This window comes from Priestia aryabhattai, assembly GCF_023715685.1.
Classification (GTDB): Bacteria; Bacillota; Bacilli; order Bacillales; family Bacillaceae_H; genus Priestia; species Priestia aryabhattai_B.
The window spans coordinates 920,964-1,036,306 of record NZ_JAMBOQ010000001.1 but is presented as its reverse complement, the minus strand read 5'-3'; the positions used below and the strand labels follow the sequence as shown (position 1 = coordinate 1,036,306).

Sequence of the window (115,343 nt, the reverse complement as noted above, 5' to 3'; positions counted from 1 at the left end):
GGATTGTACAGCGGAAATCTAGTCAACGATATACCATTCATGGCCCTGAAGACGGAGCTAATTATGTGATGGAAGAAATGCGCGTGCTTTCTCAAGAGCATTTCGTCTGTTTATACCTCAACACGAAAAATCAAGTTCTCCATAAGCAAACCATTTTTATCGGAAGCCTCAATTCATCTATTGTCCATCCAAGAGAAGTGTTTAAAGAAGCCTTTCGTCGTTCAGCTGCATCCCTTATTTGTATTCATAATCATCCATCGGGCGACCCTACTCCCAGCAGAGAAGATATAGAGGTAACGAAGCGCTTAAAAGAGTGCGGATTTATCATAGGAATTGAATTGTTAGATCATTTAATTATCGGAGATCGAAAATATATTAGTTTAAAAGAAAAAGGATACATGTAAGGCTATGCTTTTTAAAATCCTTGGGTTATAATAGTAGTCATGATTTTAAATGACAAGTTCTTTACAATCATTCGTTATTAATAGACAAAGTATGACTTTTTATCATACAATATTTGGCGTTGACATCTATGAAAAAAGTATAGAAAATAAAAAATGTTACTTATGAAATGAAGAAATTGAATTATGGAATTTTTACCTTTGCATTTTGGTAAGAGAAAGGAAGAGACACATGTTTGGAATCGGTACTAGAGACCTTGGAATAGATTTGGGTACTGCAAATACGCTCGTTTATGTAAAAGGAAAAGGAATTGTTGTGCGTGAGCCGTCTGTTGTGGCTTTGCAAACTGATACAAAACAAATCGTTGCAGTAGGTAACGATGCAAAAAATATGATTGGTCGTACACCTGGGAACGTAGTAGCCCTTCGTCCAATGAAAGATGGAGTTATTGCAGATTACGAAACAACTGCAACGATGATGAAATATTACATCAATCAAGCTCAAAAAACAAAAAGTTTGTTTGCGGGTAAGCCGTATGTAATGGTTTGTGTACCTTCTGGCATTACAGCTGTTGAGAAACGTGCCGTTATTGATGCGACTCGTCAGGCTGGCGCGCGTGATGCGTATACAATTGAAGAACCGTTTGCTGCAGCAATCGGCGCCAATCTACCGGTTTGGGAGCCGACGGGAAGTATGGTAGTAGATATTGGCGGAGGAACAACAGAAGTTGCGATTATTTCTTTAGGCGGAATCGTAACATGTCAGTCAATCCGCATCGCTGGTGACGAGATGGATGAAGCGATTATTCAATATATTCGCAAGAATTACAATTTAATGATTGGTGAGCGTACGTCAGAAGCATTAAAAGTAGAAGTCGGTTCTGCCGGAATTCCAGAAGGTATTGAAAACATGGAAATTCGCGGACGTGACTTACTAACAGGTCTACCGAAAACAATCGAAATTTCAGCAGAAGAAATTGCAGAAGCGCTAAAAGATACAGTGGCTTCTATTGTAGATTCAGTAAAAAGCACATTAGAAAAAACACCACCTGAACTTGCGGCGGATATTATGGATCGCGGTATTGTGTTAACAGGCGGTGGCGCATTGCTACGTAATTTAGATAAAGTTATTAGTGAAGAAACAAATATGCCGGTTGTCATCGCAGAAGATCCGCTTGACTGTGTTGCAATTGGAACGGGTAAAGCGTTAGAACACATTGATTTATTTAAAAATCGTACAAGCGAATCATATCGCTAAATATTAAGAGGTGTAGATCGTGCCACAATTTTTCTTAAATAAACGTTTAGTTATTTTATTGGTTAGTATTATTGTATTAGTGGCATTGATTGGTTTTTCGTTAAATGGTCGTAAAAATGTAACGTGGCCTGAACAGTTTGTCAAAGATACGGTTGGTCTTGTTCAGGCTACCTTTAATGAACCCGCACAATTTGTAGCGGGTTTCTTTCAGAATGTAGGTGACTTAAAGCGTACATACGAAGAAAACGAGGTATTAAAAGCTCGTTTAGACGAACGCATGCAATTAGAAACGAAAGCCAACGCTTTGCAGCAAGAAAATAAAAAATTAAGAGCACAGCTCGACAAAAAAACGGATTTAAGTCAATACAACCCAATTGAAGCAACAGTGATTGCTCGTAATCCGGACCGTTGGCATGAGGTAATTGCCATTGATAAAGGGACGGTTCATAATGTGCAGGAAAATATGGCTGTTATGACTCCTGAGGGGCTGATTGGTAAAGTGAAGCATGCATCTAAGTTCACATCTACTGTGCAGTTAATTAGTTCATCAGATCGTACAAACCGTGTATCTGCTAAAATTCAGGCTAAAAAAGAAGTGTTTGGTTTAATTGAAGGCTATGATGATAAAGAACAGGCGCTTGTTATGCGTCGTATTCCATTTGATGCTGATATTAAAGAAAAGCAAAAAGTAGTAACGTCGGGTCTAGGTCAAGAAGACGGCATTTTCCCTAGCAATCTTCCAATTGGCGTTATCACAAAAATTGAGCCTGATGAATATGGATTAACGAAAAAAGCTTATATCAAACCTGCTGCTGACTTGTATGACTTAGATAACGTAGTTGTAGCTAAAAGAAGTGCGCCCGCTGCTGAAGACGATTTAGGGGCGGAGGAGGCTAACTGATGAAGCGGTTTGTCCTTCCTATTCTCGTGCTTGTCGTTTTTATGTTTGAAAGTATTTTTGTTAATTTTGTCGCCATGGCATCACCATGGCGAGACTGGATCTTATCACCTCACTTTGTTGTAGTGGTACTGGCTTTTATGTCAGTGTATTATCACCCAAAGCAAGCGATGCTATATGGGGTAATCTTTGGATTCATGTATGATATTGCCTTTACGGATGTCTTAGGAGTATACGCGCTTGGACTGCCGGCCGTATGCTATATCGTATCAAAATTAATGAAGATTTTTCAGCAAAATACGCTTATCGTAATCTGCATGTCGCTATTAGCTGTAGCCATTATTGAGTTTTACGTATATGGAATTAATAGCATTATTAATATATCCGATATGACCATTGGTCGCTTCTTGCAAGAGCGATTTTACGCAACCATCATTTTAAATGCCATATTTGCACTTATTTTTGCATTTCCGCTTCAAAGATGTTTTCAATATTTCGCTAAATTTATCGATGAACGCTGATCCGAAAATATGTTACGCTTCTCGTTCATGATAGGATAAAAATGCTGATTGAAGAAACGAAAAAAAGGAATTGAGTAAGTCTCTGTCGAAATTATATATTCGTTGAGGTGAGCGTCTTGAATAAACAAAAGCAACAAAATGTGACAATTAAAGGAACAAAAGATGGATTAACGTTGCATCTCAATGATACATGTTCATTTGCAGAGCTTTTGACGGAACTTAAGACGAAGCTTTTGACAAATAAGCATGGCGATGCCGATCAGATCGTCACAGTGTATGTCAAAATCGGAAATCGTTATTTAACTACAGAGCAGGAAACCGAATTGAAGGCGCTCATAGAAGAAAATCAGTATTTAGTAGTTAAACAAATTGATAGTAACGTTATTTTAAAGCAAGATGCGGTCCGAGTAAGAGAAGAAAGTGAATTAGTATCTGTTACAAAGGTGGTTCGTTCAGGACAGGTTCTCCATGTAGAAGGCGATTTGCTTCTAGTCGGAGACGTAAATCCCGGAGGAACAGTTGTAGCTGGAGGAAATCTATTTGTATTAGGTGCTTTAAAAGGGATTGCTCATGCAGGATATCGCGGCAATAAAAACGCCGTTATTGCTGCATCGTTAATGAAACCTTCACAGCTGCGCATTGCTGATATTATTACCCGATCAGAAGAAGAGCGCAACGAGAAGGAAGAGAATATAATGGAATGTGCATACTTAGATGATAATGATCAAATGGTGATAGATCGCGTGCAAACTTTATCGCATCTAAGACCGAATTTGACCAGGGTAGAAAGGAGAATTTGACAGTGGGAGAGGCTATTGTTGTTACGTCTGGTAAAGGTGGAGTTGGAAAAACAACGACATCAGCCAATTTAGGTACTGCTCTAGCATTAGCTGGAAAGCGCGTGTGTCTAGTAGACACTGATATCGGCTTACGCAACTTGGATGTTGTAATGGGGCTTGAAAATCGTATTATTTATGATCTTGTAGACGTGGTAGAAGGTCGATGCCAACCGCAAAAAGCCTTGATTAAGGACAAGCGTTTTGAATGTTTGTACTTACTTCCTGCTGCTCAAACGAGTGACAAAACAGCTGTTCAACCAGAACAAATGCGAGAGTTAGTTCTTCAGTTAAAGCAAGACTATGACTATGTAGTTATTGATTGCCCAGCTGGTATTGAACAAGGCTATAAGAATGCCGTAGCTGGCGCTGATAAGGCACTCGTTGTGACAACACCGGAAGTTTCAGCTGTTCGTGATGCTGACCGTATTATTGGATTATTGGAGCAAGAGGATATCGAGTCTCCAAAACTGGTTATTAACCGAATCCGTAGTCATATGATGAAAAATGGAGACATGCTAGACGTGGAAGAAATTTCTCAGCTTCTGGCTGTTGATTTAATTGGGATCGTTGCTGACGATGAAAATGTTATCCGTGCTTCTAACAACGGTGAACCAATTGTCATGGACCCATCAAGCAAAGCATCAATTGCATATCGTAATATTGCAAGACGTATTCTAGGTGAAACGGTTCCTCTTCAATCGTTAGATGAAGAAGATAAGGGAATGTTTGCACGTATTAAACGATTCTTTGGTGTTCGTTCTTAAAAAAGCTTCCGATAAAGGAAGCTTTTTTTATTTGTGTGATTTTGTAGAGTCAAGCTGTCATAAGCTCCACGGACAAGTCATATAGTTGATTATACGATAAGAACAAGGAGAATGATGAATCATGAATCGACGTGCTGATGAAATCCGTAAACGAATTGCTGAGCGTAAGCGAAAACAATTAAATACAACGAAGCGTCTTCCTCAAGAACCTCTTCATACGTCCTTAATGAGTGAAGAAGAAAAATATGGATCGATGGATTATTCTACGGTTGAATACACACCATCAGCAAAAGAATATCATCCTTTATTTCGAAAAGAACGCTTTTTATTTAAAATTTTAGCTTCAGCCTGCTTAGTGTTAATTGTAGGAATTATGTTCAAGAACGCTTCTCCTACTTTTGAACAGGCCAGAGTGGTGGTTCAACAAACAATGGATAAAGAGTTTCAGTTTGCAGCTGTGTCCTCCTGGTATGAAGATAAGTTTGGGAAGCCGTTAACGCTGTTACCGAATAAAGATTCTAGCAAAACGGAGCAGAGTGTAAGCGGAGAATATGCTACTCCAGCTTCAGGCAAAGTAACGGAAACATTTGCTCAAAGTAAGCAAGGCGTGACGGTTCAAACAGGAGTGGATTCGGTTGTAGAAGCAATGAGTGAAGGTATTGTAAGGTACGTAGGAAAACGTGATGATACGGGGAATACCGTTATTATTCAACATGCCGATGGAACTGAAACTTGGTATGGACAGCTGAAAAAAATCAACGTTAGTATGTATGATTTTGTGAATAAAGGCAAAGAAGTAGGAATTGTGGAAAACAGTAAAAAAGGCGATGCTGGAACGTTCTATTTTGCTATTAAAAAAGGCGATAAGTTTGTGGATCCTAGTCAGGTGATTCAATTTGAATAGTGCTTTTTCGTTATTGATGAAAATTCACATTCATCCATTGTTTTGGGGAATTTTCGTAATTGGTATCTTAACGGCTACGGTAAAGCAGCTTTTTTTGTTATTTATTATTGTAATTATTCATGAACTGGGCCACGCCGTAGCGGCTCAGTGTTTTTCTTGGCGGATTCGCAGAATTATGCTCTTACCTTTTGGGGGGGTAGCAGAAGTAGATGAACATGGGAATCGTCCATTTCGAGAAGAGTTCATCGTGACAATAAGTGGACCTCTTCAGCATCTTTGGATGTTTGGAGCTGCTTTCTTATTAATGAAAACAAATGTGTTGTCTTTTGAAACGTATGAGCAATTTATGTTTCAATGCATGGTGATTTTACTGTTTAATCTCTTGCCCATTTGGCCATTGGACGGAGGGAAGCTGCTTTTTTTAATTTGCAGTCGTTCTTTACCATTTTTAGAAGCGCATAAGCTTGCGCTGCGGTTATCAACGTTTTTTTTAGCTATTGGTATTATCTATGCCGTCATTATGCATCCTTTTCAGCTGCACTTATGGATTGTTATTTCATTTTTAATTATATCAGGATATTTGGAATGGAAGAGCAGGCAATTTGTTTACATGCGCTTTTTACTAGAGAGGTATCATGGAAAAGAGCATCCAATTGGAGCTTTAAAAACGCTAAGTGTATCAACCAGTGAGACACTTCATCAAGTCCTGCAAAAATTCCAAAGAGGTTGTAAGCATATGATTATTGCTACATCTCAAACGGGCGAACATGTACAAATTGATGAAAATGAACTTTTATACGCTTACTTTGTAGAAAAAAGAACAAATAGCCCACTAGATGAACTTGTAACAGTTTACTGATTTCTAGTAACATAGAATAGAGTGAAAAAAGTTCGGTTGCATTGACCGAACTTTTTCCTATGAATTTAGATTAAAGTGAGGCAATGTATGTGAAGGTATGTATCATTAACGCGGCTACTTCTTCAAAACGTATAGCCGTGATAAGCGATAAAGCACTAGAAAAAATATATTTAGAAGAACAAAGCCAGAATCAAATTATTGGTGATATATATTGGGGTAAAGTAGTAAAAGTACTGCCACATATGCAAGCAGCCTTTATCGATATCGGTTTATCAATGAATGGATTTATTCATCGAAATGAACTTGTATCCTATCAGCAGGCAGTGAATCCTAGCAAAGATCAGCAGCCGATGTCTGCTTTTATTCGTGAAGGAGAAAAAGTATTGGTTCAAGTTGTAAAAGAAGGTATCGGGACAAAAGGGCCGAAGCTGACGGGTATTATTGAATTTTCTTCTGATGAGCTTGTATATTTACCGCACGGAAACTATGTCGCTGTATCAAAAAAAATAGCTGAACCAAAACGCCAACAGTGGAAACAGCTTGGTGAGCGGTTAAAACAGGGGATGGAAGGCTTTTTATTTCGAACAGCGATTTCAGAAAAACCAGAAGCTGCGGTCCAACATAAAATAAAAGAGCTACAGAAGAAATATGAGCGTCTTGAACGACAGATACAGGGAATGAAAGCTCCTGCCCTAGTCAGCAAAGGACAAGATTTTCTGGAAACAAGAGTGCAAGCTGCACTTCAACAAGGAATTGATGGGATAGTAGTAGATGACTTCGATCTATATCAGCATCTTCGAACTACCTATCCTAAATCGTCAATAGAGTACTATAAAGGAAATGAAAATATTTTCTCTTTTTATGATGTGGAACGGCAAATAGAGAAGCTTTTAAAGCGAATCGTGTGGCTCAAAAGCGGAGGTTATATCGTTATTGACGAAACGGAAGCGATGACGGTCGTGGACGTGAACACGGGGAAGTTTTCAGGAAAAGATAATATTCGAAAGACAATGCTTCAAACAAATATGGAAGCTGCGTATGAATTGTCCAAACAGATGCAATTACGTCACTTAGGCGGCATGATCTTAATTGATTTTATAAATATGCCTCATAAAGAAGATCGCACAGAAGTAGAAAGGTACATGAAAAAGCTATGTGAACAAGATGAAGTGCGGACGAATGTAGTTGGCTTTACAGAGCTCGGCATATTGCAATTAACGCGGAAGAAAGTGCGCAATAGTATTGGATCAACATTAACTATGCCTTGTGAAGTATGTGAAGGAACCGGTAAAATGATTGATTCCAAAACGGTTGCTTTTCAAATTGAACGTGTAATTTGGGAACATCGCGGCGTGGAAGAAGAGGCTATTTGGATTGAGACACGAAGTGATGTTATAAATGAAATGAAAGCTCAAGGATTTCTCAAAGCTTTAGAGAAAATGGTTAAAAAAACCGTATATCTTACGCCAAGCGATGATTATACAAACGCATTTGTTTTGCGTCAATTGGGGTCGAATGAGCAGATTCAAAAAAGGGTCTCTACTTCTGTATAAAATTTTAGAAGAAAACATGAATTCCAATTGACACTAACCTTTGATTTGTAGTAAGATTTAATATGTTGGTTTGTAGCACCCGTGCTACAACCGCTCAGAACAGGTTTTAAGTTCACTTGAACACCTGTGATGGCGAGTCTTAGTTTTTAGAGGAGGTGCAGAGAATGTACGCAATTATTGAAACTGGTGGTAAGCAAATTAAAGTAGAGGCTGGTCAAGCAATCTACGTTGAAAAACTTGCTGGTGAACAAGGCGAAACAGTTACTTTTGACAAAGTATTATTTGTAGGTGGCGACAGCGTGAAAGTTGGTGTTCCTTTCGTAGAAGGTGCAACAGTTACGGCTAAAGTTGAAAAACAAGGTCGCGCTAAAAAGATCACTGTATTTAAATACAAAGCAAAGAAAAACTATCGTCGTAAGCAAGGTCACCGTCAACCTTACACAAAAGTTGTAATCGACGCTATCAACGCGTAATTATAACAAATGATTAAGGTGACGATTTACCGTGATGCAAATAAGAAAGTTGACGGGTTCACGATGAGTGGACATGCTGACTTTTCCGAACACGGAAAAGATCTTGTTTGTGCGGGAGCATCTGCAGTTTCATTTGGGACAATTAATGCTATCTTTTCAATAAGTGGGGTTGAACCGCACTTAGAGCAAGGTGGAGATGGTGGGTATCTCCGTTGTGAGATTCCAAAAGATGTGGATTCGTTCACATTGGAACAGATTCAATTGCTATTAGAAGGCATGGTTGTTTCACTGAAAACGATCGAATTAGATTACAGTAACTATATAAAAATTAACGACAACTAAACAGGAGGTGGATGTCATGTTAGTAAGATTAGACCTTCAATTCTTCGCTTCTAAAAAAGGAGTAGGTAGTACTAAAAACGGTCGTGATTCAATCTCGAAACGTCTTGGTGCTAAACGTGCTGATGGCCAATTCGTAACTGGTGGTTCAATTTTATACCGTCAACGCGGTACTAAAATTTACCCAGGTGCAAACGTAGGTCGTGGTGGAGATGATACTTTATTCGCTCAAATCGACGGTATCGTTAAATTTGAACGTTTCGGTCGTGACCGTAAAAAAGTATCTGTATACCCTGTTGCTCAAGAAGCATAAGATACAAAAAGAAAACTCTAACCCAAGTAGGTTAGAGTTTTCTTTTTGTAGAATATTTCACCTATTACCCATTGGAATTTGTTATAATCGAACATATCTAAGAAGATTGATACGAGATGTTTGTCAGCGTTGTGAAATACTTATGCTCGAGTCAAAGTTAGGAGTGCTAAGATGGAAAAAGAATGGGATGTCGTAGAAGTATTAAGATACGCGCGGCATGATTGGTTAAATAAGCTGCAATTAATCAAAGGCAATCTAGCGTTGAATCGGCTTGATCGAGCGAATGAAATCATTGAAGAAATTGTAAATGAATCCAAACATGAATCCAAGTTAACAAACATCAATATGCGACTGTTTGCGAGCTTTGTTATGACCTATCATTGGAATAACCATGCTGTTCGCTTAGATGTGGAAGTGCTCGGAGAATTGAAGGATTTATCACAATACGATGAGTTCGTATACAACTGGTGTTGCTATTTGACAGAAGCACTCGAACAGTATGTTGATTATCATGCAGAAAACTATTTGAGTATTTCAGTATGCATTGAAGAACAGGGAATTCGTTTCTTTTTTGACTTTAGTGGAATACTAACAGATATACAGAAGCTACAAAACAAGCTACAATGTTATGAGTGCGCTCAAGGAGTTGCATTGGTTGAACAGCATATGTCTAAAGATGAATTTAGCCTTATGCTCACAATAAGTTAACAGCGCTTTTGCTATTGCAAGAGCTAAGATATAGAACGGAGTGGAAAAGAAATGTTTGTAGATCAGGTCAAGGTATATGTAAAAGGTGGCGACGGAGGAAATGGAATGGTTGCCTTCCGTCGCGAAAAGTACGTACCAAAAGGAGGCCCTGCAGGTGGTGACGGTGGTCACGGTGCAGATGTCATTTTTGAAGTAGAAGAAGGATTACGTACACTGATGGATTTCCGCTATAAGCGTCACTTTAAAGCAAGCCGCGGTGAACATGGAATGTCAAAAGGACAGCACGGACGTAACGCTGAGCCGATGATTGTAAAAGTTCCACCAGGTACCGTTGTGTTAGATGAAGATACGAACGAAACGATTGCTGATTTAGTTGAACACGGCCAGCGCGCAGTGATTGCTAAAGGTGGACGCGGAGGGCGTGGGAATACGCGTTTTGCTACACCTGCAAATCCAGCACCAGAGCTTTCAGAAAATGGAGAGCCAGGTAAAGAGAGAAATGTAATTCTTGAATTAAAAGTATTAGCCGATGTAGGATTAGTTGGTTTCCCGAGTGTTGGAAAGTCAACGTTATTATCCGTAACGTCTGCTGCAAAGCCAAAAATTGCTGAATATCATTTTACAACAATTAATCCGAATTTAGGAGTAGTTGAAACAGAAGATAATCGCAGTTTTGTTATGGCGGATTTACCAGGGCTAATCGAAGGTGCACATGAAGGTGTAGGATTAGGTCATCAGTTTTTACGTCACATTGAACGTACCCGCGTTATTGTCCATGTAATCGATATGTCTGGTTTAGAAGGCCGTGATCCATATGAAGATTACTTAACCATTAATGAAGAGCTGCGTCAATATAATATGCGTTTAACAGAACGTCCGCAAGTAGTAGTAGCAAATAAAATGGATATCCCGCAAGCGGAAGAGAATCTAGCTGCATTCAAAGAAAAAGTAGGGGACGAAGTAAAAGTCTTTCCAATTTCTGCAGCAACACGTGATGGAATCCGCGAACTGTTATTTACAGTAGCTGATCTTGTAGAAACTACGCCAGAATTCCCAATGCAAGAAGAGGAAGATCTATCTATGCACCGCGTGCTGTACAAGCATGAAAAGAAAGAAGTGGAATTTGTTATTACGCGTGATAGCGATGGCTCATACGTATTAAGCGGTGAAAAAATTGAAAAATTATTCAAGATGACTGACTTCTCACGTGAAGAATCAGTTCGTCGATTTGCGCGCCAGCTTCGAGGCATGGGCGTCGATGAAGCCCTTCGTGAACGAGGAGCAAAAGATGGCGATATTGTAAAGCTGTTTGAATATGAATTTGAATTTATTGACTAATTGTTGTTCATAGGATAAGGGGAGGGGCTTTACTTGCATAAGAGCGATAAGCAGTTTTATTTAGTTCGCGAAGATGTATTACCAGAAGCGATGAAAAAAACATTGGATGCGAAGCTGTTAATTGAACGGGGAAAAGCTGAGTCGGTAGCAGATGCTGTACAAGCCGTAGACTTAAGTCGCAGTGCTTTTTATAAGTACCGCGACACAGTTTTTCCGTTTCAGACGGTTGTCAAACAGCGTATTATTTCACTATTTTTTCATATTGAAGATCGATCAGGAACTTTATCACATTTATTGAGCACCGTTGCATCATCGGGATGCAATGTGTTAACGATTCACCAAACCATCCCTTTACAAGGGCGTGCCAACGTAACTCTTTCATTAGATACAGCAAGCATGAATGTTGAATTAAATGAAATGCTGCGAAGACTGAAAAGCTTAGAGTTTGTAGATAAAGTGGACGTGCTTGGTTCAGGGGCATAATGGTAAACAGATATAGATAAGGAGAGGCATGATTGTGGGGAAAGTAGGATATTTAGGACCAAAGGCAACATTTACACATGTAGCCGTCCAAGGCGTATTTAAACAGCACGACCATATTCCATACAAAACAATTCCAGCATGCATTGATGCAGTGGATAACGGAGAAATTGAGTATGGAATTGTACCGTTAGAAAATGCACTTGAAGGATCTGTAAATTTAACACTTGATTATCTTATTCATGAACGTCGTCTGCCGATTGTTGGGGAAATTGTCCTTCCAATTCGTCAGCATTTAATGGTTCATCCATCTCGTGCAGAACAGTGGAAAAACATTGAAACGATTTATTCTCATCCTCATGCAATTGCGCAGTGTCATAAATTTTTACACGGAGAATGTACGTCAACTGCAGTAGAAGAGATGACATCAACGGCATTTGCTGCTAAGTATGTAAGTGAACACCCTGAGCTTAATATTGGAGCTATTGCTAATGGATTAGCAGCGCATGAATATGAATTACATATTGCCCGCCCGAACATTCATGATTATGATCATAATACAACAAGATTTGTTATTTTGCATAAAGATGGGGTGCAAGAGGTGCCATTTTTAGCTGGAAACGGGTGTAAGACAACGTTAATGATTACACTTCCATCTGATCAGGCAGGAGCGCTTCATCAAGTGCTTTCAGCTTTCTCCTGGCGTAAGTTAAATCTGTCTAAAATTGAATCCCGTCCTATGAAAACAGGGCTTGGAAACTATTTCTTTATCGTTGATATTGAACAAAAAATGGATGAAGTATTAATCCCTGGGGCTATGGCTGAACTTGAGGCACTAGGCTGTAGCGTAGAGCTTTTAGGAAGCTATCCCCATACACTACTTGAAACAGAAATCCCGCTTTAAAGCGGGATTTTTTTTTGTTATAACAACTTTTTATTCATTCGAAACTAAGTAGCCTTCCGCTTCAAGAGCTAAGCAGGCAACATTCAGTTTTTCAATTGTATCTGCTTCAATCGTATGAAGGTGAATCCCGTCTGTTAGCTGAGATAAATAAGTTGCGTTTGTTTCTTGGATTTTTTCAATGAACGTTTCTACTTCTTTTCGGGTTTGAATCATAACGGAAGCCGTTAATTCACCATACACAGGGTGTTCAACGGTTACATCTTTTACGAGAACGCCGTGGTCAACAAGCAGGAGAAGCTCCTTTTCAGCATCTTCTGGCGTATGCTGACAGGCAATAATTCGCTGGTGCAAGGTAGTTTGAGATGGATTCTGAATATAAATATATCCTTGGCTTGTTGCGATAATGGGCTCGTTTTTAGCTTTAAGCAGCGAAATATCTTGTACAATGACTTGGCGACTAACGTTCGTTCGTTTAGAAAGCTCACTGCCTGTCATTGGTTTATTCTCTGTTTTTAACCATTGTAGAATAAGTTCTCTTCTTTCTTCTCCAAGAATTTTCTTTTGAGTTCCTGGCATCTTTCATCCCTCCTTTTACACTGTCATAAATTCTTTCTGTAATAAATGAAAAACGGATATGAGTCGATCAATATGCTTAAACGTTGAATGTTGACTGAATGAAATACGTACAAAGTTCTTAGCATTTGCAGTCGATTTGCCAATCGCAAGTAAAGAAGCTAATGGTTCCTGCTGATTTACATGGCAGGCACTTCCCGTAGATATAGCAATTCCGTGACGATTACATTGTAACATAACATATTGACCCTGTATGTTTGAAAATGTCAGTCCAATAATTCCAGGAAAATGAGAGTTCGCAAGGCCTTCTACTTCTATAAAAGGAGCAAGAGGCTCTAGCTTTTCTAGTAAGTACGATTTTAAGTGCTCATAATGGCTTCGAGCTGTCTTCATTTCTGCATATGCGCACTCAGCTGCTGCAGTAAAGGCAGCAATGCCCGTTGTATTTACAGTCCCAGGGCGAAAGCCTTTTTCATGAGCTGCTTTATGGTAAATAGGCTTCCAAGAAGAACTTGAATTCATGTATACCATTCCTACACCTTTTGGTCCGTAAATTTTATGACTAGAGACTGAGATGCTATCAGCTTTCAGCTTTTTAACATCAATAGGAAGCTTACCGAAAGATTGAACACAATCACAGTGAAAGAGAATTTCTTTTTCTGATAAAAAATGGCCAATATCCTCAATTGGTTGGATCGTACCGAGCTCATGGTTGACATGCTGAATGGCTACTAGCGCAGTGTCAGGTCGAATAGTCTGTTTTAGGTCATCTACAGACACAACTCCGTTTTGATCTACAGGTACGTAAGATAGGGAAAAGCCTTCTTTTTCAAGCTGCTGCAACGTATGAAGAACCGAAGAATGTTCAAGCTTCGTTGTAACTAAATGTTTTCTTTCGTCAGTTTTTCCTTTTAAGAGAGAATGAATAGCTAAGTAATTAGCTTCTGTACCTCCGCTTGTAAAAAAAAGATCATCCTCTCGACAATTTACTAACAAGCTTAATTTTTTTCTGCATAACGTGAGTAGATTCTCCGCTTGTGTTCCAAGTGTGTGAAGACTGCTGGAATTTCCATAATAGGTTGTTGCCGCTTCAGTATATACCTCAATTGCTTCTTGTCTCATTGGCGTTGTTGCTGCATAGTCCAGATAAATCATTTTCTCCCTCCGATAAAAAAACTTCTTGTCTTTCATTTAATAATATGTAAATATAGGTGTCAAGACACATGTAAATAAAGAGGTGTAAAATGTTAGAGACGGATGTTTTAATTATTGGAAGCGGAGTAGCAGCGTTTTCTGCAGCTTATGAACTGTGTCGTCATAAAAGAGTTGTAATGGTAACGAAAGGGAAAATCGACCGCAATAACTCAGTTCTTGCTCAAGGCGGAGTAGCAGCTGCTATTGGAAGCAGCGATCACTGGAGTGAACATCTCTATGATACGTTGGTTGCGGGCAATAAGCATTGCAATGAACAAGCGGTACGCACTTTAGTGGAAGAAGGTGCGGCTGTGGTAAATGAATTAATTCATAAAGGAATGAAGTTTGATAAAAATCCAGATGGTACGCTGCATTTTGGAAAAGAAGGAGCCCATCGTATGAATCGTATTCTGCATGCAGGTGGGGATGCAACAGGACAAGCACTGTTCGCTTTTTTGAAAAAAGAAGTACTGCCATATATTACAGTGATTGAAAACGAAATGATTCAGCATTTAGTGACTGTAGATGGAACGTGCAGAGGTGCTATCGGACAAGATAAAGACAACAAAATTACTATATATCATGCTCACCAAACGGTTATTGCTACCGGAGGAATCGGCGCTTTGTACAAGCATACATCTAACCAGCCGCTTGCGACAGGAGATGGGTTAGCACTTGCGTACAGGGCTGGAGCAAAATTAGCGGACTTAGAATTTGTTCAGTTTCATCCGACGCTTTTGTATCAAAAGGAAGCGAAAGGTCTAGTATCCGAAGCGGTACGAGGTGAAGGTGGAGTACTGGTAAATGAATGGAATGAACGCATAATGGAAGGCGTTCATCTCTTTAAGGATTTAGCACCACGAGATGTTGTAGCAAGAACGATTTTTAATGAAATGAAAAAAGGAAGATCCGTATTTTTAAACATTGAAAAAGTGGCTCATTTTGAACAAAAGTTTCCTACGATTACGGCACTGTGTCAAAAGTATAAAATTCAACTGGACAAAAAACGAATACCTGTTACTCCCGGCGCACATTTTTTAATGGGTGGAATTGAAGTAGATGCTTACGGACAAACAAGTGTTGAAGGCTTGTATGCCGCGGGGGAAGTTTCTTCTACAGGCGTTCATGGAGCAAATCGTCTAGCAAGCAATTCATTGTTAGAGTGTCTTGTATTTGGAAAACGGACAGGGCGTCATATTTTACATAAAGCGAGAACGGTATCTCGTTATACCCCCGTTCGTTACGTCTATAAAGACATGCCTAAAATACTACCTACCACAAGACAAATTCAGCATAAAATGATGGATTGTGTAGGGATCATTCGTCATGAAAACGAATTGGCTACTATTGTGCATGAATTCACAAATTATCTGGATGGAATACCTCTTGATCAAGAAGTTATATATTCTCAAGAAGCTGCAACCATCTGTAATATGCTAACTGCAGGTCTGCTTATTGCCGAGTCCTCTCTTGCAAGAAAAGAAAGTAGAGGAGGTCATTACCGAAGTGACTTTCCGCATGAAAAGCAAGAATGGGAGCATAAGCGAATTATTCAGCAGTCTGCTAGTTCAACAAAACAATCATTGATTTTATAAGCAAGGGAACCTAAAAAGAAAGGGGAAGGTAGCACAATGAACACCTTAAAATTACAAAAACTATTGCAGTCTTTTTTTATAGAAGACATTGGAGATGGAGATATAACCTGTGAAGCTATTTTTTCTTCGTCTGACCAGGGGAAGGCTGTGTTCACAGCAAAGCAATCAGGTATTATCGCAGGAGTTGAATTGATTAAAGAAGGATTCCATTTAATAGACCCTAATGTGAAAGTGAATTTTGAGAAAAAAGATGGAGATGTTCTTAAGTCTGGAGATAAAATAGCTACCGTTTCAGGATCTGTTCGATCTATTTTGACCGGTGAACGGGTAATTTTAAACTTACTTCAAAGAATGAGTGGTATTGCTACGATGACGCACAAAGCCGTAACGCTGCTTAGCAGCTCACATACGCGCATATGTGACACGCGAAAAACAACGCCTGGTATGCGAATGTTAGAGAAGTATGCCGTTCGTGCTGGAGGAGGTTATAATCATCGTTTTGGATTGTACGATGGCGTCATGTTAAAAGATAACCATATTGCACATGCAGGATCTATCCTAGACGCTGTTGTGAGAGTAAGACAGCAGGTTGGACATATGGTTAAGGTGGAAGTAGAAATTGAAACCAAAAGTCAATTGCTAGAAGCAATAGAGGCAGGAGCAGATGTCATTATGTTTGATAACTGTTCTCCAGAAGTCATTAAAGATTGGATACCACTGGTTCCCGCTCATATTGTCACAGAAGCATCCGGTGGGATTACGCTTGACATGCTCCATTCTTTTAGAGACAGCGGATTGGACTATATTTCACTTGGAGCTTTAACACATTCAGCAGGGTCTATCGATATCAGCTTGGACTTATTAACAGAAAGGGGAACAGAAAATTATGAGTTTATTACAAACGCTTCAGCAGCAAACGCTACCCGCTAAATATACGGAGCTCACAGAAAATGAAATGAAAAGAAGAGTAATAGAGATTAAGAAAAAGCTCGGAAGCAAATTGTTCCTGCTCGGCCACCATTATCAAAAAGACGAAGTGTACGAATTTGCAGATGCGGTAGGAGACTCCTTACAGTTAGCTCAAATAGCAGCTGAAAATAGAGAAGCTGAGCATATTGTGTTTTGCGGCGTTCATTTCATGGCAGAAACAGCTGATATTTTAACAGATGAAAATCAAAAAGTCATTTTACCTGATATGCGAGCTGGCTGTTCAATGGCTGATATGGCTACTATTCAGCAAACAGAAAAGGCATGGCCTGTCCTGCAGAATCTTTTCGGAGATACGATTATTCCGCTTACGTATGTGAATTCTACAGCTGCAATTAAATCTTTTGTAGGCGAACACGATGGTGCAACAGTAACATCTTCAAATGCAAAAAATATGGTGGAGTGGGCATTTTCTAAAAAAGAGCGCATTCTCTTTTTGCCAGATCAGCATTTGGGCAGAAACACAGCTTATGATTTAGGTGTTGGACTAGATGAAATGGCCATTTGGAATCCTATTGAAGAAATGCTTGAATACGAAGGGGATATGAACAACGTCAAGGTGATTCTTTGGAAAGGTCACTGTTCTGTGCACGAAAATTTCACGGTTAAAAATATTGATTATTTACGCGAGAAGCAACCTGAGATGAATATTATTGTTCATCCGGAGTGTTCCTATGAAGTGGTGCAAAAATCAGATTATGCAGGTTCTACAAAATATATTATTGATACAATTGAAAAAGCTCCTTCAGGCTCTAAATGGGCCATTGGTACGGAAATGAACTTAGTGAAACGGATTATTAACAGTCATCCGGATAAAGAAATTGTTTCGCTTAATCCCTATATGTGTCCTTGTTTGACGATGAACCGAATTGATTTGCCTCACTTGCTGTGGGCTTTAGAAAGCATTGAAGAAGGAATAGAAGTGAATCAAATCAAGGTGGATAGGCATACAGCAGAAGGTGCTATCAAAGCGCTAACGAATATGTTAGAACGAGCATAAAGGTTTTTAAGACAATTAAAAAGAGAAGGTCTAAAAGAAGACTTATTGACATATTGTTTGTGTTGATAAGTCTTTTTTCTTTATTGTAAAAACTTGAACCAAACTGTTGGCAAAATGAATAAAAAAATGGTTCAAGGCATATCTTGTGATGAACAAACAGAACTTACTTTGATTTTGCACATATAGATGGCAGAGACTCTACTCGGGAGGGGAATGACGTTGAAAATCCATATCGTTCAAAAAGGGGATACCCTTTGGAAAATCGCTGAAAAGTATGGGGTTAATTTTGAAGAGTTAAAAAAAGCGAATTCTCAATTAAGCAATCCAGACATGATCATGCCTGGAATGAAAATTAAAGTGCCGACAAGCGGAGTGCCTGTTCAAAAAGAAGGAGCTCCTTCACCTGGTATAAAAGAAATGCCTAAAGTTCAACACCCTTATAGTGACCAATCCACAAAAGCTTATCCAGTAACGGAAATTGATGAAAGTCCAGATGAGCAAAAGTCAGCTAATCAGCCTGCTCAAACACCGTTTATGCAACCGATAAAAGAAGCACCAATTGCGCAGCCAAAGAAAGAAGCACCGATTGCTCAACCGAAAGAGGAAGCGCCGATTGCGCAGCCAAAGAAAGAAGCGCCGGTCGCACAGCCTAAAAAAGAAGCACCAATTGCGCAGCCTAAAAAAGAAATGCCAGTTGCACCAAAGCTTCCTAAATTAAAGCCGATTGCACCTGAGATTGATATTAACAATTATTACACAGTTAATATGGCGATGCAGGCTCCAAAAAAAGAAGCACCAAAAGAACTTCCCAAGCATGAATCGCCAGAAAGTCCTGAGATGGAGAGTATAGAAATGCCTCCGCAAATGCCATGTTACCCAATCATGCCAATATCGCCTGTGATGCCGGGCTGTGGATTTAATTACATGCCGTGTCATCCGCCAATGTATGCACCGCACTCATATCCAATGCCAATGTATCAACAGGCTCCAATGTATCATCACGGTCATGAAAACGAATCGTTTGAAGAACATGCAATGGGCGCTCATATGGCCCCGATGCCAATGTATCCAATGATGCCACACAGCTGCTATGGACCGGTACAATGCTCTCCTTGTCCGCCTCCATGGGGATATCAGCAGCCAGTTTATCCGGCCTATCATCAAGCACCAATGTATCCACAAGTGCAAGGAGCCATGACAGGTGGACATTATGAAAGTTCTTCCGATGGTTTCGAAAACGCGCATAACAACTATGGGCAGCACTATGCACCACAGCAGCAAGGAGACTGCGGCTGCGGTGAACCAAGACCTTATGACTATGCACCACAGCAGCCTTATCCACAGTACCAACAGCAGGTACCTTATGGCTTTCAGGACCCAAGGGCACCCTACCCAGCCCCATATGGCATGATTGGTGTACCTTCGTATCCTGCATTTGACCCAAATGCATTTAGTATTCCAGAATATGATGAGTATGACGAAGATGAAGATTGATTATTATACACGAGACGATTTTAATTTAAATCGTCTCTTTCTCTATTTGAAAAGAAAAGGTATTCACGTTGAGACGTATCGTATGAAAAAGCCTCATGTCATCATAGCGGATACGAATAAAGGAAAAAAAGTAATAAAAGCATACAGAGACAAAAGCAAAATTGAGCATGTTTATCATTTTTTATCCCAGATTAAGCAAGGGTATGCAGTTAACTTCGAAACTTATTCAGAAGGTGAACTCTATATAAAGGACCGTCATTTGTATTGGGCGATGATGCCTTTTGTCAAGCAAGTAAAAGAGATAACGTATGAAAGTTCTCAGGATCGAGAAGGAGTATTACAAACATTGATTCGCTATCATGGAGAAGTTTATAAAAAGAAAATAGCCGTGTCTACAAAGCTTCCTGAATATGATCTTATTTTAAAATGGAAAAAGCGACTTTCATCTTTTCGAGAAGCATCTCACATATTTAGAGAATTTAATCAAGTTCATGTGTATAAAGACATTGTGACTTGGGGAGAAAAAGCTTTAGTCTTAATGGAGCGTTTCAGAGATAGTCAGTTGGACTATTCCATTATTCATGGTGACGTTGCTTCGCATAATTTCTTGAAAACGAACCACTTGGGTATTGTCATGATTGATTTTGACTTATCGGCTAAAGCTCCTGCTCTTTATGACTATATTCAGCTTGTCCAGCGCTTTTTGCCTTACGTACAGTGGTCGATGAAAGAATTACTTCAACACTCGAAAATAAGAGAATTAAGCAAGCAGCCTTTTTTTCTTGCTTCTTTGCTATTTCCATCGATGTTGATGAGAAACTGGAATATAAACGCCTCTGCTTTATCATGGGCAAACCGCCAAAGGTTAATGCAACAATCAGTTGAAGAATGGTCACAGCGTACACGTTTTTATCGAGTGATTTACCAGCACTTACAAAACCTACATGACATGTAAAGAGTTTATAAACACTTCATCGAATAATAAACGGCTCGTCTTTTAATCCTAAGAGTAAGCTCAGAATAAATAGAGCTTAAATTAGGGGGCGATTATGTTGAATAGGTATGTAGCAACTTCTTTAGCTTTTGCATGTATGATGGGACTTGGCGCTTGTAATAACAAAGACCAAGGTATGGAACAGCGCTATACAGATACGACACAGCCTGTTGGGTATCATACAAATGAAAAAGCAAATGAACATCGCGTAGATAATCCGAAAGGTCCAATGACTGAAGTTTTAGATGGGAATGGAACACCTAATTATCCGTTAAACGTAAGTGATGGACGTTTTGACAATCCGACAAACCCTTATGGAAACATCAATAATATAAATGATCGTACAAATGGCATTGCTAATATGTATTATGGTGAAGATTATCCAAGAGATTTTACGGAAAAAGTGGCTGATCGGGCTGCCAGCGTTAAAGGGGTAGAAAATAGCCGCGCTGTTGTCCGTGGAGATCAGCTATTAGTTGCTGTCGATCCTGCCAAAGACATAAATAACGGCCGTTTAAAACAAAACGTACTCGATAAAGTAAAGCCTATTGCAAAGGACTACAATGTTCAAGTAAAAGTAGATCATGATGTATTTATGAATGCTCGTTCTCTTGATGCCGATATTCGAAATGGAAAAGACCGAAATACGATTCAAACTAATTTCAATGGTCTATTTGAATCAGTCGATGAGAATGTCAATCATAAACATCGTTAAATGAAGAAGCAGCTGTCTGTGAAGGACGGCTGTTTTTTTTGATGAGAATACATATAAAAAAGCTGCCATTGAAGCCAGGCAGCTATTCCTCGAACATGTAACTATTAATTTTTCTTCTTAGAAGCAGATGTGCTTGTTGTTTTAGATTCCGCTTCTTCCTTTTGAGCGTTAGTTTCATTTTGTTTGAGGCGACCTTCTCTTTTTTTCGTATCTGCTGATGCCGTAGCGACACTCTTTGTATTTTTTAAATTTTTTGCAGAAGAGCTTGTCTTGTTAGCTTGTGTGTTTGGCTTCTCGTTGTTAGTTGCCTGACCATTTTCGTATTCGGCTTCCACGTCGCTTGCTAGAGCTGCGGAAACTTGAGCGTAAGTATGGTCTGTATAGTTCATCATATTCTCGTATACTTCAGGGCTCGCGAGTCCATCCGGTTCTACGCTTGCTTCTTCTTTCTTAATCGTTTCAGTCCATTCTTTTGTTTCTTGAATAAGCTTCTTCCCTATAATTACTTCTTCAACGATAACTGGTCTTTTGGTTACTTCTACTCGTTCTTCCATGATTGGAACACGAATGATTTCATCTTCTGTAAGTGACCCAGCGTTATAGTCTCCGTCAATTACAGGGCGGCGTTCAATATAAAACTCTTCTCTCGTAACAGGAACGTGTACAGTTCTTTCTTCCTCTATTACTTTTTTGTGGAGTTTTACTTCACCGACTTGGACGCGTTCTTTTAAAACATCTAATTTTTCTTCACGTAGTTGGACGGCTCTATGCTCGTTGTGTTCCGTATAGGTTCCGTAGGCTGGCGTTTGTTCAGAGCTTACGGCATCTATCAAAATTAGAATTTTACCAGCAGCTACATCCGTTTCGCACTGCACGGCTGAGATGTCTGGTATGCCCATGCGGATTAATTTTGATTTCAAGCCGTTTCCTTGTTTGAGCCCCATGCCGCCTGTCATCATGGTAAAAAAGTTATCCATCATGACGCCAGCTAATGAACTTACAGCAGGTGAACCAGCTTCAATAATTACATTTGTATCATGACCTATTTGAAATGTATTGCTTTTACTGTTGGAAATAACCATAATGTCTGTTTCTCGATAACCTTGACGTTTTAAATTATGGATAACATCTAAAGCTTCTTTCTCTGAAAAAAAAGTTCCGACTACACGTTTATTCATTCTCATTACTTCAGCTCCCTTTTTTATGAAAATAGATAATAGAAGTCCTTACAATTACTTCCACTATGTACATACCCTGCGAAAATTTAATTAAAACGTTCAAGAGAAAATTTTACAAATAGTGTGCAAATGTAACAAATACTCCATGTTTTCTTAACATAATGTTGTGAAAGGGATGTGCTTAATAAAATAAGAGGATAAAAGAAAATAAGTAGGTCAAACTATTAGTGTAGATTTTCACAAAACCTTTTTAGATAATACTAAAAAGAGTATGATTAACGTGTGAGGTGAAGGTGAGTGAAGAAAGTCATTCATCAAGCAGCTTTTTTAATGCTAGTAAGTATTGTGCTTTGTATAATGCCATACCGTGCAGATGCGAATGAAAAGGAGCCGATGACATTATTTCTTGAGCGCGTGTATGTGGATGGAGTCGTAAGTCAAGAGATGATTAAAAGCCCTTCTATGACAAAAAAACAATTAATGAAAAAATATAAAAATTGGCGACTGCTTAAAGAAACGGATCAAGAGCTAGTTTTTAGAACAAGTATAGACGATATTTCACCTATTTTAAAAGAGAACGGCTACGTAGGGCTTTCTGTTAACGGTATCCTCTCAGCATTTGAGGGCAAACCAGCTTCGTCGCAGCACATTATACAATCGTTTTTTCAAATTGACATCAAAAGGCTTGAAAGCTATCAGCATGAACAATTAAAGAAAGGTATTCGCGTTCAATCAAAAGATGAATATCTTTCCCTCATTAATTTCTATAAAATCTATCAGCTCCAGCAGCGGCCGCTTTCCATAAAGCAGCCGTTTTTTAGTATGGTAAAATAATTATTGAATTCAACATTCTAAATTGCTTCTATTTGCTTTTGGCGATATGTTAAAATGGTATTCAGCAGTCTAGTATTGTATATACCTTAAAAGGTCATTCATCAATAAAAGTGGGCGGTTCTATTTTTTGTATATATTGTAAAAATGGATAGATAAAGATGAAAAGAGGCAAACATTCTCTTGAACGTCTTTTTAAACAGCAACTTTAAAGGAAAATAGAGAACGATGCGGGCAGGATTCTTCGTAGGCAAAGTTGAAGGTCACTGCCCGCGCGTACGTGATTAAGGAGAGAGCTTATTGTTTGATTATATCAAAGGCACTGTTACATATATAAATCCTGAGTATGTAGTAATTGAAAACAACGGAATAGGCTATCAAGTCTTTACGCCGAATCCATATGTATTTTCAATTGATGAACAACCAAAGACGGTTTACACCTATCAATATGTAAGAGAAGACGTAATTGCACTTTACGGGTTTGCTTCGCGAGAACAAAAGGATTTATTTATGAAGTTAATTAGCGTGTCAGGAATCGGTCCAAAAGGCGGTTTAGCTATTTTAGCGTCAGGTAATCCAGCGCAGGTTGTCCAAGCTGTGGAAGAGGAAGACGAGAAGTTTTTAGTTAAGTTTCCAGGAGTAGGTAAAAAAACAGCTCGACAGATGATTCTAGACTTAAAAGGAAAGCTGCATGATATTGTACCAGATGCCGTTCCTTCTTTATTTGCAGATTTGGACGCACAAGAAGTCAAATCTCAAAGTTCAGAAGCACTTGATGAAGCGATTGAAGCACTTAAAGTATTAGGTTATGCAGAAAGAGAAATCAAAAAAATTGTTCCGGCTTTAATGAAGGAAACGATGACAACGGATCAGTATATTAAAGAAGCGCTAAAACGATTATTGAAACAATAAGTAAGGGAGGAGTAAAATGGACGATCGTATTGTAACGGGAGATGTTCTTGGTGAAGAAGAAATCATCGAGCAAAGTTTGCGGCCGCAAACTTTACAGCAGTATATTGGTCAGCATAAAGTAAAATCCCACCTTGACATTTTTATTAAAGCTGCCAAAATGCGAAGCGAAACGTTAGATCACGTGCTCTTATATGGTCCTCCAGGATTGGGGAAAACAACCCTTGCTACTATTATCGCTAATGAAATGGGCGTGCAAATCCGAACGACCTCAGGGCCAGCCATTGAGCGTCCAGGCGACTTAGCTGCAGTTTTAACCAGCTTAGAGCCTGGAGATGTGCTTTTTATTGATGAAATTCATCGATTAAATCGTTCGGTTGAAGAAGTACTATACCCAGCAATGGAAGATTTCTGTTTGGATATTGTTATTGGAAAAGGACCTAGTGCACGTTCCGTCCGTCTGGATTTGCCTCCGTTTACGCTAGTAGGTGCAACGACAAGAGCAGGGCTTTTATCTTCTCCTTTGCGTGATCGCTTCGGCGTTTTAAGCCGTTTAGAATACTACCAAGAAGAAGATCTTGCTTCGATAGTAGAAAGGACAGCCGCTATTTTAGATGTAGAGATTGATCAGAAAGCTACGTTTGAGATGGCTAGGCGTGCCAGGGGAACTCCGCGTATTGCGAATCGCTTGCTTCGAAGAGTAAGAGATTTTGCCCAGGTCAAAGGAGATGGAGCCATAACCGAAAGGCTTGCCACCGAAGCATTAGAAATGTTGCAGGTGGACCGTTTAGGTCTTGATCATATTGACCATAAATTATTAAGAGGGATTATCGAAAAATTTAGAGGCGGACCTGTAGGGTTAGACACAATATCGGCTACTATTGGTGAAGAGTCTCACACAATTGAAGACGTATACGAGCCGTATCTATTGCAAATTGGCTTTTTGCAGCGAACGCCGCGAGGAAGAATTGTGACTCCTTTGGTTTATGATCATTTTCAGCTGGAGGTGCCTGATCAGTGAATGATATGCCTAAGATGCTTATCACATTAGGGGGCATTTTAGTAGTCATTGGGCTGTTATGGCAGTTCGTTGGCAAGCTTCCTGGCGATATTTTTATCAAAAAAGGAAATACAACCTTTTATTTCCCGATTGTGACATGTATTCTAGTAAGCGTTGTGTTATCACTTATTTTTTATGTAATTGGCAGATTTAAATAATTAAGTAGAAACAGGTGAACATTTTGAAAGTAGATTTATTTGATTTTCATTTACCAGAAGAATTGATTGCCCAAACACCGCTTGAGCAGCGAGATGCGTCAAGACTCATGGTATTAAACAAAGAAACAGGAAGTGTGAAGCATCATATGTTTCATGACCTTCTTGATTATGTGCAAGAAGGAGATTGTTTAGTGTTAAACGACACGCGTGTTCTTCCTGCACGGTTATTTGGGACAAAAGAAGATACAGGTGCTAATATTGAAGTATTGCTTTTAAAACAAACACAAGGCGATACGTGGGAGACGCTTGTAAAACCGGCTAAGCGAGTAAAAGAAGGCACGGTTATTTCGTTTGGTGACGGACGTCTGACAGCTGTATGTAAAGAAACGAGCGATCAAGGCGGACGTTTGTTAGAATTCAACTATCAAGGCATCTTTTATGAGGTGCTGGAACAACTGGGAGAAATGCCGCTGCCGCCTTATATTAAAGAACGCTTGGATGATCAAGAGCGCTATCAAACGGTTTTTGCTCGCGAACAAGGTTCTGCAGCAGCGCCAACAGCAGGTCTTCACTTTACAGAAGAGATGCTTGAACAGTTAAAAACAAAAGGTGTGCATATTGCATTTTTAACGCTTCATGTCGGATTGGGTACATTCCGTCCAGTCAGCGTTGACGACTTAGAAGAGCACGATATGCACTCAGAGTTTTATCAAGTGAGTGAAGGAACCGCTGCTTTACTAAACAGCGTACGCGAAAAAGGCGGTCGTATTATTTCAGTAGGCACAACTTCTACCCGTACCCTTGAAACGATTGCAACTGAGCATAACGGCAAATTTGTTGCTTCTTCAGGCTGGACCAATATTTTTATCTTCCCAGGGTATGAATTTAAAGCAATTGATGGAATGATTACCAATTTCCATCTTCCAAAATCTACGCTCATTATGCTTGTAAGTGCCTTAGCAGGAAGAGAAAACGTAATTTCTGCCTATGAACAAGCTGTAGCAGAGAAGTATCGCTTTTTCAGCTTCGGCGACGCGATGCTAATCGTGTAATTTAACATGAAAGGAATACATCAATGACAGCAATTCGTTACGAACATATAAAAACTTGTAAACAAACAGGAGCGCGTTTAGGGATTGTCCACACGCCTCATGGCTCATTTGAAACGCCTATTTTTATGCCAGTAGGCACATTAGCTACAGTAAAAACAATGTCTCCGGAAGATTTAAAAGCAATGGGGGCAGGCATTATTTTAAGTAATACGTATCATTTATGGCTTCGTCCAGGTCATGAAATTGTTAAAAAAGCGGGAGGTCTGCATAAATTTATGAACTGGGATCGTCCCATCTTAACGGATTCAGGCGGCTTCCAAGTTTTTAGTTTAAGCGATTTGCGTCGTATTGAAGAAGAAGGGGTTCATTTCCGCAACCATTTGAATGGAGACAAGCTTTTCTTATCTCCAGAAAAGGCGATGGACATTCAAAATGCGCTTGGGTCTGATATTATGATGGCATTTGATGAATGCCCTCCTTATCCAGCAGAATACGACTACTTAAAACGTTCAGTTGAACGCACAAGCCGCTGGGCAGAGCGATGCCTTAAGGCTCATAGCCGTCCTCAAGACCAAGGTCTTTTTGGGATTGTTCAAGGCGGAGAGTTTGAAGATTTACGCCGTCAAAGTGCAGCTGATTTAGTTTCAATGGACTTCCCAGGTTATGCTGTAGGAGGCCTGTCAGTTGGAGAACCAAAAGATGTGATGAATCGTGTGCTTGAGTTTACGACGCCATACTTACCAACCGACAAACCTCGTTATTTAATGGGAGTAGGGTCACCTGACTCGTTAATTGATGGAGCGATTCGCGGAATTGATATGTTTGATTGCGTATTACCCACGCGTATTGCACGTAACGGAACGCTTATGACAAGCGAAGGTCGTCTTGTTGTTAAAAATGCAAAATATGCAGAAGACTTCGGTCCAATTGATCCAAACTGTGACTGCTACACATGTCAAAATTATTCAAGAGCGTATATTCGCCACTTAATTCGTTGTAATGAAACGTTTGGAATTCGTTTAACATCTTACCATAACTTATATTTTCTGCTAAACTTAATGGAGCAAGTCCGTGAAGCCATTCGCGAAGACCGACTTGGCGATTTCCGTGATGAGTTCTTTGAAAAATATGGGTTTAACGGTCCAGACGCAAAGAATTTCTAGGTCACTACAGGAATTTTCATCAAATTTATGAATGAGTGCCTGTTGATAATATAAATAAAAGGAGGAGTTTTCATGGGTGTTTTACAAAATATTTGGCCATTACTTTTAATGTTTGTCATTTTCTATTTCTTGCTAATCCGTCCACAGCAAAAACGTCAAAAAAACGTACAGCAAATGCAATCAACACTTAAAAAAGGTGATAAGATTGTAACGATTGGCGGTATGCACGGTTTGGTAGACGCAATTGATGAGTCACAAGTTGTGGTTCGCAGCACTGACGGTTCAAAATTAACATTTGACCGTAATGCTATTCGTGAAGTAAGAAGCGTAGATTAATAAAAAAACGTCACGTACATGTACGTGACGTTTTTTTATGCTTCTCGTGAACCGGCAATGTTTACGCCAACAATTCCCCCGAGAATAGCGACTCCAATAAATCCAGCGTGAAATAAAAGCTGTTGTGCAGAAAACAGATGACTATAGCCGAGGAATTGTAGCAAAAACATTAAAAAGGAATAAGAAATACCAGTGGCCCCTCCAACAAGAAGTCCCTTTGAACCGTTTCGTCCTCCCGCGATAAATCCTCCGATAAACAGTGTAATAAATGAGAGAATGAGTAAAAATAAACGTACCGACTGTTCTTCAAGCGATGTGAATTTTAAAATAAGCGAAAAGATAATGCTAATCGCTAAAGCCATCACTAAGATTGTTGCTACTCCTGCAAATACAGCGTTGCTCATTCGTTTTGCACCCAACTTGTTTCCCCCTCATGAAATAAAAAGATAGGCGTACCCTTAGTACGAGCATATTCGGCAGGACTTCAAAATAGACGCATAAAAGTAAGGCTATTTTAAAATAAATGGTACAAACTACAAGGGAATACATAAAGGAGGTCTTTGCAGTGGAGCTATTGATCATGGTTGCGCGAACCGTGCTTTTATACGTAGTCGTTTTAATTATTTTTCGCGTTATGGGTAAAAGGGAAATAGGAGAGCTGAGCATTTTGGATTTAGTTGTCTTCATTATGATTGCCGAAATGGCAGTAATGGCTATTGAAAACCCAAAAGATCCTTTGCTGTATTCAATTCTTCCGATGTTAACGCTTCTTATTATTCAAATCGGCTTAGCTATATGGTCTCTTAAAAGCAATCGAATGCGAAATTTTATTGATGGCAAACCTAGTATTATCATTGAAAATGGAAAAATAAACGAACATGAAATGAAAAGGCAGCGATATAACTTCAATGACTTGCTCGTGCAGCTGCGTGATAAAAATGTAAAAAATGTAGCAGATGTCGAATTTGCTATTTTAGAATCTTCAGGAAAGCTATCCGTGTTTGAAAAAGATCAGCAAACAGGTAAAAAAGGTAATTTAAATTTGCCTTTTATCATTGACGGCATTATTCAAGAAGAGCATCTGTTGCATGAACACAAAACAACGGAATGGCTAAGAACAGAGCTAGCGAAGCTTGGATATTCAAACTTAGATAAGATTTCATATTGCAGCTATGACAACGGAAAGTTTTTTATAGATTTGGTAGATGTAAAACAATAAAACGCGGATTGCTCCGCGTTTTATTTTCGTTTAAAATAACGTAACACAGAAAAACGGTTTAATTCTTCTTTTGTTATCAGTCTAAAAAGCAGTAAAAACAGGACATATACAAAGCTTGTAAGTGCAATCGATAAAACGGTTCGTAAGCTTAAAGGAATGGAAGTGAAAAGGTTCATATAAGCAAAATGTCCGGTGAAACCTGATATTCCCATTACAGCAAAGCTGCGAAGATATTCAAACACATGAAGCTTATACGTAATTTTTTTCATGACTGTAGACAGGTGTAAAAGAGTGACAAGCATCATTCCAACAACGATTGCAAGGCCAGCTCCCATAATGCCTAGATTGGGCTGAGTTGCGAGTAAGAAGATAAGAGATGTTTTGACCGCTGCTCCTATAAAACTGTTAATCATGGCAGCTTTTGCAAGGTCTAGCGCCTGCAGAACAGCTTGAAGAGGTCCTTGGAAATAATAAAAGATAAAAAAAGGCGCCATTACTTTGACAAAAATAGCTGCTTTGTCAGAACCATACATCAATTCCATTACCGGATTAGCAAATACATAAAGAACAACAACGGCCAGTCCGCCTGTTACAAACGACAAGCGGAGAGCTTGATGAAGCCGATATTCGATTTGTTTCATTTGATTCTGTGCAAGAGATTCACTAATTGCCGGAACTAAGGAAGTGGATAGAGACACCGTTACAAAAGAAGGCAGCATCAGGAGAGGGAGTGCAAAGCCTGTTAATTCTCCGTACTGCTTCGTTGCTACAGCCGTCGCTACTCCTGCAATTGCTAAACTTTGAGCTACTACAATCGGTTCTAAAAACCAAGAAATTGATCCAATCATGCGGCTTCCTGTCGTGGGAAGAGCGATTCGCATCAAGTCAAAGAACGTATCTTTGCCTGCATGTAAAGAGGCAAAAAATTTTCGTCTTACCGTGATTTTCTTTTTTCGCTTGAACATAAACACCATATAAAACAGTGAAGCCAGCTCTCCAAATACTGAAGATAGCATAGCGCCAGCCGCGGCGTACTGAATTCCATAAGGCAAAAACGCTTTTGTACATACGGCAATTAACGTAATGCGCACCACTTGTTCGATAATTTGAGAATAAGCAGCAGGCTTCATTTGCTGCTTTCCTTGAAAATATCCGCGGATGACAGACGAGACGGCGATGATTGGAATAACTGGGATAATCGCAAGCAGCGGATAGATCGTACGTGAATCTGTAAAGAAGGTTTTTGCTACAACGGGAGCGAATAATATTAGTCCGAGCGTAAATAAAACGCTCAGCGTACACGTAATACTTAAAGAGACGACAAGTATTTTTTTTATTTTATGCCTGTCACCTAAAGCTTCTGCTTCTGCCACTAACTTTGAAATGGCAACCGGTAGCCCAAGCTGTGTTAAGGTGATTACTAATACCAGCGTGGGGACCGCCATCATATAAAGTCCCACACCTTCGTCTCCAATCATTCGAGCCACCACAATTCGATTGACAAACCCGAGTACACGTGTAATTAAGCCAGCAATTATTAAAATAATAGTTCCCTGTAAAAATTTAGACATATACTCACTGCTTTCTTGAGGTTTATACAGTGAATATATGCGCTGTCAGTGTCCAAGCATGACAAGTATTGCTTAGACTAGAAAGAAATTTTACGCAAAATGTCAAACGGAAAGGAGGATCGATATGGCACATCCATTTATTTCAGCTTCGAAAGAACTTATACAGCCCGTCGTATCTAGCAAAATGGAAGAGTTTCATATGCTTGGATATGAAGAAGTAACGGAGAACGATTTATTGAGTTATTTGGAAATGAAAAAATGGAAAAAAGAAAAGGAGCTATCTCTCCATCAAGTTGTAAATGATATTTTATCTGTTAAGATCACACAGGTGATGAGCTATGTAACCATTGAATCTTATAAATCTGATATGTTCTCCAGTGTTAATAATGGAGAAGACTGGAAAGAATTATTAAAGTAGAGTTTGTAAAATACATGTATTAAAATTTGATAAGGTCTTTATTTGACAGACATTAGGTTATGAATGATAATTAGATTGGTCATTTATCTATTGTTATCATTTCATGTTTTTTACATAAGAAGGAGGATTTTTTGTCGATGGTTAAAAGAGGACGTATCGTTGCCTTTTTCCTCTTAGTACTGCTTGTGTTTAGTACAATCGGAACAACGATGACTGGAATTACAAAAGATATTAAACTTGGCCTCGACCTTCAAGGTGGATTTGAAATTTTATATAAAGTCAGTCCAGCTAAAAAAGGCGATGTCATTGACAAGAAGGCACTTAACAGCACGGTTGAAGCGCTGCGTCAACGTGTCGATGTACTGGGAGTTAGTGAGCCCAGCATTCAAATTGAAGGAGACGACCGCATCCGCGTTCAGCTAGCAGGTGTCACGAATCAAAAGCAAGCCAGAGAGCTGTTATCAACTCAAGCTAACTTAACGTTCCGTGATGTGAACGACAAAGTGCTGATGGATGGTACAGACTTAGCGCAAGGCGGAGCAAAGCAATCGTTTGACCAAAGCAATCAGCCTAGCGTCTCATTAAAGTTAAAAAATGCGAAAAAATTTGAAAAGATCACGCGAGAGCTTTCTCAAAAACCAGCACCTAACAATTTAATTGTCATTTGGCTGGATTATGAAGAAGGAAAAGACTCGTACCAAAAAGAAGCCGCAAAACAAAATCCGAAGTATCTGTCTGCAGCATCTGTTAACAGCGTGTTAACACAGCCAGATGTTGAGATTTCAGGTGGAAACTTCACAGTAAAAAGTGCAACGCAGCTGGCGGAATTGCTAAATGCTGGGTCGCTGCCAGTTAAATTAGATGAGCTATACTCTACATCCGTTGGAGCACAGTTTGGAGAAGAAGCTCTTCACACGACTATATTAGCGGGTATTATCGGCGTTGGAATTATTTTCCTTTACATGCTGTTTTTCTATCGTTTACCGGGGCTTGTTGCCGTCATTACACTCAGCTTCTATGTGTACTTAAACTTAGTTGTATTTGACTGGATGCACGTGGTTATGACGCTTCCAGGTATCGCGGCTCTCATTCTCGGCGTAGGTATGGCAGTAGATGCAAATATTATTACCTACGAGCGGATTAAAGATGAACTGAAAACAGGAAGGTCTGTTATATCGGCTTACCGGGCAGGAAATCGTCGCTCACTTGCGACCATTTTTGATGCCAATATTACAACGATGTTAGCGGCTCTTGTATTGTTCTTTTACGGTCAAAGTTCAGTAAAAGGATTTGCAACAACATTAATGATCGGAATTGTGCTAAGCTTTGTGACTGCTGTTTATGGTACGCGTTTATTAATGAGCCTTTTAGTAAACAGCCGCTGGTTTAATAAACGACCAGGCTACTTTGGTGTGAAGAAAGAGCAAATTCACGATTTAAGTAAGGACGACGGCACAACCGTTTTACCTACGCGTTGGGATAAAATTGACTTTGTTAAATACCGTAAAGCGTTCTTCACGTTTTCAAGCGTGCTCGTGATTATCGGTATTATATCGGTTGCTGTGTTCAGGCTGAACCTCGGTATTGACTTTACGAGCGGAACTCGCATAGAGATTCCGGCAAATCATACCGTTACGCAGGCTGAGATACAGCGTGAAATGAAGTCTCTCGATATCAAAACGGATGACGTAGTCATTACAGGAAAAAGTAACGATACGGGTGTTGTACGTGTAGTTGGGGTCTTGAATAAAAAAGAAATTGCAAATTTAAAAGATCACTTTAAAGATAAATACGGTTCTGAACCAAATGTAAGCACCGTTTCGCCGACAGTTGGAAAAGAACTGGCGAAAAATGCGATGCTTGCAATCCTGATTGCTTCAATCGGAATTATTATTTATGTAACCATCCGATTTGAGTTTTACATGGCGCTTGCAGCCGTACTTGCTCTGTTACATGATGCGTTCTTTATCGTTACCGTCTTCAGCTTAACAAGATTAGAAGTTGATTTAACCTTCATTGCCGCTATCTTGACAATTGTTGGTTACTCAATTAACGATACGATCGTTACGTTTGACCGCATTCGTGAAAATATGCAGAAATTTAAATCCAAAACGTTTGACGATTTGGCGTTTATCGTAAATCTAAGTTTGCGTGAAACGTTTACTCGTTCGATGAACACCGTGTTAACAGTTGTGATTGCAGTTGTAGCACTTCTTCTATTCGGAAGTGAATCGATTCAAAACTTCTCAATTGCCCTGTTAGTAGGTTTAATCCTTGGTGCATATTCATCTGTGTTTATTGCTGCTCAGCTATGGCTTGTGTGGAAAGGAAAACAGTTGAAGCGCGAAGAACAAAAAGAAGTAGAAAGCAAGTAATTCCAAAACGTGCGAAGTGTTCGCACGTTTTTTTGTGTATAAGAAATCAAGGCGCACTGTCAGAAAAATGTGCTTATTTTCTTTCGTTGCTCCATTTCATCCACTCTAGTATAATAATGTGGGTTAAGGGGTGAAGAGACATGTTACAGTCAAAAAAACGTTGGAATGTTCAAGAATGTGATGAACAACTTGTTAATGAATTTGTAGAAAACCTCAATATTACACCTCTAGTAGCTTCGTTATTACTTAATAGAGGCATGACAACAGTAGAAGCGGCACGTGAGTTTTTACACGTTGATGCACAAACATTCCACGATCCGTTTTTATTGCACGATATGGACAAAGCAGTAGCTCGTATTCAGCAAGCAATTGATCATAATGAAAAAATTATGATATATGGAGATTACGATGCGGACGGCGTCAGCAGTACTTCTGTTATGTTATCTGCTTTACAGCAGCTCGGCGCTGATGCTGATTTTTATATTCCTAATCGCTTTACAGAAGGTTATGGGCCGAATAAGGCAGCATTTGATAAAATAAACGCAGGCGGCTATCAGCTCGTGATTACGGTAGACACAGGTATTTCGGCAGTCGAAGAAACGGCGTATGCACGTGAATTAGATTTTGATTTAATTATTACTGATCACCACGAGCCGGGTCCGGTTTTACCGGATGCTTATGCAATTATTCATCCAAAGCTACCGGGAACTACATATCCATTTAAAGAACTAGCAGGTGTAGGAGTCGCCTTTAAACTCGCTCATGCGCTGTTAGGAGAGCTTCCTGAACATTTGTTAGAACTAGCAGTGATTGGGACGATTGCTGACTTAGTTCCTTTAGTCGACGAAAACCGCTTAATTGCTCGCAAAGGTCTTGACTATCTGAAGTTCACGAAGCGCACTGGAATTGAAGCGCTGCTGAGTGTATGTGGAGTAAAACGCGAAGAAATTACTGAAGATACAATTGGATTTGCCATGGCTCCGCGTATCAATGCAGTAGGACGTCTTCAAGATGCTGATCCAGCTGTCCACTTGCTTATGACAACAAATGCTGAAGAAGCAAAAGTTCTGGCTAAGGAAATTGATGCGTTAAACAAGGAAAGGCAGCAAATCGTAAACGATATTACGGAAGAAGCCGTTGAATTTGTTGAAGATATGTATCCTCCGGATGAAAACAGCGTTCTTATTGTAGAGGGAGAAGGCTGGAATGCAGGAGTTGTTGGAATTGTCGCTTCTAGGCTCGTAGAAAAGTTCTACAGACCAACAATTGTGCTAAGTATTGACTCAGAAAACCGGATTGCCAAAGGTTCAGCAAGAAGTATTGAAGGCTTTGATTTATTCGCGAACTTATCTAAATGTCGTGACATTCTGCCGCATTTTGGAGGGCATCCAATGGCAGCCGGCATGACATTAAACAGCGATGATGTAGAAGAGCTGCGCAGACGTCTAAATGAGCAAGCAAGTAACGTGTTAACCGCACAAGATTTTATTCCGATCACATCAGTTGATACAGTATGCACAACAGAGGAAATTACGCTTGAAAACATTGAACAAATGAGTGCTCTTGCTCCATTTGGTATGCATAATCCGAAGCCAAAAGTTCTCATTAAAGATGTTCATACAACATCTATGCGGAAAATTGGCGCTAATAAGAATCATTTGAAACTCGTATTTGAAGACAGCGGTGTATCGGTTGATGCAGTAGGATTTGGGTTAGGCTATATATTAGATGAAGTATCTCCTATAGCTAAGGTGTCATTAGTAGGTGAACTATCTATTAATGAGTGGAACAATATGCGCAAGCCGCAGCTGATGGTAGAAGATATTTCTGTAGATGAATGGCAGATGTTTGATTATCGCAGTGCGTTTGATGTGAAACGTTTCTTTGAGCAGGTATTTACGGATCAAATGAAAGTTGTTGCTTTTCACGCTTCAACAATTGATAAATACAAGTCGTTACTGCCGATGGAGCATGTTGTTCTTATTAAAAATGAAGAACAGGCAAAAGCATGTATGTTTGCAGGGGAACAGATCGTTTTATTAGATTTGCCTCCTTCACAGAAGTGGCTTGAATGTTTGTTTGTCCAAGGTATCCCTTCTAGAATATACGCTATTTTCTTAACGGAAGAAGACCATTATTTTGATACAATCCCAACTCGCGATCACTTTAAATGGTTTTACGGCTTTTTAGCGAAGAAGGGTCCTTTTGATTTAAAACGCTACAAAGAAGATCTAGCGATTCATAAGGGCTGGTCAAAAGAAACGATTGATTTTATGGCAAAGGTGTTTTTTGAGTTAGAATTTGTTACAATAAACAATGGCTTAATTTCGTTAGTGAAAAATTCTGCGAAACGTGATTTAATAGAATCTGCGACTTATCGCCAAAAGCAGCAGCAGATTGAAATAGAAAAAAACTTTATTTATACGTCATATGTACAGCTTAAAAATCAATTTCAAGATATTTTTAAGCGTTCGATTGAATGAGGAGGCAACATTAGAATGAATTTTAAAGATTATATTACAATTGTACCTGACTGGCCAAAACCAGGTATTACATTTAAAGATATCTCAACATTAATGGATAACGGTGATGCATACCGTGCCGCAACGGATGAGATTGTAAAATATGCGAAGGATAAACAAGTTGATATTATTGTAGGACCGGAAGCTCGCGGATTTATCGTTGGTTGTCCAGTAGCGTATGCGCTAGGTATCGGTTTTGCACCTGTTCGTAAAGAAGGAAAATTACCGCGTGAAGTAATCAAAGTAGATTACGGTTTAGAATACGGTAAAGATGTATTAACGATTCACAAAGATGCAATTAAGCCAGGTCAGCGCGTGTTGATTACAGATGATTTATTAGCAACAGGCGGTACAATTGAAGCGACAATTAAGCTTGTCGAAGAATTAGGCGGAATTGTTGTTGGAGCTGCGTTCTTAATTGAACTTTCTTACCTTGACGGCCGTGACAAACTAGACGGTTATGATGTATTCACATTAATGACGTATTAAGAAGAACGATCACATAAAAAAGAGTACCTGATACAGGTGCTCTTTTTTCGTTAAAAAACGTTAATACGTAAAATGGAAATGATGTAAATTTCATAAATTAGACGCAAAGGCTTTACATCCTTGGATTTTTTCAAGATAATAGTTACAATATGAATTAAAAATGCTAGTTGATAAAAGGTGATTTCATGGCAAATGAGCAAGTCCTAACAGCGGAACAGGTCATTGACAATACGAAGCGATATTTAAGTGAAGAAGATGTGGCTTTTGTACAAAAAGCATATGATTTTGCAAAAGAAGCTCACAAAGAACAATATCGCAAGTCGGGTGAACCATATATTATCCATCCGATTCAAGTCGCAGGAATTTTAGTTGATCTAGATATGGATCCAGCAACAATTGCAGCTGGGTTTCTACATGATGTGGTTGAAGATACAGAGATAACACTAAAGGATTTAGAAAAAGCTTTTAACGAAGAAGTAGCAATGTTAGTAGACGGCGTAACGAAACTTGGAAAAATTAAATATAAGTCTAAAGAAGAGCAGCAGGCTGAGAATCACCGTAAGATGTTTGTGGCAATGGCTCAAGATATTCGAGTCATATTGATCAAACTTGCGGATCGTCTTCATAACATGCGTACGCTCAAGCATTTACCACAGGAAAAGCAGCGACGCATTTCAAATGAAACGCTTGAAATTTTTGCTCCTCTTGCTCATCGTCTTGGGATTTCAAAAATTAAGTGGGAGCTTGAAGATACAGCTTTACGTTACTTAAATCCTCAGCAATATTATCGCATTGTAAATTTGATGAAGAAAAAGCGTGCGGAACGCGAGCAATATTTGGCTGAAGTTATTGATGAAGTTCGTGAGCAAGTAGATGAAGTGTCGATTAAAGTTGAAATTTCAGGACGTCCAAAACATATTTATTCCATCTATCGTAAAATGGCACTGCAAAACAAGCAGTTTAATGAAATTTACGATTTACTAGCTGTGCGCATTATTGTAAATAGCATTAAAGACTGCTATGCAGTGTTAGGAATTATTCACACGTGCTGGAAGCCAATGCCAGGACGTTTCAAAGATTATATTGCGATGCCAAAACAAAATATGTACCAGTCTCTTCATACGACGGTTATCGGACCAAAAGGCGATCCGTTAGAAGTTCAAATTCGAACGTTTGACATGCACCAAATTGCTGAGTATGGAATTGCTGCTCACTGGGCTTACAAAGAGGGAAAAACAGCTGAGCATGCTTCATTTGAAGAGAAGTTGACATGGTTTAGAGAAATTTTAGAATTTCAAAATGATGCAAATGATGCAGAAGAGTTTATGGAATCTCTAAAAGTTGATTTGTTTTCTGACATGGTTTACATCTTTACGCCAAAAGGCGACGTAATTGAGCTTCCTTCGGGTTCTGTTCCAATTGATTTTTCCTATCGTATTCATTCTGAAATCGGAAATAAAACCATTGGAGCGAAAGTCAACGGCAAGATGGTTACGCTTGATTACCGTTTGAAAACAGGGGACATTATTGAAATCTTGACGTCTAAGCATTCGTATGGTCCAAGCAAGGACTGGTTAAAGCTTGCTCAAACGTCTCAAGCTAAAAATAAAATTCGCCAATTCTTTAAAAAGCAAAGCCGCGATGAAAATATTGAAAAAGGCAAAGAACTGGTTGAAAAAGAAATTCGTCAAATGGAGTTTGACTTAAAAGAAGTGTTAACAGCTGATAATATCAAGCGAGTAGCGGAGAAATTTAATTTCTCAAATGAGGATGATATGTATGCAGCTATTGGATATAACGGATTAACTGCGGCTCAAGTAGCTAATCGTTTAACAGAGAAGTGGAGAAAGCAGCGCGATCAAGAACAGGAAATTCAAATTGATGATATTGCACGCGACACTGCAGCTAAGCGTGTTCGCCAGCATAAACGAAAAGATTCTGGTGTTATCGTACCAGGCGTAGATAATATGCTGATTCGCTTGTCTAAGTGCTGTAATCCAGTTCCTGGAGATGAGATTGTTGGATTTATTACAAAGGGACGAGGAGTATCTGTTCATAGAGCAGATTGTTTAAACGTTCACACAGATGATGCTGAAAGCCGCCTTATTCCTGTAGAGTGGGAAACACATATTAAAGAAGGCAAAGAGTTTAACGTGGAAATTGAAATTTCGGGCTACGACCGCCGAGGCTTACTAAATGAAGTTCTGCAGGTTGTAAACGAGACTAAAACGAATATTTCAGCCGTTTCAGGAAAATCGGACCGAAACAAAATGGCTACGATTCATATGTCAATTTCTATTCATAACATTAGTCATCTTCATAAAGTGGTCGAGCGCATTAAGCAGCTTCGAGACATTTATTCTGTGCGCCGAATTATGCATTAAGAAAGGTCGTTATACATGAGAGTAGTCGTACAAAGAGCAAAAGATGCAAAAGTAACTGTTGCAGGTGAGACGGTCGGTGAGATTAAGCATGGGTATATGCTTTTAGTCGGTATTACCCATGAGGATATTGAAGCCGATGCAGAGTATGTAGCGGACAAAATTGTAAATTTGCGAGTGTTTGAAGATGAGTCTGGCAAAATGAATTTGTCGCTTCTAGATGTAGAAGGGGAAATTTTATCGGTATCTCAATTTACGCTGTACGGAGATTGCCGAAAAGGCAGAAGACCAAACTTTATGGAAGCTGCTAGGCCAGATCATGCTTTAACGATTTACAACTATTTTAATAAAGTATTATCAGAAAAAAATATTCGAGTAGAAACCGGCGCATTTGGCGAAATGATGGACGTATCATTTACAAATGACGGACCAGTCACACTTATTGTAGAAAGCAAAGAAAAAACGCAGGCTCACAGATGAGTCTGCGTTTTTTCTTTGCTTTGAAAGTAGTGATTTAATCCTTCAGCGATAGCGGATGTAATCATTTGCTGATAACTGATGGAATTAATATACGTTTCTTCTCGCTCGTTGCTTAAAAAGCCCAGTTCAATTAATGTACTCGGACGTGTATTTTCGCGAAGAACATAATAGTTTCCAAAACGTTCTCCTTTGTCTTTCAAGTTTGCATGATTAATAAGTGACTGATGAATAGAATGTGTGAGTGGACTGTCCTGATGCTGATGGTAATAATACGTCATAAGGCCAGTTAGCTGTGAGCTGTTCGTACTGTTGTAGTGAATGCTTATAAAAGCATCTGCTTTAGTTGATTGTAGCGTGCGCTGTGAAAGTAGAAGGTACTCATCATGGCTGCGGGTTAAAATGACGTGTGCGCCTTCTTTTTGAAGTTTGTTTTGTAAAATAAGTGCTGTTCGGAGAGTGAGGTCTTTTTCATATGTGCCTTGTGTGCCGATGGCTCCCTTGTCTTTTCCTCCATGGCCTGCATCAACAATAATTATTTTGCCCTTTAGGTGCCGTAAGCTTTTACTCAGCGTATAAACAGGCTGGCGCTGTGCTACTTGCATGCTAGGCTGAACGCTGCGAAGCGCTACTGTCTTCGTGAATTTTTTAAACACCCAGCCTTGAATGTCCGAGCTTTCTACATAGTACCAATCTCCTTGACGGTCTGAAACTGATAGTCTTGTATCCTTTGTCAATTTATTCGTAATTGAAAATGAACGTCCTGGACCGCTCCGTACATAAAGAGAGTCAGCTGTTACAGCAATGGGTTGATGCACCGGTAGGTTTGGACGCTCAAATGAGGAAGAGCACAGTAACAAAAGGATACTTGCAGCCAAAGTAGATACAGACTTCATGTTTAGATAGCGAATAAATAGACCTCCTTTTTATAACAAAATAGAGTATTCGATGAAAATAAAAAAAATCCTCTCTTTTATGTAAAAACCTCTTTTTTGGGCAATGCTAATAAAAGGATAAGTAAGTGTAGGCAGGGAGGAAGAAACGATGAAGTTTAGTGAAAAAGGTGAACAATCATTTCAGCAGGTAAATCCGGTATTTGGCATTCATTTTCATGATTTTATTGATAGAGAAAGTGAAGCTTCATCCCTTGAATTGGCTTCTGAATTTGGTTTAACACTTCGAGATATTCAGAAACTAAGAAAACAGTTAGACCGTTCTTAACGCGAAAGGTGCTTGACAACTGCTCATTTCATTCGTAATATAGAAAGCAATTGCTAAATTAAAATGAATGTATAACATTTTTATAATGATAAGCCAAAGATCGAGAAAAGTAGTAAAGATGACACATGGCTAGAGAGGAAATGTCTTAGGCTGAAAGCATTTCTACATGATGACTTTATGAAAGAACACTCAGGAGGTTTCACTCTGAAAAGGGAAACTTAGTAGGAGATGAACGTGTTCGTGCGTTAACGAAATGAGTGGAAACATGTCATATGTTTCAATTAGGGTGGTACCACGTGAGATTAACTCTCGTCCCTACTATGGAAAAATAGTAGCGGCGAGAGTTTTTTTGTATTGTAAATTTTAAATATAGGAGGCATATCACGTTATGTCAGTTCAAATACCTAGAGGCACACAAGATATTTTACCGGGAAAAGTAGAATATTGGCAGTTTGTTGAACAGCGAGCAAGAGAAATTTGCCGTGCGTTCAACTACCAAGAAATTCGTACGCCAATGTTTGAACACACGGAATTGTTTTTACGCGGAGTGGGAGAAACAACGGATATCGTGCAAAAAGAAATGTACACATTTAAAGATCGCGGTGACCGCAGCTTAACGCTTCGTCCAGAAGGAACAGCTGCAGTTGGACGCTCATTTGTTTCAAATAAAATGTTTGGAAATCCAACGCAGCCAACAAAGCTGTTTTATATTGGTCCTATGTTTCGTTATGAACGACCTCAAGCGGGACGTTTCCGTCAATTCGTTCAGTTTGGTGTAGAAGCATTAGGAGTAAATGATCCAGCTATTGATGCTGAAGTTCTTGCACTGTTAATGAGCTTTTACCAATCGCTTGGATTGAAAAAATTAAAGTTGGTTGTTAACAGTTTAGGAGATACAGAAAGTCGTCAAGCTCACCGTCAGGCGCTTATCGATTACTTCGCACCTCGCATCGGAGAGTTTTGCAGCGACTGTCAAAGCCGATTGGAGAAAAATCCTCTTCGTATTTTAGACTGTAAAAAAGATCGTGATCATGAACTGATGGCTACAGCGCCGTCTATTCTTGATTATTTAAACGACTATTCAAAAGAATATTTTGAAAAAGTACAGCAGTACTTAACCGATTTAGACATTGACTATGTTGTAGATCCGACGCTAGTCCGCGGGTTAGATTATTATAATCACACAGCATTTGAACTAATGAGTGAAGCAGAAGGGTTTGGCGCCATTACAACTCTTTGCGGCGGAGGTCGTTATAATGGGTTGATTCAAGAAATCGGCGGACCTGAAACACCGGGTATCGGATTCGCTCTAAGTATCGAACGCTTATTATCTGCATTGGAAGCAGAAGGAATTGAGCTTCCGGTAGAAACAGGCGTAGATTGCTATGTAGTGACTATGGGCGATGAAGCGAAAGAGAAATCTGTTTCAATTGTAAATACGCTTCGACGCGCAGGCTTTGTAGCGGATAAAGATTATCAAGATAAAAAAATGAAAGCTCAGTTCAAAGCAGCTGATCGTGTACAAGCAAAATTTGTTGTTGTTCTAGGTGAAGATGAGCTAGCAAAACAAGTTGTAAACGTAAAGAATATGGAATCTGGCGAACAGCAAGAAGTATCAATTGATCAATTGGTTAGCTATTTGCAAGAACAAGTATAAGGGGGAACCATGATGACAAAACGTTCATACTACTGTGGAGATGTAACAGAACAAGCAACTGGCGAAACAGTTCTATTAAAAGGATGGGTTCAAAAACGCCGTGATTTAGGGGGATTAATCTTTATTGATTTACGCGACCGCGGCGGAGTTGTACAAGTTGTATTTAATCCTGAAAAATCTGCTGAAGCGCTAAAAATTGCTGAAGATGTACGTAATGAGTTCGTACTAGAAGTGCAAGGAACTGTGGTAGCTCGTGAAGAGGGAACCGTTAATCCGAACTTAAAAACAGGTAAAATTGAAGTTCACGCTGAGCAGATTACGGTGTTAAACAAAGCCAAAACACCTCCTTTTGCAATTGCGGATCAAACGGAAGTATCAGAAGATGTTCGATTAAAATATCGTTATTTAGACCTTCGACGTTCTGAAATGTTCAATACGCTTAAAATGCGCAATGACATTACAAAAACAATTCGTGACTTCTTAGATCAAAATGACTTTTTAGATGTTGAAACACCTATTTTAACGAAAAGCACGCCAGAAGGCGCACGTGATTATCTTGTGCCAAGCCGCGTGCACGAAGGTGAATTTTATGCTCTTCCTCAATCACCGCAAATCTTTAAGCAGCTGCTAATGGTAAGCGGAGTTGAGCGTTATTATCAAATTGCTCGCTGCTTCCGTGATGAGGACTTGCGTGCAGATCGTCAGCCTGAATTCACTCAAATCGATATTGAAACATCATTTTTATCTCAAGAGGACATCATGACAATGACAGAAGAAATGATGTCTAAAGTAATGAAGCGTGTAAAAGATTTAGATGTAACGACTCCTTTCCCACGGATGTCATATGATGAAGCGATGAGTCGCTACGGTTCAGATAAGCCGGATACACGTTTTGAAATGGAACTAGTTAACTTATCAGAGCTTGTAAAAGACTGCGGGTTCAAAGTATTTAGCGCAGCAGTTGAAAACGGCGGAGAAGTAAAAGCGATTAACGTAAAAGGTGCCGCGTCTAGCTATTCACGTAAAGATATTGATGCCTTAACAGAATTCGTGAAAATTTACGGAGCTAAAGGATTAGCATGGCTGAAAGTTGAAGCAGACGGCTTAAAAGGACCAATTGCAAAATTCTTTAATGAAGATGAGCAAAAACAATTTGCTGAAGCTCTTCAAACAGAAGAAGGAGATTTACTTTTATTTGTAGCTGATAAAAAGTCAGTTGTAGCAGATGCGCTTGGCGCTCTTCGTCTAAAGCTTGCAAAAGAACAAGGAATTATTGATGAAACGAAATTTAACTTCCTATGGGTAACAGATTGGCCTCTTCTTGAGCATGACGAAGAAGACAACCGTTACTACGCGGCTCATCATCCATTCACAATGCCAGTTCGTGAAGATTTACCAATGTTAGAGAGCGATCCTGGGCAAGTTCGTGCACAAGCATATGACTTAGTATTGAATGGTTACGAACTTGGCGGAGGATCTCTACGTATTTATGAGCGTGATATTCAAGAAAAAATGTTTAAAACGCTTGGATTTACATTAGAAGAAGCATATGAGCAGTTCGGTTTCTTACTCGAAGCATTTGAATACGGTACTCCTCCTCACGGTGGAATTGCGTTAGGTCTTGACCGTTTAGTTATGCTTCTAGCAGGACGCACAAACTTGCGTGATACAATTGCCTTCCCTAAAACAGCAAGTGCAAGTTGTCTATTAACAAACGCACCTGGTGAAGTAAGTGAAGCGCAATTAGACGAGTTACATTTGCAGATAAAAAAGCAAAAAACAGAAGCATAATCGATTGAACTGTCTGTTAAATCGAGCCTGTCACCTGAACATGACAGACTCGATTTTTTTTGTTTTACTTATTAATTGCAAAGTGATTTTTTCTGTGATAAGATACTTTCAAGAACTAAATAGTCCTGATGTGTTCGTCCTTAATCCAGTTTTGACCGAACAATTTTTTGCTTGGGAGCTCGGAGTTTTTAACGAGCGTACATGCCTCATCTCGAGGACTTACAATGGTTAAAGCAGAGCACCCACCTGCCGAGAGCGGGTTCAAAACGAAGGCACTCGAGACGGCACAATCGGGACTAGCGTACATATAAGAAATCCTCTATGTAATTATTTGCATAGAGTTTTTTTATGGATAAATAACGAATGCTCATGTTCGTTTTGCTAAAAATATGGTATAGTCAATTTCGTTGTTTATTTGAATTATTCATACACCATGGTGTATTTAATAGAGGAGTGTTTTAAAATGTTGCATCAGTTTTCGCGTAATGAACTGGCGATAGGAAAAGAAGGGCTAGCTACTTTAAAAGGCAGCACAGTTGCTATCTTAGGGATAGGGGGAGTAGGGTCATTTTCTGCTGAGGCTTTGGCCCGGTCAGGAGTAGGGCGTTTAATTCTTGTAGATAAAGACGATGTTGATATTACGAACGTAAATCGTCAAATTCACGCGCTGCTTTCTACGGTAGGTCAGCCCAAGACAGAATTAATGAAAAAGCGTATTTTAGATATTAACCCAGACTGTGACGTCGTTTCTCTTCAAATGTTTTATACGGAAGAAACGTATGAAGAGTTCTTTAGTTATAAACCGGACTTTGTAGTGGATGCATCCGATACGATTTCGTATAAAATTCATTTAATGAAAGAATGTTTAAAACGTGATATTCCGATTATTTCAAGTATGGGTGCTGCGAATAAAATGGATCCCACACGTTTTAAAATTGCAGACATTTCAAAGACACATACAGATCCGATTGCAAAAGTGGTTCGCACTCGTCTGCGTAAAGAAGGAATTCGCAAAGGAATTAACGTCGTTTTTTCTGATGAACGTCCAATCGTTATTCGCGAAGAAGTTCGCAAAGAAGTAGGAAATGATCAAGCGCAAATTCGCAAAGCGAAAATGCCCCCATCTTCTAATGCTTTTGTTCCATCTGTAGCAGGATTAATTATGGGCGGTCATGTTATCAATGAATTATTAAGTGATATTAAGATTCGTCGCGTAGGTGATGAATAAAAAGAAGGCTATTGTAGCCTTCTTTTTTTTATGGAAATATCTGTTCTATTTATGCTTTGGATGGAATCTTCTGTGTGATATATATAAAAAGTACTAATAAATTGAAAAATGTGGATTGATGGTGAATTTACACGGTATTAAAAAAAGAGATTTATGTAAATTTATTTAACGCTGTATTTACATAAAATTTACGTTTTCGCTTTCTTTCTTTTGAATCTTATACAGTAACATTCAGAAGTCCTTATATATCAAGGGTTTTGATAGAAACAAGAAAAAATAAACCCCAAATAAGTAAGTTTACAGTAACTTAAAATTCACTTTATATAAAGACAACAATCTACTCGTATAATGTGTCTTGTACCTGTTGTTCGAGTACAAAGGACTAGTACTAATTACACATACATTTATTGGAGGGTAATGCAATGAAAACAAAGGGTTTTAAAGTAACATTAGCAGCTTTTTTAATGGTAGGAGCACTAGCAGCATGTGGTAAAGAGGGAGCAAGCAACGACAGTGGTTCGGGCAGCAAAGAAGAAGTGTCAGGTACGTTAACAGCGGCAGGATCTACAGCTTTACAACCACTTGCAGAAGAAGCAGCGAATGGAATTACTGAAAAATATCCAAACCTTTCAGTAACGGTACAAGGTGGAGGTAGTGGAACTGGTGTTAACCAAGTAGCATCAGGAGCAGTTGACATTGGAAACTCTGATGTTCCAGCAGCCGATAAAATCGAAGATAAATCAAAAGCAGATAAACTTGTCGATACGAAAGTAGCGGGCATTGGGTTCGCACTTGTTGTAAATAAAGATGTAAAAGTAGAATCGTTAACAAAAGAGCAAATTCAAAAGATTTTCTCTGGTGAAATTAAAAACTGGAAAGAAGTTGGCGGAAACGACGAAAAAATCAACGTAATCAACCGTCCAGCATCATCTGGTACACGTGCTACATTTGAGAAAACATTAATGGGTGACGCAAAAGTAAATGACAGCGTTGGTACAGCTCAAGATTCAAATGGAGCGGTTGAGCAATCAGTAAACTCAACGCCAGGAGCAGTAAGTTACCTTGCTATGTCGTATTTAATTGGCGATAAAAAAGAAAGTTTAAAAATGCTTAATATTGATGGTGTGGAGCCAACAACAGAAAACATTGTTTCTGAAAAATATCCGTTCTGGTCTTATGAGTACATGATTACAAACGGTGAGCCAAAAGATGGTGCAAAAGAGTACATTGACTATGTAGCTGGTAAAGACTTTGCTAAGCAAGTAGAAGATATGGGTTATATCCCAATGACTGAGTTCAAAAAATAAGAGTGTTTTTAAAAAGAATAGGGCTGACTAACACAGTCAGTCTTATTCTATTTGAATGTTAATAAAGTATATAGCGAATAAAAAGAAAAGCGAATATATACGGAATATGTAAGGAGACAGAGCGATGAAGGGGAAAAAATCCATTAATTATGTAAAAAGCGAATACATTGGCCGTACGCTTTCTACATTTTGCGGTATTTTAATTGTACTTGTTACGTTAGCTATTATCGTATTTATTTGTGAAAAAGGCATACAGTCATTTTTACAAAGCAATATATCAATCGGTGAAATGTTGACTTCAACAAAATGGAGCCCGAACAACAAAGAATACGGGGCACTTGTATTTATTCTGGGTTCCATGCTTGTATCAATCGGAGCCGTTATTATAAGCGCTCCAATTGGAATTGCTATCGCCATTTTTAACAACTATATTTCGCCTAAATTTGGTTCAACGGTTTTACGACCGGTTTTAGAACTTTTAGTTGGAGTTCCTTCGGTGGTATACGGTCTTTTAGGGGTTACAATCTTAGTGCCGCTTCTTCGCGATAACTTCGGCGGAGTGGGCTTTAGTTTGATTGCCGGAATTATTGTTCTAAGCGTCATGATTCTTCCGACAATTGCAAGTATTGCTGACGATGCAATTCGAAGTGTAGCACCTGAATATTTAGAAGCTTCTTATGGATTAGGTTCAACAAGATGGCAGGCAATTAGCCGAGTGATTATTCCATCTGCTAAAACAGGTATTTTAACAGGTATCGTGTTAGGGCTTGCCCGCGCATTCGGAGAAGCGCTAGCTGTTCAAATGGTTATCGGAAATACGGTTAAGCTTCCTGAAAGCTTATATAGCCCAACGGCAACATTAACAGGCATTTTAACAATGGATATGTCTAATACGTTAAACGGAACGGCATGGAATAACGCATTGTGGACGTTAGCCATGATTTTACTGCTTATTTCTTTCGTGTTCATTTTAATTATCCGAGCAATTGGGAAACGAGGTGCTCATCAATGAGAAATAAAAATGCGCGCACAGTAAATAATATATGGACAGGTATTTTTTATGGCATTGCCGCTCTAGTTGTTGTGCTATTAGTGTATTTAGTTGTTGAAATTATCGCCAAGGGCTGGGGGTTTTGGGATCCGAACTTTTTATTTGGAAAGCCAAGCAATACGATGGCAGGAGGCGGTATCGGACCGCAGCTATTTAACTCGTTCTACATGCTTGTTTTAACCCTGATCATTTCAATTCCTCTTGGTTTAGGAGCCGGAATTTATTTAGCGGAGTACGCGAAGCAAGGTCGTTTCTTAAATTTCGTCCGCTTATGTATTGAGACAATGGCGTCATTACCGTCCATTGTAGTTGGTTTATTTGGATTATTAATTTTCGTAACATTTTCAGGCTGGGGCTATACGCTTATCGGCGGAGCACTTGTGATTACGATTTTAAATTTACCGGGTTTAACGCGCGTATGTGAAAGTGCGATTGCATCTGTTCCTGCGAGTGTAAAAGAAGCGAGTTTAGGTTTGGGTGCGACTAAATGGCAAACAATTGTCAAAGTAGTCATTCCATCAGCGATTCAACAAATTATCACAGGCGTTATTTTAACAGCGGGACGAATCTTTGGAGAGGCAGCTGCGTTGATTTATACGGCTGGCTTAACGACGCCAATGTTAAATTCAAACGCCGACTTAACAAGCCCTGTAAACCCGTTTAATATTTTTCGACCAGCAGAGACGCTTGCCGTCCACATTTGGAAATTAAACTCGGAAGGAATCGTACCTGATGCAAGATTGATTGCAACAAAGTCAGCTGCTATTCTAATCATTATGGTTCTGTTGTTTAACATAGTCGCTCGTTTAGTCGCGAAACTTTTAGACAGCTATTTTAAAGGTTCAACAAAAACGAAAAAACGAAAAGACGTTAAAAGTGCAGCTTAATATATAAAGACAAAAAAGAAAATGGCTTTGAAACTGAGCATCAGTTTCAGCCATTTTCTTTTTTTAATGTCTCTAAACGATTGAAAACTTTTGAAAAGTATTTTTCTTGTCCATTTTGTTTAGGATGAAAATATTGTTTGTTTTTGATGCGATCCGGTAAATACTGTTGAGGGACCCATCCGTTCTCAAAATCATGCGGGTATTGATATTCAACGCCTCGGCCAAGGTTCTCTGCTCCTTTGTAATGAGCATCCTTCAAATGAGGGGGAACGTTGCCGGACATACCTTTTTTAATATCACTTATGGCTTTATCTAATGCTTTGTAAGCAGCGTTGGACTTCGGTGATAGGCAAAGCTCAATAACGGCGTTTGCAAGCGGGATACGTGCTTCTGGAAGTCCTAATCGCTCAGTTGCTTGAATAGCTGCTAGAGTTCTCATGCCAGCATCCGGATCAGCTAGTCCAATGTCTTCATAGGCAATGACTAAAAGGCGACGATTGATGCTGATCAAGTCTCCTGCTTCAAGCAGCCGTCCCAAATAGTGAAGAGCGGCATTTACGTCGCTGCCGCGAATCGATTTTTGAAAAGCGGATAATACATCATAGTGAGCGTCACCATTTTTATCATGTGAAAAATATTTTTGCTGCAGACATTCTTCCGCCGTTTGTAAGGTGATAACGATTTTACCATCGCTTTCACTTGTTGATAAAACAGCCAGTTCAAGAGCATTCAAAGCTGAGCGCACGTCACCATTACAGCTGTTGGCAAAGTGGTTCATGGCGTCATTTTCTACGACAATTTTTCTGTCGCCAAATCCGTTAGATGAATCGTTGAGCGCTCTTGTTAACGCCATTTTGATATCATTTGGTGTAAGGGATTTTAATTCGAAGATTTGGCATCTGCTTCGAATAGCAGGGTTAATCGCGTGATAAGGATTGCTAGTTGTCGCTCCGATTAAAATAATCATGCCATTTTCTAAATAAGGAAGCAAAAAGTCTTGCTTGGCTTTGTCAAGACGATGAACTTCATCTAACAGCAGAATCACTTTGCCTGACATTTTAGCTTCCTCAGCAACAATTTCCATATCTTTTTTATTGTTTACAACGGCATTTAACTGACGAAAAGCCGTGTTGGTTGTTTTAGCAATAGCTGTGGCAATTGTTGTCTTTCCAACACCTGGAGGTCCATATAAAATCATTGAGCTTAAATGGTTTGCTTTTACCATTCGATAAATCATTTTATCTTTGCCAACTAAATGCTGCTGTCCAATGACGTCATCTAAATAAGTGGGACGCATTCGAAATGCGAGAGGTTTTGTAGCCATGTTTGTCTCCTTTCTTTTCTTTCACTGTATCATAAGAGGTGAATAGTTGGTCAAAATTTATCTTATAGGCATAGTATGCTATAATATCAACAGTTGCATTTGCAAGAAACGTGTAGAGAGAAGTTCATATAGCTTAGTAAAAAACGACTCATCACAGCATTCAGTGACAACGTGAGAGTCTTATTTTTTTCATAAATAAAAAAAGTGTATTGAAGGAGTGTATCGTATGAAAATTTCAACAAAAGGACGCTACGGTTTAACGATTATGATTGAGCTTGCGAAGCGCTTTGGCGAAGGCCCTATCTCGCTTAAAACCATTGCTCAAACGCACGACTTATCTGAACATTATTTAGAGCAGCTTATTTCACCACTGCGTAACGCCGGACTTGTAAAAAGCGTGCGCGGAGCTTATGGAGGTTACATCTTAGCAAATGAACCTGCTAATATTACTTCTGGTGATATTATTTCTGTTTTAGAAGGTCCTATTAGTCCTGTAGAAGGAATTGAAGATGAAGAGCCTGCAAAACGCGAGCTGTGGATTCGTATTCGAGATGCAGTTAAAGAAGTATTAGATAGTACAACGCTTGAGGATTTAGCGAATCATTCTGATGATGATCAAGCGTCTTATATGTTTTATATTTAATAATGAGCTAGGAGGCGTTTATTTTGGAACGTATTTATGTTGATCATGCAGCAACGTCTCCAATACATCCAGCAGTCGTTGAAAAAATGACGACTTTTATGCATGAGTACTTTGGGAATCCGTCTAGTATTCATCACTACGGGCGAGAAAGTCGACGCTATTTAGATGAAGCTCGCCAAACGATTGCAGCAAGTATTGGAGCACAAGAAAATGAACTTATTTTTACAAGTGGTGGAACAGAAGCAGATAATATGGCACTGATCGGAGTAGCTCTTGGAAACCGCCATAAAGGAAATCATATTATTACCACGCAAATTGAACACCACGCTGTGCTTCATACGTGTGAATACTTAGAGACACAGGGTTTTGAAGTGACGTATTTGCCTGTTAACAAGTACGGACAAGTGTCTGTGGATGAAATAAAATCAGCCCTAACGGATCGAACAATTCTTGTTTCGGTGATGTTTGGAAATAATGAAGTAGGTGCTATTCAGCCAATTGAAGAAATTGGGACTCTATTAAAAGAGCATGGAGCATATTTCCACACGGATGCAGTGCAAGCTTATGGATTAATTCCGTTAAATGTGCAACAATTAGGTGTCGATCTTTTATCCGTTTCGGCTCATAAAATTAACGGACCAAAAGGGATTGGCTTTTTATATGCAGCTGCTCACGTTTCTCTGTCTCCTTTGCTATTTGGAGGAGAACAAGAGCGCAAACGACGAGCTGGAACAGAGAACATGACAAGTATCGTCGGGTTTGAAGAAGCTGTGAAAATTTCGCAACAAACGCTGCAAACACGTGCAGATGAATATAGAAGATACAAAGAAATAATGGTAGCTGTGTTGAAAGAAGAAGGTATTTCATTTGAAATTAACGGACATCTTGAAAATTCTCTGCCACATGTGTTAAATTTATCATTTCCAAAAACAAATGTTGAATCGATGCTGGTAAATTTAGACTTAGCAGGAATTGCAGCATCGAGTGGTTCAGCTTGCACAGCGGGAGCAATTGATCCTTCTCATGTGCTTGTTGCTATGTTTGGAAAAGGTTCTGAACGTTTAACAACTTCTATTCGATTTAGCTTTGGCTTAGGAAACTCAGCTGAGCAAATTGAAAAAACCGCACGTCAAACAGCAAACATCGTTAAGCGACTAACGATGTAAATAGCAGCCATCAGTAGGGTCTTCATCCCTCACTGATGGTTTGTGTCGTTTCTTTCGCTTTTTAGCGAACAATTTAATTAAAATGAAGAAAACGGAGGTGGCGAAGTTGACAAAATCACCTAAAGATACACGTGTAGTAGTCGGAATGAGCGGAGGCGTTGATTCATCTGTAGCAGCTCTTTTATTAAAACAACAAGGATACGATGTGATCGGAATCTTTATGAAAAACTGGGACGATACGGATGAAAATGGCGTTTGTACTGCGACTGAAGATTATAACGATGTTATTCGCGTATGTAATCAAATTGGTATTCCCTACTATGCAGTCAACTTTGAAAAACAATATTGGGATAAAGTATTTACCTACTTTTTAGATGAATATAAAGCAGGTCGCACACCGAATCCTGATGTAATGTGTAATAAAGAAATTAAATTCAAAGCCTTTTTAGAGCATGCAATGACGCTAGGAGCAGACTATCTAGCGACAGGACATTATGCACGCGTTGCGTATCGTGACGGGGAGTATAAAATGCTTCGAGGCGTGGATGGAAATAAAGATCAAACGTATTTCTTAAATCAATTAGGACAAGATCAGCTGTCCAAAGTAATGTTCCCGATTGGTGAAATTGAGAAATCAAAAGTGCGTGAAATTGCGAAAGAAGCAGGCCTTGCTACAGCAACGAAAAAAGATAGCACAGGTATTTGCTTTATTGGTGAACGCAACTTCAAAGAATTTTTAAGTCAGTATCTTCCTGCTCAGCCAGGTATGATGCAAACGCTTGACGGCGAAGTGAAAGGCAAGCATGACGGTCTCATGTACTATACAATTGGTCAACGCCATGGTTTAGGCATCGGAGGCAGCGGTGAACCTTGGTTTGTAGTCGGAAAAGATTTAGAAAAAAATGTTTTGTACGTCGATCAAGGCTTTCACAATGAGCTGCTCTATTCTACATCTCTTACAGCAACCAATGTCAGCTGGGTAAGCGACCGTGACTGGTCGTCGCCAATGACGTGCACAGCAAAATTCCGCTATCGTCAAACTGATTCAGCAGTAACCGTTGAAAAAGTCGATGCTGATACAATTAAAGTTATTTTTGCTGAACCTGTTCGCGCAATTACACCAGGTCAAGCAGTTGTGTTTTACAAAGATGATGAATGTCTTGGTGGAGCAACAATTGACAAAGTATTTCAAGAAGAAGAGCAAATCTGGTACGTATAATTCATATAAGCAAGAACGAAAAACCTCGGCCGTATATAGCTGAGGTTTTTCTATGATATACTTTAATTATTGGGTAAACTAATAACTTACATATTCTAGATTTTCATGATGTGAAAATCTTTTAAATCATAACTAAAAACAGTGGAGTGAACGAAAAAATGACAGATAAAAATCAGCTAGGAATTCAGTATATGCAGGAAGGGAAATTTGAAGAGGCAGCTAAAACATTTTCAGAAGCAATTGAAGATAATCCAAAAGATCCGATTGTGTATGTGAATTTTGGCAATTTGTTAGCGGCTGTTAGTGAGATGGATCGTGCTTTAAAATTTTATGAACGTGCGATTGAATTAGATGAAGAAACGGCAACAGCTTATTACGGAGCAGGAAACATTTACTTTAACGCAGAGCAGCTTGAGCAGGCAAAGCACTACTTTGATTTAGCAATCAAAAAAGGCTTAGATTCATCCGATGCGTACTTTATGCTTGGTTTAACGCTGTTTCATATGGAAGAAATTCGTTTTGCGATGCCTTATCTTCAGCGGGCGGTAGAACTAAACGAACATGATGTAGAAGCAAAATTTCAGTACGGTCTTTGTTTAGCACAGCTCGAAATGGTAGATGAAGCGATTGCTGAATTTCTTAAGGTAGTAAATCAAGAGCCAGAACATGCCGATGCTTTTTATAATTTAGGCGTAGCTTATGCCATGAAAGATGACAAAGACAAGGCGATTGAGATGTTAGATGAAGCTTTAAAAGTGCAGCCAGATCACGTAATGGCAGCAAATGCCAAACAAGTTCTGTCTACATTAGAACATTAAGAAAGCGGGTAAAGGAAGGATAACATGAACGAAGAACTAGTGAACCCTTCACAGCCAGAACGTCATTATATAAGCGGCACGTCAATTGTAACGGTCTTTCATAACGAAGAAAACTTATATAACGTTACGCGGATACGGATTAAAAAAACAAATTTAGAGATTGAAGATAAAGAAACAGTCGTCACAGGTTATTTTCCTAAGCTTAATGAAGATGAAGTATACACGTTTTACGGGGACTTCAAAGAGCATCCAAAGTTTGGTCTGCAGTTTCATGTTGAACAGTTTAAAAAAGAACTTCCGCAATCAAGGCAAGGGGTTGTTCAGTACCTATCTAGCGATTTATTCCACGGAATCGGTAAAAAAACCGCTGAAAATATTGTGGACGCTTTAGGAGAACGCGCTATTTTTCGTATTTTGCAAAATGAGTCTGTGCTAAAAGAGGTTCCGAGGCTTTCAGCCGACAAGGCAGAAGCTTTAGTCACGCAGCTTCGTGAACATCAAGGGTTAGAAGAAGTAATGGTAAAGCTGACAGACCTCGGGTTTGGACCGCAGCTTTCGATGAAGATTTTCCAAGCGTACAAACAAGAAGCGCTTGAAATTGTTCAAAATAATCCTTATCAGCTCGTAGAAGATATTCAAGGTATTGGTTTTAGCCGGGCCGATGAACTTGGAAAGAGGCTTGGTATGGCAACAAATCATCCTGATCGTTTGCGTGCAGGTATTTTATATGTCATTGAGCAAGAATGCAATCAAATGGGACATGTATACGTTACGGCAGATCAGCTGTACGGAAAAACAGCCGAGCTTCTTCGAAAAAGCAGGCATGAGAATCTGTCTGAAATGGATCTTACAAGAGAAGTGGACGCGTTAAAAGTAGATAAAAAGCTTATTATTCAAGACGAAAAAATTTATTTCCCTCCCCTTTTCTATGCTGAAAAAGGGCTGGTTAAAGCTATTCAAAAAATTATGGCTCAAACGCAGTACGAAGAGCAGTTTCCAGAATCAGAATTCTTATTAGCTCTGGGTGAGCTAGAAGAGCGATTAGACGTGCAGTATGCACCGTCTCAGCGCAAAGGAATACAAACCGCTTTAATGTCTCCAATGCTTCTTTTAACAGGTGGACCAGGTACAGGGAAAACGACGGTTATTAAAGGAATAGTTGAACTCTATGCAGAACTTCACGGATGTTCGTTAAATCCAGGAGACTATAAAAAAGATGAAGCTTTTCCTGTTTTACTTGTGGCGCCTACTGGACGTGCTGCTAAACGAATGAGCGAAGCGACGGGACTTCCGGCAGTTACAATTCACAGATTATTAAAATGGAACGGACAAGAAGGATTTGATCATAATGAGGAGAATCCAATTGAGGGAAAATTACTGATTGTGGATGAGGTATCGATGGTAGATTTGTGGCTTGCTCATCAGCTGTTTAAATCTCTTCCTGCTAATTTACAGGTTATTCTCGTGGGAGACGAAGACCAGCTTCCTTCAGTAGGTCCGGGACAGGTGTTAAAAGATTTACTGAATTCAGAAGTAGTTCCTACCGTCCGCCTGACAGATGTATACCGGCAAGCGGAAGGATCATCGATTATTGATTTGGCTCATGAAATAAAAAAAGGAAAGCTTCCGGAAGATTTATCTAGGCAGCAAGGAGATCGTTCCTTCATTCGTTGTCAAGGACAGCACATCACGAACGTGGTCCAACAAGTTTGCGGGAATGCGTTAAAAAAAGGGTATACGGCTAAAGACATTCAAGTTCTAGCTCCTATGTATAAAGGTCCTGCAGGGATTGATAAATTGAATGAAGTTCTTCAGGAATTATTTAACCCGGCTTCTGAGCAAAGAAGAGAGCTTAAGCACGGAGATATTACGTACCGAATAGGAGATAAAGTGCTGCAGCTTGTAAATCAGCCGGATAGCAACGTATTTAACGGAGACATGGGGGAAATCGTCTCAGTTTTCTTTGCCAAAGAAAATACGGAAAAACAGGATATGCTGGTTATTTCATATGAAGGAAATGAAGTGACTTACACAAAGCAAGACTTTAATCAAATAACCCATGCATACTGCTGTTCCATCCATAAATCACAAGGAAGTGAATTTCCCATTGTCGTACTTCCAATTGTCAAAAGCTATTACCGGATGCTCCGACGCAATTTACTTTATACCGCCGTTACGCGAAGCAAACAGTTTTTAATTTTATGCGGAGAAGACGAAGCGTTTCAGCTTGGAGTCAGCCGAAATGAAGACAGCGTTCGACAAACGAATTTACAGCCCCTGCTTCGAGAAAATTTGGATAACGATATAGAAGATCCCGAAATTCCATATATGAAAGATGCAAATATTGGGATGGAAAACGTTACGCCGTATGATTTCATGTAACCTTTCGCATGCTAACAAAGAGTTAAATAAACTCCTTTGTTACCATCCTTCTTTGCTAATTGTCAGAAAATAAAGTATGGACATGGAAAGAAGTGGACATAATGCGTTTATATAATTAGAACGTATAAAGAGGTGTCGACTTTGTTTAAATGTCCAAACTGTAAAAGTATTGACGTTGGCAAAATTGGTGTAAATCAGTATTACTGCTGGAATTGTTTTATTGAAATGACTATTTCAAAAGGACAAATTAATACTCACCAAGTAGAAGAAGATGGAACATTGAGCTCGCTTGATGATTTGTTCTCAGACGACGAGCGCACAATCAATTTCTAATTCTTTTTTACCGGGAGGAAGAGCAATGGGCAGAATCATTCCGTCAGTAGTCGCTTTCGGTCTTGGAGCTTATGCATTTAAAATGGCAGATGATCGAGAGATGTTTACAAAAAGAAATATGAAAAAAATGCGTAAACGTATGATGAAAGCTATTCACTAATAAAAAAAGCACTATTGCACTGAGCTGCAATAGTGCTTTTTTGCAGGCAGAAGATACAACTGCATGTATAAACTCCTTTCTTTATCAAAAAATAGAAGAGAGGAGGAGTTTACGTTGAAAGATAGTTCATTCAAATGGTTCTATAGATTCGGACTGCTGTTATTAGCGCTGCTGTGCATATTAGTCTTTTTTAAAGTCCAGTTTTTATGGTTGCCTGTTATTTACATGTTTTTAAAAGCACTGCTACCTTTTTTTATTGCAGCATTTATTACATATTTACTTCATCCGCTTATTGAAAAAACGCATGATAAAGGCGTGCCTCGTCCTCTAGCTATTTTACTGATTTACGTCATCTTTTTTGGAGGAATCGGGTTTGGAGCCTATAAGTCGTACCCTATTTTTGTCGAACAAGTAAAAGATTTAAACGAACAGCTGCCTCATTTTACGAATACATATAGACATTGGGTAGAATCGATTCATGATCGTACAACTTCACTTCCAAACGGTGTACATGAGAAAATTGAAGGTAGCATTGATGATGTAGAGGCTACGCTCAACGTGTGGCTCGCAAAAGTGGCGGAAGGGTTAAAATCATTGATTACCTCTTTTTTGATTTTAATCATTATTCCATTTATTGTTTTTTATATGCTGAAGGATTTTTCTTCCATTAAGAAAGCAACAGCTTATGTCACACCTAAAAAGTGGCACAAACCAGGCAAACGTTTTTTATCAGATGTGAATGAATCGCTCGGCAATTACATTAGAGGGCAATTTTTTGTTTGTCTCATTATTGGTGTGATTGCTACAGCGGCACTATGGTTCTTTCATGTACCTTATGCACTTCTTTTAGGCTTTATTATTGGCGTAACGAACATCATCCCGTATTTTGGCCCAATTATTGGTGCGGTTCCAGCAGCTATTATTGCAGCTACTATCTCGATAAAATTGGTTATTACCATTGTTGTTATTATTTTTGTGCTGCAGTTTCTAGAGGGAAATGTTCTGTCTCCGCTTATCGTAGGAAAGAGTCTTCATATTCACCCTTTGTTTATCATGCTTGCTCTTCTTCTAGGAGGAGAGTTTGGAGGAGTATTAGGATTGATTTTGGCTGTGCCAATTTTAGCAATCATTAAAATATCCATTTTGCATATCCGCTCTTATACGCTCAAACATTGACAAAGAGCGGTTAATTTGTCATAATATCGCCATAAGAAAACGCTACATATTTTGAACACAATGATGGATCGAGTACGTTGCACACTGGTTTTTAGAGAGGAGCTTCCTTGGCTGAAAGAAGCGCTAAACAAAGAGCAACTGAACGCTAGTCCAGAGTGCAGGCTAAAACCTGCCGTGTCAGCAACGTTAACGCTATGAAGGTGATAAATGCTTTTGGCATTTATAATCAGGGTGGTACCGCGAGTTCAACTCTCGTCCCTGCTACAGGGATGAGAGTTTTTTTGTGTGCAAATAACTAGCAATTGCTTTTGGACACAAGGAAAATAGATGCTTTTATGTCATCATTTTTTTGTCTATAAATAGGAAGAGTATTAAAGGAGGACCAATCATGAAAAAACTGACGTCAGCACAAGTTCGTCAAATGTATTTAGATTTCTTTAAAGAAAAAGGCCATGATGTAGAACCTAGCGCATCTTTAGTTCCGCATGAAGATCCATCTTTATTATGGATCAACAGTGGAGTAGCTACATTAAAAAAATATTTTGATGGTCGTGTTATTCCTCAAAACCCGCGTATTTGTAACGCGCAAAAGTCTATTCGTACAAACGATATCGAAAATGTAGGTAAAACTGCTCGCCATCATACGTTTTTTGAAATGCTTGGTAACTTCTCTATCGGTGATTATTTCAAAGAAGAAGCAATCCAATGGGCATGGGAATTCTTAACAAGCGATAAATGGATTGGCTTCGACGCAGATAAGCTATCTGTAACGATTCACCCTGAAGATGAAGAAGCATTTAAAATCTGGAATGAAAAAATGGGCGTGCCTAAAGAACGCATCATTCGTTTGGAAGGTAACTTCTGGGATATCGGAGAAGGTCCTAGTGGTCCAAATACAGAGATCTTTTATGATCGCGGAGAAGCATATGGAAATGACCTAACTGATCCGGAATTATATCCAGGTGGAGAAAATGAGCGTTATTTAGAAATTTGGAACCTCGTATTTTCTCAATTTAATCACAATCCTGATGGTACGTATACGCCGCTTCCAAAGAAAAACATCGATACAGGAATGGGCTTAGAGCGTATGGTTTCTGTTATTCAAGATGTGCAAACAAACTTTGATACAGATTTGTTTATGCCAATTATTGAAGCAACAGAGAACATTTCAGGCGCTAAATATCGTACAAATAATGAGCAAGATACGGCATTTAAAGTCATTGCTGACCACATTCGTACGGTAACATTTGCTGTTGGTGATGGTGCGCTTCCTTCAAATGAAGGCCGTGGGTATGTGCTGCGCCGTTTGTTACGCCGAGCAGTTCGCTATGCTAAAAAGTTAAACATTAATCGTCCGTTCATGTACGAGCTAGTGCCGGTAGTAGGTGAAATCATGGTTGATTTCTATCCGGAAGTAAAGGAAAAAACGGATTTTATCCAGCGCGTAGTAAAAAATGAAGAAGAGCGTTTTCACGAAACGTTAAATGACGGACTAGCTATTTTGGCAACCGTTATTAAAAAAGAACAAACGCAAAACAGCGATACGGTACAAGGCGAAGACGTTTTCCGTTTATATGATACGTATGGCTTCCCTGTTGAATTAACAGAAGAATATGCAGAAGATGAAAACATGAAAATTGATCATGCAGGTTTTGAACGTGAAATGGAAGCGCAGCGTGAGCGTGCACGTGCTGCTCGTCAAGATTCTAGTTCTATGCAAGTTCAAGGCGGCGTACTTGGTGAAATAACGGTTGCAAGTGAGTTTGTTGGCTATGATAAAAATGAAGTAGAAACAGTTGTTGAAGCAATTATTGTAGGCGGTGAGCTTGTTGATCGCGCTGAAGCTGGAACAGAAGCGCAAGTCATCTTAAGCCACACGCCATTCTACGCAGAAAGCGGCGGTCAAATTGCGGATCAAGGTACTATCCAAAGCGCTACAGGAACAGCGGAAGTAAAAGACGTTCAAAAAGCGCCAAACGGCCAAAATGTACAAACGGTATCTGTAACAAGCGGTGAGCTTATAAAAGGTGCAACATACACGGCGACACTTGATGAAGAAAATCGCAGTGCTATTGTGAAAAACCATACGGCAACGCATTTATTGCATCAAGCATTAAAAGATACGTTAGGAACGCATGTTAATCAAGCAGGTTCTTTAGTAACAGCGGATCGCTTGCGCTTTGACTTCTCTCACTTTGGTCAAGTGACACAAGAAGAGCTTGAGAAAATTGAACAAATTGTTAATGAAAAGATTTGGGACAGCATCTCTGTACAAATCGAAAATAAAGCAATTGACGAAGCAAAAGCAATGGGTGCAATGGCGCTATTTGGTGAGAAATACGGAGATATCGTGCGCGTAGTACAAGTAGGCGACTACAGCTTAGAATTATGTGGTGGATGTCACGTGCCAAATACATCTGTTATCGGTTTATTTAAAATTGTATCAGAATCTGGAATCGGTGCAGGTACTCGACGTATTGAAGCTGTAACTGGAAAAGCTGCCTATCAGTTAATGAATGATCAAGTAGGCTTACTAAAAGAAGCTGCGGCAAAAGTAAAATCAAACCCGCGTGATTTAGTAGGGCGCGTTGAAGGGTTACTAGAAGAAATTCGAAATCTTCAGCGTGAAAATGATTCACTATCTACAAAGCTTGGTAATATTGAAGCTGGAAATCTCGTTGATCGCGTGCAAAACATTAATGGTGTGAATGTACTAGCAGCGAAAGTGAATGCAACAGATATGAATAACCTTCGTGCAATGGTTGACGATTTAAAACAAAAATTAGAATCTGCTGTGATCGTATTAGCTTCTCCACAAGGTGAAAAGGTAAATATTATTGCAGGTGTAACAAAAGATTTAATTGCTAAAGGCCATCATGCTGGCAAACTTGTCAAAGAAGTAGCGACGATTTGCGGCGGAGGCGGAGGCGGACGCCCTGACATGGCGCAAGCTGGAGGGAAAGACGCTAGCCAAATTGAAAAAGCACTTGGCACTGTAGAAGAATGGGTTAAATCCGTTTAATTCTCCTCTTTCTTGGTGTACAATATAAATAAGACTTAGCATAGTGCACAATGTGTTCACAAATTAAGAGAGTGAGGTGGGACCGTGAGTTCATTTGATAAAACCATGCAATTTAATTTTCAAGATGAGCCAGCTGAAACAAACGTACATGAAGTATTGTTTACGGTTTATGACGCACTGCAAGAAAAAGGCTACAACCCGATTAACCAAATCGTTGGGTATTTGTTATCAGGAGACCCTGCTTACATTCCTCGTCATAACGATGCGAGAAACACAATTCGCCAGTTAGAGCGAGACGAGCTCATTGAAGAACTTGTTAAATCTTATTTACAACAGCATCGAAAGGATTCATAAATGCGCGTATTAGGATTAGATGTAGGAACCAAGACAATTGGTGTGGCAGTTAGTGATGAAATGGGATGGACAGCGCAAGGAATTGAAACAATTAAAATTGCAGATGAACAGATGGAGCAATCATACCCTCGTTTACAGCAGTTAATTGACGAATATTCCGTAGAGAAAATCGTAGTGGGTCTTCCTAAAAATATGAATGGTACGATTGGCCCTCGAGGCGAAGCGTGCATCGAGTTTGCTGACAACGTCAAAGAAAAACTCAACATTGAAACGATGATGTGGGACGAGCGCTTGTCGACGATGGCAGCAGAGCGAGTACTGCTATCTGCCGATGTGAGCCGCAAGAAACGCAAAAAAGTAATCGATAAAATGGCAGCTGTTATGATTCTTCAAGGATACTTAGACAGCAAGCAATAACAAAAGCAGCGGGCTTTGCCTAAGCTGAAAAGTTATGAATTTCCCTTTTGCATATTCTTTTGTACGTAAAAGGGAAGTGAAATAACTGAACAGCTTGCTTTTCGCTGAAGAAAAAGTTAAGCTAAGAGCTTACAATATAAAATGAGGTGCAAACATGAGCGTAGAAGAAAATAAAATTACAATCGTCGATGAGAATGGAAATGAGCAGCTATGCGAAATTTTATTCACATTTGATTCTGATCAATATAACAAATCATATGTAATTTACTATCCAATTGGAGCAGACCAAGATGATGAAGAAGAAATTGAAATCCATGCATCTGCTTTCACACCAAGTGAAGATGGTCAAGACGGTGAGCTTCAACCGATTGAAACGGAAGAAGAGTGGGACATGGTTGAGGAAATGGTTAACACATTCCTTGACGAAGAAGGCGAATAATTATAGTGAAAAAGCTGATGACAATCGTTATCAGCTTTTTTTTACATAGTGGCTGTTCTTTTTAGATATAAAAAGGTTTTTCCTTGCATTCTTAGGGCAGATTGTATGATAATGACGAAAAATAAGATAAATTGTAGTATAATAATTCCTGCGTGTGAGAGTGCATTTTAATAAAAGAATTCATTGTTTGAACGGATGAAACTAGACTTTGGGCAGACAATAACATAAATCATGGAAAAATTTTAGGAGAGGCGATAGTTTAAGGAAGCGATACCATCTCACACCTATAGGAGATACGAATGAATCGCAATCTCATGTCTCCTCTCTGTTCATACTTATAAAAAATCAAGAAGAAAAGAGGTGAAACTGGTTGTATCTTCTTTTACAGAAGTAGATTTAACCAGGAAGCTGCTTGTCGCAACAAACATTTTTACCACCTAATCGTTCAAGAAAAAAACGAGTTATTTTTATTACAATTATTTTACTTCTTTTACTTGTTGGCGGTGTATTTTTCTATGCTCAATCCCGTTTAACTCCGGTAGATCGAAACAGTAATAAAAAAGTAAATGTGACCATTCCACAAGGTTCTTCCGTCCAATCGATTGGTACGGTATTGAAAAAAGAAGATTTAATTAAAAGTAAAAGTGCATTTCGCTATTACGTAAAATTAACCCATGTGTCTGGATTTCAAGCCGGGACGTATTTATTTTCTCCTTCTATGAGCTTAGGAGAAATGGTTGAAAAAATGGAAAAAGGCGAGGTTTCAAAACGACCTGATATTCGTGTCACCATTCCAGAAGGCCGCCAGCTTGTCGAAATTGCTGATATTATTGCTAAAAATACAAAGTTTACAAAAGACGAAGTCATGAAAAAGCTAGACGATAAGGCATTCGTCACTAAAATGAAAGAAAAGTATCCAGATTTAGTAACGGATGAAGTGATGCAAAAAGATATTAAACATCCGCTAGAAGGTTATTTATATCCCGTTACGTATGATTTTTATAATAAAAATGTGTCGTTAGATGAAATATTGGATAAAATGGTAGGGAAAACAAATAATGTATTAGGTCAGTACAGTGGGCAAATAGAGAAGAAAAAATTCAGTGCACATAAACTGTTAACAATGTCATCTCTAATTGAAGAGGAAGCGACTGAGAAAGTCGACCGAGAAAAAATTGCCAGCGTCTTTTATAATCGCCTTGAAAAAAATATGCCTCTTCAAACGGATCCAACCGTCTTATATGCCTTAGGAGAGCATAAAGACCGCGTGTTCTATAAGCATTTAGAAGTGGACTCTCCTTACAATACGTATAAAGTAAAAGGGTTGCCTCCAGGACCAATTGCCAGCTCTGGTTTGATGTCAATCAAAGCTGCGTTACATCCAGCCAATACAGATTATTTATACTTCTTGGCTACACCTGAAGGAAAAGTTATTTTTACAAAAACGTTAGAAGAACATAATAAAGAAAAAGTCAAGCATATTACAGGCAAAGAGAAGCAAAATACCGAAAAATAATTGGAAATTTAAAATTGGGGAATCGCGATACTTCGCATTCCCCATCTTTTATGTTAAAATATATCGGGTTTACGTAAAAACGAAAAAAACTTATAATAGACTAGTTGTCTTACTATTTTGCAGTAATGAAACGTTATGAAAACATAATGTAAAATGTACTTCTGAGAACGGAGGAAGTGTTTTGCTTTTACAAAACGTAGAGCAGTATGTCGAACAGCTTATTCCTAAGCGCCAGGAGCTTATTGAAGAAATGGAAGCTTATGCAAAAGAACATCACGTTCCGATTATGGAATTGATTGGTGTTGAAACGCTATTGCAAATTCTTCGTCTTCATCAGCCAAAATATATATTAGAAATTGGAACAGCCATTGCATATTCGTCTATTCGAATGACCCATGCGCTTCCAGAGGCACGAGTGGTTACGGTAGAACGAAATGAAGAGCGTTACCAAAAAGCGCAAGAGTTTATTGAACGGGCAGGAAAACAAGATAAAATTGTGTCGTTGTTTGGAGATGCACTAGAGCTTAGAGATGAAATTGAACGTCATGGTCCTTATGATGCAATCTTTATCGATGCAGCTAAAGGTCAGTATCAGCGTTTTTTTGAACATTATGAGCCGATGCTATCTTCTAAAGGAATGATTATTTCGGATAACGTACTATTTAAAGGTCACGTAGCGACTGATTTGGCGGAAGTAGAAACACGTCGACGCCGCAGCTTAATTAAAAAAATTCAGGCATACAATACGTGGCTGATGAATCATCCCGATTATTATACAACTATTCTCCCTATTGGAGACGGAATCGCGATTAGTATTAAAAGAGGTGACCAAGAATGAAAAAACCAGAACTATTAGTGACACCAACTGCAGTTTCGGAAATCGAATCATTACTACAAGCTGGAGCAACAGCTATTATGGTTGGTGAACAGCGCTACGGTTTGCGTTTAGCAGGTGAATTCAAACGTGAAGATATCGTAGAAGCTGTGAATATTGCTCATCAGCATGATGCAAAAGTCTACGTAGCGATGAACGGATTATTTCACAATGATAAAATCGCCGAATTAAATGAATATATTTTATTCTTAAAAGAAGCAAGCGTGGATGCGATTGTATTTGGAGATCCTGCTGTATTGATGGCAGTGCGTGAAACAGCTCCAGAAATGAAGATGCACTGGAGTACTGAAACAACGGGAACAAACTGGTATTCATGTAACTACTGGGGTCGTAAAGGAGCTAAGCGTGCAGTTCTTGCTCGTGAGCTAAGCATGGATAGCATTATTGATATCAAAGAAAAAGCCGAAGTGGAAATTGAAGTTCAGGTGCATGGCATGACGTGTATGTTCCAATCAAAACGTTCACTTCTTGGCAACTACTTTGAGTATCAAGGAAAAGTCATGGAAATTGAAAATCGTAAAGTAGAAAAAGATATGTTTTTACTTGATAATGAGCGAAACAATAAGTATCCAATTTTCGAAGATGAAAATGGAACGCATATTATGAGTCCAAATGATATGTGTATTATTGATGAGCTGTCAGAAATGATTGACGCTGAAGTAGATGTATTCAAAATTGACGGCGTATTAAAGTCACCGCAATATATTTTAGAAGTAACAAAAAAATATCGTCAAGCGATTGATTTATGTGTAGATGACCGTGAAGAATACGAAAACGTTAAAGATGATTTGTTAGAAGAAATTGAAAGCTTGCAGCCAATTAACCGCCCGTTAGACACAGGGTTTTTCTTTAAAGAAACGGTATATTAAGAATCATGCAAAGAAAGATAAACAAAGGAGGTACAAACGATGGCTGTTCAAATCGATACTGTAGTAGAAGGTAAACGAGTTATTACTAAGAAGCCTGAGTTGTTAGCTCCAGCCGGTAACCTTGAAAAATTAAAAGTTGCCGTACACTATGGAGCAGATGCTGTATTTATCGGAGGAAAAGAGTTTGGCCTTCGTTCAAATGCAGATAACTTTACATTTGAAGAAATGGCAGAAGGTGTTCAGTTTGCAAACAAATACGGCGCGCGTATTTATGTTACAACAAACATTTTTGCTCACAATGAAAATATGGACGGACTTGAAGACTACTTAATGGGATTAGAGCGCGCTGGTGTTTCTGGAATCATCGTAGCTGATCCGTTAATCATTGAAACCTGTCGACGCGTTGCACCTAAGCTTGAAGTACATTTAAGTACACAGCAATCACTCTCAAACTGGAAGGCCGTTCAGTTCTGGAAAGAAGAAGGGTTAGAACGTGTTGTGCTGGCTCGTGAAACGGGTGCTGAAGAAATGCGCGAAATGAAAGAAAAAGTGGATATTGAAATTGAAGCTTTTATTCACGGAGCGATGTGTATTGCTTATTCAGGACGCTGCGTGCTAAGTAACCATATGACAGCGCGTGATTCAAACCGTGGAGGCTGCTGTCAATCATGCCGTTGGGACTATGATTTATTTAAAGTAGAAGACGGCAAAACGGAAACGGCTTTATTTGATGAACAAGACGATCCGTTTGCGATGAGTCCAAAAGACTTAAATTTAATTCAATCTATCCCTCAAATGATTGAGCTGGGTATTGATAGCTTGAAAATTGAAGGACGTATGAAATCGATTCACTATATTGCAACAGTGGTGAGCGTATATCGTAAAGTGATTGACGCATACTGTGCAGATCCTGAGAATTTTGTTATTCAAAAAGAATGGCTTGATGAACTAGACAAATGTGCAAACCGCGATACGGCTCCTGCCTTTTTTGAAGGAGTTCCTGGAGTGGATGAGCAAATGTTTGGCGTACACGGCAAGAAAACAAAATTTGATTTTGCTGGTTTAGTATTGAATTATGATGAAGAAACAAGCATCGTGACATTGCAACAGCGTAACTATTTTAAACCGGGAGAAGAAGTGGAATTTTTCGGTCCGGAAATTAAAAACTTTACGCAAAAAATAGATAAAATTTGGGACGAAGATGGCAATGAATTAGATGCTGCGCGTCATCCGCTGCAAATTGTGAAATTTAAAGTGGACCAACCTCTATTTTCATATAACATGATGCGAAAGGGGATTTAAGTATAAAATGGGGAAAAAGCCCGTTGTAATCGGTATCGCTGGTGGATCCGGTTCTGGTAAAACAACTGTAACCAAAGCTATTTATGAGTATTTTAAAGGGCATTCTATTATGCTTCTTGAGCAAGACTATTATTATAAAGATCAAAGCGATGTACCGTTCGAACAGCGTTTGCAAACAAACTACGATCATCCTTTAGCATTTGATAATGATTTGCTGATTGAACACTTGCAAAACTTATTAAATTATGAGAGCATTGACAAACCGGTATATGATTACGCAATTCATACCCGTTCTGAAAAGGTAATTAGGGAAGAACCAAAAGATGTTATTATCTTAGAAGGTATTCTTGTACTAGAAGATCAGCGCTTGCGTAATTTAATGGATATCAAGTTATACGTAGATACAGATGCGGATCTTCGTATCATTCGTCGTATGCTTCGTGATATTAAAGAGCGAGAGCGTACGCTTGAGTCCGTTGTTGATCAATACGTATCTGTGGTTCGCCCGATGCATAATCAGTTTGTTGAACCAACAAAACGTTATGCAGATATTATCATTCCTGAAGGCGGTCAAAACCACGTAGCGATTGACTTGATGGTCACTAAAATTCAAACAATTCTTGAACAAAATGCCATTTTATAATAACATAGCATAGATACAGGAATTTTTTTGAAGACAATGCAGACATATTCTGCTAACTAAACACAAACATTATAAAGAATAGAGAAACGAGCAGCTTCTATTTTGGAGCTGTCATTTCTCTATTAACTGATTTTTCCACAGAGTGGAAAATTTTTTGTACATACAGAAATCGACTGTATACACTAGAGATTTTGAGTTCAAGAAGGAGTGAAGGGATTATGGCACAAGAAAAAGTATTTCCAATGACAGAAGAAGGAAAGCTAAAGCTAGAGCAAGAGCTAGAATATTTAAAAACAGTAAAACGTAAAGAAGTTGTAGAGCGTATCAAGATCGCCCGCAGTTTTGGAGATTTATCGGAGAACTCTGAGTACGATTCTGCAAAAGACGAGCAGGCTTTCGTTGAAGGCCGTATTACGACGCTTGAGAATATGATTCGCAATGCGAAAATCATTGAAGAAGATGTAGAAAATTCTTCTATTGTATCATTAGGTAAATCTGTAACGTTTGTAGAATTACCAGATGGTGACGAAGAAACATATACAATTGTAGGTAGTGCAGAAGCAGATCCATTTGAAGGGAAAATTTCAAATGATTCACCAATTGCTAAAAGCCTAATGGGCAAACAAATTGGAGATCAAGTAACTGTTCAAACTCCTGGTGGAGATATGTCAGTGAAAATTGTATCTGTTAAGTAAAACATATGGTTGGAAGCGTTCTACTGAATGCTTGTAAGTAAAAAAGCTGACACACGTCAGCTTTTTTTATATGATTTTAAAAAACGGAGAGAATATAAAAGATATGTAAGAAAGGAAAGATGAAGATGAAAGATATCGATTTTACTAAAACAGCGCTTGTTTTAATTGATTTACAAAAAGGGATTGTTCCAATTGGCGGAGATGAAATTGTGGAGCGATCTGTTCAGCTTGTGAATCGTTTCCGCGAACAAAATGGATTTATTAGCTTTGTACGAGTAGATTTTCAAGATGGAAAAGATGCGTTGACGCCAGAAACGGATCAAAAATCATCTGCTCCTCAAGAAAGACCTGCAGACTGGGCGGAATTCGATCCACGACTTAATGTGCAAGAGCACGATTACATTGTGACAAAACGTCAGTGGGGAGCATTTTTTGGGACGGATTTAGACCTTCAACTTCGCCGAAGAGGAATTGATACAATTGTCCTTTGCGGAATTGCAACAAATATTGGCGTGGAAAGCACTGCTCGTGAAGCATTTCAATATGGGTATAACCAAATTTTTATCACGGATGCCATGGCAACATTTACAAAAGAAGAACATGAAGCAACTCTTTCTTACATCTTTCCGAAAATAGGAAAGTTAAGAACAACTCAACAATTTTTAACGGAAAATTAATAATAACAACTTGCTGCTTCAGCAAGTTTTTTTGTGAAATGAAAAAAAGAATGAATATTTCTTAAGATAATGGTTTTAAAAGTAATGGCAACGTCGACACTTATAAAGAGTGAGGTGTAGTCATGAAAATAATTCACAAGCGAATTTATATTACTCTTATTTTTATTTTATTATTAATTAGTGGACTAGGAGCAAGGCTTGTTCAACTTCAGCTTGTCAGCACGGAATCTTTTACCGACAAAAATATTAATTTAATTGAAGGAAGCGTAAAACAGCGTACGCAGGAAATGGTGGTAGACGACGGGCGAGGGAAATTTGAAGATAAAAATGGACAGTCTTTAACATCTATCACGCATAATCGCTTAGTCCTGTTTCCATTTTTAGAAAAAATGAAGTGGCCTGTTCAGCAAGTAAGCGAAATTGTGGGAATGAAACCACAGGAACTGACTAACAGACTAGCGAATGCTAAAACACCGGTTGTTATTACGAAAGAGTTATCGCTTGCACAAGTCGAAAAAATAAATGCATTAAAGGTACCTGGTGTGTTTGGAATTCCTTTGAAAGATGAGCGTCCAGTTCCTCTTGCTGAACATTTAATCGGACTAGAGGCACAAAGCAAACAAATAATTGAAGAGAAGTACAGTGACAAATTGAAAAATGGAGCAATTAAATCAACTACGCCTGTAGGTATCTCAGGGATGCAGAGGACTTTTGACGAGTTTTTGTTGCCTGAACAGGAGTCTAAGCTTCTTTATCATGTTGATCGCCTAGGCGGGCCTATGTTTGGCATCGATGTAAAATATACGGGCACAGCTAACCCTTATTATCCAGTCAGCGTGCGTACGACGCTTGATTTGTCTGCTCAGGAGCTAGTGGAGGATACATTAAATCATTATAAGTTAAAAGACGGAGGAGCCGTCTTGATTGATATAAAAAACAATAAAGTTATTGCGATGGCCAGCAGACCTTCCATTAATAAGAAAGATCCATTTAAAAAACAAAACGGTTCAGACAGCGTAGAAAATCGTTTGTTAACGCCACAAACTCCTGGATCTATATTTAAGACCGTAACAGCAGCTGCAGCGCTTGAACAAAATAAAATTCAGCCTTCTTTTACCTATAACTGTGATAAAAGTATTTATGGCAATAATGTAGAAAAAGATCATCAAAAAGGGCAGCTGACGTTTGAAGAAAGTTTCGCGCAAAGCTGCAATGCAACGTTTGCCCAGCTTGCAAAAGAAATGATAACATCTAATCCAAATACCCTTGAACAATACGCTGATAAATTAGGGCTTATTCAGCCTGTAGGATGGACGGGCGACGTGTTTCACTTTGAGCATTTTAAGCAGTTTTTAGGAGAAAAAACAGGAAGAGTCTGGACAAATGAAGGAGAAAAAAAAGTACCAAATGCTGTAGCGCAAACGGCAATTGGGCAGCTTGATGTAAAAGTGACTCCGCTTGCAGTAGCAAATATGATGGCGACAATTGCACGCGGAGGAGAAAAGAAGCAAGTAAAAGCTGTAGATGCCCTAGAGTATAAAAACAACACGTCATTGTATACATTTAAAGGGCATGATCTAAAAGGAGATACGATTAATGAAGCCACAGCTGCTTCTATGCAGCAGCTTTTAAAAGACGTCGTACAGAGCGAAAAAGGAACAGGAAGAAGATTTCAAACGCTTCCTTATGAAGTAGCAGGAAAGTCAGGAACTGCTGAAATCAATGTGAAAGACGATATCGTCAATAAATGGTTTGCGGGTTACTTTCCTGCAGATGATCCAAAATATGCAATGGTAGTAGTGGATTTAAATACAAAAAGTGCGATATCTCCCACAAACAGCGTATTTTATGATATTGTTAAAGGGATGTATGACTTAAATACACGTTAAAACAAGAAGAATTTGTAAAAAATATTACAAATATACTTCAAATAAATTTTGATGCTTCATGTATAAGAAAACACATGTTAGAATAAAGCATTATAAAAGTTGGAGGAAATTGTAGCAATGAATAACAATCGTTCTTCAAGGCATGAAAACAAAGAAAAAAAAGTAAACCGATTATATAATCTGTTAATTGCTGTTGTAGCAGTTTTAATTGTATTTGTCGGTGGTACAATGATTCTTGGAAACAAGGATAAATCGGATAACCAAGCGGAAACAAATCAAACTAATCCGCAAACAAATGATCAAAAAACGGACAAGACGGCTAAAAAAGAAGATGATTCTTCTAAAGATGATCAAGCAACAGACGATCAAAGTTCGGAAGAGGACCAAAGCTCTGAAGATGATCAGTCAACATCTGAAGATGATCAAGCAACAGATGAAGAATCAAACGACTCAGATTCACAGGCTGAAGTAGAGAAAAATCCAGAGCCGGGCGTGGCAGAACGCAAGGTAGATCCTTCATGGGATTCAGTAGGTACGTCACAAGATGCACCTGCAGCAACATATAAAAAAGGATCAACGGATTGGAACGAAATGCTAAAAGCTGTAGGCGAAGGATCAGGCATTAGCCCAAGCAATATGACAGTATGGCGTTTAGGAAATAACGGTGGTGTAGGTAAAGCTGTAGCTACGATTAGTCCTAAAGGCAACTCATCAACAAAGTACCGTGTTCAAATTGAATGGGTAGATGGAGAAGGCTGGAAGCCGGCAGTAGTGGATAAGCTTCAATAAGAAAAGCAGCGCGCTAGCGCTGCTTTTTTAATTTAAAATGAACAACTGCAGAGTAAAGTTTTTTGCCGTGTTCATAGTCCACAGACATTTGATGAGATACGCTATGCACCTCAAGCAAAATCGCTTTATTTTGATCAATTTTTTCAGCAATTTGTTTTTCAAGCATTTTGACGTCAGGCGCTTCAAAAAATTCTATTTTATCTTCAATCATTTCAAATTCAAAATTCATCCTACGACCTCCTTACTTCATTACTATAGTATAGCAAATAGAAAGTTAAAAGCTTAAAATATTTGTAAATGAAGAACAAACGATAATTAAAAACATACTATATCCATAAGAATTATTAGTTATGAGGAGGCGTTTCTTATGGGTCTAGAGTTTTTAGATATCTTTGAAAAGTGGGCTAATGAGTATGATGCATCGGTAAGCGGGAAAGATGAACAGTATAGAGAAGTGTTTCGCAATTATAATGAAATTTTAGAATTTGTAGCAGACCGTTCAATAGGGCATGTTATAGAATTTGGAACAGGCACTGGAAACTTAACAAAAAAACTTTTAGAAAAAGAACTTACGGTAGTAGGAATTGAGCCGTCAGTGCCAATGAGACAATTAGCACATCAGAAATTAGGGGCAGATGTTTTAGTCACGCCAGGAGACTTTTTACAATTTGATACATCATTGTTTCCAGCAGAGAGCTTAGTTAGTACGTACGCATTTCATCATTTAACAGATAAAGAAAAAGAAGAAGCTGTGATAAACTATGGAAAGTTACTTCAAACCGGTGGTAAAATAGTGTTTGCTGATACAATGTTTGAAACAGCGGATTCATTTGCTAATACCATTGTTCAGGCAAAACAAAAAGGGTATACGCAACTAGCAGAAGATCTAGAGAGGGAGTACTATACAACTATTCCCGTCTTAAAGCAGATCTTTGAAAGCAATGGTTTTCACATAACCTTTACACAATTTAATCACTTTGTGTGGGTATTGGAGGCAACGAAACAATAGTAGAAAGAGGTTTTAAAATGAAAGTAGCAATCATTGGAGCAATGGAAGAAGAAGTGACGATTTTACGCGATAAAATTGAGAATCGTCAAGAAACAGTAATCGCAGGATGTGAATACTCGACAGGAACAATCAGCGGCGTGGAGGTTGTATTGTTAAAATCAGGTATTGGAAAAGTAAATGCGGCGTTATCTACAGCCATCTTATTGGAGAAGTTCAAACCTCATTACGTTATTAACACAGGATCAGCAGGTGGCTTCCATCCAGAGTTAAATGTAGGCGATGCGGTTATTTCAACAGAAGTTCGTCATCATGATGTAGATGTAACGGTATTCAACTATGAATACGGTCAAGTGCCAAACTTGCCTGCAGCTTTTAAAGCAGATGAAAAACTAGTTCGTCTTGCTGAAGAAAGCGCTCTTGAAGTAACGGATATGAAAATTGTAAAAGGATTAATTGCTACAGGAGATTCGTTCATGAACGATCCTGTGCGCGTAGAGTTTGTTCGCTCTAAGTTTCCAGACCTGTACGCAGCTGAAATGGAAGCAGCGGCTGTTGCTCAAGTATGCTATCAATTTGGTGTACCGTTTGTCATTCTTCGTGCTCTTTCTGACATCGCCGGCAAAGAATCAAATGTTTCTTTTGAGCAATTTTTAGAAAAAGCAGCTGTTAATTCAACGAAATTAGTATTGAATTTTATTACAAAATTAAAATAAGCTTTTCATAAAATATAGAGTTTGTTTTCGTCTACACTCTGCATCGTTTGTCATAACATGGGGTGTAGACTATATTTTTATTTTAATTCCGACTTTATTTATAGGTTAAGTTATATTATTATTTTGATAGCGAGGTGTTCAAGATTATGAAGGTAGCCAAAAACGTTCATGAATTGATTGGAAACACACCTATGATTGAGATTACACAATTTGATTTACCTAGAAAAACCAGGATATTTGCCAAACTGGAATATTTTAATCCAGGAGGAAGTGTAAAAGATCGTTTAGGAAAAGAGTTGCTGCAAGAAGCTCTTCGTTCTGGAAGACTGAAGCGAAGCGGAACGGTGATTGAGCCTACTGCTGGGAATACGGGAATTGGCCTGGCTTTAGCTGCTCTTCAGCATGGAATAAACGTCATATTATGTGTCCCAGAAAAATTCAGTATTGAAAAACAGCTGCTTATGAAGGCTTTGGGGGCAACTGTGGTTCAAACGCCTACTGAAGCTGGTATGAAAGGTGCTATAAACAAAGCTCAAGAGCTGCTGCGTGAAATACCTGGTTCTTATTGTCCTCAACAGTTTGCTAATCCGGCTAACCCTATGACTTATTACAAAACCTTAGGGCCAGAGATATATGAACAGCTTGATGGAAAAATTGACGTCTTTGTAGCTGGAGCAGGTACAGGTGGAACATTTATGGGTACAGCAAAATTTTTGAAAGAAAAAAATCCTTCTCTAAAAACAGTCATTGTTGAGCCAGAAGGTTCAATTTTAAACGGAGGGAAATCCGGCCCTCACTTAACTGAAGGAATTGGAATGGAGTTTATCCCTGATTATATGGAGCGGTCTTATTTTAATGCTATTCATACTGTTGAAGATGTTTATGCTTTTCAAAGAGTAAAAGAACTGGCTTTAAAAGAAGGGTTACTTGTAGGAAGTTCTTCAGGAGCAGCTTTTGAAGCAGCCCTGCTCGAAGCAAAAAATGCAGAAAAAGGCGCTCATATTGTCACGATTTTTCCCGATAGCAGCGAACGGTACTTAAGTAAAAATATTTACAGTGGAGGAAGATAAGATGAAACGTAAAACACAGTTAATTCATGGTGGAATTGTTGGCGATGAACAGACGGGTGCTGTCTCTGTTCCTATTTATCAAGTGAGCACCTATAAACAAGAGGGAGCTGGAAAACATACAGGATACGAGTATTCGAGAACCGGTAACCCTACACGACACGCCCTAGAAGAACTTATCAAAGAAATTGAAGGAGGATATGCTGGATTTGCGTTTGGGTCTGGTATGGCAGCTACTACTGCTGTGTTCATGCTGTTCAACAGTGGAGATCATGTGTTAATTACAGATGACGTATACGGAGGAACGTATCGAGTTATTACAAAAGTGCTGAGTCGTATTGGCATTGAGGCTACTTTTATTGATACAAGCGATATCGAAAATATTGAGAAAGAAATTCGCCCTAACACAAAAGCTATTTATATCGAAACTCCAACGAACCCTCTCCTGAAAATTACTGACTTGCAGCAGGCTTCTTCAGTAGCTAAACAGCATCATTTACTTACCATCGTTGACAACACATTCAGTACGCCTTATTGGCAAAATCCTATCGAAAAAGGAGCAGATATTGTTCTGCATAGTGCAACTAAGTATTTAGGTGGCCACAGTGACGTTGTAGCAGGGCTAGCAGTTGTGAATTCCCCTAAATTAGCTGAAGACCTTCATTTTATTCAAAATGCGACTGGAGGCATTTTAGGACCCCAAGATTCTTGGCTTTTAATGAGGGGGATTAAAACATTAGGAATACGAATGGAAGAACATGAATTCAATACTGGGAAAATAGTAGAATTTTTACTTGCTCATCCAGCTGTTACAAAAATATATTATCCAGGATTAAAAACTCACCCAAACCACCTCATTGCTAAAAAGCAAGCAAGAGGTTTTGGGGGAATGGTTTCTTTTGATGTGGGAAGCGAAGAGAAAGCGGAACAAGTACTGAGCAAAGTGAAATATTTTACATTAGCAGAAAGTCTAGGAGCCATCGAAAGCCTTATTTCAATTCCTTCGAAAATGACTCATGCTTCGATACCGAGTGACCGACGTAAAGAGCTAGGAATTACAGGTGGATTAATTCGTATTTCTGTAGGCCTTGAAGATGTAGAAGATTTAATTGAAGATTTAGAAAAGGCATTGGAATAAGGGTGGTAAAAATAGGATTTTTATAGACCTATAGATCTATGATAGAGTAGAGCTATAACATTCTACTGAGAAGGTGATTGAATGAAAGCTCAACACATCAAAGCAAAAATTGAAGATTATAGCCGCTTTATTTACGTCCTTCTAGCCGTAAGTACATTCTTGTACATTGGTGTTATGATTGGCCAAGGTGAAAAAAGTGATATGCAGCTTGGAATAATGGAAGCGATCGTTATTCTTTTTGCCGCCCTTGCTTTTTATTTTAGTTATCAAACTAAAAAACTAAAAAAAGAACTAATGAAAGAAAAAGAATAATAGATATAAAAAGGCGATCATTCATCGTCTTTTTTTTATGAGAGTTTAAAAAATAAAAAAATTCCCTATTTTTCAAAAAAACAGTTTACTTTTTATAAGTTCATGGATATAATTACCATTGTAAGGAAAATACTTTATTAAAAGGAGGTCGAGTCATATGTTAAGACGTTTATCAGTTATGGGTCATCCAGTTTCAACTATGTTCAAAAATCGTCTATATACGTATACTATTCGGCCGTGTTCCTGTATCAAGTAACTTTCTTACCTTGATCGTTAAAACACGTTAATTCACCACAGGTGCGAATAGTAGCCCTGTGGTTTTTATTATTTTTCAGCCACAGGATGCTTATGCATTACTGTGTTTTTTTTGTGTATAAGGAGGTGATTGTAATGACACTGAATATTTTCTTTTTAACTATTACCATAAAGTCCCGTCAATACTCAGAGGCAGAAATTAAGCATGAACAGTATGTAAGACAATTAGAAGAAGAAATAAAAGACCGCAAGTATGAGTTTTATCGTCATTTCTAATTTGAACAGTGGAAAGGAGTGGATGAATGATGATTAATCAAAAAGGATATATCGTTGTATGGCTGCTTGTGGAGAAAGATTCCACCTAAATGATTAGTAGGGGGAGTAATAATGTGTTTGCTACGGATTATTATTTGGAAATTATTTTAAAAAAAGAGCGGAAAGAAGGATTAATTCTCCTTCTTTCCGCTCTTTTTTTTCTCTTTTTCGGCTCTGTAAAATTCGTGAAACATTTTCATCAGCGCTCGCTTTTCAATTCTCGAAACATAACTTCTTGAAATATTTAATTCTTTTGCAATTTCTCGCTGGGTTTTTTCATCCTGCAGATCCAAGCCGAAGCGGCCAACAATTACTTCTTTTTCTCGATCATCGAGGATATCGATATATTCTTTTATTTTTTCTAATTCCATATTTAGTTGAATCATATCAATTACATCGTCTGACTCTGATTTTAATACATCAATCAAACTGATTTCATTTCCTTCTTTATCCTGGCCAATTGGATCATGCAGCGACACATCTTTTTTTGTTTTTTTGAGTGCTCGCAAGTGCATCAATATTTCATTTTCAATACAGCGTGCGGCATAAGTAGCTAATTTTGTCCCTTTTCCTTGAGAATAACTTTCGATTGCTTTAATTAAACCGATTGTCCCAATTGAAATTAAATCTTCCGCATCCTCTCCCGTGTTTTCAAACTTTTTAACAATATGCGCAACGAGTCGGAGATTGTGTTCAATCAGAAGGTTTCGCGCTTCTTGATCTCCCTGTTCCATTAAAGATAAATATCTCTTTTCTTCAGCAGCAGACAAGGGTTGAGGAAATGCATTGTTTTTTACGTAGGAAACAAGGAAAACCAATTCTTTAAAGAAATAGCCTAGTGCGGTAAATAATGCAGACATCTCTTCACCTCCATAAGGGGATATCAACCTGTGAGAGACTAACATTACACTATATGTAAAAAGAAGGATGTCTTTGCCTGTACGTTTAAAATTCCCCGCAGGGACAAGAGAGTTTGAAAAAGTCCACAGATTTTTCTTTAGAGATAGTTACCAGCCTATACAGCGAAAAAGTATGTACATACGTTAGTAGTAGTTCATAGTATAAGGAGGGAGAATATGTACGGTTACGGAGGCTGCTGTTATCCTAATTATCCAGCTTATCCATGTGGAGGAGGCTTCGGGTGGGGACTTGGATTGTTAATTGTTCTGTTTGTCCTGTTATTAATTTTCGGAAGCTTCTATTGGTTTAGCTGCTGGTGGTAAAAAAACTCATGCATGCGCATGAGTTTTTTTAGATGACATATCCTACCGAATAGAACCATTCATTTTTAAGAATTCTTATGGAATTTTCGCTTTGTTTCTTAAAGAAGATGACTTATTCTATAATAAGAAAAGAAGCAAGACGATAATATTCCTCTGTAAAGGTAAATGGAGCTCTATACTTTTTTTAGCTTGAAAGTACTAATCATCAAGCAAGCGAGTACGATAATTAAAAACATATAAAAGTGTGAAGGCAAATAAGGGACGCCCAAGTAGCTAAGAGTTAATAAACAACCTGCTGCGGTAATAGGGAGCCCTGTAAAATACCCAGTATTTTCTGTGATGTTAAAGCGGGCAAGACGAAGTGCTCCGCAAGCAATGTAACAGATGGTAACAATCGAACCTGCAGCACCAAAGTGAGATAAAATACTTTGATAAAGTAGTAGAGCTGGAGCGATGCCAAATGATATAATATCGCACATGGAGTCCAGTTGTTTTCCAAGTTCAGATTCAATTTGCAGCTTTCTGGCTACCATGCCGTCGAATCGGTCTGCTAATGCTGCTAAAAAAATTAGTAATAAACTTAAGTTCAATTCATTTTTCATGACAAATAAAATAGCAAAGCTTCCTAAACTTAAATTAACAATCGTTAAGGAGTTTGCCGCTTGGGATCTCAGCTTTTTAATTGTATGATCTAGATAGTCTAATAAAAACAATTTCCTCACTCCTTTAAAGGATGGAATGAACTAAAGGTAAAAATAATGGTAATTTCATTGTAGACGCAAACCTTATTCTAGTAAAGAACTATTCAGTATGTGGAGGTAAAATTATTGTTGCAGCACCTGTATCGAACGTTTATTGAGCTTACTAATCACCAAGGATCATCGAAGCTCATTCGAAAATTCACTTTCTCTAAATGGAGTCGGTTTGTTATACCCTCCTATACAAAAGTTTTTAAAGTAAATAAAGAAGAAATGGACAAGCCTCTGCATCATTATCAAAACTTACACGAGCTATTTATTCGCCGTTTGAAACCTTCTGCCCGTCCGGTCGATCAGCAGAAAGACAGCGTTGTCAGTCCTGTAGATGCAAAGATAGAAGCATATGGAGTCATTACGCCTCAAAAAGAAATGATTGTAAAAAACAAACCTTATTCTATACAGGAAATGGTTTCAAATAATCTCATTCTTGAAAAATATATAGAAGGACAGTTTATTATCCTCTATCTTAGTCCGAAAGACTATCATCGCATTCACAGTCCTCTTAAAGCCCAAGTGGGGGATACGTGGACTGTTGGACAAAAGTCTTATCCAGTAAATTCATTAGGAATCAAGTACGGGAAAGAACCGCTTGTGAAAAATTTTCGGAAGCTTACGGAGTTAACATTTGAAAATGGTCACATGCTGATGGTAAAAGTAGGAGCCATGTTTATCAATAGCATTGAAGCAGTTTCTAAAAAAGAAGTAGTCGAAAAAGGGGAAGAAATAGCTTATTTCACGTTTGGTTCGACTGTCATTTTATTATTTGAGAAGGACTCAATCACTTTTGCTTCTAACGTTCACTCAGGTTCTTATGTAAAGTGTGGAGAACCAATTGCCCATTTGAAAAAATAGAGCCTATATAATAAAAGAGTAGATAGATAAATGAAGATGCAGCTTTCTTTTATTAAGAAGGCTCTTTTATTCGTTAAGAAGGAATTTGTATGCTAATCTTTAATGATCTTCTTTCAATTTCCTCTTCAATTAATTTTATAAAATCAGGGCTTAATTGCAGTTCAGTTGCTTTGCTGTATGACTCAATAAGCAGCTCATCTGATAATTTTCTCATAAGATTGCCGCCACCTCCTACTAAAATAAATATCCTAAAAAGTTATATTTAAATGCTAATAAATTCCTTATTTATAATCTAACATGAATCCAATAAAGGAACAATCGTTCTGTTATCCACAGCTTTCGGTGGATAAAATGTGGGTATGTTGTTTATAATTACCATTAATTGCTGAACTATAACAGAGGATAATGTGTATAACCTTATCCACATAATTGGGCATATCAATTTTTGTCGAAAACTTTTAACAGAATTTGTTTACCACTTACCCTATTTGATAAGTAGTAAACGTTTTCTACACTATTTTTTATTTTAAGTTTGCAGTAGGTGAATATATCGTAAGCTCACGAACAAATGTAGGTTTACTACCTTTTGTCAATAACTTTCTGTATAAAGTTAAAGCATTCACAAGGCATATCCTTTATACTAAGAAAAGACCTGTTTTTGAAGAGAATAAAATTTTAGGTTGGAAAATAACAAGAAGTCGTTATAATGATAGACGGCGTTAATTTTAGTATGTAACTATATATTCGAGGTGCATGATACGTGTTGAAACTTTTTTTACCAAATGAACATGTGAAAAACGTGTTTCAAATTAAGCCAGACGATTTGATAGAGCGCGGCATAAAAGGAATTATTACCGACTTAGATAACACGTTGGTAGAATGGGATCGCCCTGATGCCACTCCGGAATTAATTGAGTGGTTTCAGTTAATGAAAGATAGTGGAATTAAAATTACGATTGTATCGAATAATGTGGAGAAACGAGTCAAGCTGTTTTCAGATCCAGTTGGACTTCCATTTGTATATAAAGCACGCAAACCGATGCGTAAAGCATTTAGAAGAGCTCTTCGTGATATGGAGCTGCAAAAAGATGAGGTTGTAGTTATTGGCGACCAGCTTTTAACGGATGTATTAGGAGGAAATCGTCTCGGCGTATATACGGTTTTGGTTGTACCAGTTGCGCAAACAGATGGATTTGTAACGAAATTTAACCGTAAAATGGAACGAAGAATTCTAGGTTGGATGAAACGAAAAGGTATGATTAACTGGGAGGATTAAAACGTGAGTGAAGAAAAATTACAGTGCGTAGGATGCGGAGTGGAGATTCAAATAGAACGACCGAATGAACTTGGCTACGCTCCAAAATCAGCATTAGAAAAAGAAGCTATTATTTGCCAGCGATGCTTTCGTTTAAAACATTATAATGAAGTACAAGATGTTTCCTTAACAGACGATGATTTTTTAAAAATTTTAAACGGAATTGGTCAAACGGACGGTTTGGTTGTAAAAGTTGTAGATATCTTTGACTTTAACGGCAGCTGGTTACCTGGTTTGCATCGATTTGTTGGAAATAACAAGGTTCTTTTAGTGGGAAATAAAGCAGATTTACTGCCAAAGTCTATAAAGAAAAATAAACTAATTCATTGGATGAAGCGAGAAGCGAAAGAGCTTGGGCTAAAATCAGTGGATGTGTTCCTCATGAGCGCGCAAAAAGGACAAGGAATTCGAGAAATTGCCGAAGCCATTGAACATTATCGCGAAGGTAAAGATGTATATGTTGTTGGATGTACAAACGTTGGTAAATCGACATTTATTAATGCCATTATTAAAGAGGTAACGGGAGAAAAAGATATTATTACTACATCTCAATATCCTGGTACAACGTTGGATATGATTGATATCCCGCTTGATAACGGCGCGTCTTTATATGATACGCCGGGCATTATTAATCATCATCAAATGGCTCACTATGTAGATAAACGAGACTTAAGGCTAATTTCTCCTAAAAAAGAAATAAAGCCGAAGGTTTATCAACTAAATGAAGGGCAAACTTTATACTTTGGAGGACTAGCGCGCTTGGATTATGTACAGGGAGGACGCAAGTCATTAACATGTTATGTATCGAACGATTTGCATATCCATCGTACAAAGCTTGAAAAAGCAGATGAGTTGTATGAAAAGCAAGCAGGTGAACTGCTTCAGCCGCCGCGCCCCGAGCAAATGAGTGAGTTTCCTGAACTCGTTGCACATGAATTTACAATAAAAAATGAAAAAACGGATATTGTTTTTTCAGGACTCGGCTGGGTTACGGTTAATGAGTCAGGTTCAAAAGTTGTTGCACATGCACCAAAAGGAGTCGGCGTATTTGTGCGCGATTCTTTAATTTAAACAAAAAGGGGAAAAAATCTTGAGTACATTATATGGGCTAGTTGGTTATCCGCTTGGGCATTCACTATCGCCATTGATGCAAAATGATGCCTTTAAACGTCTGAATATGGATGCTCATTATGAAGCTTTTCCAATTGAACCTGTTCATTTTGAATCAGCTATTGGGCAGCTAAAAGATAAAAATATTCAAGGATTTAATGTCACGATTCCGTATAAAGTTGATATTATGAATCATTTGGATGAAGTCGATCCATTAGCAAAGGCAATTGGCGCTGTAAATACAGTTGTTAATCAAGATGGCCGTTATATTGGATACAATACCGACGGAGAGGGGTATGTGACGTCTTTACTAAAAGCAGTAGAAGGCGGCTTATCCCAAAAAAGAATTTTAATTATTGGAGCTGGAGGAGCTGCAAAAGCTATTTTTTATACAATTGCAGCTCAGCACACTCCCGATGTAATTGCGATATGCAATCGTACTGTCGAAAAAGCAGCTGTACTAGCTAACGAGCTGCCTTTTTCAACAAAAACGGAAGCAATGTCTATTTCTGATGCAGAAAAACAACTAGATACATTCGATATTATTATTAATACCACTTCAGTGGGGATGTATCCTAACGTTGATGAGCTGCCTTTAGCACTTACTTTATTGCAAAAAGAAGCGGTAGTCAGCGATATTATTTACAACCCTTTAAAAACAAAGCTTTTGAAAGAGGCTGAAGCAAAAGGGGCAGGCACTCATAACGGTGTCGGTATGTTCGTACTGCAAGGTGCACTTGCATTTGAAAAATGGACGAACGTCCGTCCTGATGAAGAGGCAATGGAACACATTGTTCTTTCAACACTAACTAAGAGATAAGATACAACGGAGGTTTTTATGTTAACAGGTAAACAAAAACGTTTTTTACGTTCAAAAGCACATCATTTAAATCCAATTTTCCAAGTGGGAAAAGGTGGAGTCAATGAAAATATGATTGGTCAAATTGCTGATGCATTAGAAGCAAGAGAATTATTAAAAGTGAGCATTCTGCAAAACTGTGATGAAGATCGTGACACGGTTGCTGCTCGATTAACAAAAGGAACAAAAGCAGAGCTTGTACAAGTGATTGGAAATACAATTGTGTTATACAAAGAATCACGCGAAAATAAGCAACTAATGCTGCCATAAGTGAAATAAAATAGAGCGGGGGAACCCGCTCTATTTAAAAATGAAGTAAATTAAAGGAGTCGGGGATTGTTGAAGAGTATTGGAATTTTAGGTGGAACATTCAATCCGCCTCATTTGGGGCATTTAATGATGGCGAATGAGGTTTTGCATGCCTTAAAATTAGATGAGATATGGTTCATGCCGTCGTATATTCCACCTCATAAAACAATCAAAGAGCCTATTGAGCCATATCATCGTTTACAGATGCTAAAGCTAGCTATTAAAGAACATGATCAATTTACCCTGCAGCCGATTGAATTTGAGCGCAAAGAGCCTTCATATACATATGATACGATGAGAATACTAACAGAGAAATATCCAACGTATCAGTTTCATTTCATCATTGGTGCTGATATGGTAGAATATTTGCCGAAGTGGTATGAAATTGATGAATTAGTCAATTTGGTTACATTTGTAGGTGTAAAGCGCCCGGGGTATACCATTACGTCCCCTTACCCAATAAAAGAAGTAGAAGTTCCACAGTTTGATGTCTCCTCTTCCTTTATTCGCGAACGAGTAGTAAAGAAAGAAACAATTCGTTATTTTATACCTTCTGGTGTTAAACAATATATTGAGGAGAACCAATTATATGAATCGAACTGATGCATTAGAAATCGTAAAGAAACAGTTAACAGAACGTCGTTATATTCATACTGTGGGGGTAATGGAAACAGCAATTGAATTAGCTAAGCGTTTTGAAGCAGACGAAAAAAAAGCAGAACTGGCTGCTATTTTTCATGACTATGCCAAATTTCGTCCAAAGGAAGAGATGAAGCAAATTATTATTGATCAAAACATGAATCCTTCTTTGTTGGAATACAATACAGAATTATGGCATGCTCCAGTAGGCGCGTTTTTAGTGAGAAATGAAGTAGGGATTACGGATAAGGAAGTATTGGATGCAATTGCTTACCATACATCCGGAAGACCTGGTATGACGTTACTTGAAAAAATTGTGTACGTTGCTGATTATATCGAACCTGGAAGGAGATTTCCAGGTGTTGATGAAGTGCGTGAGTTAGCTAAAACCGACTTAGATGCAGCACTTATTCAATCATTAAAAAATACTATTTCTTTTTTAATGACCAAACATCAGGCCGTTTATCCCGATACGATGATGACATATAATGATTTAATCTTAGGAGGTCAAACACATGACTGAACGTGAATTGCTATCTCTTGTTGTAGAAGCAGCAGATGATAAAAAAGCAATAGATATCGTAGCGTTAAATATGGAAGGAATCTCACTGGTGGCAGATTATTTTGTTATTTGTCACGGTAACTCAGATAAACAAGTCCAGGCAATCGCTCGTGAAATTAAAGAAAAAGCACACGAACATGGCATTTCTATGAAGCGTTTAGAAGGATTTGAGCAGGCTAAATGGGTTCTTGTTGACCTTGGAGATGTTGTGGTTCACATTTTCCATAAAGATGAACGCGGATATTATAACTTAGAACGCTTATGGGGAGATGCACCATTTGTAAGTTCAGAAGAGCTACAGCTATGAGCAGGTACGGAGAATTTGCCTACGTATATGATCAGCTAATGGCAGACGTTCCGTATGACGATTGGACTGAATTTTTTAATCAGCAGGTAGCAAAAGCGAAAACAAAGCCTGCTAGTATATTAGATCTTGCCTGCGGCACGGGAGAACTCTCCGTTCGATTTGCAAAAGAAGGTTTCTCAGTAGTCGGCGTTGATTTGTCTGACGATATGCTTATGGTAGCTCAGGAAAAGGCAGCAGAGGAAGGGGTAACGCTATCTCTTTTTCAGCAAAACATGGCAGAACTTGAGTTATTGAAAGAGTTTGACTGTGTAGTAATCTTTTGTGATTCTTTGAACTATTTGCAAAGTGATAAAGAAGTTCAAGAAACCATTCAACGTGTATATAAGCACTTAAAACCGGGTGGGCTCTTTATATTTGATGTTCATTCGGTGCACAAGATGCAGCATGTATTTGGAAATCAATCCTTTTCTTACGTAGATGAAGACGTGTCATATATTTGGAATTGCGCCTATAACGATACGGATATCCGCGTAGAGCATGATATTACGTTTTTTGCTTATGATGAGGAAATCGATGCATATCATCGATTTGATGAGGTGCATGCTCAGCGCACTTGGTCGATTGATCATTATCAATTATGGCTGAGCGAAGCTGGTTTTATAAATGTAGAAGTAAGTGCAGATTTCAAAACGAGTAAGCCTACTTCAAACAGTGAGCGCATCTTTTTCTCTGCGCAAAAAAAAGAAGCCGAGTAGAGGCTTCTTTTTTTGTTTCAAAGCAGGATTTCTACAGAAATTATGGAATAAGACTATCAAACTGATTGTGAACAAGCTCAATGTCTTCGTCAAATTTTTCATGTGTTTTTTGAAATACGTGAACAAACATCTCTCCGAGTTCAGCTTCTAAAACTTTAATACCTTCTCCGGTTACACCACCTTTTACGCATACTTTATCCTGTAAGGTAGGGAGCGTAAATATTTCTTTTTCCAATAGTTTTCCCATTCCAATAATCATATCACTGGCCATGACGGTAGCTTCTTCTTCAGAAATATTTGTTTCTTGAACTGCTGCATCAATAAAGCGTTGAAGTAAAAAGCTGAAAAATGCAGGACCGCAGCTTACGATATCGGATGATACACGCGTAATCGTTTGATCAATGGCTACAGGTTTTGACATAGATGAAAATAATTCATGTAAATAATTTTGGTAAAAAGGCGTACATCTTTCTCCAAAGGTGAAAAGAGAAACACCTGCTAATGCCCGATTCGTAATGCTAGGGATAATTCTAGCTGCTTGACTCGGAATGAGGCGTTCGATTTGTTCTACGCTGATTGGACTGGTAATGGATACGATGCAGTGATCTTTTGTCAGCAGTGGTTCTAATTTTATTAAAAGGGGGTGAATATCCAATGGCTTAACACAAATAAAAATGACTTTGGATGCGTGAACAACTTCTTCAGCTGTATCAGCAACATGAATTTTTTTATGCTGCTGTTGAATCTCTTTGGCTCTTTTTTTTGTGCGATTCATAATAGTAATTTTAGAAGGACGTACGGCTTTTGATTCAATAAACGCATCAATTAATATTTTCCCCATGTTTCCTGTTCCGATAAACCCTATGTTCACTGATTCATTCCCTCCTTCAAAAGCCTTTTCTTCTAAACACTATGAAGACGTGATGGAATTTATGACGTTACTTCAAAATTCAAAGGAGTGTACAATTTGACTTTTTTAAAAAAACAATGGCTAATTGGGTGTATTTGCTTAGCAGTTGGATTGGCTTTTTATATCTATCGGACAGGTGGAGAGAAACCGGAAAGTTCTCTTCAAACCTCGGATATGATAAAGGCAGAATCTTCCGCTACAAAAAAAGAAGGAGAGTCGTCTAATCAAGTAATTTCAAACCAAGATTCCCCGTTTGTTATGGTGGATATTAAAGGAGCTGTTCAGAAGCCTGGTGTGTACCAGCTTCCGAAAGATGCAAGGGTAAAAGATGCTTTAGCACAAGCCGGAGGTGCTACGAAAGAAGCAGACTTAAGACAGCTCAATTTAGCTAGCAAGCTACAAGATGAAATGGCTGTTTATATTCCAGCTGCTGGAGAAGAAATCCCGCCTTCATCTCCTGTTTCTTCAATGTCTTCCTCAGGAACTTCAAATAATCAGCCCCTTGTTAATATCAATACGGCGAACACTGATGAACTTCAAACGTTGAATGGGATTGGACCTTCAAAAGCGAGTGCCATCGTTTCATATCGAGAGGAAAATGGCTTGTTTCAAACGGTAGAGGATTTGGGGCAAGTATCAGGTATTGGCGAGAAGTCGCTAGAAAAAATTAAAGCTCAAATTACGGTACAGTAGAGACTTATTGACGAAAAAGGAAAAGAAACGCTACACTATGAAAGAGACAAGTATAATTATAATCATTCAGTTTTAAATAAAAAGGTAGGGAATGAGATGAACCGGATTTCATGGGATCAATATTTTATGGCACAAAGCCATTTGCTAGCTTTGAGAAGCACTTGTGAACGTCTAGCTGTTGGGGCTACAGTTGTACGTGATAAACGTATTATAGCTGGAGGATATAACGGCTCGATCAGCGGAGGGGTGCATTGTGCTGACGAAGGCTGTTATGTGATTGATGGACACTGTGTAAGAACTGTCCATGCAGAAGTGAATGCACTGCTACAGTGTGCTAAGTTTGGCGTAAAAACAGAAGATGCGGAAGTATACGTCACGCATTTTCCTTGTTTAAATTGCTGTAAAGCCCTTATTCAAGCAGGAATTAAAACAGTATATTATGCTAATGATTACAAAAATCATCCGTATGCTGTTGAGTTATTTCAACAGGCGGGAGTGAAAACAGCAAAAGTTGAACTTGATGAAGCAATCATTGACTTAAAAAGTAAAGAGAAGCTTCAATTTGTGACGGATGTTCTCGCTCGTTTAGAAAAAAGCGGAGAGGACGAAGCAGAAGTGATGAATTTACAGCGTGAAGCTCTCGCTTTGTTTACGGCAAATTAAAGGTAAAAGAGGTTTTTTACTCGGTAACAGTAAAAAGCCTCTTTTTTTTAAGAAGAAAGGAGCTAAAAGTGAAAGGATATTATATTTACTGTGCTTTTAGCATGATGATAGCTTTATATGCATATGATAATCATTCCGCTACAAGCTTGTTTTTGCTAATCGTGCTTTTCATTTTTCAATGGCTACAATGTCCGAGGAAAGTAGTTATTGCTTCTGCACTGTTGAGTGTTTTTTGCGTCTATCTATTAGCTGAGACAAACAAGCATAACAAAACGGTTCTTTTAGCTGACTCTTCTACTTTTACAGGCGAAATTTCATCTGTTCCGCATAGTGATGGCGACAAGCTTACTTTTAGGTTTACGGTTCAAAATGAAGAGGTCATGGCTTTTTATAAACTAAAAACGTTGGAAGAGAAACAGCAGCTCGAAAAGCTAACGATTCATCAAGTTTGTCAACTAGCGGGGCAATTAACTTCGCCTTCACCTGCTCGCAACCTTCATGCATTTGATTATCAGCAATATTTATACCATCAGTCTATTCATTGGCAGCTTAACGTCAAGAGACTTGATTTGGTAAAATGTCAGCTCCCTACTTTAACTCCCCTTACGTACCTTACCTTTATTCGTCAAAAAGGAATTAATTATATCCAACAAAATATGTCCAATCCAAGCGCTGGGTTTATGCAGGCATTAATTTACGGCGAGCGCACCGGCATCGAAGAAGAAAGTATCAAGCGCTATCAGCAATTTGGTTTAATACACTTGCTTGCAATATCAGGTCTTCATGTTGGACTGCTGACAGCGATGTGTTTTTATTTGCTAATTCGGATTGGAATAACGCGGGGGCGAGCTATTACGCTTTTACTTGTGCTTCTTCCTGTATACATGGTTTTGGCCGGTGGCAGCGCTTCAGTTGTTCGAGCTGTCTTTATGAGCATGCTGATGCTTATATCTATAAAAATACAAAAGAAAATTCTTTTGGTTGATAGCATCAGTCTTGCTTTTATGGCCATGCTGCTTTTTAAACCGTACTATTTATTTGATGTAGGATTTCAGCTTTCTTTTGCTGTTAGTTTTGCATTGATTTTATCGAGTCAGACGATTTTACCTCGTTTTCATTCTTCTTTCAGCCAGCTCATGGCTGTTTCAGCGATTGCACAAGTCAGTTCACTTCCTTTATTGTTGTATTATTTTTATGGAGTATCTCTCCTCAGTTTGCCATTAAATATGGTTTTTGTACCGTTGTTTTCTCTTGTTGTGTTACCCCTTTGTTTGCTCATTCTTTTTGTTCGTATCATCTTGCCGGGAGTGAGTGAATTGCTGGAGCAAATTCTTCATGTTCTTTTACTTTTTTGTGAGAAATTGCTTGGCTTATTTGAGTGGATTCCCGCTGATTTTGTAACAGGAAAACCCCACATTTTGCTGTTTTTGGGCATGTACTTATGCATTTATGCTTTATTTGTTGCGGTCGAAGAAGGGAGACTTTTCTTTCGCTATATGTTTCTTCTCGTGGCTTTGTTAGTCGCACAATGTATGTATCCTTATTTGAATCCAAAAGGAACGGTTACAATGGTGGATGTAGGACAAGGAGACTGCTTTATCATTGAGCTCCCTTATCGAAGAGGTGTGTATATCATCGATACCGGAGGAACTGTTTCATTTCCAAAAGAACCATGGCAAAAGCGTCGTTCCTCTTTTGACGTGGGAGAAGATGTGCTTGTCCCCTTTTTGCATTCAAAAGGAATTACAAAGGTAGATAAAATGATTATCACACACGGTGATTATGATCACGCAGGTGCGGCACAGCATTTATTTTCAAAAGTGAGCGTCGGAGAGCTGATACTTGGGAAAAAAGCAGAATTAAATGATGTGGAGAATGACTTGATGATCGCTGCTCAAAAACAAAGCGTACCTGTTCAAATTGTTCAACAAGGAGATAGTTGGCAAGAAGGAGGCATTTTATTTCAGATTATTTCTCCGACAGGTCTTGAAAAAACGAGCAACAACGGCTCAATTGTAATAGACGTTAAGTTAGGAAATTTAAGATGGCTATTCACCGGAGATTTAGAAAAAGAAGGAGAACAAAGAATATTGAAAGACTTTCCAAACCTTAAAGCAGATGTATTAAAAGTTGGACATCATGGCAGTAAAACCTCAACTTCAGAAGAGTTTGTTCAACATTTAAATCCTAAAGTAGCGCTTGTTTCAGCGGGGCAAAAAAATCGTTATGGTCATCCTCATCAAGAAATTTTACAGCTTCTGAAAAGCTACGGGGTGTATATTTATCGAACAGATGAAGATGGGGGGGTGATGTATGAATTTACAAAAAAGTCAGGAACGTTTTCGCAGCAACTTCCATAGTCTATAGTAAGAAAAACGAACTAAAAAAGACTGCTAAGAAGCAGCCTTGAAGCAATTTTACGAACCTAAGTAGTGAATCACAGTTGCAATAACAAATAAGGCAGTGAAAAAGCCAAATGAAACACCAAATCCTACGGCAGAATCGACAGCGTCGTTGCGTTTACTTTGGACACTTTCTTCAAATTGGTTCATTAACACCCCTCCTGTTTACAGTATAATCTAACTTTTTTTAAAAATCTAGACAATTTAAAAGCGTTTTCATAAACTGACAACAGTTAACAACTATACTTTACGAGCATGAGGAGAAAATAGAGATAAGGGTTTAATCATTAACAATTAAGTAACCTAGGGCTTATATTGTTGATGTTTATCATAAACTGAGGAATTGTCGTTTTAAGGCAATTCCTTTTGTATTGTTGCCAAAAACTCATAACACCTTTACGATAGAAATTGTATTTTGTTTATCAATAACTATACATAATCAACATAGATGAATAAAAAAAGAGGAGCGCATATACGTTGGCAGTTGATAGCTTAAAAAGTATTACCAAAAATAATATAGCCCCCGTTTACTTAATACACGGGGTCAATGCATTTATGAGTAAAAAGATTAGAGATAAAATCGTCGACTATACGTTGGATGAAGAAGATAAAGAATTTAACTTGTCTCTATACGATTTAGAAGAAACACCGATTGATCAAGTTCTAGAAGATGCTGAAACGCTTCCTTTTTTAGGAGACAAGCGTGTAGTGGTTGCGAAAAATGCAGCATTTTTAACGGCTGAAAAATCAAAAGATAAAGTAGAACATGATCTAGCAAAACTTCAGCAATATGTCGAGCAGCCCTCGTCTTTTTCAACGTTAATTCTACTAGCCCCTTATGAAAAGCTCGATGAAAGAAAAAAAATAACAAAATTATTAAAAAAACAAGCAGCTTACATCGAAGCGAACGAATTTGGTGAAAAAGAAATGAAACAGTGGGTTCATAATTTGCTTTCAAAAGATGAGGTGAATATGGATGAAGATGCTGTGACGTTGCTTATTCAGCTTGTGGGTCTTAATGTAACGCTTGTGACAAATGAAATTGAAAAAATGGTGTTATACGTTGGACAAGGCGGAGTCATTACAAAAGAAGTTGTGCTTAAGCTTGTGGCAAAAACGCTTGAACAAAATGTATTTACGCTTATTGACGCTGTTATTCAGCGAAAGGTTTCTACTGCTTTAAATATGTATCAGGATTTACTGCGTAATAACGAAGAGCCTATTAAAATTTTATCTTTGTTAGCGACGCAGTTTCGTTTGATTTATCATACGAAGCAGCTGTCTAGCCAAGGGTACGGTCAGCAGCAAATTGCCCAAACAATTAAGGTTCATCCGTTTCGTGTAAAAATTGCTTTGCAGCAGAGCAGAAGTTTTGAGGAACAGCAGCTTAAAGGAATTTTAAAGGATTTAGCAGAGGCAGATTATGAAATGAAGACGGGAAAAATGGATAAAGCGCTTATTTTACAGCTGTTTTTATTAAAAAGAGCGCAATAAAAAAACGATCCTAATGGGATCGTTTTTGTCTCAATTATGCTGATAAACCGTTAAGTTTTACTGCTAAGCGAGATTTTTGACGAGCTGCAGCATTTTTGTGGATAATACCAGATTGTGCAGCTTTGTCTAATTTTTTAGAAGCAACAGCAAATGCTGCTTTTGCGTTATCTACATCGTTGTTTTCAACTAAAGCTTCAAAGTTTTTGATTGCAGTACGCATAGCTGATTTAGCTTGAATGTTATGAGCACGGCGAGCTTCAGTAGTTTTTACACGTTTGATAGCTGATTTAATGTTTGGCATCCGTTTCACCTCCCGAAATGATAACAATCGAGATTATATAGAACTCGACATTCTTCACAATAAGAACAAAAGATATTTTATCAAACACAAGGACAGAATGCAATAGCCTTGACAAGGAATTTTATATGACAGACCTCTCTTCAAAAGCTTGTAGCTGATATTGCGCCCTTCCTTCTACTTTTCATTTCTTAAATGCATGAATCTGCCAGTCCTCGGTGACAATAATTTCAACAAAGATTGTCTAGGAGGTTAAGAAATGGAAAAAGAACTTGATTTGAGTCAATATAGCGTGCGTACGGATTTAGCTGTCGAAGCAAAAGACATAGCGCTAGAAAACCAGCCTAAATCGAATAACCAGTCAGAAATCAAAGGCGTAATTGTGAAAGAAAAAGAAGAACAAGGTGTCAAAATTTCAATGGTAGAAATTACGGAAGAGGGCGCAGAAGCAATCGGTAAGAAAAAAGGCCGATATGTAACGCTTGAATCGGTAGGCATTCGCGAGCAGGATACTGAAAAGCAAGAGGCCATGGAAGAAGTATTTGCTAAAGAACTGAATTTTTTTATTAAAAGCCTCAACATTCCAGACGATGCTAGCTGTCTTGTAGTGGGTCTTGGAAACTTAAGCGTTACACCAGATGCGCTTGGACCAAAGGCAGTAGATAATTTGTTGATTACAAGACATTTGTTTGAGTTGCAGCCTGAAAGCGTGCAGGACGGCTTTAGACCCGTTAGTGCTATTGTTCCGGGAGTAATGGGAATGACGGGTATTGAGACAAGTGATATTATCTTTGGTGTTGTAAAGAAAGTGAATCCAGATTTTATTATTGCAATCGATGCGCTGGCCGCTCGTTCGATTGAACGTGTAAATGCTACTATTCAAATTTCAGATTCAGGTATTCATCCGGGATCTGGGGTTGGAAACAAGCGCAAAGAAATTAGTTATGAAACACTTGGAATTCCAGTTATCGCAATAGGTATTCCAACGGTGGTGGATGCTGTCTCCATTACAAGCGATACAATTGACTTTATCTTGAAACATTTCGGCCGAGAAATGAAAGAGCAGGGAAAGCCGTCTAAGTCGCTGCTTCCGTCTGGTATGACGTTTGGAGAAAAAAAGAAGCTCACGGAGGATGATTTACCCAATGAAGAGCAGCGTCAAACGTATCTCGGTATGATTGGCACTCTTCCCGATGAAGAAAAAAGACGTCTTATTCATGAAGTGCTTGCACCTTTAGGTCATAATTTGATGGTCACGCCAAAAGAAGTGGATATGTTTATTGAAGATATGGCTAATGTAGTTGCAGGAGGGCTAAACGCTGCTTTGCATCATGAAGTGGACCAAGAGAACTTTGGGGCATATACTCATTAATACGCTTTTAGATGAATGAGTTCTTCAGAATATAGTCATAATGGTTAGTACCTACAGAAGATAGAGAAGTAAGGGGCCTGATAATATGATTAAATTTACTTTAAAATCAGTAGTGCTAACCGTTTTTTTACTGTGTGTCGTGTTTTTAGGAATGCAGACGGCTCAGCAAGGGTTAATTAAAATGAAGGGATATAATGATCCTTCTATTGAACATGTTATTAATGTGTCTAAAACGTCAAATGGTCAGGTGAAAGCTGCTATTTTAGGTTCAAAAAAAGTCGTGAACATCGATGAAAAACAGCAGTTTTTAGAAAAACGAAAGGCTTTTAACTTTTTCTCGTCGCTAGGTCAAAGTCTAGCTGAAGGCGTGAAAAGTACAATAGGAAAAGCTTTCGAGGCTATCCATCATCTTTTTAATTAAAAGCAGAATCTCTTTCTGCTTTTTTGTATGGAAAAATCCCTAATGGAATGCTTATTGAATGTTGACGAATGTGTTGTTATAATTTAATTTAGTGTATTTTGCCGATTTTCAGTAGGAGTGAAAAAAATATGGATAGAGAAGCAAGATTGAAACGACAATCGAAAATCAGAAACTTTTCGATTATTGCTCATATAGACCACGGTAAGTCAACATTAGCAGACCGTATTTTAGAAAAAACAAATGCATTAACACAGCGAGAAATGAAAGCTCAGCTTTTAGATTCGATGGATTTAGAACGTGAACGTGGAATTACCATTAAATTAAATGCTGTGCAGCTTCAATACACAGCAAAAGATGGAGAAGAGTATACTTTTCATCTAATTGATACACCGGGACACGTCGATTTTACATATGAAGTGTCGCGAAGTTTAGCCGCGTGTGAAGGTGCTATTCTAGTAGTAGATGCAGCTCAAGGTATTGAAGCCCAAACACTAGCAAACGTATATTTAGCGCTTGATAACAACCTTGAAATTTTACCTGTCATTAATAAGATTGACCTGCCGAGCGCAGAGCCAGAGCGAGTGCGCCAAGAGGTTGAAGACGTAATTGGCCTAGATGCGTCTGAAGCTGTATTAGCTTCAGCTAAAGCAGGAATTGGAATTGAAGAGATTTTAGAACAAATTGTGGAAAAAGTTCCTGCTCCTGAAGGCGATCCAGATGCACCGCTTCAAGCACTAATCTTTGATTCGTTTTATGATGCATACCGAGGTGTAGTTGCATCTATTCGTATCGTACAGGGACGAGTAAAAGTAGGCGACAAAATTAAAATGATGGCAACAGGAAAAGAGTTTGAGGTAACGGAGCTAGGTGTGTTAACGCCAAAAGCCGTTGCTAAAGATGAACTTTCTGTTGGCGACGTAGGATTTTTAACAGCAGCTATTAAAAACGTTGGAGATACGCGAGTAGGGGATACGATTACTCTTGCTAAAAACGGAGCAAGTGAACCTCTTCCTGGTTATCGTCGTCTGAATCCAATGGTATACTGCGGACTGTATCCGATTGATACAGCGAAGTACAACGATCTTCGTGAAGCACTAGAAAAGTTAGAGCTAAATGACTCTGCACTTCAGTTTGAACCAGAGACGTCTCAGGCCTTAGGGTTTGGTTTCCGATGTGGATTCTTAGGGTTGCTTCACATGGAAATTATCCAAGAGCGTATTGAGCGTGAATTTAAAATTGATTTAATTACAACAGCTCCAAGCGTTATTTATGACGTGTATTTAACAGACGAGACTCATCTGTCTGTAGATAACCCTTCTAATATGCCGGACCCACAAAAAATTGAACGTGTGGAAGAACCGTATGTGAAGGCAACGATGATGGTACCAAACGATTATGTTGGTGCTGTGATGGAGCTTTGTCAGAAGAAGCGAGGTAACTTTATTGATATGCAGTACTTGGATGCTAATCGCGTTAGTATTGTATACGAAATTCCGCTAGCTGAAATTGTATATGATTTCTTTGATCAATTAAAATCAAATACAAAAGGCTATGCGTCGTTTGATTACGAGCTTATCGGATATCAGCCTTCGAAGCTTGTGAAGATGGATATTCTCTTAAACGGTGAAACGGTCGATGCGCTGTCGTTTATCGTTCACAGAGATTCAGCTTACGATCGTGGTAAAGTCATTGTAGAAAAGCTTAAAGAGCTTATTCCACGTCAACAGTTCGAAGTGCCGATTCAAGCGGCAATCGGTCAAAAAATTGTGGCGCGTTCAACAATTAAAGCCATTCGCAAAAACGTTTTAGCAAAATGTTACGGCGGAGATATCTCTCGTAAACGTAAACTTCTTGAAAAGCAAAAAGAAGGTAAAAAACGTATGAAGCAGGTCGGTTCTGTTGAAGTACCGCAGGAAGCATTTATGGCTGTGCTTCGCATGGACGAAGATTAATAGCTGAAATTCTATTATTTAACATGTCAAATTAGTTTTGAAAATGAAGCTAATCTGATACGATAGTAAAGAGTTTTGAGCGCTGTAAATAAGTGTGAACGAACATAGATAAAAATACCGCAGAGAGACTCTGCGGTATTTTTATCATTTATAAATGTGATTGAGGTGAAAGTCCATGGTGAAGGCAGCATATCTGCATATCCCGTTTTGTCATCATATTTGTCACTATTGTGACTTTAATAAAGTGTTTTTCAAAAATCAGCCTGTTATGCCGTATTTAGAAAGCATGCGAGAAGAAATGAAACAAACAGTTGAACATTATCCCACGAACAATTTAAACACGATATTCGTTGGAGGTGGAACGCCTACAGCGTTAGATGAACAGCAGCTAGAGTATTTTTTAGAATCCATTCGTATGTATCTTCCTTATGACGAGAAAGGTGAGTTTACATTTGAAGCGAATCCGAATGAATTGACGAAAGAAAAGCTTCAGCTTCTCCATGACTATGGCGTGAATCGTTTAAGCATTGGTGTGCAAACGTTTAATGAAAGATTATTGGAGAAAATTGGACGTGTGCATTCAAATAGACAGGTATTTGATTGTGTTGAGCAAGCTAGAAAGATTGGAATGTCGAATATAAGCTTAGACTTAATTTATAGCTTGCCGGAACAAACGGTAGCTGATTTCTCTGATACGCTTCAAACCGCTTTTTCATTAGAGGTAGAGCATATGTCTGCCTATTCGTTAATTATTGAACCTAAAACGGTATTTTATAATTTAATGAACAAAGGGAAGCTGCCGCTGCCTGCTCAGGAAGAAGAAGCAGCTATGTATGAGCTGCTTATGAAAGAAATGGACAAACAAGGGTTTCATCAATATGAAATCAGTAATTTCGCAAAGCTAGGCTACGAGAGCATTCATAACCTAACATATTGGGACAACGACGATTATTACGGAATTGGCGCAGGAGCACATAGCTATATTGACGGAATAAGACGAGCAAATATTGGACCATTAAAAAAGTACATTGATTCAGTCGAGCAAACAGGAAATGCATATCTCAATGAAGTAAGTGTGACCGAAACGGAAAAAATGGAAGAAGAAATGTTTTTGGGCCTTCGTAAAACGAAAGGAGTCTCAAAAGAGGAGTTTAAGCGAAAATTCAATCGAGAATTAAAAGATGTATTTGGAGAACCTATTCAAGAATATAAAGAGAGAGGACTTTTGGGTGAAGACAATAGCTCAGTCTTTTTAACACACAATGGTCGATTTTTGGGGAATGAAGTTTTTCAAGCCTTTATTGGGATAATCTAATATCAAATCGTTGACATCGCTATAGTGATTTGGTAATTTATTATTAGATTTAGCACTCAGAGTTTTAGAGTGCTAACAGAGGTGATGAAGCGTGCTTACTGATCGACAGTTATTAATTTTACAAGTTATTATTGATGATTTCATTCGATCTGCGCAGCCGGTAGGCTCTCGAACATTATCTAAGAAAGAAGAGTTTAATTTTAGTTCGGCTACGATTCGTAATGAAATGTCAGACCTAGAAGAACTTGGATTTATTGAAAAAACTCATACTTCTTCAGGGCGCGTTCCGTCTGAGAAAGGTTATCGTTATTATGTTGATCATCTAGTGTCCCCGCAGCACTTGAAAGCAAGCGATGTTTCTACGGTACGTTCGGTATTTGCTGAACGCATTGTAGAACTGGAGCAGCTCGTTCAAAAGTCAGCGCAAATTTTATCTGATTTAACGAGTTTAACGTCCATTGTGCTAGGACCAAAAGCGGTCAGCCATAAGTTAAAACAACTGCAGATTTTACCTTTAACGGCTCAGTCAGCTGTTGCGATTATTGTGACAGATACAGGACACGTTGAAAGTCGGACGATTACGCTACCGAGCAGTATTCAACCTTCCGATATTGAAAAGATGGTTAACATTTTGAACGAAAAGCTCATCGGCGTCCGTATTACTGATTTACATGATAAAATGTACAAAGAAGTAGCGACGCTCTTAAAAAGCCATATTCAAGGGTATGAGCAGACGATGGATATACTCAATGATGCATTAAAGCTCAACATGAATGGCAAATTAGTAGTTGGCGGCAAAACGAATATGTTTGCTCAGCCGGAATTTCATGATCTTAATAAAATTCGCGGGCTGTTTAACATTATTGAACATGAACAGCAGTTTTATCAGCTGCTAAGCCCAAACGAGGCTGGCATACATGTAAAGATTGGTCATGAGAATAAAGTGAATGAAATGGTAGGGTGCAGCTTAATTACAGCTACTTATTCATTTGGTCACGAACAGCTTGGCACAATTGCTATACTAGGACCGACCCGCATGGAATATGCGCGTGTGATTAGTTTGCTTACACTGCTGTCATCAGATATGTCTCAAATGTTAACAAACTTGTATAAAGAATAAAGGAATTGGGTGGAATATATTACTTCCATCCTTTCCCTGTGATAAAATAAAAATCGTTGTTTAAAATGTGAAAATGTGTGTAAACATTTAAGGGAGGTGAATGAATTGTCAAACGAAAAGCAAGTAGAAGAACAAAACGAAGAAGTGGTTGAAGAAGTTCAAACAGAAGCTGCTGAAGCAACTGAAGCTGAGGCGTCTGAGGAAGTAAACCCTCTTCAACAAGAAAATGATCAATTAAAGCAACAGCTTGAAGAAGAAGAGAATCGCTACTTACGTCTACAAGCTGATTTCGATAATTTCCGTCGTCGTTCACGTCTCGATGCAGAAGCTGCTCAAAAATACCGTGCTCAATCATTGGTTTCGGATATTTTACCAGCACTTGATAACTTTGAACGTGCATTACAAGTTAACACAGCAGACGAACAAACTAAATCTGTGCTACAAGGTGTAGAAATGGTATACCGTCAATTGGTAGAGGCACTTCAAAAAGAAGGTGTTGAAGCAATTGAGTCAGTCGGGAAAACATTCGATCCATACGAGCATCAAGCAGTGATGCAAGTAGAGGACGATGAATATGAACCGAACACGGTAGTAGAAGAACTTCAAAAAGGTTATAAATTAAAAGATAAAATCATCCGCCCTGCGATGGTTAAAGTTAATCAATAACACTACATATTATGAAGGAGGTCATTGTCAATGAGTAAGATCATTGGTATCGATTTAGGTACAACTAACTCTTGTGTCGCTGTATTAGAAGGCGGCGAACCAAAAGTAATTCCAAATCCAGAAGGAAACCGTACAACGCCATCAGTTGTGGCATTCAAAAACGGTGAGCGTCAAGTTGGGGAAGTAGCGAAACGTCAAGCTATTACAAACCCTAACACAATTATTTCAGTTAAACGTCATATGGGTACAGACCATAAGGTGGAAGCTGAAGGCAAACAATACACGCCTCAAGAAATGTCAGCTATCATTCTTCAACATTTAAAAGGTTATGCTGAAGAGTATTTAGGTGAGCCTGTAACAAAAGCTGTTATCACAGTTCCTGCTTACTTCAATGATGCTGAGCGTCAAGCAACAAAAGATGCTGGTAAAATTGCTGGTTTAGAAGTAGAGCGTATTATTAACGAGCCTACTGCAGCAGCACTTGCATACGGATTAGAAAAAACAGATGAAGATCAAACGGTTTTAGTTTATGACCTTGGTGGCGGTACGTTTGACGTATCTATTCTAGAACTTGGCGACGGCGTATTTGAAGTTCGCGCAACTGCAGGTGACAACCGCCTTGGTGGTGACGACTTTGACCAAGTGATCATCGACTATTTAGTAGCTGAATTCAAAAAAGAAAACGGCGTTGATTTAAGCAAAGATAAAATGGCGCTTCAACGTCTAAAAGATGCGGCTGAAAAAGCGAAAAAAGATTTATCAGGCGTAACATCTACACAAATTTCTTTACCATTTATCACTGCTGGAGAAGCTGGTCCTCTTCACTTAGAGGTATCTTTATCACGTGCTAAATTTGACGAGTTATCAGCAGGCCTTGTAGAGCGTACAATGGCTCCTGTGCGTCAAGCTTTAAAAGATGCAGGTCTTTCTGCAAGCGAACTTGATAAAGTAATCTTAGTTGGTGGTTCAACTCGTATCCCAGCGGTACAAGAAGCAATCAAAAAAGAAACTGGTCAAGATCCTCATAAAGGTGTAAACCCTGATGAAGTAGTTGCACTTGGTGCAGCAATTCAAGGTGGCGTATTAACTGGTGATGTAAAAGACGTTGTATTACTAGACGTAACGCCTTTATCACTAGGTATCGAAACAATGGGTGGCGTATTTACAAAGCTAATTGAGCGTAATACGACGATTCCAACAAGTAAATCACAAGTATTCTCAACGGCTGCAGATAACCAAACGGCTGTAGATATTCATGTTCTTCAAGGTGAGCGTCCAATGTCTGCAGACAACAAAACACTGGGTCGTTTCCAATTAACAGATATTCCACCTGCACCACGCGGAGTACCTCAAATCGAAGTATCATTCGATATTGACAAAAACGGTATCGTAAACGTTCGTGCAAAAGATTTAGGTACAAACAAAGAGCAAGCTATTACAATTAAATCTTCAACAGGTTTATCAGATGACGAAATCGACCGCATGGTAAAAGAAGCGGAAGAAAACGCAGATGCTGATAAGCAACGTAAAGAAGAAGTGGAACTACGCAATGAAGCAGATCAATTAGTGTTCACAACTGAAAAAACATTAAAAGATCTTGAAGGAAAAGTAGAAGAAGCTGAAGTAACAAAAGCTAACGAAGCAAAAGATGCTTTAAAAGCTGCGATTGAAAAGAATGACCTTGAAGAAATCAAAGCGAAAAAAGATGAGCTTCAAGAAATCGTTCAAGCGTTAACTGTAAAATTGTATGAGCAAGCTCAACAAGCTCAGCAAGCAGGTGAACAAGGCGCTCAAAATGATGATGTTGTAGATGCAGAGTTTGAAGAAGTAAACGACGACAAAAAATAATGCATCTTGACGACTAACGTGAATGACGCCATGGTGCGATTCACATCTTTTTAAAAGTCAAAGTCAAGCTTATTTCTTGGCTTTGACTTTTTTAACGTGGAAAAGCGAAAGGGAAAGTTTTTCCCTTAGCTCTCTACGTGCACGGGAGCAATGGAAAGTAACTTTTATGTTGCTATGGAATTATTAATGATGATACAATTACGTTTATGTGAAACGATTCGGGAGTGAGTATTGATGAGTAAGCGAGATTACTATGAAGTACTCGGTATCAGTAAGAGCGCTACAAAAGATGAAATAAAAAAAGCATACCGCAAGCTTTCTAAACAATATCATCCAGATATTAACAAAGCGGAAGATGCTGCTGACAAATTTAAAGAAGTAAAAGAAGCATATGAAGTATTGAGTGATGACCAAAAAAAAGCACATTACGATCAATTTGGTCATACTGATCCAAATCAAGGCTTTGGCGGCTTTGGTGGAGGCGGTTCAGACTTTGGCGGCTTCGGCTTTGAAGATATTTTCAGTTCAATCTTTGGTGGTGGTGGTCGCAGACGTGACCCTAATGCTCCGAGACAAGGTGCCGATTTACAATATACGATGACACTTTCTTTTGAGGAAGCTGTTTTCGGAAAAGAAACAACAATTGAAATTCCACGTGAAGAAACGTGTGAAACATGTCACGGCTCAGGTGCAAAACCTGGAACAAAAGTCGATACATGTTCGCACTGTAATGGTTCAGGTCAGTTAAACGTTGAACAAAACACGCCGTTTGGCCGCGTGGTAAATCGACGTGCATGTCATCATTGTAATGGTACGGGAAAAATCATTAAAGACAAATGTGCAACGTGCCACGGTGACGGTAAAGTAACAAAACGACGTAAAATTAATGTTAAAATCCCAGCTGGTGTAGATGATGGTCAACAGCTGCGCGTAAGTGCTCAAGGAGAACCAGGGGTAAATGGTGGCCCTCCGGGAGATTTATACGTAGTGTTCCACGTGCGCACTCATGAATTCTTTGAACGTGATGGAGACGATATCTACTGCGAAATGCCTTTAACGTTTGCTCAGGCAGCGCTAGGCGATGAAGTAGAAGTACCAACTCTACATGGCAAGGTGAAGCTAAAGATTCCTGCTGGTACACAAACGGGAACAAAATTCCGTTTAAAAGGAAAAGGTGTGGCAAACGTACGAGGATATGGTCAAGGAGATCAGCATATTCACGTTCGAGTTGTAACTCCAACAAAAATATCAGAAAAACAAAAACAATTATTGCGTGAGTTTGCTGAACTGAGCGGTCAAGAAGCCGTTGATGAGCAGCATGATTCCTTTTTTGCAAAAGTAAAACGAGCAATTAAAGGAGAATAATTGTCTTTCATAGTAAACAGAGACAGGTTGGTAAAGGTACTTTGCCAACCTGTCATCTGTCATGTTCATATTTAAAATCTTATATTACTGAAGGCAGAAAGGATGAAGTTGGTAGCAATGAAATGGTCTGAAATTTGTATTCATACAGCGCAAGAAGCAATTGAACCCATCTCTCATATTTTACATGAATCAGGAGCTAGCGGGGTAGTCATTGAAGATCCTGCTGATTTAGTGAAGGACAGAGATACAACTTTTGGTGAAATCTACGATTTAAACGTAGAAGACTACCCAGAAGAAGGTGTCGTGATTAAAGCATATCTTCCAGTTAACAGCTTTTTAGCAGAAACTGTGGATGGTATCAAAAAAGAAATTAATGGACTGCTTGTTTACGATTTTGATTTAGGAGCTAACAAAGTTACAATCAGTGAAGTGAACGAGGAAGAGTGGGCCACCGCTTGGAAAAAATATTACCACCCCGTGAAAATTTCAGAGCGTTTTACGATTGTACCAACTTGGGAAAACTATGAAAAAGTAAGCACAGATGAGTTGATTATTGAGCTTGATCCCGGAATGGCTTTTGGTACAGGTACACATCCAACGACAGTTATGTCCCTTCAAGCATTGGAAAGAACAGTGAAAGCAGGAGATACTGTTATCGACGTGGGTACAGGTTCAGGAGTGCTGAGTATTGGCGCAGCTCTGTTAGGAGCAAGTGATGTACAAGCCCTAGACCTTGATGAAGTAGCCGTACGTTCTGCCCGCGAAAATATTGAACTGAATCAAGTTGGAAATATCGTAACAGTAGGTCAAAACAACTTATTGCAAGGTATAGAAGGACCGGTTGACATTGTTGTGGCGAATATTCTAGCTGAAGTAATCGTTCGTTTTGTAGACGATGCTGCAAAGGTATTAAAGCCAGGAGGCATGTTCATTACGTCAGGTATTATTAGTGCGAAAAAAGAAGATGTCAAAAAAGCGTTAATGGGAGCGGGCTTTGTTATTCAAGAAGTAACGCTTATGGAAGACTGGGTAGCAATTATTGCGCAAAAACAAGCTTAACAAGTGAGAAGGTGCCAAGATGCAACGTTATTTTCTACCAAATGATCAATTTCAAGAGCAAAGTGTCATAGTGACAGGTGATGATGCCCATCATATCTCACGTGTCATGAGAATGAATGAAGGATCACAGTTTATTGCCTGTAATGAACAGGGTCAAGCTGCTTTGTGTGAAATTGAAAATATTTCCGCTAACGAAGTGAAAGCATCTATTATAGAATGGATAAGCGAAGAAAAAGAGCTTCCAGTCCATGTTACAATCGTGAACGGTCTGCCTAAAGGGGATAAGCTCGAGCTTATTATCCAAAAAGGGACAGAACTTGGGGCGTATAGGTTTATCCCTTTTATTGCGGCTCGTTCAGTTGTTAAATGGGATGATAAAAAGAGTCAAAAAAAATTAGATCGCTGGAACAAGATTGCTAAAGAGGCTGCAGAACAATCTCATCGTACGATTGTACCAGCAGTAGAAACCCCAATTTCTTTTAAAAAACTAATAGAAATTAGCGGTGATTATACTCATAAAGTTGTAGCCTATGAAGAAAGAGCAAAGCAAGGAGAAACATCTCATCTACACGCTGTTCTTTCATCTTTGAAGCCCGGCAATTCCTTGCTTGTTGTTGTAGGCCCTGAAGGTGGTTTGACCGAGCAGGAAGTAGAAGTATTAGAAGAAAATGAATTTACAATAAGCGGATTTGGTCCGCGAATTTTACGAGCAGAAACAGCCCCTTTATATGCGCTGTCTGCTATATCCTATCAAACTGAGTTAATGAGGTGACGATTATGTCAACAGTTGCTTTTCACACGCTAGGGTGTAAAGTAAATCACTATGAAACAGAAGCAATCTGGCAATTGTTCAAAGGCCAAGGCTATGAGCGTGTTGAATATGAACAAACTGCCGATGTATATGTAATTAATACATGTACGGTAACAAATACAGGAGATAAAAAAAGCCGTCAAGTTATTCGCAGAGCTGTGCGAAAAAATCCAGATGCGGTTATTTGCGTTACTGGATGTTATGCCCAAACTTCCCCTGCTGAAATTATGGAAATTCCTGGTGTTGATATCGTAGTAGGTACACAAGATCGTGTCAAGATGCTTGATTATATTGAACAATTTAAGAAAGAGCGTCAACCGATTAACGGTGTAGGAAACATTATGAAAACACGCGTATATGAAGAGCTAGATGTACCGGCATTTACAGACCGTACGCGTGCTTCGTTAAAAATTCAAGAAGGCTGTAACAACTTCTGTACATTCTGTATTATTCCATGGGCACGCGGTTTAATGAGATCTCGTGATCCTAAAGAAGTAGTAGCACAAGCACAGCAGCTAGTGGATGCGGGATATAAAGAAATCGTGTTAACAGGTATTCACACTGGTGGATACGGAGAAGATATGAAAGATTACAATCTTGCACAGCTGCTTCGTGATTTAGAGTCTCAAGTAAAAGGATTAAAACGCATTCGTATTTCATCAATTGAAGCAAGTCAAATTACGGACGAAGTTATTGAGGTACTAGATCAATCAGAAATGGTTGTCCGCCATTTGCATATTCCTCTTCAATCAGGTTCAAATACGGTATTGAAGCGTATGCGCCGTAAGTACACAATGGAGTTCTTTGGTGAGCGATTAAACCGTCTGAAAGAAGCTCTTCCTGGATTAGCGATTACATCAGATGTGATTGTTGGCTTCCCAGGCGAGACAGAAGAAGAGTTTATGGAGACGTATAACTTTATTAAAGAGCACGGTTTTTCGGAGCTTCACGTATTTCCTTATTCTAAACGTACAGGTACGCCAGCAGCTCGTATGAATGACCAAATTGATGAAGAAGTAAAAAATGAACGTGTGCATCGTTTAATTGAACTTTCAAATCAATTGGCAAAAGAATATGCTTCAACGTTTGAAGGAGAAGTACTAGAAGTAATTCCGGAAGAAAAATATAAAGAAGAACCTGAAAGTGGTTTATATGTAGGATATACTGATAACTACTTAAAGGTTGTGTTTAAAGCGTCTGAAGAAATGGTTGGAAAGCTTGTAAAAGTTAAAATTACAAAAGCTGGATATCCTTACAACGAAGGTGAGTTTGTCCGTGTGTTAGATGATATTCATCTTCAAGATCAGGTAAAAATGAGCTCATAATGCTTATTTAAAAGCTGCGTGTTTACGCAGCTTTTTTCATACGTATAAAAAAGCTGAACGAGTAATGTTTTATCAAGAAAGTTCATAAAATAAAGAGGGAATAACTGCATTACTTTATGTAAAGCGGTTGACCTTAAGGAATCATTATATTATAATTGCAAAAGACATGTCTAACATGTCATTTCATTATGATGTTAGTGGTTTTGTTCGGAGGGAGGGAATTAGAATGTCAAGAACAGTTGTTCGTAAAAACGAATCGCTTGAAGATGCTCTTCGTCGCTTCAAACGTTCAGTTTCAAAAACTGGTACGTTACAAGAAGCAAGAAAGCGCGAATTCTATGAAAAGCCTAGCGTAAAGCGTAAGAAGAAATCTGAAGCTGCTAGAAAACGCAAGTTCTAATAAGAGGGTGGATTTATGAGTCTTCTCGAGCGTTTAAATAGTGATATGAAACAAGCGATGAAAAACAAAGAGAAAGAGAAGCTTGGGGTCATTCGTATGGTCAAAGCATCTCTTCAAAACGAAGCCATTAAGTTAGGAACTGACCTAACTGAAGCAGACGAGTTGACGGTTATTTCTCGCGAATTCAAACAACGTAAAGACTCCCTCCATGAATTTGAGAAAGCAGGTCGTCAAGATCTTGTTGATAAAATTCATTCTGAATTAGCGGTTTTAGAAGTTTACGCTCCTAAACAGCTAACTGAAGAAGAGTTATCTGAAATTATTAAAACGACGATTGAAGAAACGCAGTCTTCCTCTAAAGCTGATATGGGGAAAGTTATGGGAGCGCTTATGCCGAAAGTAAAAGGCAAAGCGGATGGCTCTCTTGTTAATAAGCTTGTCCTTCAACACTTATCATAAAAAACACCTTACCTTGTGTAAGGTGTTTTTTATATGGATAATAATCGAACTTAAGTTTTGTTTTTTCTGTTGCAAAGAATAAAATAGATAAATTTTAAAAAATTTGAAACTATTGTTAAAGTTATTCGTATATACAGGTACATACTCATACTATCTATGGAAGGAGGGAAGTGTATTCGGTGAAAACCTTATTTTCTTTCGTGTGCTTTCTTATCTTAGCCACTGGGTTATTCCCCACTATTAGCACCGCTGATGTGAAGCGCGTACACGTTATTCCTGTAAATAAAACGGTAGAAAATGGACTGCTTTCTTTTCTAAACAGATCCATTGAAGATGCGGAAAATGACGGTGCAGATTTGATTATATTGGACATAGATACTCCTGGAGGAGCTGTAGATGCAGCTTCTGAAATAGCTAAAAGCTTAACCTCAACACCTATTCCTACCGCTGCTTTTGTCGATAAAAAAGCATTATCAGCCGGGGCGTATATTGCACTTAACGCCGATCAAATTTACATGACACCCGGTTCTACAATGGGATCGGCAGCTGTGATTGACCAAAAGGGAAATACAGCAGGAAAAAAAGCTCAGTCCTACTGGTTATCGGCTATGAAGAGCGCAGCAGAACAAAATAACCGAAACCCTAAATATGCAGAAGCGATGGCAAATACAAAGATGGTAATACCTGAGCTCAACTTAAAAGGAAACGAATTGTTGACGCTCACTCCGAAGCAAGCCGAGCAAGTTGGTTATTCAGAAGGGACTGTAAAAAATTTAGACGACCTCCTGAGCGTACTTGGCTATGAAGATGCTAAACTGACGTATGCGAAAATGAGTGTAAGTGAACAAATTGCTCGTTTTCTTACCCATCCGCTTGTTGTTCCTATTTTATTATCTATTGGTGCTTTAGGAATTGTAATTGAATTGTTTACGCCTTCATTTGGTATTGCGGGCTCTATTGGAATAGCTTCACTTCTTTTATTTTTCTATGGTCATATGGTAGCAGGATTAGCTGGAATGGAAGCGCTTGTTTTATTTATAGCAGGGATTATACTGCTTCTGTTAGAGATTGTAGTACCAGGCGGAGTTTTAGGATTACTAGGGCTTGGAGCTATCATTTTAAGTTTTTTTATGTCAACAGATAATAATGTCGAAATGGGAATTTCTCTTGTAATTGCAATAGTGGTGGCACTGGGAGGTGCGTTTGTGATGATGAAATTTTTTAAAAGAAAGCTTACACCTTTCAAAAAAATGGTGCTTAATGATTCACTTAATACCGAATCTGGTTATGTGTCGAATCAAAATCGTTATGAATTAATAGGAAAACAAGGTAAAACAACAACACCGCTGCGTCCTTCAGGTACCGTGCTCATCGATGAAGAGTATGTGGATGTAGTCACTGAAGGCGGATATTTAGACAAAGATGTGTTAGTAAATATTATAAAAGTAGAGGGATCAAGGGTTGTGGTGCGGAAGCTCACAGAGCCTTTGAAAAAGGAGGACCTTAATTAATGGAAGTAGGTAGCGTATTGTTTTTTGTAGTTATTGGTCTAGCAATTATTGCTTTAGCTGTTTTTTTCACTTTTGTACCGATTATGCTATGGATCTCAGCATTAGCAGCAGGCGTTCGTATTAGTATTTTCACACTGGTCGGAATGAGACTTCGTCGAGTGATACCATCTCGCGTTGTAAACCCGTTAATTAAAGCAAGTAAAGCAGGTTTAGGTATTACCATTAATCAATTAGAAAGCCACTATTTAGCAGGCGGTAACGTTGACCGCGTTGTAAATGCGTTGATTGCAGCGCATCGAGCAAATATTGAGTTAACATTTGAGCGGGGAGCAGCTATCGACTTAGCGGGCCGTGATGTACTAGAAGCTGTACAAATGAGCGTTAATCCAAAAGTTATTGAAACACCCTTTATTGCAGGGGTGGCTATGGATGGAATTGAAGTCAAAGCAAAAGCTCGAATTACCGTTCGTGCAAACATTGATCGACTAGTAGGGGGAGCTGGAGAAGAAACGATTATTGCCCGTGTTGGTGAGGGGATTGTTTCTACAATCGGTTCACAAAAAGATCACAAAAAAGTATTGGAAAATCCTGATATGATTTCTCAAACCGTTTTAGGAAAAGGGTTGGATTCAGGGACAGCGTTTGAAATCCTATCTATTGATATTGCTGACATCGATATTGGTAAAAATATTGGGGCAGTTCTTCAAACAGACCAAGCAGAAGCAGATAAAAATATTGCACAAGCAAAAGCCGAAGAACGTCGTGCAATGGCCGTTGCTCAAGAACAAGAAATGCGTGCAAAAGTAGAAGAAATGCGTGCAAAAGTAGTAGAAGCAGAAGCAGAAGTACCGTTAGCGATGGCAGAAGCTCTGCGCTCTGGCAATATTGGCGTCATGGATTATATGAACATTCAAAACTTGACTGCTGATACGGATATGCGTGATTCAATTGGAAAAATGTCTAAAGAAGACGATGAGAAATAATGAATCAGCTTAACAAGGAGGTTTTCTCCTAATGAATATCGTTGAAACGCTTATTAAACTAATTATTAATAATGCTTTCATTTTTGTCATCATTGGAGGGATTATTTTTAACATTGTGCAGCGTTTTATGGCTCAGTCAAAAGAGGAAGAACAGCAGCGTTCTAAAAGAGCTCCTATACCTCCTGTAAACAATTCTTCAAGGCGGGAAAGACCTAGATATCGCCCTGTCAAAGAAGAGCCAAAAACAGCTCGTATGGAGCCAGAAACCGTTCCTTCAGCAGAAGCAAATCCTTTGCAAGAAAAACTGGAAGAGCTAAAAAACCGTTCGTATCATGAACCGTCTATTCAAAAGAAAATCACAGTTAAAGAACCAAAAATCGCGGGTGAGAAAAACGTTTTTAAGCCCATTTCTCGTAAAGAAGCTGTTCAAGGAGTGATATGGTCCGAAATTCTAGGGCCGCCAAAATCGAAACAACGTAAATATAAACGATAAATAGATGTGATACATTAACCCCCTTTCTCATAAACATGAGATGAAAGGGGGTTCTTTTTATGAGCAAAAAGTGGAGACATCAAATGAAAAGATGGATGACAAAAACAATGGAACTACCCGCTGATGTATTAATGGATCTTCCCCGTATTACGTTAGTTGGACAAATACACATCTATATTGAAAATCATAAAGGTTTATTAGCCTTTTCTGATACTGAAATACGCGTGTTACTAAAACAGGGACAAATGTTAATTCGAGGTGAAGGACTGGTCATTAAAGTAATACTGCCAGAAGAACTGGTTTTAGAAGGTAAAATCAATCAAGTTCTTTATTTAGAACAATAACACAAGGAGGAAAAAAATGAAGAATGGATGGACAAACTTTGTTATTGGTACCGTACGTATTCGAATTGTTGGAAAAGGAATTGAACGTTTCTTAAATAATTGTGTGAGACAACAGATTATGATTTCGAATGTCCATAAAGTTGACGGTCAGCTAGCGACAGCAACGATATTATTGAAAGATATAAAGAAAATTCGTATACTAATTCGCAACGCAGATTGTAAAATTTATTTTATAAGAGGCAGAGGGTTTCCTTTTTTAACAAAACGAGTGATCAAAAATAGTGGGTTTGCTTTAGGTTTTCTTTCTTTTTTTATTATTCTTGGTTTGCTTTCCAACATGGTGTGGAAAGTGGAAATTAGCGGTGCAGAACCACAAACAGAACATCAAATGACTAAGCAGCTTGCCAAAATAGGTGTAAAAAGAGGAGAGTTTCAATTTCTGTTAGAGAGTCCTGAAAAAATTCAGCGCTATTTAACGGATAATATGAACAATATTACCTGGGTGGGTGTAGAAGTGCGCGGCACTTCTTATCACTTCCAAGTGGTTGAAAAAAATGAGCCCAAGCCTCAGCAAAAAACAACTTACCAACATTTAATTGCTAAAAAGAAAGCCATTATTACGAATTTGTTTGTCGAAAAAGGACAACCTTTAGTCAAGGTTAATGATTTTGTCAATGAAGGCGAGGTCTTAGTTTCCGGTATTATTGGAAACGAAAAAAATAAAAAGGTAGTAGCTGCTAAAGGGAAAGTCTACGGTGAAACATGGTATAAGTCTGAGGTGGAAGTGCCTTTAAAAACTGATTTTCAGGTATTAACGGGTAATGGATATACGAAGCACTATTTAGATTTTCAAGCTTTTAAAATGCCTCTTTGGGCTTTTAACAAAGAGAAATACGGCTCAAAGGTGACAGAAAAAGTTGAGCATCCACTCTATTTTTTAAAATGGAAATTACCTCTGTCGTATGAGAAAGTTGCTGTGCGAGAAGAACAGAACTCTCAGCGCGTCTATTCTAAACAAGAGGCGGTGGAAAAAGCTTTGGAAATCGGTCGAAAAAAATTACTATCAACTTTAGGTGAGGATGCTAAAATAAAAGGTGAAAAAGTTTTGCACCAAGAACAGGACAATGGTAAAGTTAGATTATCAATACATTACCAAGTTATAGAAAATATTGCGAACACTCAACCAATTATTCAAGGAGATTGATGAATGTCAGAACAGCTAGTAACAATTAACGTACAACTTGATGATTCAAACGAAGCCATTTCATTATTTGGCGTACAAGATGCGAATTTAAAGCGAATTGAAGAAGAAATGCAGGTCTCTATCATTTCAAGAGGTGAGACTGTTGTAGTCTCCGGAAGTACAGAAAATGTTCAGCTAGTAGAAGAAATGCTTAAAAAGTTACTGAACATTATCCGAAAAAATATTTCCATATCTGAACGAGATGTTGTGTATGCGATTCAATTAGCTAAGAAAAACTCTCTCGAGTTTTTTGAAGATGTATATGAAGAAGAGATTGGTAAAAATGTAAAGGGTAAGACCATTCGTGTTAAGACATTAGGACAAAGTCAATACATTTCTGCTATTAAGAAAAACGATTTGGTATTTGGAATTGGTCCTGCTGGTACGGGGAAAACGTATTTAGCTGTTGTCATGGCCGTTAATGCCCTAAAAAATGGTCACGTACAACGTATTATTTTAACACGTCCTGCTGTTGAAGCAGGTGAAAGTCTTGGCTTCTTGCCAGGAGATTTGAAAGAAAAAGTAGATCCGTACTTGCGGCCTCTGTACGATGCATTACATGATGTATTAGGAACAGAACATACGCAACGCCTAATCGAACGCGGAGTTATTGAAATAGCACCCCTTGCTTATATGCGAGGTCGTACACTAGATGATGCGTTTGTTATCTTAGACGAAGCACAAAACACCACGATGGCGCAAATGAAGATGTTTTTAACACGACTAGGATTTGGGTCTAAAATGGTCATTACAGGAGATATTTCACAAATTGATTTACCAAAAGGAGCTCAGTCTGGTTTAGCAGCTGTCTCGAAAATCCTGACCAATGTTAAAGGTATTTCGTTTGTTCATCTAGAACAGTCAGATGTCGTGCGCCACCCACTTGTGGGACGCATCATTCAAGCGTACGAACAAGCTGACCAAAAGACCCTTTCTTAATAGGGTCTATTTTTTGTAAAAGGGGGTACGTTTGTGTCAACGTTTCGGATAATCAAGCAAACAATGGCACAGATCGAGCGATTACGGTTAATTCAAATTGGGTTATATGCCTTGTTAGGTGTAATGATGTTTGCGTCTATGTATAGCAATGTAAAGCCGCAGGAATTAGATCTCAGACTACTGTCTATTTCCCCGCAAACAATTTACTCGCCCGTTACCATTGAAGATAAAGAGAGCACAGAGAAGAAGCGGGCAGAGGCAGAACAAGCCGTTGAAGATGTGTATACACAAAAAACAGAATACGCACAGAACCAAGTCGATCTTGTTGCATCTATTTTTGATGCGATGATGGAAGTTAATACGGAATATGAAAAAGAAGATCATGAAGATAACAGTATCGATGCTGTATTAAAAACCAAACAAAAAATGCTAGAGGACAAGCTTCCTGAAGACATTCAAAAAAACTTGCCAAAGGATACCATTAAGCAGCTGCTTCAGTCTTCTAACAGTGATTTATCGATTGCAAAAGACGCCGTGGTCACAGCTGTTCATCATGTGATGAAAGATCAAGTGAAGATTAGCGATGTAGAAGAGAAAAAAGATCAGGTAGAAAGTCAGCTCGTTTACACCAATGTCAGCAACTCCCTAAAGGATTCAATGAATGCAATTGCTAAATTCGCTATCATTCCAAATGTGATTTATGATCCGCAAAAAACAGCTGAAAACCGTCAAGCAGCTGTGGAAAAAGTGGAGCCTGTCCGAATCAAACAAGGTCAGATTATTGTAGAAGAAAATCAGCTTATTAATCCTGATATATATCGTCAGCTCCAGCTCGCGGGATTGTTGAATAATAAAGGATCTATTCAGCCTTTTGCGGGATTAGCTTTGCTGATTGTGATGATGATAGCGGGCCTCATTTACTATTTGCGTGAATTTCACACCAATACATATCAGCCCTTGTTGTTATATGTATTGGTAGCAACCATTACGATTGGCCTCATGAAAATCCTAAGCTTTTTTCAGCAAATTGATTTATCGGAAATTGGTTTCTTAGCTCCTGTTGCGGTGGGAGGTTTGCTGATTCGAATTTTAATGGATGAACGCATTGCTATTTTATCAAGCATTGTATTTGCTATTTGTGGAAGCATTATTTTTAATGGTGAATTGACAACCTCGTTTAATATGAACATTGGGATCTACTTTTTAATTAGCAATATTGCTGCTATTTTATTTTTAAGCAGGCAGCACAGACGTTCACGGATTTTGCAGGCAGGTCTATTTGTGGCTATGGTGAACGTAATTATCAGCTTTGCTATTATTTTTATTAAAAATGGTCAAATTGGTACTGTAGAGCTAGGCTATTACAGTATGATGTCAATTGCATCTGGTGTTATTGCTTCTGTTTTAACTATAGGATTGCTTCCGTTTTTTGAAAGTGGATTTGGCATTTTATCTACGATGAAGCTAATTGAATTATCGAGTCCTACTCATCCGCTATTACGTAAAATTTTAACGGAAACACCGGGAACGTATCATCACAGTGTAATGGTGGCAAATTTATCTGAAGCGGCGTGTGAAACGATAGGAGCTAATGGTTTATTAGCGAGAGTGGGAGCCTATTATCACGATATTGGTAAAACGAAGCGACCGCAGTATTTTATTGAAAATCAAATGAATATTACCAATCCGCATGATAAACTAAGTCCGAAGACTAGTAAAAATATTATAATCGCACATGCTACAGATGGAGCTACCATTTTGCGAAATCACAAGTTTCCAAAAGAGATTGTAGATATTGCAGAGCAGCATCACGGAACGACTCTGCTTAAGTTTTTCTATCATAAGGCACTTGAACAAACAGAAGAAAAAATTGATGAAAAAGAATATCGTTATCCTGGACCAAAGCCTCAGTCGAAAGAAGCGGCGGTTATTTGCATAGCTGATAGTGTAGAAGCAGCCGTAAGGTCAATGTCCAATCCGACTCCGGAAAAAATTGAGAACTTGGTGCGAAATATTATTAAAGATCGCTTGCAGGATGAGCAGCTTAGCGAGTGTAACGTAACGCTCAAAGAGCTAGAGTTAATTCGCCAAGCACTATGTGAAACTTTAAATGGGATTTTTCATTCCCGAATCGAATATCCAGAGATAAAAAAAGAGAAGGTGAAGGTATGAGTTTAGTTATTGATTTTATTGATGAAACAAACGAAGTGAGTGAAGAGCAGCAAAAAGAGCTGGAGAAGCTGCTTGAAGCTGCTGCTATATATGAAAATTTGCAAGAGGATGCAGAAGTATCTGTTACATTTGTGGATAATGATCGAATTCAAGAAATCAATCATCAATATCGCCATAAAAACCAGCCAACGGATGTAATTTCGTTTGCGCTAGAAGAAATGGGCGAAGATGAAATGCAAATTATCGGAGACGAGATGCCAAGAGTCCTAGGGGATATTGTCATTTCGATTCCAAAAGCTCATGAGCAAGCAGAAGAATACAATCACTCGTTTATGAGGGAGCTAGGATTCTTAACGGTTCACGGTTTCTTGCACTTGCTTGGATATGACCATGAAACATCAGAAGATGAAAAAGAGATGTTTACACGTCAAAAAGATATTTTAGAACAATATGGACTCTCGCGATAAAAAAGGGATAGCTAAAGTTGTCAGTAGCTTTGGTTATGCAATAGAAGGGTTTATATATGTCTGTAAAACACAGAGAAACATGCAAATTCACGTAGCAGCTTCTTTCATCGCCCTTCTCTTAGGTACCGTGCTGTCAATTACAGCTGGTGAATGGACGGTTGTGCTGCTTCTGATTGCAGGCATGTTCAGCTTGGAGTTAATGAATACAGCGGTTGAAAAAGTTGTAGATTTAGTTTCTCCTGAATATCACATACTAGCAAAACACGCAAAAGATGCAGCTGCAGCCGCGGTGCTGGTCTATGCGTGTTTTGCTGTCCTTATAGGAGGAATTATTTTCTTAAAGTATTTGTTTTAAAAAGGAATCTTTTTGGTTCTTTACACCCCGTGGTATAATAAAAAAGGACAAGTTAAACGACATGTAGAAGCGCAAAAGGAGAGCGGATAAATGGATAAGACCGAACTGATTGATGAGGCGAAAAAAGCTCGTGAAATGGCTTATGTACCGTATTCAAAATTTAAAGTTGGTGCAGCTTTATTGACGAAAGATGGAAAGGTTTATCGCGGCTGCAATATTGAAAATGCGGCTTATAGCATGTGCAATTGTGCTGAGCGTACAGCTTTATTTAAAGCATATTCAGAAGGAGATAGAGAGTATGCAGCACTTGCTGTAGTAGCTGATACTGATCGTCCTGTTTCTCCGTGTGGAGCATGCAGACAAGTAATCTCTGAGCTTTGTCCAAAAGAAATGAAAGTTATATTAACCAATTTAAAAAATGACATACAAGAATTAACTGTGGAAGAATTACTTCCAGGAGCATTTTCATCGGAGGATTTACATGAGTAATAATGAATTTAAGTCAGGTTTTGTTTCAATTATTGGAAGACCAAACGTAGGGAAATCAACTTTTTTGAACCGAGTAATTGGTCAAAAGATTGCGATTATGAGTGACAAACCGCAAACAACTAGAAATAAAATTCAGGGTGTGTACACGGAAGATCATGCACAAATTGTGTTTATTGATACGCCTGGAATTCATAAACCAAAGCATAAATTAGGCGACTTTATGATGAAGGTAGCGCAAAATACGCTTAAAGAAGTAGATTTAATTTTATTTATGATTAACGCAACAGAAGGCTTAGGTCGAGGCGATGAATTTATTATCGAGCGTTTAAAAGATACAAAAACGCCTGTTTTCCTTGTGATTAATAAAATTGATGAAATTCATCCAGACGAATTGTTTTCAATTATCACGACGTATAAAGACTTATATCCTTTTGCTGAAATTGTGCCAATTTCAGCTTTACAAGGAAATAACGTGGAGCGTTTGCTTGATCAAATCAAGCAGCGATTGCCAGAAGGGCCGCAATATTACCCGGCAGATCAAGTAACGGATCACCCAGAACGCTTTATTATTACGGAATTAATTCGTGAAAAAGTACTGCATGCAACGAGGGAAGAAATACCTCATTCTATTGCGGTTGTGATGGATTCTATGCAAAGACGAGATAATGGCGCTGTTTACGTCGGCGCTACAATTATCGTCGAACGAGATTCACAAAAAGGCATCGTAATTGGAAAGCAAGGAAAGATGTTAAAAGAGGTAGGAAGAAAAGCAAGAGCAGACATTGAAGCCCTTTTAGGTTCAAAAGTGTTTTTAGAACTATGGGTGAAAGTGCAAAAAGATTGGCGAAACCGAGCGACGCATCTCCGCGACTTTGGATTTAGAGAAGACGAATATTAATCATTTGAGTGCTTGTTTGCGTCGATTTATACCCCTTCATAAAAGAAGGTAATTTGTAAAAAATTGTGTTACATGATTTTACGTCGGAAGGCTATTCTAAACATAAGGAATTGAAATATGTATCTGATCTTTATGGTTAGAAAGGTGGGAGTTCTATGTTGAATTTTACTTGGAACATTTTTTCACAAACAGGTAGCATTGATACTTATCTCATTTTTAAGGAACTTGAAAATGAAGTGAAAGAAAGACCCGAAACATATGAGGA

123 protein-coding genes, 1 other RNA gene and 3 other annotated features (2 of these 127 cut by a window edge) are annotated in these 115,343 nt (G+C 38.6%); of the genes, 110 read left to right on the top strand and 14 right to left on the bottom strand.

The window, feature by feature from the left end:
• From radC to pheA, 16 genes are all read left to right on the top strand, one after another.
• Positions 1 to 404, top strand: partial view of a RadC family protein gene (gene radC / locus M3225_RS05400; protein WP_013059346.1) — the 3' portion only. Its footprint begins 283 nt before the window's first position; 404 of the gene's 687 nt are visible here — the last part of the coding sequence; its start codon lies beyond the left edge, outside the window; its stop codon occupies positions 402 to 404.
• Positions 405 to 633: 229 nt separating this feature from the next.
• Positions 634 to 1,659, top strand: coding sequence for a rod shape-determining protein (locus tag M3225_RS05395; protein WP_251391550.1), 1,026 nt, complete (start codon positions 634 to 636; stop codon positions 1,657 to 1,659).
• A gap of 19 nt (positions 1,660 to 1,678) precedes the next feature.
• The gene (gene mreC, locus M3225_RS05390; RefSeq protein ID WP_013059344.1) at positions 1,679 to 2,560 is read left to right on the top strand and encodes a rod shape-determining protein MreC; all 882 of its coding nucleotides are present in this window, start codon (positions 1,679 to 1,681) and stop codon (positions 2,558 to 2,560) included.
• The gene (mreD, locus tag M3225_RS05385) at positions 2,560 to 3,078 is read left to right on the top strand and encodes a rod shape-determining protein MreD (RefSeq protein ID WP_251391549.1); all 519 of its coding nucleotides are present in this window, start codon (positions 2,560 to 2,562) and stop codon (positions 3,076 to 3,078) included. Before mreC ends, mreD begins: the two co-directional genes overlap by 1 nt.
• Positions 3,079 to 3,194: 116 nt before the next feature.
• Complete coding sequence (gene minC / locus M3225_RS05380) at positions 3,195 to 3,878, top strand: septum site-determining protein MinC (RefSeq protein WP_251391546.1); 684 nt, start codon at positions 3,195 to 3,197, stop codon at positions 3,876 to 3,878.
• A gap of 2 nt (positions 3,879 to 3,880) precedes the next feature.
• Positions 3,881 to 4,681 (top strand): septum site-determining protein MinD, encoded by an 801-nt coding sequence (minD, locus tag M3225_RS05375; protein ID WP_013059341.1) that lies wholly within the window; start codon positions 3,881 to 3,883, stop codon positions 4,679 to 4,681.
• 121 nt (positions 4,682 to 4,802) lie between these two features.
• On the top strand, positions 4,803 to 5,585 hold the full coding sequence (locus tag M3225_RS05370) for a M23 family metallopeptidase (RefSeq protein WP_251391544.1): 783 nt from the start codon (positions 4,803 to 4,805) through the stop codon (positions 5,583 to 5,585).
• Complete coding sequence (locus tag M3225_RS05365) at positions 5,578 to 6,444, top strand: M50 family metallopeptidase (protein WP_251391542.1); 867 nt, start codon at positions 5,578 to 5,580, stop codon at positions 6,442 to 6,444. The genes M3225_RS05370 and M3225_RS05365 overlap by 8 nt, the downstream gene beginning before the upstream one ends.
• Before the next feature lie 83 nt (positions 6,445 to 6,527).
• Complete coding sequence (locus M3225_RS05360; RefSeq protein WP_251391541.1) at positions 6,528 to 7,997, top strand: Rne/Rng family ribonuclease; 1,470 nt, start codon at positions 6,528 to 6,530, stop codon at positions 7,995 to 7,997.
• A 78-nt stretch (positions 7,998 to 8,075) separates the two neighbouring features.
• Positions 8,076 to 8,147, top strand: a sequence feature (ribosomal protein L21 leader region).
• Positions 8,148 to 8,161: 14 nt separating this feature from the next.
• On the top strand, positions 8,162 to 8,470 hold the full coding sequence (gene rplU / locus M3225_RS05355) for a 50S ribosomal protein L21 (RefSeq protein WP_013059337.1): 309 nt from the start codon (positions 8,162 to 8,164) through the stop codon (positions 8,468 to 8,470).
• Positions 8,471 to 8,479: 9 nt separating this feature from the next.
• Entirely contained in the window at positions 8,480 to 8,812 is a 333-nt protein-coding gene (locus M3225_RS05350; RefSeq protein WP_251391540.1) for a ribosomal-processing cysteine protease Prp, read from the top strand.
• Between the two features lie 16 nt (positions 8,813 to 8,828).
• On the top strand, positions 8,829 to 9,122 hold the full coding sequence (gene rpmA, locus M3225_RS05345) for a 50S ribosomal protein L27 (protein ID WP_251391539.1): 294 nt from the start codon (positions 8,829 to 8,831) through the stop codon (positions 9,120 to 9,122).
• A gap of 171 nt (positions 9,123 to 9,293) precedes the next feature.
• Positions 9,294 to 9,830 (top strand): Spo0B C-terminal domain-containing protein, encoded by a 537-nt coding sequence (locus M3225_RS05340; RefSeq protein WP_251391538.1) that lies wholly within the window; start codon positions 9,294 to 9,296, stop codon positions 9,828 to 9,830.
• A 51-nt stretch (positions 9,831 to 9,881) separates the two neighbouring features.
• Positions 9,882 to 11,168 (top strand): GTPase ObgE, encoded by a 1,287-nt coding sequence (obgE, locus tag M3225_RS05335; protein WP_045292154.1) that lies wholly within the window; start codon positions 9,882 to 9,884, stop codon positions 11,166 to 11,168.
• A gap of 33 nt (positions 11,169 to 11,201) precedes the next feature.
• Entirely contained in the window at positions 11,202 to 11,651 is a 450-nt protein-coding gene (locus tag M3225_RS05330) for an ACT domain-containing protein (RefSeq protein ID WP_013059332.1), read from the top strand.
• 28 nt (positions 11,652 to 11,679) lie between these two features.
• Positions 11,680 to 12,552, top strand: coding sequence for a prephenate dehydratase (pheA, locus tag M3225_RS05325; protein ID WP_251391537.1), 873 nt, complete (start codon positions 11,680 to 11,682; stop codon positions 12,550 to 12,552).
• Positions 12,553 to 12,582: 30 nt separating this feature from the next.
• On the opposite strand, the gene M3225_RS05320 is transcribed toward pheA, so the two are convergent.
• Both M3225_RS05320 and M3225_RS05315 read right to left on the bottom strand, forming a co-directional pair.
• Entirely contained in the window at positions 12,583 to 13,128 is a 546-nt protein-coding gene (locus M3225_RS05320; protein WP_251391536.1) for a transcription repressor NadR, read from the bottom strand.
• Between the two features lie 15 nt (positions 13,129 to 13,143).
• On the bottom strand, positions 13,144 to 14,280 hold the full coding sequence (locus tag M3225_RS05315; RefSeq protein WP_251391535.1) for an IscS subfamily cysteine desulfurase: 1,137 nt from the start codon (positions 14,278 to 14,280) through the stop codon (positions 13,144 to 13,146).
• A gap of 89 nt (positions 14,281 to 14,369) precedes the next feature.
• On the opposite strand from M3225_RS05315, the gene nadB reads away from it, so the two are divergent.
• The 6 genes from nadB to M3225_RS05285 all read left to right on the top strand — a co-directional run bounded on the left by nadB (position 14,370) and on the right by M3225_RS05285 (position 21,104).
• Positions 14,370 to 15,914: an L-aspartate oxidase gene (gene nadB / locus M3225_RS05310; RefSeq protein WP_251391534.1), complete on the top strand. Its 1,545-nt coding sequence runs from the start codon at positions 14,370 to 14,372 to the stop codon at positions 15,912 to 15,914.
• A 36-nt stretch (positions 15,915 to 15,950) separates the two neighbouring features.
• The gene (nadC, locus tag M3225_RS05305) at positions 15,951 to 16,844 is read left to right on the top strand and encodes a carboxylating nicotinate-nucleotide diphosphorylase (protein ID WP_251391532.1); all 894 of its coding nucleotides are present in this window, start codon (positions 15,951 to 15,953) and stop codon (positions 16,842 to 16,844) included.
• Positions 16,801 to 17,901: a quinolinate synthase NadA gene (nadA, locus tag M3225_RS05300; protein ID WP_251391530.1), complete on the top strand. Its 1,101-nt coding sequence runs from the start codon at positions 16,801 to 16,803 to the stop codon at positions 17,899 to 17,901. The genes nadC and nadA overlap by 44 nt, the downstream gene beginning before the upstream one ends.
• Before the next feature lie 213 nt (positions 17,902 to 18,114).
• The gene (safA, locus tag M3225_RS05295; protein ID WP_251391528.1) at positions 18,115 to 19,395 is read left to right on the top strand and encodes a SafA/ExsA family spore coat assembly protein; all 1,281 of its coding nucleotides are present in this window, start codon (positions 18,115 to 18,117) and stop codon (positions 19,393 to 19,395) included.
• On the top strand, positions 19,385 to 20,350 hold the full coding sequence (locus M3225_RS05290; RefSeq protein ID WP_251391526.1) for a phosphotransferase: 966 nt from the start codon (positions 19,385 to 19,387) through the stop codon (positions 20,348 to 20,350). The genes safA and M3225_RS05290 overlap by 11 nt, the downstream gene beginning before the upstream one ends.
• A gap of 94 nt (positions 20,351 to 20,444) precedes the next feature.
• Positions 20,445 to 21,104, top strand: coding sequence for a YhcN/YlaJ family sporulation lipoprotein (locus M3225_RS05285; protein WP_251391525.1), 660 nt, complete (start codon positions 20,445 to 20,447; stop codon positions 21,102 to 21,104).
• 104 nt (positions 21,105 to 21,208) lie between these two features.
• Here M3225_RS05285 and M3225_RS05280 read toward each other — a convergent pair whose 3' ends face one another.
• Positions 21,209 to 22,288, bottom strand: coding sequence for a YsnF/AvaK domain-containing protein (locus M3225_RS05280; RefSeq protein ID WP_251391524.1), 1,080 nt, complete (start codon positions 22,286 to 22,288; stop codon positions 21,209 to 21,211).
• A 291-nt stretch (positions 22,289 to 22,579) separates the two neighbouring features.
• Here M3225_RS05280 and M3225_RS05275 point away from each other — a divergent pair, with 291 nt between their 5' ends.
• The 7 genes from M3225_RS05275 (at position 22,580) to yajC (ending at position 27,791) form a co-directional block, all read left to right on the top strand.
• The gene (locus tag M3225_RS05275) at positions 22,580 to 23,116 is read left to right on the top strand and encodes a BofC C-terminal domain-containing protein (protein WP_052500271.1); all 537 of its coding nucleotides are present in this window, start codon (positions 22,580 to 22,582) and stop codon (positions 23,114 to 23,116) included.
• A 297-nt stretch (positions 23,117 to 23,413) separates the two neighbouring features.
• Positions 23,414 to 24,025 carry a Holliday junction branch migration protein RuvA gene (ruvA, locus tag M3225_RS05270; protein ID WP_013059321.1) on the top strand — a complete coding sequence of 204 codons (612 nt, stop codon included), beginning with the start codon at positions 23,414 to 23,416 and terminating at the stop codon, positions 24,023 to 24,025.
• A gap of 16 nt (positions 24,026 to 24,041) precedes the next feature.
• A complete protein-coding gene (gene ruvB, locus M3225_RS05265; RefSeq protein ID WP_045292139.1) occupies positions 24,042 to 25,043 on the top strand; it encodes a Holliday junction branch migration DNA helicase RuvB in 1,002 nt (333 codons plus the stop codon).
• A complete protein-coding gene (locus M3225_RS05260) occupies positions 25,040 to 25,240 on the top strand; it encodes a DUF2905 domain-containing protein (RefSeq protein ID WP_028411697.1) in 201 nt (66 codons plus the stop codon). The genes ruvB and M3225_RS05260 overlap by 4 nt, the downstream gene beginning before the upstream one ends.
• 23 nt (positions 25,241 to 25,263) lie before the next feature.
• Complete coding sequence (gene queA / locus M3225_RS05255) at positions 25,264 to 26,292, top strand: tRNA preQ1(34) S-adenosylmethionine ribosyltransferase-isomerase QueA (RefSeq protein ID WP_251391523.1); 1,029 nt, start codon at positions 25,264 to 25,266, stop codon at positions 26,290 to 26,292.
• A gap of 23 nt (positions 26,293 to 26,315) precedes the next feature.
• Complete coding sequence (tgt, locus tag M3225_RS05250; RefSeq protein WP_251391522.1) at positions 26,316 to 27,455, top strand: tRNA guanosine(34) transglycosylase Tgt; 1,140 nt, start codon at positions 26,316 to 26,318, stop codon at positions 27,453 to 27,455.
• 72 nt (positions 27,456 to 27,527) lie between these two features.
• Positions 27,528 to 27,791 carry a preprotein translocase subunit YajC gene (gene yajC / locus M3225_RS05245; RefSeq protein ID WP_251391521.1) on the top strand — a complete coding sequence of 88 codons (264 nt, stop codon included), beginning with the start codon at positions 27,528 to 27,530 and terminating at the stop codon, positions 27,789 to 27,791.
• Positions 27,792 to 27,826: 35 nt separating this feature from the next.
• Here the strand turns inward: yajC and M3225_RS05240 are convergent, their stop codons facing one another.
• Positions 27,827 to 28,210 carry a TIGR04086 family membrane protein gene (locus M3225_RS05240; RefSeq protein ID WP_014458132.1) on the bottom strand — a complete coding sequence of 128 codons (384 nt, stop codon included), beginning with the start codon at positions 28,208 to 28,210 and terminating at the stop codon, positions 27,827 to 27,829.
• 146 nt (positions 28,211 to 28,356) lie between these two features.
• Between M3225_RS05240 and M3225_RS05235 the strand changes: the two genes are divergently transcribed.
• Positions 28,357 to 29,010: a DUF421 domain-containing protein gene (locus tag M3225_RS05235; protein ID WP_251391520.1), complete on the top strand. Its 654-nt coding sequence runs from the start codon at positions 28,357 to 28,359 to the stop codon at positions 29,008 to 29,010.
• A 20-nt stretch (positions 29,011 to 29,030) separates the two neighbouring features.
• Here M3225_RS05235 and spoVB read toward each other — a convergent pair whose 3' ends face one another.
• Entirely contained in the window at positions 29,031 to 30,581 is a 1,551-nt protein-coding gene (gene spoVB, locus M3225_RS05230; RefSeq protein ID WP_251391519.1) for a stage V sporulation protein B, read from the bottom strand.
• A gap of 124 nt (positions 30,582 to 30,705) precedes the next feature.
• Here spoVB and M3225_RS05225 point away from each other — a divergent pair, with 124 nt between their 5' ends.
• From M3225_RS05225 to dtd, 6 genes are all read left to right on the top strand, one after another.
• A complete protein-coding gene (locus tag M3225_RS05225) occupies positions 30,706 to 30,999 on the top strand; it encodes a post-transcriptional regulator (RefSeq protein ID WP_251391517.1) in 294 nt (97 codons plus the stop codon).
• A gap of 137 nt (positions 31,000 to 31,136) precedes the next feature.
• Positions 31,137 to 33,374, top strand: a complete 2,238-nt coding sequence (secDF, locus tag M3225_RS05220; protein WP_251391515.1) for a protein translocase subunit SecDF — start codon at positions 31,137 to 31,139, stop codon at positions 33,372 to 33,374.
• Positions 33,375 to 33,514: 140 nt separating this feature from the next.
• On the top strand, positions 33,515 to 35,857 hold the full coding sequence (gene recJ / locus M3225_RS05215) for a single-stranded-DNA-specific exonuclease RecJ (RefSeq protein WP_251391513.1): 2,343 nt from the start codon (positions 33,515 to 33,517) through the stop codon (positions 35,855 to 35,857).
• Positions 35,858 to 35,872: 15 nt separating this feature from the next.
• Positions 35,873 to 36,385 (top strand): adenine phosphoribosyltransferase, encoded by a 513-nt coding sequence (locus M3225_RS05210; RefSeq protein ID WP_251391511.1) that lies wholly within the window; start codon positions 35,873 to 35,875, stop codon positions 36,383 to 36,385.
• Positions 36,386 to 36,570: 185 nt separating this feature from the next.
• Entirely contained in the window at positions 36,571 to 38,769 is a 2,199-nt protein-coding gene (locus tag M3225_RS05205) for a RelA/SpoT family protein (RefSeq protein ID WP_116073761.1), read from the top strand.
• Between the two features lie 15 nt (positions 38,770 to 38,784).
• Complete coding sequence (gene dtd, locus M3225_RS05200) at positions 38,785 to 39,246, top strand: D-aminoacyl-tRNA deacylase (RefSeq protein ID WP_251391509.1); 462 nt, start codon at positions 38,785 to 38,787, stop codon at positions 39,244 to 39,246.
• Here dtd and M3225_RS05195 read toward each other — a convergent pair.
• Complete coding sequence (locus tag M3225_RS05195) at positions 39,237 to 40,121, bottom strand: N-acetylmuramoyl-L-alanine amidase (RefSeq protein WP_251391507.1); 885 nt, start codon at positions 40,119 to 40,121, stop codon at positions 39,237 to 39,239. The genes dtd and M3225_RS05195 overlap by 10 nt on opposite strands.
• 166 nt (positions 40,122 to 40,287) lie before the next feature.
• Between M3225_RS05195 and M3225_RS05190 the strand changes: the two genes are divergently transcribed.
• The 8 genes from M3225_RS05190 to pstA all read left to right on the top strand — a co-directional run bounded on the left by M3225_RS05190 (position 40,288) and on the right by pstA (position 48,385).
• Positions 40,288 to 40,464: a hypothetical protein gene (locus M3225_RS05190; protein ID WP_013059305.1), complete on the top strand. Its 177-nt coding sequence runs from the start codon at positions 40,288 to 40,290 to the stop codon at positions 40,462 to 40,464.
• An 87-nt stretch (positions 40,465 to 40,551) separates the two neighbouring features.
• Positions 40,552 to 40,784 (top strand) — a binding site (T-box leader).
• 68 nt (positions 40,785 to 40,852) lie between these two features.
• Positions 40,853 to 42,121 (top strand): histidine--tRNA ligase, encoded by a 1,269-nt coding sequence (gene hisS / locus M3225_RS05185; protein ID WP_251391505.1) that lies wholly within the window; start codon positions 40,853 to 40,855, stop codon positions 42,119 to 42,121.
• A 12-nt stretch (positions 42,122 to 42,133) separates the two neighbouring features.
• Positions 42,134 to 43,912, top strand: a complete 1,779-nt coding sequence (aspS, locus tag M3225_RS05180) for an aspartate--tRNA ligase (RefSeq protein ID WP_251391503.1) — start codon at positions 42,134 to 42,136, stop codon at positions 43,910 to 43,912.
• Between the two features lie 119 nt (positions 43,913 to 44,031).
• A non-coding RNA gene (gene ssrS, locus M3225_RS05175) (6S RNA) lies at positions 44,032 to 44,213 on the top strand.
• Positions 44,214 to 44,375: 162 nt separating this feature from the next.
• Entirely contained in the window at positions 44,376 to 45,140 is a 765-nt protein-coding gene (locus M3225_RS05170) for a tRNA threonylcarbamoyladenosine dehydratase (protein ID WP_013059302.1), read from the top strand.
• Between the two features lie 422 nt (positions 45,141 to 45,562).
• Positions 45,563 to 46,447, top strand: a complete 885-nt coding sequence (locus tag M3225_RS05165; RefSeq protein WP_251391501.1) for a phosphate ABC transporter substrate-binding protein PstS family protein — start codon at positions 45,563 to 45,565, stop codon at positions 46,445 to 46,447.
• Positions 46,448 to 46,571: 124 nt separating this feature from the next.
• Positions 46,572 to 47,459, top strand: coding sequence for a phosphate ABC transporter permease subunit PstC (gene pstC, locus M3225_RS05160; RefSeq protein ID WP_013059300.1), 888 nt, complete (start codon positions 46,572 to 46,574; stop codon positions 47,457 to 47,459).
• Positions 47,456 to 48,385, top strand: a complete 930-nt coding sequence (gene pstA / locus M3225_RS05155; protein WP_251391499.1) for a phosphate ABC transporter permease PstA — start codon at positions 47,456 to 47,458, stop codon at positions 48,383 to 48,385. The genes pstC and pstA overlap by 4 nt, the downstream gene beginning before the upstream one ends.
• 46 nt (positions 48,386 to 48,431) lie before the next feature.
• On the opposite strand, the gene M3225_RS05150 is transcribed toward pstA, so the two are convergent.
• Complete coding sequence (locus M3225_RS05150; protein ID WP_251391497.1) at positions 48,432 to 49,709, bottom strand: replication-associated recombination protein A; 1,278 nt, start codon at positions 49,707 to 49,709, stop codon at positions 48,432 to 48,434.
• A gap of 226 nt (positions 49,710 to 49,935) precedes the next feature.
• Here M3225_RS05150 and cymR point away from each other — a divergent pair, with 226 nt between their 5' ends.
• From cymR to M3225_RS05045, 21 genes are all read left to right on the top strand, one after another.
• Complete coding sequence (cymR, locus tag M3225_RS05145) at positions 49,936 to 50,352, top strand: cysteine metabolism transcriptional regulator CymR (RefSeq protein ID WP_016765621.1); 417 nt, start codon at positions 49,936 to 49,938, stop codon at positions 50,350 to 50,352.
• A 23-nt stretch (positions 50,353 to 50,375) separates the two neighbouring features.
• On the top strand, positions 50,376 to 51,518 hold the full coding sequence (locus M3225_RS05140; RefSeq protein WP_251391495.1) for a cysteine desulfurase family protein: 1,143 nt from the start codon (positions 50,376 to 50,378) through the stop codon (positions 51,516 to 51,518).
• A gap of 106 nt (positions 51,519 to 51,624) precedes the next feature.
• Entirely contained in the window at positions 51,625 to 52,737 is a 1,113-nt protein-coding gene (gene mnmA, locus M3225_RS05135) for a tRNA 2-thiouridine(34) synthase MnmA (protein ID WP_251391493.1), read from the top strand.
• A 158-nt stretch (positions 52,738 to 52,895) separates the two neighbouring features.
• Positions 52,896 to 53,555 carry a tetratricopeptide repeat protein gene (locus M3225_RS05130; protein ID WP_251391490.1) on the top strand — a complete coding sequence of 220 codons (660 nt, stop codon included), beginning with the start codon at positions 52,896 to 52,898 and terminating at the stop codon, positions 53,553 to 53,555.
• A 24-nt stretch (positions 53,556 to 53,579) separates the two neighbouring features.
• A complete protein-coding gene (gene recD2 / locus M3225_RS05125; RefSeq protein ID WP_251391488.1) occupies positions 53,580 to 55,937 on the top strand; it encodes an SF1B family DNA helicase RecD2 in 2,358 nt (785 codons plus the stop codon).
• 141 nt (positions 55,938 to 56,078) lie between these two features.
• On the top strand, positions 56,079 to 56,270 hold the full coding sequence (locus M3225_RS05120; RefSeq protein WP_013059292.1) for a hypothetical protein: 192 nt from the start codon (positions 56,079 to 56,081) through the stop codon (positions 56,268 to 56,270).
• 25 nt (positions 56,271 to 56,295) lie between these two features.
• On the top strand, positions 56,296 to 56,430 hold the full coding sequence (locus M3225_RS05115) for a YrzQ family protein (protein ID WP_013059291.1): 135 nt from the start codon (positions 56,296 to 56,298) through the stop codon (positions 56,428 to 56,430).
• Positions 56,431 to 56,544: 114 nt separating this feature from the next.
• The gene (locus tag M3225_RS05110; RefSeq protein ID WP_251391486.1) at positions 56,545 to 57,606 is read left to right on the top strand and encodes an AI-2E family transporter; all 1,062 of its coding nucleotides are present in this window, start codon (positions 56,545 to 56,547) and stop codon (positions 57,604 to 57,606) included.
• Positions 57,607 to 57,657: 51 nt separating this feature from the next.
• Positions 57,658 to 57,869, top strand: a binding site (T-box leader).
• A gap of 125 nt (positions 57,870 to 57,994) precedes the next feature.
• The gene (gene alaS, locus M3225_RS05105) at positions 57,995 to 60,628 is read left to right on the top strand and encodes an alanine--tRNA ligase (RefSeq protein WP_251391485.1); all 2,634 of its coding nucleotides are present in this window, start codon (positions 57,995 to 57,997) and stop codon (positions 60,626 to 60,628) included.
• 84 nt (positions 60,629 to 60,712) lie between these two features.
• Positions 60,713 to 60,982 (top strand): IreB family regulatory phosphoprotein, encoded by a 270-nt coding sequence (locus tag M3225_RS05100; protein ID WP_013059287.1) that lies wholly within the window; start codon positions 60,713 to 60,715, stop codon positions 60,980 to 60,982.
• Complete coding sequence (ruvX, locus tag M3225_RS05095; protein WP_013059286.1) at positions 60,983 to 61,399, top strand: Holliday junction resolvase RuvX; 417 nt, start codon at positions 60,983 to 60,985, stop codon at positions 61,397 to 61,399.
• A gap of 154 nt (positions 61,400 to 61,553) precedes the next feature.
• Complete coding sequence (locus tag M3225_RS05090; protein ID WP_013059285.1) at positions 61,554 to 61,838, top strand: DUF1292 domain-containing protein; 285 nt, start codon at positions 61,554 to 61,556, stop codon at positions 61,836 to 61,838.
• Positions 61,839 to 62,250: 412 nt separating this feature from the next.
• Positions 62,251 to 63,354: an endolytic transglycosylase MltG gene (gene mltG / locus M3225_RS05085; RefSeq protein WP_251391484.1), complete on the top strand. Its 1,104-nt coding sequence runs from the start codon at positions 62,251 to 62,253 to the stop codon at positions 63,352 to 63,354.
• A gap of 181 nt (positions 63,355 to 63,535) precedes the next feature.
• On the top strand, positions 63,536 to 64,192 hold the full coding sequence (locus M3225_RS05080) for an O-methyltransferase (protein WP_251391483.1): 657 nt from the start codon (positions 63,536 to 63,538) through the stop codon (positions 64,190 to 64,192).
• Positions 64,189 to 65,118 (top strand): peptidase U32 family protein, encoded by a 930-nt coding sequence (locus M3225_RS05075; RefSeq protein WP_028411677.1) that lies wholly within the window; start codon positions 64,189 to 64,191, stop codon positions 65,116 to 65,118. The genes M3225_RS05080 and M3225_RS05075 overlap by 4 nt, the downstream gene beginning before the upstream one ends.
• Positions 65,119 to 65,157: 39 nt before the next feature.
• A complete protein-coding gene (locus tag M3225_RS05070; RefSeq protein ID WP_013059281.1) occupies positions 65,158 to 66,420 on the top strand; it encodes a peptidase U32 family protein in 1,263 nt (420 codons plus the stop codon).
• Between the two features lie 7 nt (positions 66,421 to 66,427).
• Entirely contained in the window at positions 66,428 to 67,063 is a 636-nt protein-coding gene (gene udk / locus M3225_RS05065) for a uridine kinase (RefSeq protein ID WP_013059280.1), read from the top strand.
• A gap of 218 nt (positions 67,064 to 67,281) precedes the next feature.
• Positions 67,282 to 67,758 (top strand): transcription elongation factor GreA, encoded by a 477-nt coding sequence (gene greA, locus M3225_RS05060; protein ID WP_013059279.1) that lies wholly within the window; start codon positions 67,282 to 67,284, stop codon positions 67,756 to 67,758.
• A gap of 119 nt (positions 67,759 to 67,877) precedes the next feature.
• Positions 67,878 to 68,435 (top strand): isochorismatase family protein, encoded by a 558-nt coding sequence (locus M3225_RS05055; protein ID WP_374109807.1) that lies wholly within the window; start codon positions 67,878 to 67,880, stop codon positions 68,433 to 68,435.
• A gap of 122 nt (positions 68,436 to 68,557) precedes the next feature.
• Positions 68,558 to 70,324, top strand: coding sequence for a peptidoglycan D,D-transpeptidase FtsI family protein (locus M3225_RS05050; RefSeq protein ID WP_251391481.1), 1,767 nt, complete (start codon positions 68,558 to 68,560; stop codon positions 70,322 to 70,324).
• A gap of 117 nt (positions 70,325 to 70,441) precedes the next feature.
• Complete coding sequence (locus M3225_RS05045; protein ID WP_251391480.1) at positions 70,442 to 71,113, top strand: YrrS family protein; 672 nt, start codon at positions 70,442 to 70,444, stop codon at positions 71,111 to 71,113.
• Between the two features lie 13 nt (positions 71,114 to 71,126).
• Here M3225_RS05045 and M3225_RS05040 read toward each other — a convergent pair whose 3' ends face one another.
• Entirely contained in the window at positions 71,127 to 71,342 is a 216-nt protein-coding gene (locus M3225_RS05040) for a DUF2536 family protein (RefSeq protein ID WP_251391479.1), read from the bottom strand.
• A 138-nt stretch (positions 71,343 to 71,480) separates the two neighbouring features.
• Between M3225_RS05040 and M3225_RS05035 the strand changes: the two genes are divergently transcribed.
• From M3225_RS05035 to M3225_RS05010, 6 genes are all read left to right on the top strand, one after another.
• Positions 71,481 to 72,122, top strand: coding sequence for a class I SAM-dependent methyltransferase (locus tag M3225_RS05035; RefSeq protein ID WP_251391477.1), 642 nt, complete (start codon positions 71,481 to 71,483; stop codon positions 72,120 to 72,122).
• 17 nt (positions 72,123 to 72,139) lie between these two features.
• A complete protein-coding gene (gene mtnN, locus M3225_RS05030) occupies positions 72,140 to 72,835 on the top strand; it encodes a 5'-methylthioadenosine/S-adenosylhomocysteine nucleosidase (RefSeq protein ID WP_251391475.1) in 696 nt (231 codons plus the stop codon).
• Between the two features lie 146 nt (positions 72,836 to 72,981).
• Entirely contained in the window at positions 72,982 to 73,905 is a 924-nt protein-coding gene (locus M3225_RS05025; RefSeq protein ID WP_251391474.1) for a PLP-dependent cysteine synthase family protein, read from the top strand.
• Between the two features lies 1 nt (position 73,906).
• Positions 73,907 to 75,040: a bifunctional cystathionine gamma-lyase/homocysteine desulfhydrase gene (locus tag M3225_RS05020; RefSeq protein ID WP_251391473.1), complete on the top strand. Its 1,134-nt coding sequence runs from the start codon at positions 73,907 to 73,909 to the stop codon at positions 75,038 to 75,040.
• An 81-nt stretch (positions 75,041 to 75,121) separates the two neighbouring features.
• The gene (locus M3225_RS05015; protein ID WP_013059270.1) at positions 75,122 to 75,352 is read left to right on the top strand and encodes a YrhC family protein; all 231 of its coding nucleotides are present in this window, start codon (positions 75,122 to 75,124) and stop codon (positions 75,350 to 75,352) included.
• Positions 75,353 to 75,742: 390 nt separating this feature from the next.
• Positions 75,743 to 75,883 (top strand): YrzI family small protein, encoded by a 141-nt coding sequence (locus tag M3225_RS05010; protein WP_013059269.1) that lies wholly within the window; start codon positions 75,743 to 75,745, stop codon positions 75,881 to 75,883.
• 170 nt (positions 75,884 to 76,053) lie between these two features.
• Here the strand turns inward: M3225_RS05010 and sigK are convergent, their stop codons facing one another.
• Positions 76,054 to 76,782, bottom strand: a complete 729-nt coding sequence (sigK, locus tag M3225_RS05005; RefSeq protein ID WP_013059268.1) for an RNA polymerase sporulation sigma factor SigK — start codon at positions 76,780 to 76,782, stop codon at positions 76,054 to 76,056.
• Positions 76,783 to 76,998: 216 nt separating this feature from the next.
• Here sigK and M3225_RS05000 point away from each other — a divergent pair, with 216 nt between their 5' ends.
• Entirely contained in the window at positions 76,999 to 77,145 is a 147-nt protein-coding gene (locus M3225_RS05000) for a hypothetical protein (RefSeq protein ID WP_251391472.1), read from the top strand.
• Positions 77,146 to 77,318: 173 nt separating this feature from the next.
• Here the strand turns inward: M3225_RS05000 and pssA are convergent, their stop codons facing one another.
• Positions 77,319 to 77,858: a CDP-diacylglycerol--serine O-phosphatidyltransferase gene (pssA, locus tag M3225_RS04995; protein ID WP_013059266.1), complete on the bottom strand. Its 540-nt coding sequence runs from the start codon at positions 77,856 to 77,858 to the stop codon at positions 77,319 to 77,321.
• 114 nt (positions 77,859 to 77,972) lie between these two features.
• On the opposite strand from pssA, the gene M3225_RS04990 reads away from it, so the two are divergent.
• Entirely contained in the window at positions 77,973 to 78,755 is a 783-nt protein-coding gene (locus M3225_RS04990) for a phosphatidylserine decarboxylase (protein WP_251391471.1), read from the top strand.
• Positions 78,756 to 78,828: 73 nt separating this feature from the next.
• Here the strand turns inward: M3225_RS04990 and M3225_RS04985 are convergent, their stop codons facing one another.
• Entirely contained in the window at positions 78,829 to 78,969 is a 141-nt protein-coding gene (locus M3225_RS04985) for a sporulation histidine kinase inhibitor Sda (protein ID WP_013059264.1), read from the bottom strand.
• Positions 78,970 to 79,518: 549 nt separating this feature from the next.
• Between M3225_RS04985 and M3225_RS04980 the strand changes: the two genes are divergently transcribed.
• From M3225_RS04980 to M3225_RS04945, 8 genes are all read left to right on the top strand, one after another.
• A complete protein-coding gene (locus tag M3225_RS04980; RefSeq protein WP_251391863.1) occupies positions 79,519 to 80,031 on the top strand; it encodes a YqeG family HAD IIIA-type phosphatase in 513 nt (170 codons plus the stop codon).
• A gap of 3 nt (positions 80,032 to 80,034) precedes the next feature.
• The gene (gene yqeH / locus M3225_RS04975) at positions 80,035 to 81,141 is read left to right on the top strand and encodes a ribosome biogenesis GTPase YqeH (protein WP_251391470.1); all 1,107 of its coding nucleotides are present in this window, start codon (positions 80,035 to 80,037) and stop codon (positions 81,139 to 81,141) included.
• A 19-nt stretch (positions 81,142 to 81,160) separates the two neighbouring features.
• Entirely contained in the window at positions 81,161 to 82,000 is an 840-nt protein-coding gene (gene aroE, locus M3225_RS04970) for a shikimate dehydrogenase (protein ID WP_251391469.1), read from the top strand.
• 18 nt (positions 82,001 to 82,018) lie between these two features.
• Positions 82,019 to 82,309: a ribosome assembly RNA-binding protein YhbY gene (gene yhbY / locus M3225_RS04965; RefSeq protein WP_251391468.1), complete on the top strand. Its 291-nt coding sequence runs from the start codon at positions 82,019 to 82,021 to the stop codon at positions 82,307 to 82,309.
• A gap of 69 nt (positions 82,310 to 82,378) precedes the next feature.
• Entirely contained in the window at positions 82,379 to 82,951 is a 573-nt protein-coding gene (locus M3225_RS04960; RefSeq protein ID WP_251391466.1) for a nicotinate-nucleotide adenylyltransferase, read from the top strand.
• Positions 82,938 to 83,510 (top strand): bis(5'-nucleosyl)-tetraphosphatase (symmetrical) YqeK, encoded by a 573-nt coding sequence (gene yqeK / locus M3225_RS04955; RefSeq protein WP_251391464.1) that lies wholly within the window; start codon positions 82,938 to 82,940, stop codon positions 83,508 to 83,510. Before M3225_RS04960 ends, yqeK begins: the two co-directional genes overlap by 14 nt.
• Complete coding sequence (rsfS, locus tag M3225_RS04950) at positions 83,503 to 83,856, top strand: ribosome silencing factor (RefSeq protein WP_251391463.1); 354 nt, start codon at positions 83,503 to 83,505, stop codon at positions 83,854 to 83,856. The genes yqeK and rsfS overlap by 8 nt, the downstream gene beginning before the upstream one ends.
• Positions 83,853 to 84,611: a class I SAM-dependent DNA methyltransferase gene (locus M3225_RS04945; protein ID WP_251391461.1), complete on the top strand. Its 759-nt coding sequence runs from the start codon at positions 83,853 to 83,855 to the stop codon at positions 84,609 to 84,611. The genes rsfS and M3225_RS04945 overlap by 4 nt, the downstream gene beginning before the upstream one ends.
• A gap of 40 nt (positions 84,612 to 84,651) precedes the next feature.
• On the opposite strand, the gene comER is transcribed toward M3225_RS04945, so the two are convergent.
• The gene (gene comER, locus M3225_RS04940) at positions 84,652 to 85,482 is read right to left on the bottom strand and encodes a late competence protein ComER (RefSeq protein WP_025750559.1); all 831 of its coding nucleotides are present in this window, start codon (positions 85,480 to 85,482) and stop codon (positions 84,652 to 84,654) included.
• A gap of 96 nt (positions 85,483 to 85,578) precedes the next feature.
• On the opposite strand from comER, the gene M3225_RS04935 reads away from it, so the two are divergent.
• The 3 genes from M3225_RS04935 (at position 85,579) to M3225_RS04925 (ending at position 89,237) form a co-directional block, all read left to right on the top strand.
• The gene (locus M3225_RS04935) at positions 85,579 to 86,214 is read left to right on the top strand and encodes a helix-hairpin-helix domain-containing protein (RefSeq protein ID WP_285885235.1); all 636 of its coding nucleotides are present in this window, start codon (positions 85,579 to 85,581) and stop codon (positions 86,212 to 86,214) included.
• Between the two features lie 96 nt (positions 86,215 to 86,310).
• Positions 86,311 to 86,877, top strand: coding sequence for a ComE operon protein 2 (locus M3225_RS04930; RefSeq protein ID WP_251391457.1), 567 nt, complete (start codon positions 86,311 to 86,313; stop codon positions 86,875 to 86,877).
• A 68-nt stretch (positions 86,878 to 86,945) separates the two neighbouring features.
• Complete coding sequence (locus M3225_RS04925) at positions 86,946 to 89,237, top strand: DNA internalization-related competence protein ComEC/Rec2 (RefSeq protein ID WP_251391456.1); 2,292 nt, start codon at positions 86,946 to 86,948, stop codon at positions 89,235 to 89,237.
• 57 nt (positions 89,238 to 89,294) lie between these two features.
• On the opposite strand, the gene M3225_RS04920 is transcribed toward M3225_RS04925, so the two are convergent.
• Complete coding sequence (locus M3225_RS04920; RefSeq protein ID WP_013059251.1) at positions 89,295 to 89,429, bottom strand: YqzM family protein; 135 nt, start codon at positions 89,427 to 89,429, stop codon at positions 89,295 to 89,297.
• 327 nt (positions 89,430 to 89,756) lie between these two features.
• Between M3225_RS04920 and holA the strand changes: the two genes are divergently transcribed.
• On the top strand, positions 89,757 to 90,773 hold the full coding sequence (holA, locus tag M3225_RS04915) for a DNA polymerase III subunit delta (protein WP_251391455.1): 1,017 nt from the start codon (positions 89,757 to 89,759) through the stop codon (positions 90,771 to 90,773).
• A gap of 34 nt (positions 90,774 to 90,807) precedes the next feature.
• Here holA and rpsT read toward each other — a convergent pair whose 3' ends face one another.
• Positions 90,808 to 91,074, bottom strand: a complete 267-nt coding sequence (gene rpsT / locus M3225_RS04910) for a 30S ribosomal protein S20 (protein ID WP_013059249.1) — start codon at positions 91,072 to 91,074, stop codon at positions 90,808 to 90,810.
• Positions 91,075 to 91,330: 256 nt separating this feature from the next.
• On the opposite strand from rpsT, the gene gpr reads away from it, so the two are divergent.
• The 25 genes from gpr to M3225_RS04785 all read left to right on the top strand — a co-directional run.
• Positions 91,331 to 92,443 carry a GPR endopeptidase gene (gene gpr, locus M3225_RS04905; RefSeq protein ID WP_251391454.1) on the top strand — a complete coding sequence of 371 codons (1,113 nt, stop codon included), beginning with the start codon at positions 91,331 to 91,333 and terminating at the stop codon, positions 92,441 to 92,443.
• Between the two features lie 85 nt (positions 92,444 to 92,528).
• On the top strand, positions 92,529 to 92,864 hold the full coding sequence (locus tag M3225_RS04900) for a DUF3679 domain-containing protein (protein ID WP_251391453.1): 336 nt from the start codon (positions 92,529 to 92,531) through the stop codon (positions 92,862 to 92,864).
• Positions 92,865 to 92,992: 128 nt separating this feature from the next.
• Complete coding sequence (gene lepA, locus M3225_RS04895; protein WP_251391452.1) at positions 92,993 to 94,816, top strand: translation elongation factor 4; 1,824 nt, start codon at positions 92,993 to 92,995, stop codon at positions 94,814 to 94,816.
• A 175-nt stretch (positions 94,817 to 94,991) separates the two neighbouring features.
• Entirely contained in the window at positions 94,992 to 96,131 is a 1,140-nt protein-coding gene (gene hemW, locus M3225_RS04890) for a radical SAM family heme chaperone HemW (protein WP_251391451.1), read from the top strand.
• A gap of 91 nt (positions 96,132 to 96,222) precedes the next feature.
• Positions 96,223 to 97,251 (top strand): heat-inducible transcriptional repressor HrcA, encoded by a 1,029-nt coding sequence (hrcA, locus tag M3225_RS04885; protein WP_251391449.1) that lies wholly within the window; start codon positions 96,223 to 96,225, stop codon positions 97,249 to 97,251.
• A 105-nt stretch (positions 97,252 to 97,356) separates the two neighbouring features.
• The gene (gene grpE, locus M3225_RS04880; protein WP_116073711.1) at positions 97,357 to 97,917 is read left to right on the top strand and encodes a nucleotide exchange factor GrpE; all 561 of its coding nucleotides are present in this window, start codon (positions 97,357 to 97,359) and stop codon (positions 97,915 to 97,917) included.
• A gap of 30 nt (positions 97,918 to 97,947) precedes the next feature.
• The gene (gene dnaK / locus M3225_RS04875) at positions 97,948 to 99,765 is read left to right on the top strand and encodes a molecular chaperone DnaK (protein ID WP_251391448.1); all 1,818 of its coding nucleotides are present in this window, start codon (positions 97,948 to 97,950) and stop codon (positions 99,763 to 99,765) included.
• A gap of 234 nt (positions 99,766 to 99,999) precedes the next feature.
• Complete coding sequence (gene dnaJ / locus M3225_RS04870) at positions 100,000 to 101,130, top strand: molecular chaperone DnaJ (protein WP_251391446.1); 1,131 nt, start codon at positions 100,000 to 100,002, stop codon at positions 101,128 to 101,130.
• A gap of 117 nt (positions 101,131 to 101,247) precedes the next feature.
• A complete protein-coding gene (gene prmA, locus M3225_RS04865) occupies positions 101,248 to 102,189 on the top strand; it encodes a 50S ribosomal protein L11 methyltransferase (RefSeq protein WP_251391862.1) in 942 nt (313 codons plus the stop codon).
• Positions 102,190 to 102,208: 19 nt separating this feature from the next.
• Positions 102,209 to 102,961 (top strand): 16S rRNA (uracil(1498)-N(3))-methyltransferase, encoded by a 753-nt coding sequence (locus M3225_RS04860; RefSeq protein WP_251391444.1) that lies wholly within the window; start codon positions 102,209 to 102,211, stop codon positions 102,959 to 102,961.
• Between the two features lie 5 nt (positions 102,962 to 102,966).
• Positions 102,967 to 104,325, top strand: coding sequence for a tRNA (N(6)-L-threonylcarbamoyladenosine(37)-C(2))-methylthiotransferase MtaB (gene mtaB, locus M3225_RS04855; RefSeq protein WP_251391441.1), 1,359 nt, complete (start codon positions 102,967 to 102,969; stop codon positions 104,323 to 104,325).
• 226 nt (positions 104,326 to 104,551) lie between these two features.
• Complete coding sequence (rpsU, locus tag M3225_RS04850) at positions 104,552 to 104,725, top strand: 30S ribosomal protein S21 (RefSeq protein ID WP_013059237.1); 174 nt, start codon at positions 104,552 to 104,554, stop codon at positions 104,723 to 104,725.
• Between the two features lie 15 nt (positions 104,726 to 104,740).
• Complete coding sequence (locus M3225_RS04845; RefSeq protein ID WP_013059236.1) at positions 104,741 to 105,184, top strand: GatB/YqeY domain-containing protein; 444 nt, start codon at positions 104,741 to 104,743, stop codon at positions 105,182 to 105,184.
• 179 nt (positions 105,185 to 105,363) lie between these two features.
• Positions 105,364 to 106,695, top strand: coding sequence for an NfeD family protein (locus tag M3225_RS04840; protein ID WP_251391439.1), 1,332 nt, complete (start codon positions 105,364 to 105,366; stop codon positions 106,693 to 106,695).
• Positions 106,695 to 107,678, top strand: a complete 984-nt coding sequence (floA, locus tag M3225_RS04835; RefSeq protein WP_013059234.1) for a flotillin-like protein FloA — start codon at positions 106,695 to 106,697, stop codon at positions 107,676 to 107,678. The genes M3225_RS04840 and floA overlap by 1 nt, the downstream gene beginning before the upstream one ends.
• A 31-nt stretch (positions 107,679 to 107,709) precedes the next feature.
• On the top strand, positions 107,710 to 108,171 hold the full coding sequence (locus tag M3225_RS04830) for a hypothetical protein (protein WP_251391437.1): 462 nt from the start codon (positions 107,710 to 107,712) through the stop codon (positions 108,169 to 108,171).
• A 59-nt stretch (positions 108,172 to 108,230) separates the two neighbouring features.
• Positions 108,231 to 108,515, top strand: a complete 285-nt coding sequence (gene yqfC, locus M3225_RS04825; RefSeq protein ID WP_013059232.1) for a sporulation protein YqfC — start codon at positions 108,231 to 108,233, stop codon at positions 108,513 to 108,515.
• A gap of 16 nt (positions 108,516 to 108,531) precedes the next feature.
• Positions 108,532 to 109,719 carry a sporulation protein YqfD gene (gene yqfD, locus M3225_RS04820; protein ID WP_251391435.1) on the top strand — a complete coding sequence of 396 codons (1,188 nt, stop codon included), beginning with the start codon at positions 108,532 to 108,534 and terminating at the stop codon, positions 109,717 to 109,719.
• Between the two features lie 3 nt (positions 109,720 to 109,722).
• Positions 109,723 to 110,697 carry a PhoH family protein gene (locus M3225_RS04815; RefSeq protein ID WP_013085052.1) on the top strand — a complete coding sequence of 325 codons (975 nt, stop codon included), beginning with the start codon at positions 109,723 to 109,725 and terminating at the stop codon, positions 110,695 to 110,697.
• Positions 110,698 to 110,760: 63 nt separating this feature from the next.
• A complete protein-coding gene (locus M3225_RS04810; protein ID WP_374109812.1) occupies positions 110,761 to 112,869 on the top strand; it encodes an HD family phosphohydrolase in 2,109 nt (702 codons plus the stop codon).
• Positions 112,866 to 113,336, top strand: coding sequence for an rRNA maturation RNase YbeY (gene ybeY, locus M3225_RS04805; protein WP_025750544.1), 471 nt, complete (start codon positions 112,866 to 112,868; stop codon positions 113,334 to 113,336). Before M3225_RS04810 ends, ybeY begins: the two co-directional genes overlap by 4 nt.
• On the top strand, positions 113,320 to 113,691 hold the full coding sequence (locus M3225_RS04800) for a diacylglycerol kinase family protein (protein ID WP_251391433.1): 372 nt from the start codon (positions 113,320 to 113,322) through the stop codon (positions 113,689 to 113,691). Before ybeY ends, M3225_RS04800 begins: the two co-directional genes overlap by 17 nt.
• 90 nt (positions 113,692 to 113,781) lie before the next feature.
• Positions 113,782 to 114,180: a cytidine deaminase gene (locus tag M3225_RS04795; RefSeq protein ID WP_251391431.1), complete on the top strand. Its 399-nt coding sequence runs from the start codon at positions 113,782 to 113,784 to the stop codon at positions 114,178 to 114,180.
• Positions 114,173 to 115,078 (top strand): GTPase Era, encoded by a 906-nt coding sequence (gene era / locus M3225_RS04790; RefSeq protein WP_251391430.1) that lies wholly within the window; start codon positions 114,173 to 114,175, stop codon positions 115,076 to 115,078. The genes M3225_RS04795 and era overlap by 8 nt, the downstream gene beginning before the upstream one ends.
• Before the next feature lie 155 nt (positions 115,079 to 115,233).
• Positions 115,234 to 115,343, top strand: partial view of a YqzL family protein gene (locus M3225_RS04785; protein ID WP_014458193.1) — the 5' portion only. It continues 34 nt past the right edge of the window; the window shows 110 of its 144 coding nt (coding positions 1–110); the start codon lies at positions 115,234 to 115,236; the stop codon falls past the right edge of the window.

What these genes read in the sequence shown, in the direction of transcription:
- safA (WP_251391528.1), top strand. Translation starts at nt 18,115, where the DNA reads ATGACGTTGAAAATCCATATCGTTCAAAAAGGGGATACCCTTTGGAAA.
- nadB (WP_251391534.1), top strand. Translation starts at nt 14,370, where the DNA reads ATGTTAGAGACGGATGTTTTAATTATTGGAAGCGGAGTAGCAGCGTTT.
- aspS (WP_251391503.1), top strand. Translation starts at nt 42,134, where the DNA reads ATGACAAAACGTTCATACTACTGTGGAGATGTAACAGAACAAGCAACT.
- ruvB (WP_045292139.1), top strand. Translation starts at nt 24,042, where the DNA reads ATGGACGATCGTATTGTAACGGGAGATGTTCTTGGTGAAGAAGAAATC.
- prmA (WP_251391862.1), top strand. Translation starts at nt 101,248, where the DNA reads ATGAAATGGTCTGAAATTTGTATTCATACAGCGCAAGAAGCAATTGAA.
- rpsU (WP_013059237.1), top strand. Translation starts at nt 104,552, where the DNA reads ATGTCAAGAACAGTTGTTCGTAAAAACGAATCGCTTGAAGATGCTCTT.
- recD2 (WP_251391488.1), top strand. Translation starts at nt 53,580, where the DNA reads ATGAACGAAGAACTAGTGAACCCTTCACAGCCAGAACGTCATTATATA.
- M3225_RS05170 (WP_013059302.1), top strand. Translation starts at nt 44,376, where the DNA reads ATGTTGCATCAGTTTTCGCGTAATGAACTGGCGATAGGAAAAGAAGGG.
- M3225_RS04920 (WP_013059251.1), bottom strand. Translation starts at nt 89,429, where the DNA reads ATGAACCAATTTGAAGAAAGTGTCCAAAGTAAACGCAACGACGCTGTC.
- pstA (WP_251391499.1), top strand. Translation starts at nt 47,456, where the DNA reads ATGAGAAATAAAAATGCGCGCACAGTAAATAATATATGGACAGGTATT.
- M3225_RS04795 (WP_251391431.1), top strand. Translation starts at nt 113,782, where the DNA reads ATGGATAAGACCGAACTGATTGATGAGGCGAAAAAAGCTCGTGAAATG.
- M3225_RS05210 (WP_251391511.1), top strand. Translation starts at nt 35,873, where the DNA reads ATGAATTTTAAAGATTATATTACAATTGTACCTGACTGGCCAAAACCA.
- nadA (WP_251391530.1), top strand. Translation starts at nt 16,801, where the DNA reads ATGAGTTTATTACAAACGCTTCAGCAGCAAACGCTACCCGCTAAATAT.
- rpsT (WP_013059249.1), bottom strand. Translation starts at nt 91,074, where the DNA reads ATGCCAAACATTAAATCAGCTATCAAACGTGTAAAAACTACTGAAGCT.
- spoVB (WP_251391519.1), bottom strand. Translation starts at nt 30,581, where the DNA reads ATGTCTAAATTTTTACAGGGAACTATTATTTTAATAATTGCTGGCTTA.
- pheA (WP_251391537.1), top strand. Translation starts at nt 11,680, where the DNA reads ATGATTGTGGGGAAAGTAGGATATTTAGGACCAAAGGCAACATTTACA.
- M3225_RS04945 (WP_251391461.1), top strand. Translation starts at nt 83,853, where the DNA reads ATGAGCAGGTACGGAGAATTTGCCTACGTATATGATCAGCTAATGGCA.
- M3225_RS05280 (WP_251391524.1), bottom strand. Translation starts at nt 22,288, where the DNA reads ATGAGAATGAATAAACGTGTAGTCGGAACTTTTTTTTCAGAGAAAGAA.
- pstC (WP_013059300.1), top strand. Translation starts at nt 46,572, where the DNA reads ATGAAGGGGAAAAAATCCATTAATTATGTAAAAAGCGAATACATTGGC.
- M3225_RS05360 (WP_251391541.1), top strand. Translation starts at nt 6,528, where the DNA reads ATGTATGTGAAGGTATGTATCATTAACGCGGCTACTTCTTCAAAACGT.
- M3225_RS05165 (WP_251391501.1), top strand. Translation starts at nt 45,563, where the DNA reads ATGAAAACAAAGGGTTTTAAAGTAACATTAGCAGCTTTTTTAATGGTA.
- M3225_RS05050 (WP_251391481.1), top strand. Translation starts at nt 68,558, where the DNA reads ATGAAAATAATTCACAAGCGAATTTATATTACTCTTATTTTTATTTTA.
- M3225_RS05015 (WP_013059270.1), top strand. Translation starts at nt 75,122, where the DNA reads ATGAAAGCTCAACACATCAAAGCAAAAATTGAAGATTATAGCCGCTTT.
- rpmA (WP_251391539.1), top strand. Translation starts at nt 8,829, where the DNA reads ATGTTAGTAAGATTAGACCTTCAATTCTTCGCTTCTAAAAAAGGAGTA.
- M3225_RS04800 (WP_251391433.1), top strand. Translation starts at nt 113,320, where the DNA reads ATGGACTCTCGCGATAAAAAAGGGATAGCTAAAGTTGTCAGTAGCTTT.
- M3225_RS05205 (WP_116073761.1), top strand. Translation starts at nt 36,571, where the DNA reads ATGGCAAATGAGCAAGTCCTAACAGCGGAACAGGTCATTGACAATACG.
- greA (WP_013059279.1), top strand. Translation starts at nt 67,282, where the DNA reads ATGGCACAAGAAAAAGTATTTCCAATGACAGAAGAAGGAAAGCTAAAG.
- M3225_RS04810 (WP_374109812.1), top strand. Translation starts at nt 110,761, where the DNA reads ATGGCACAGATCGAGCGATTACGGTTAATTCAAATTGGGTTATATGCC.
- M3225_RS05000 (WP_251391472.1), top strand. Translation starts at nt 76,999, where the DNA reads ATGTACGGTTACGGAGGCTGCTGTTATCCTAATTATCCAGCTTATCCA.
- M3225_RS04900 (WP_251391453.1), top strand. Translation starts at nt 92,529, where the DNA reads ATGATTAAATTTACTTTAAAATCAGTAGTGCTAACCGTTTTTTTACTG.
- alaS (WP_251391485.1), top strand. Translation starts at nt 57,995, where the DNA reads ATGAAAAAACTGACGTCAGCACAAGTTCGTCAAATGTATTTAGATTTC.
- mreD (WP_251391549.1), top strand. Translation starts at nt 2,560, where the DNA reads ATGAAGCGGTTTGTCCTTCCTATTCTCGTGCTTGTCGTTTTTATGTTT.
- M3225_RS05130 (WP_251391490.1), top strand. Translation starts at nt 52,896, where the DNA reads ATGACAGATAAAAATCAGCTAGGAATTCAGTATATGCAGGAAGGGAAA.
- M3225_RS05395 (WP_251391550.1), top strand. Translation starts at nt 634, where the DNA reads ATGTTTGGAATCGGTACTAGAGACCTTGGAATAGATTTGGGTACTGCA.
- M3225_RS05055 (WP_374109807.1), top strand. Translation starts at nt 67,878, where the DNA reads ATGAAGATGAAAGATATCGATTTTACTAAAACAGCGCTTGTTTTAATT.
- M3225_RS05320 (WP_251391536.1), bottom strand. Translation starts at nt 13,128, where the DNA reads ATGCCAGGAACTCAAAAGAAAATTCTTGGAGAAGAAAGAAGAGAACTT.
- mtaB (WP_251391441.1), top strand. Translation starts at nt 102,967, where the DNA reads ATGTCAACAGTTGCTTTTCACACGCTAGGGTGTAAAGTAAATCACTAT.
- secDF (WP_251391515.1), top strand. Translation starts at nt 31,137, where the DNA reads ATGGTTAAAAGAGGACGTATCGTTGCCTTTTTCCTCTTAGTACTGCTT.
- M3225_RS04985 (WP_013059264.1), bottom strand. Translation starts at nt 78,969, where the DNA reads ATGAGAAAATTATCAGATGAGCTGCTTATTGAGTCATACAGCAAAGCA.
- gpr (WP_251391454.1), top strand. Translation starts at nt 91,331, where the DNA reads ATGGAAAAAGAACTTGATTTGAGTCAATATAGCGTGCGTACGGATTTA.
- M3225_RS05045 (WP_251391480.1), top strand. Translation starts at nt 70,442, where the DNA reads ATGAATAACAATCGTTCTTCAAGGCATGAAAACAAAGAAAAAAAAGTA.
- M3225_RS05115 (WP_013059291.1), top strand. Translation starts at nt 56,296, where the DNA reads ATGGGCAGAATCATTCCGTCAGTAGTCGCTTTCGGTCTTGGAGCTTAT.
- era (WP_251391430.1), top strand. Translation starts at nt 114,173, where the DNA reads ATGAGTAATAATGAATTTAAGTCAGGTTTTGTTTCAATTATTGGAAGA.
- M3225_RS05225 (WP_251391517.1), top strand. Translation starts at nt 30,706, where the DNA reads ATGGCACATCCATTTATTTCAGCTTCGAAAGAACTTATACAGCCCGTC.
- dtd (WP_251391509.1), top strand. Translation starts at nt 38,785, where the DNA reads ATGAGAGTAGTCGTACAAAGAGCAAAAGATGCAAAAGTAACTGTTGCA.
- M3225_RS05025 (WP_251391474.1), top strand. Translation starts at nt 72,982, where the DNA reads ATGAAGGTAGCCAAAAACGTTCATGAATTGATTGGAAACACACCTATG.
- ruvX (WP_013059286.1), top strand. Translation starts at nt 60,983, where the DNA reads ATGCGCGTATTAGGATTAGATGTAGGAACCAAGACAATTGGTGTGGCA.
- M3225_RS05290 (WP_251391526.1), top strand. Translation starts at nt 19,385, where the DNA reads ATGAAGATTGATTATTATACACGAGACGATTTTAATTTAAATCGTCTC.
- M3225_RS04930 (WP_251391457.1), top strand. Translation starts at nt 86,311, where the DNA reads ATGAACCGGATTTCATGGGATCAATATTTTATGGCACAAAGCCATTTG.
- floA (WP_013059234.1), top strand. Translation starts at nt 106,695, where the DNA reads ATGGAAGTAGGTAGCGTATTGTTTTTTGTAGTTATTGGTCTAGCAATT.
- yhbY (WP_251391468.1), top strand. Translation starts at nt 82,019, where the DNA reads ATGTTAACAGGTAAACAAAAACGTTTTTTACGTTCAAAAGCACATCAT.
- M3225_RS05150 (WP_251391497.1), bottom strand. Translation starts at nt 49,709, where the DNA reads ATGGCTACAAAACCTCTCGCATTTCGAATGCGTCCCACTTATTTAGAT.
- mtnN (WP_251391475.1), top strand. Translation starts at nt 72,140, where the DNA reads ATGAAAGTAGCAATCATTGGAGCAATGGAAGAAGAAGTGACGATTTTA.
- yqeK (WP_251391464.1), top strand. Translation starts at nt 82,938, where the DNA reads ATGAATCGAACTGATGCATTAGAAATCGTAAAGAAACAGTTAACAGAA.
- dnaK (WP_251391448.1), top strand. Translation starts at nt 97,948, where the DNA reads ATGAGTAAGATCATTGGTATCGATTTAGGTACAACTAACTCTTGTGTC.
- M3225_RS05035 (WP_251391477.1), top strand. Translation starts at nt 71,481, where the DNA reads ATGGGTCTAGAGTTTTTAGATATCTTTGAAAAGTGGGCTAATGAGTAT.
- yajC (WP_251391521.1), top strand. Translation starts at nt 27,528, where the DNA reads ATGGGTGTTTTACAAAATATTTGGCCATTACTTTTAATGTTTGTCATT.
- recJ (WP_251391513.1), top strand. Translation starts at nt 33,515, where the DNA reads ATGTTACAGTCAAAAAAACGTTGGAATGTTCAAGAATGTGATGAACAA.
- M3225_RS05315 (WP_251391535.1), bottom strand. Translation starts at nt 14,280, where the DNA reads ATGATTTATCTGGACTATGCAGCAACAACGCCAATGAGACAAGAAGCA.
- M3225_RS05370 (WP_251391544.1), top strand. Translation starts at nt 4,803, where the DNA reads ATGAATCGACGTGCTGATGAAATCCGTAAACGAATTGCTGAGCGTAAG.
- tgt (WP_251391522.1), top strand. Translation starts at nt 26,316, where the DNA reads ATGACAGCAATTCGTTACGAACATATAAAAACTTGTAAACAAACAGGA.
- M3225_RS04815 (WP_013085052.1), top strand. Translation starts at nt 109,723, where the DNA reads ATGTCAGAACAGCTAGTAACAATTAACGTACAACTTGATGATTCAAAC.
- hemW (WP_251391451.1), top strand. Translation starts at nt 94,992, where the DNA reads ATGGTGAAGGCAGCATATCTGCATATCCCGTTTTGTCATCATATTTGT.
- M3225_RS05020 (WP_251391473.1), top strand. Translation starts at nt 73,907, where the DNA reads ATGAAACGTAAAACACAGTTAATTCATGGTGGAATTGTTGGCGATGAA.
- obgE (WP_045292154.1), top strand. Translation starts at nt 9,882, where the DNA reads ATGTTTGTAGATCAGGTCAAGGTATATGTAAAAGGTGGCGACGGAGGA.
- M3225_RS05350 (WP_251391540.1), top strand. Translation starts at nt 8,480, where the DNA reads ATGATTAAGGTGACGATTTACCGTGATGCAAATAAGAAAGTTGACGGG.
- M3225_RS05340 (WP_251391538.1), top strand. Translation starts at nt 9,294, where the DNA reads ATGGAAAAAGAATGGGATGTCGTAGAAGTATTAAGATACGCGCGGCAT.
- dnaJ (WP_251391446.1), top strand. Translation starts at nt 100,000, where the DNA reads ATGAGTAAGCGAGATTACTATGAAGTACTCGGTATCAGTAAGAGCGCT.
- lepA (WP_251391452.1), top strand. Translation starts at nt 92,993, where the DNA reads ATGGATAGAGAAGCAAGATTGAAACGACAATCGAAAATCAGAAACTTT.
- hisS (WP_251391505.1), top strand. Translation starts at nt 40,853, where the DNA reads ATGTCAGTTCAAATACCTAGAGGCACACAAGATATTTTACCGGGAAAA.
- ybeY (WP_025750544.1), top strand. Translation starts at nt 112,866, where the DNA reads ATGAGTTTAGTTATTGATTTTATTGATGAAACAAACGAAGTGAGTGAA.
- sigK (WP_013059268.1), bottom strand. Translation starts at nt 76,782, where the DNA reads ATGTCTGCATTATTTACCGCACTAGGCTATTTCTTTAAAGAATTGGTT.
- udk (WP_013059280.1), top strand. Translation starts at nt 66,428, where the DNA reads ATGGGGAAAAAGCCCGTTGTAATCGGTATCGCTGGTGGATCCGGTTCT.
- yqfC (WP_013059232.1), top strand. Translation starts at nt 108,231, where the DNA reads ATGAGCAAAAAGTGGAGACATCAAATGAAAAGATGGATGACAAAAACA.
- M3225_RS05285 (WP_251391525.1), top strand. Translation starts at nt 20,445, where the DNA reads ATGTTGAATAGGTATGTAGCAACTTCTTTAGCTTTTGCATGTATGATG.
- yqfD (WP_251391435.1), top strand. Translation starts at nt 108,532, where the DNA reads ATGAAGAATGGATGGACAAACTTTGTTATTGGTACCGTACGTATTCGA.
- rsfS (WP_251391463.1), top strand. Translation starts at nt 83,503, where the DNA reads ATGACTGAACGTGAATTGCTATCTCTTGTTGTAGAAGCAGCAGATGAT.
- M3225_RS04830 (WP_251391437.1), top strand. Translation starts at nt 107,710, where the DNA reads ATGAATATCGTTGAAACGCTTATTAAACTAATTATTAATAATGCTTTC.
- M3225_RS04845 (WP_013059236.1), top strand. Translation starts at nt 104,741, where the DNA reads ATGAGTCTTCTCGAGCGTTTAAATAGTGATATGAAACAAGCGATGAAA.
- nadC (WP_251391532.1), top strand. Translation starts at nt 15,951, where the DNA reads ATGAACACCTTAAAATTACAAAAACTATTGCAGTCTTTTTTTATAGAA.
- M3225_RS05010 (WP_013059269.1), top strand. Translation starts at nt 75,743, where the DNA reads ATGACACTGAATATTTTCTTTTTAACTATTACCATAAAGTCCCGTCAA.
- M3225_RS05090 (WP_013059285.1), top strand. Translation starts at nt 61,554, where the DNA reads ATGAGCGTAGAAGAAAATAAAATTACAATCGTCGATGAGAATGGAAAT.
- M3225_RS05190 (WP_013059305.1), top strand. Translation starts at nt 40,288, where the DNA reads ATGAAGTTTAGTGAAAAAGGTGAACAATCATTTCAGCAGGTAAATCCG.
- cymR (WP_016765621.1), top strand. Translation starts at nt 49,936, where the DNA reads ATGAAAATTTCAACAAAAGGACGCTACGGTTTAACGATTATGATTGAG.
- M3225_RS04860 (WP_251391444.1), top strand. Translation starts at nt 102,209, where the DNA reads ATGCAACGTTATTTTCTACCAAATGATCAATTTCAAGAGCAAAGTGTC.
- rplU (WP_013059337.1), top strand. Translation starts at nt 8,162, where the DNA reads ATGTACGCAATTATTGAAACTGGTGGTAAGCAAATTAAAGTAGAGGCT.
- M3225_RS05040 (WP_251391479.1), bottom strand. Translation starts at nt 71,342, where the DNA reads ATGAATTTTGAATTTGAAATGATTGAAGATAAAATAGAATTTTTTGAA.
- M3225_RS05070 (WP_013059281.1), top strand. Translation starts at nt 65,158, where the DNA reads ATGGCTGTTCAAATCGATACTGTAGTAGAAGGTAAACGAGTTATTACT.
- M3225_RS05075 (WP_028411677.1), top strand. Translation starts at nt 64,189, where the DNA reads ATGAAAAAACCAGAACTATTAGTGACACCAACTGCAGTTTCGGAAATC.